This is a genomic window from Mixta tenebrionis (assembly GCF_006517625.1).
GTDB lineage: Bacteria > Pseudomonadota > Gammaproteobacteria > Enterobacterales > Enterobacteriaceae > Mixta > Mixta tenebrionis.
This window is the reverse complement of record NZ_VHQI01000001.1, coordinates 172,272-285,058: the sequence shown is the minus strand read 5'-3', so window position 1 is coordinate 285,058 and position 112,787 is coordinate 172,272. Positions and strand designations below refer to the sequence as shown.

Below are 112,787 nucleotides of genomic sequence, written 5' to 3'. Positions count from 1 at the left end.
TTGGCACAATGAGTATGCTGGCGCTGCCGTTTGCAATAGCGATTATCGCTATTGCCGTGGTGCAGATCCCGCACTGGCGCTGGGAAAATGTTGCCGATGCGCTACGTACGTTGCCGGGTACGCCTGCCGCCGACACCTTTAAAAATATCTGGCTGACGCTGCCGCTTATTACTTTCTCTTTCTGCTGCGCGCCGATTATTTCGCCGCTGGCTGCGCACTATCAGCAGCAGGGCGACTCGCCGCGCGCCTTCCGCGTTATCCGTATCGCCTATCTGGCTATCTTCTTCAGCATTATTTTCTTTGTGCTCAGCTGTGTACTCAGTATGCCGCACGACATTTTTGCCGAGGCAAAAGAGAAAAACCTGAATGTGCTGTCGATTATCTCCTCTCCGGGTGACTCCGGGTTACTGTTTTATATCGCGCCGTTTATCGCCATCGTCGGCATGACGAAATCTTTTCTTGGCGTTTCATTGTCGGTAATGGAGACGTTTAGCGATTTTACCGTGCGGCTGCTTAACTGCCGTAGTGAAAAAGGGCGCAAGCTTAGCCAGGGAGCGGCGGTGCTGTTGATGTATGCGGCCACTTCGCTAATCGTCTATACCAACCCAAACGTAATTACGCTGATTGAAGCGTTCTGCGGCCCGCTGATCGCAATTATTCTGTTCCTTATTCCGGCCTGGCTGATTTACAACAAGCCGGCGCTCGCGTTTTTACGCGGCGGGCGGGCGCTGTGTATTTTGCTTGGCGGTATCGCTACGCTGTCAGCATTGCTTTACGCGATGGTGTAAAGTGACGGAGCGCGGCATAAAAAGGTTCAGCGCCCCGGCCCGCCAGCCCATCAGGACGGCAGCATGACCGCCTGGTTGCGGCCATGATGCTTGGCCTGATAAAGCGCACGGTCGGCGCCTTCCTTGATCTGCTGCGCCTCCTGCGCCTCGCCGCTGGCGTTCAGCGCAAAGCCGCCCGCGCTGATGGTAACCGTTCCGGGGCGGGTGCCTGGGTGAGGTATGGCAATGGCGCGCACTGCCTCAACCGCACTTTCAGCAATACGCTGCGCTGCTTCCAGCGTGGCGCCCGGCAGGATAATCGCAAACTCTTCGCCGCCGTAGCGGGCGATCAGATCCGTTTGTCGTACCGGAATATTTTTTAACGTTTCCCCGACGCGCCGCAGACAGTTATCGCCCGCAACGTGTCCCCAGCTGTCGTTGTAAAGCTTGAAGTAATCAATATCCAGCATGATCAGCGCCATCGGTTCGCCGCTGAGGGCCGATTGCTTCAGGCTCTGCGCGAGAAAAATATCAAACTGGCGGCGGTTTGCCAGGCCGGTCAGGCCGTCCAGCAGCGCCATCGCCTGTAGCGTTTGGTTGATGGTGGTTAGTTCATCCCGTAGCGCGGTGAGTTCGATCTGGTTCTCTACATTGGTACGTACCTGACGCAGCACCAGAGCGCCGATCAGAATAATAATCAACAGCAGCGTGCCGTTTAACACCAGATCCGGCAGGCTGTCATGCAGCCACTCTGTCCACAGCTCCGATTTATCAAAGCCCGCCGCAACGATCAGTGGATACTGGCCGGAGCGCGCATAGCCAAAGATGCGTTCTTTATTATCCAGCGCCGAACGCCAGGCGCCTTTGCCGCGATCTGAGCGCATTAGCTGAATAGTGAATAGCGGACTGGCGGAGAGGCTGCGGTTAATAAAGGCGTCAGGGAAAGGGCGCACGTAAAGCGCGGCGCCATCATCCAGCAGCAGTGCCAGCAGGTCGCCATCGCCCAGTTCAAAATAGCTGTAGAAGCGGCGAAAAGCGTCTACGCGTACCGTGGCCAGCGCCACGCCGGTAAAGCCGCCGGCGGCATCGTTCAGACGCAGCGAAACAGGAATCACCAAATCGCCGCTGGTACGACTGCGGATAACATGACCGATATGTACGCCGCCGTGCCGGTTCTGGCGATGATAGATAAAATATTCCCGATCGCTGTTATTCATCGCGCCGGGCACATGAGAAGCCGAGGCGGCGATCCAGTTGCCCTGCGCATCATAGATAAACAGGCCGTTCAGCTGCGGCAGGCTGCTTTTCATCTCCGCCAGTATCGTATTGATAGCGCTTTTATCAACGCTGTTCGGCCCATCGTCCGGAATTTCACGCTGCATGGCGCGCAGCACAATTTCCGTTTGCAGAAAAGTGTCTTCAGCCTGGCGCGCCTGCGAGACTGACAGATTAACCGCATCGCTTTCGGTATCGTGCAGCTTGCGTTGCCATGAGCGATCCAGCGTCCAGGCGCTGACAATCAATACCGCCGTCAGCAACAGCAGCATAAAGATAGCCATCGTTCTGCCAAGTGAAGATTGCAGAACAAAAGCGCCGGAAATCGCTTTGCCAATATTCATTATTCTTTTCGCTTTTGGGACATAGCGTTAAGTAAAGCACAGCTTGTTCTCAGGCGCCGTCTGGCGGCGGCGGGAAAAGAACGGCAGATTCATGGGCAACCTGTGATTTTCCGGGCATAATTTATCCAGCCTTTAAGAAAGCGTAATAATGGATGCTAAAGATGGACGAACTGGATTTTCGGATACTGCAGGAGCTGCAAAAAGATGGGCGTATTGCCAATAATGTGCTGGCGGAAAAGGTGGGACTGTCGCCGTCGCCCTGCCTGCGGCGGGTAAAGCAGCTGGAAGAGAGTGGCGTGATTGCGCGTTACGTCGCCATACTTAATCCGGCGGCAATGGGGCTGGATTTAACGGTATTCGTGCGCGTCTGGCTGCGCAGCCAGGATGCGGAAACCGTCGATAACTTTGCCCGTGAAGTAAGTGCGCTGCCGCAGGTGGTAGAGTGCCATCTAATGGTTGGCGACTGTGATTTTTTACTGCGCGTGGTTGCCGCCGATCTCAACGCCTATCGCCAGTTTCAGATCGACCACCTGGCGCGTATCAGCGGCGTGCAGAGCCTGAAAACGGAGCTGCCGATGCAGACTATCAAGCAGACATCGGAGCTTCCGCTGGGATAAGGGGCGCAGCGGGCTACAGTGGCCCGTTATGTTCAGAGCAGATGGCGTAGCAGGGCGGCGGAAATGACGCTGATCGCCACCACCGGCAGCAATGAAAAACGCATAGCGGCCAGCAGTGAAATGGCCATCGCCAGCAGATCGGCCGGATTGCCGGTGGCGAAGTGCGGGGCGATAACGGTAATCAGCACGCAGCCGGGAGCCGCCTCCATTACCGCTTTAATGCGCGGGCTTAGCGCGCGATCGCGCAGCAGTAGATAACCGGCGATGCGCGTCAGGTAAGTGGTCAGCGCCATTAGCACAATGGTTAAAACGCTCAGGCTCATGATGCTTTCCTGTTAAGTAAAAGAATTGCCGCAACGCCGGATAGTGCGCCAGCCGGTACGTAGGCGGCGCCCGGAACAAAGTGCCAGGTAGCGGCTGCGCAGATCAGGCTGACCAGCCACGGCAGCGCCGCCCGCGTACCTTTCCACATCCCTTTCAGCAGCACCAGAAACACGGCGGGAAAAGCCATATCGAAACCCCAGCGCGAGATATCCCCCAATACCGGTCCGATAATAACGCCAATGCCGGTAGAGAGTACCCAACAGAACCATAAAGTTGCCGCCACGCCAGCATAGAAGCCGCCGCTGAACGCGGGCTTACCCTGTTCACGGCGGCGGGCCGCATCATTCATGCTCATTGCCCAGCACTCATCGCACATAAAGAACAGCGCTAATAACGCCTTACGTGGCGGAAGCGGGGCAAGCAGCGGCGTCATCGCTGCGCCCATCAATAAATGGCGGCTGTTAATCAGCAGGCTAATCAGCACGATGGTGAGGATGTGCGGCGGCGAGGTCCAGAGTGCGATAGCCGCAAATTCCGATCCTCCGGCGAAATTCAGGCCGGTCATCATGGTCAGCGAGAAAAAAGAAAAACCCTTTTGCGCCGCCTGGGCGCCGAGCAACAGGCCAAACGGAATAAATCCAATGACAATGGGTATAGATATCAGCGCCCCACGCTGGATTTCATCAAACAAACGGCTTTCAGATGTGACATTACGGTGCATAACTTCTCCTCATTTCAGTCGATTATAAAATTTTACAGCTGAAATTGGGGAGCTTTTTGCTAGCTAATGAGGGAATGATTGAGCATAAAATTGCTAAAAAACGTCAAAAAACAAAATCTGCTGCTAACCTCTTCCTGAGATGTGCGTTTGATATGTTGGTAGCATCTATCAAAAGGCACAAAGCAACGCAGGGAAAGCGGCAAGAGGGCACGACGATAACGGTAAATAGAGGGGAAAAAGCAAATTATTTGTATACAAACAGCGTAATTATAAAAATTTCCCGCAGAATCATCACTTATCTGTAATTTATAACAGCCTGCTGCTGTTAGTTTTATTCACGCTGAACATCTCTTCGGAACAACAAACACTATTTTCTGTAATTAGTATTTAATATTAACTAATCCTGATAACTAATTAAAAGCTAATAATATATTTAACTTAAATAAATTTTATCTTTTTTTCAGTTATTATGTGATTTGGATCTGCTATTGGCTGTTTGTTGATCGATTATGTCGTTTTTTGCATGGCAAAGTTAAGTTTCACTTATCAAGTGGAATAGGGAAATTATTATGAAAAAGCGCGTTAATCCAGTACCTCTTACTATTCTGGCGACTGTCATTCACTCAACGCTTGCACACGCGAACATCACCGACAACCTGTTTGATCCGGATAACTGGCGGGCCAATATCATTTATAACGGCAGCGGCGATCTCTCGCTGAGTTATATGACATTAAATTCCTCATCGGAGGATAAATCGACGGCTGGTATACTTTATTATGATAAGTCTAATAGTTCTGTAGGAAACAATATCAAACTTCATGATGTTAACATTAAAACATCAAATTTTAAATTATATGATGATTCAGAATACCATGATAATTACCAAGATTATTTAGCATATGGAGTGATTAATGGGAGTGATTTAAAAGATAAGAACCTGTCAATTTCAGTAACGGGTAATAGTCTTGTAGAGATTGAAAGTAAGGTGCTGAATCGATTTGCAAACGGATATGAAGATTTATCGGCGGGATTGGCTGTTCTGAATGAAGGTAAAGGTAATACTACCATAACGACCGGGAATGACGTAAAGATACATATCAAAAGCGGTAGCGGAACAGGTATTTTTTCTAATATAGGATATGGCATTGAATCCATTATTAATAATGGAGTAATCATTTCAGGGGCCGGATTGATATCAAACGGCATAACATTAGCGGGGCCTTCTAAAAACAGAATTTCCTGTAAAGAACAAGACTGTTATTCATATATAGAAAATAATGGTTTAATTGATGTTTCTGGTATGACTTCATCAGCAATTTTAGTGAAAAATACCGGGAATAAAAACATTTTCATTGAAAATAATGGGAATATCATTGCCCGTAATGAAGCTTCTGGCATAAAGAGCGATTGGGCGAACTATTATCCTGAATCTGGAGAGGTTTCCATAATTAATGACGGAAATATAATGGTAGAGTCAGGTGGCAAAGGAATCGTCAGTTATCTTAGTAAAAATAAAATCACTACTATTACGAATAACGGAGTGATTCTGGACAATATTGATGCAGCCAGTCGTTGGGGGCATGTGGTGGGAATTTCTTATGAAAGTGATACATCGAATAGCCAGGCTTCGATTGTTAATAACGGAAATATTTTAATTAATCAGGATGGATTTGCAATTCAGGCGGAATCAGGTGGTAACGTGGAGATTGTTAATAATGGAGAAATTCTTAGTCAACATTCTGATCATGCAGCTATATACTTATATAAGTTAAAACAGGATGGATTTTCTAGTGTAAAAAATAATGATTTGATTAGAACTAATGGAAATACTTCGCATGGTATTTATTATAAGGAGCGAGAAGGTTATGCGTATGGGGATTATCTTTTTGAGAATAAAGGATCTATTCATACGTCAGGTGATAATTCTGATGGTGTAAAGTTGACTTTGTCAGCTACTAATTATGATATTAAAAATGAAGGTGAAATAATAGCAACTGGAAATGGTGCATCAGCAATTAATATCGATGACTTTGCGGGAAGAACATCGATTGATATGGCATGGATGAATATTCATTTAGGAGATAAGTCAGAAGTCATTGGCGGCCTGAAGGACGGGGCGGGCATCAAGATAATAAACGGCAGATACGCGGTTGCAGAGAATGACAGTTATCTTTCTATTAGTAACTCAGGGGCAATTTCTGCTTTAAATAACCAGGCAATTACTGTTACTAATGTCCAGCATGAAAGTATTGAAAAGCCCTGGGAGCCGGTTGATGGAGTAAACTATGCAGATGTTTTAACAAAAAATTCTGCCTATGTTTACAATAGAATATGGTTTAACTTGCAAAATGCGGGGATTATTACCGGGAATGTCTCGGTTAGCGCTGTTGGAACGGAATTTTTTAATCTAAAAAAAGGAATTCTTGAGCTGGAGAGTATTAATGCGTTGGGTAAGCAGCAACAGGCCTGGATGGATTTTTATCCCAATGCCACGCATGAAGTTAGCGGGATTGACGAAAATGACGACCGGATTTACATAAGGGCAACGGAGGGTTACTCAACTTTTCAGAATTATGGCACCATTCGTTTTTCTGAAAATATGCGTGATAACAGTGACGGGATCTTCCGGGGATTAAGTTATTTTTATGCGGAAGCCGACAGCGTAATTGACTTAACCACCAATAACCCGGCGTCTGCCAGCGGGTTTGGCCGCAATAATTTTGGTGCCGGTGACGTGCTGCGCATTACCGGTGCCACGTATTTTTTCCCGGATAAAAAGACAGAGTATAAATCTGCGGGCGGAATTTTACGCTTAAATACCGACTTAACCACTGCCGGCGCCGCTAACGTGGTCGACCGCCTGACCGACCGGCTTATTGTGGATAGAACGCAGTTATCGCATGGTTTACCCACCTGGATTGATATCGTGCCCACGGCCAGGAGCCGTTTGCAGGCGAAGCAGACCGCTGGCGACGGCTTCCTTCTGGTTCAGGTGAACGATAAAAAATATTCCAGCAGAGACGCCTTCCGGCTGCTCCATCCGGTTGTCGCCTCGAAATATGAATATATCCTGGGCATAAAAGAGGGCGACTGGTACCTGACCAGCAGCTGCACCGACGGCATGACCTGCTACGGCAGCAACGAGAAGAAGCTCTACAACCCGGCGACGGGGGCCTGGCTGGCAAACCAGGCGGCGATGACGGCGATGATGTCGCACTCGCTGGCCGACCGGCAAAGCTCTCCGGCGCAGGCGGGCAGCATGACGAACGGGCTGACGCGCAAGCTGGCCACCTCGCAGAACATCGCGAAGAAGGCGCAGGCCTTCGCTATGCTGAACAACCTCGCCTGGCAGCAGGACGCGCTCTACTCCCCGGTCTGGGTGCAGTACTCCGGCAGCACGCGCTATTCCAGTCCGGTTTTTGGCACGCTGAATAACAAGACGCGCAGCGACGTGATGCGCATTGGCGGCGATCTGATGCGCATGCAGTGGCTCTCCGGCGACGTGCACCTCGGTTTTATGAACACCATGGGCAACAGCCGCGCCGATATCGCCAGCAGGGCGACGGGAACGAAGGCGCGCGGCGAGGTGTCGGGCTACAGCAGCGGGCTGTACGGCACCTGGTTCAGCGACGCGGAAACGGGTCATGGGCTGTACACCGACGTATGGGTGCAGGCGGGCTACTTTACCAGTGAAATAAAGGGGCAGGCGCAGGCCAGCGAGAAGTACCACAGCCGCGTCGTGAGCAGCTCGGTGGAAAGCGGCTACACCTTTGCATTTGACGGCGGCAACCTGGAGGGCGGCGGCTTTACCGTTACGCCGCAGGCGCAGCTGACCTACCACCGCCTCTCCGCGGGCAACGTGCGGGACAGCAACGGCATGGAGGTGAGCGCGGGAAGTAAGGGCGGCGCGGTGAGCCGTGTGGGGCTGCGCGTGGCCAGCGGCAAAAAAGAGGCGGTGCCGGGCAAAGACGTGCGGCTGAACGCGTTCATGGAAAGCCACTTCGTCAGGAGCGGGCTGAACAACTCGCTCGATTTTGACGGCGCGGCGCTGGCGGACAACCAGGCGAAAAACAGCCTTGAAAGCAAGTTCGGCGTGCAGCTGAAGGTGGGCGAGAGGGCCGAGCTGAACAGCACCCTGAACCACCAGCTGCGCAAGGGAGACCGGGATAACTACGGCGCCTATGCCGGCCTTACGCTGCGCTTCTGATCGGCTACGGTATAGCGTTGCTATAAGCCCGTGATAGCCAAAATGGGGATAGCTTATGCTATCCCCGGAGGCGTTTTTTAGCGGCAGCTTAGCGATGTTGCACGTTTAGCTGTCGTGCCTGCCCAACCTGCTGCACGGTAACCGGCGCTGCCTGGTTGCCCCAGCTGCCGCGCAGATAGCTCATTAAATCGGCGGCCTGCCGGTCGCTTAACGTCCAACCGTAACCCGGCATCGTCTGCGCCATATGTTCTGCGGTGACCGGCGTCTGCGCCCCGTCCAGTACCACGCGCAGCGCGGTAAGCGGATTGTCCGCCGTCAGCGCGGTATTACCGGAAAGCGCCGGGATCACGTTCGGTACACCTTCGCCTTTAGCGCCGTGGCAGGTAGAGCAGTACATTGCATAGGTTTGCCGGCCCGCCTGCATCACGCTGGCCGCCGGTGCGCCAGCAACTCCCGACGCGGCGGCGGGCAGGCTGCGCAGATAAACGGCGATCGCCTGCAAATCCTCATCGGTAAGATACTGCGTACTGTGCCGCACCACTTCGCCCATTGGCCCGGCAATGGCGCTGCGCGCGCTGTGGCCGGTTTTCAACAGGCTTACCGTCTCTTCAGGCGCCAGGCCGCGTAGCGAAGGGGCATACCAGCCGTCAAGTTCGGCGCCGCTCAGGTAACGTGCGTCACCGTTATCCAGCGCCTGCTCCTGCATGGCCCAGCCGCGCGGCGTATGGCAGCTACCGCAGTGGCCAGGCCCTTCAACCAGATAAGCGCCGCGGTTCCAGCGCTCACTCTGCTGCGCCTGCGACTGCCAGCCCTCATCGCGATGGAACAGCTGGTTCCACAGCGCCAACGGCCAGCGCATCGACAGCGGCCAGGGAATGTCGCTGTCACGGTTGGCAACCGGCTGCGCAGGCACCTCATGCATTAGCCATTGATAAAGCGCGCGCATATCCGTCTCGCTCATTTTGGCATAGGCGGTATAAGGCATAGCGGGGTAGAGATGATGTCCATCTTTTGCTATGCCCTGGCGCATGGCGCGATCGAAATCTTCAAAGCTGTAATTGCCGATGCCATATTCCCTGTCCGGGGTGATATTGGTGGCGTAGACCGCGCCAACGGGCGTGGAAAACGCTACGCCACCCGCCAGCGGCGCGCCATTTTCCGCGCTGTGACAGGCAACGCAGTCGGCGGCGCGAGCAACATACTCGCCATGTGACATGGCCTGGGCGCTGCCGCTTAACGCCAGCAGCAGGCCGAGGGAGGATAAACGCAGTCTCATGCTTCCTCCTTCGTATGCCCATTTACCAGTTCGTTAACCGCACGCCAGGCCTGATCGATAGCGGAGTTAGCGTAGGGGCTCCAGTCAGAATCGGAATTAGCGATAGTGATATTGCCAATCGGTTGACGTGCGGTAGTGATAATTTTTTGCGCCTCATCTTCATCGTCAAACAACCCGTTGAGGAAGTAAGAGTAGCCATGCGACCAGCGGTTAACGGTAATTGCCAGGATATCGCGCTGATGATCGAAACCGGCAGCGCCCAGCATGCCCTGCAGCTGTTGCCGGATCAGCCGTTCGTGCTGCTCAAAAGAGGTGCCGAGCAGCTGCGCACGACCTTTGCGCGCTTGCTCGCGCGGGCTCAGGCCGCTGCCGGGCAGCGATGGTACGGAAACCATATGCAGGCCCATCGGCTGGCTCGGATCGCGTGGATGTCGATAGCCGCCCAGATCGACTGGATAATCGAGCTTCACGCGGCAGTAGGGTGCGGTTGGGCAGTAGACCTCATGCACGCCGAGCTGAATAAACGGCTGCCAGTTACGGATCAGTACCTTGCTGTAGACCAGCGGCGCCTTGACGTTTTGCTTCAGCGCCTCCTGTTGCTCCGGCGACATTTCCGGCACCAGGTAGGGGATCATCATATTGTATCCCGCCATCACTACCTGACCGGCATGGACTTTGTGCAGCCTGTCGCCGGTCATATAACACACTTCTACGCCATCGCTGACGTTAGCAACGTGCAGCCCGGTACTGCTCAGACGTAACCTGACCGGCCACGATGAACGATCGAACTGCGAGTAATCGAAGGTTGCCAGCACGATATCCTGCATATCTTTGCCTGCCGGAGCGACCTGCGGGATCAAATGGCGCACCATCAGACGCGCCAGCGAAGCGTTGCCGTCCGGGAAGTGAAAAACGTAGGGATCTTCCAGATCCGCCAGCGATTCCGCATCCAGCGGCGGCAGCTTCATACCGTTCAGGCCCGGCAGATCGCAAATGCGCGCGTCGCTGCATGAGGTGGCATCAATGCCAACCGCCTGAAAATCGCTGGTAGTCTGCTGAAAATAGCGGATCGCCATTTCACTCAGGCCAACCTTATCGCGCAGAAACTGGCTATAGCTGTGGGTATCGAGCCACTCAACTTTTTCTTCCACGCTAAGATCGGGCAGATAGTCTTTATCGATGGTGTGTAGCGCAATCAGCGCCTGGCGATCGCTTGCCGGCAGCGGAAAATCGTTGATAAAGGCCTCATAAGAGCGTCCATTCAGCCGATCGCGTGGAATATCATCCGCTACCATGCGGCCCGGATCGCCGCTGACCAACTTATCAACGCCGAAGTTTCGCTTATCAAAATAGACGCCGCGGCTCAGGTTCAAATCAGGATAAAACGTTTTATCAAACGCCTGTTCCAGCCCGTCAACGCTGACGCCGAGTGATTTCAACAGGCTCATCGCAACCGGGCTAAAGTTAGATCGCGGCGACTGTAGCGATTCGCTGCCGCCGTAGCCGAGCAGGGTCGCGTTGCCGCTGTGCAGCTCGTTACGTTTGGCGTGACCGCCAAAATCATCATGGTTATCAATCAGCAGGATTCGCTGATCCTTGCCCTTTAGCTGCTGCCAGAAACAGGCGGCGGCCAGGCCGCTGATCCCGGCGCCGACCACCACCAGATCGTATTTTTCCTCTACCGGCGCGAGGGCAAAATCGAAGCCTTTACCATCGCGCCCCAGCTGATGGGCGTGTTCAAACGAGCCGGGATGGTTGCCGCGCAGGCCGGTCAGGGCTGGTGGATAATAAAGCGTTTTTTGCGCCGTCAGCGGCGATGCGCGCAGGATCTGCAGCGGCGTTAGCCCGGCAGCAACGGTAATTGCGACGCCATTGAGAAAATCGCGACGTGTGATGCCCATATTAGCTTCCTTCCAGTTATTTTTATTATGCAGGCGCAGTCGCCCAAAGCCGCGCTATTGTGCAAAGACGGCGCAACAGGTCAAGCAGAAGGTAGCGGATCGATGGTTTTGTTTTATTTTCAACGACGAGCACGCTCCCTGTGGTACGGGGCCGCTTCTACGGCACCGGCAAACTACCGTCGGGCGGCGGTCTGTATGCGGGTGCCTGCGGTTAAGTTACGGGCGTCAGGCGCGGCTTAGCGTCCCCACCCCAGACGCTGTTTTATCGCCCGGCGATAGGGCGTATCCAGCTGCGCCGGCACCTGTTCAAGATAATGGCGCGCATGTTCGCGCTGTTCGCCTTCCAGTTCGCTCAGCCAGGCGATGGCATCGTCGATGCCGGGAATCAACCCTTCGCTGTGGGCGATACGTGGCGGCAGCGCCGTCCAGATCAGCGCATCTATCTGGCGCGCCCGCGCCCATTCTGCCAGCGGTCCGATAGTGGTTGGCTGAATCAGCAGAACGCCGACGCCATCTTTCCGCTCCGCTGGAATCTGTTCACGCTGGCGCAGCGCCTCACACGCCTGTTCCAGCGTATCCACCGCCAGCCGCGCCCAAAAAACCGCAACCAGCGGCGCATTAAGGCAAACGGCCGTAGCCAGTTCGCCGCTGTCGCCCACGCGTGAAAACTCAATGGGTAAAGCGGGGCCGTCGGCGTGCCAGTCGCCGCTGACAGGCAGCGCTCCCGGTTTCCACAGCAGCGAACCCCATCCTAAACATGCGATATTCATCCGGTTATATCCTGCGTCTGTGTTGTTATTTTGCATCCGCGGGCGTAAATAAAAGCCCTCTATTCGATGATAGAACGAACCGCAAAGAGTACCAGGCGCAGAAAGGCCGCTGCGCTGATTTTTATTGCGCATCGCTGGTAAACCGCCTGTTGCTGAGCCGGCGCAAAGGGCAAAGGGAAAGCCAACCGGCTGTAGCCCGATGCTAAGCTGGATAGCGCCTGATTTTTTGCTGAAGATAAACGGCAATGTGCGAGAGTAAAGCCGCTTTTTGCGATGAATAGCAGCGATAATGTGCGAAAAAACCTAAACGTGAAAAAAAATAAGAAAATAAATACGCTTATAAAAGAGCGGCTAACCGCCAAAAGTTAATGTTCAAATGAGAATGTTTATCATACTTATTTGCTTTATAGATAAACACCTTCCAGGCTTGATCAGGCATTGCAACCTGACAAGCGAGAGAGGGGATTCTATGTTTCATCACTCATCAAAAATGCAGTTTCCGGTACGGGTAGAAAAGGCCGATCCTGAGTTTGCTATGCTGTTGCAGCAGGCTATCGGCGGCGTCGAAGGCGAAATCCGCGTGGCGATGCAATATTTTTTCCAGGCGATGGGCGCGCGCGGCGATGCGCGTATCAGGGACCTGCTAATGTCAACCGCGACGGAAGAGCTGGGTCATATCGAAATGCTTGCTTATGCAGTTGCGCTGAACCTTGAGGGCGCGCCGCTTTCTTATCAGGAAGCATCGGCTAAAGATCCGGTGGTAAACGCCATTCTGGGCGGTATGAACCCACGCCACATTCTCTCCTCCGGTCTGGCCGCGCTGCCGGTGAACGCTAACGGCATGCCGTTTGATATGAGTCATATCTACGCTTCCGGCAACGTGGCGGCAGACATGTTGGCAAACGTAACGGCGGAAGCTACGGGGCGTGTACTGGCAACGCGCCTGTATAACATGACCGAAGATAAAGGCATGAAGGAGTTCCTGTCATTTCTTATCGCCCGCGATACCATGCATCAGCAGCAGTGGCTGGCGGTGATTGAGGAAATGGGCGGCCTGAATGCGTCTCTGCCGATACCGAACAGTTTCCCACAGGAGCATGAAGCTTCCGCGCACGCTTATTACTGCCTTAATACTTCGCTGGATAAACCGCTGCCGAAGGGGCGCTGGTGTGAAGGCCCTTCTTACGATGGCAACGGTCAATTTACCGCTAAAGAGGAGCCTGACATTCTGGGCGGTGAGCCTTTGCTGGCTGCGGCTCGTCCGGGATCCGGCGCGCAGAGCGAACAGATTTCCGGCACGGCGCCGCCAGCCGACGGCGTTAAGTGAAATTTTCACCCTCTCTCCGCCGCCGTCAGTGGATAAAGGTCGCCGCAGGCGGCCTTTTTTGTCAGCGCGTGGACGGGCGGTAGCGCTGAAAACCCTAATGCTTTTTCAGCAATATCTCCAGCGCCTGACGATAAACCTGCAGTTTTATTGCATCGCTTTCCGTTTCCAGCTTTTCCAACAGGCCGGCAAGCAATACTTTTTCATTAAACTTCTCTTTTTTACGCGCAATGTGTTTTGTCAGCGCGCCAATCATTTCGCTTTCGCTCAGCCGCTGTGGCGCCGTTTGCCTGAAATAGTCAGCAATCTGCATTTCAATACCGGTCTCCTGACCCATAGTGTTCTCCAGTAAAAGTTGGCGTTAAGGTATTGCTATCGAGTGAAAGTTGCTACGCCGGAAATAACGCAGGCTTTATGGAAAAGATCCTCTGAGAACGGAAATCCTTTTGTTCTCAGAGGCGGTGTAAAGCACCATTCGTTACTTTGTGGCTAATTACCACGCCTGAAGTTATAGAGCAAAACCTGGAATTAGCCATTTTTCTGCGTAAAAAAATAACTGGTTTGACCAGTTTGCGTGCTGTTGTATGCAGTAAAGTACAAGATTATTTAAAAATAAATGATTTGCCTGTTAATGGTTGATTGGTTAATTAGTGGCTTCAGGTATTATTTATCGGGATGACTAGTGAATTGTTAATGAAATTGGTTTTGTATGATGATTTCATTGATGATGTTGATTTATCTGGATAAGTTATAAAGGTGTATGTACGCTTTCTTAAGTTTATGTTGTGGAAGAAGTGTCAAGGAACGTCATTTTAACGCGGTTAAATCAGCTTTTATCAATAAATGTTATTTTTGCTAAACACCGCCCAATTTAAATAGAACATTAAGAAATTTCCTTTAAAATGTGTAGGTATTGAAATACTGTCCAGACGGATGGCATCAATACCGGCGCATCCATTGAAATTTATTTCATTAATAAGCTACAAAATCAGATTATTGTTTTTACAGAGGCGGATATGCATTACAGCGTGATGGATTCTCTGGTATGCCCGTTTACGGGCACCATTTTTACCTGCGCCATAACCCAAAAAAACGTTAGATTGATAATCTGGTATCAGGGCGAGAGGATGGTACAGCCGGGTGACGTGCTGAATATTACGCAAAATAAATTAACCGTGAACGGCGTTATCAGCGATATTGCCGTTATTACGGTAATGCCATTTAACCGTACCAACTGGGCGCTGCTGTCGGCGCGCACCGGGTGTCCGGCAAACGGGCCGGTAAGGCCCGTTGTTGCCTGCCCACAGCAGCAATGTCGCTTTAGCCGCTGTCCCTACCAGCTGGAAAAAGCGCCGGCGGCCTGCGGCTGAAAACAGACGGAACCGCAACCTGAATCTGTTAGTGAGGGAGCCTGCATAACCAGGCGCGAACAGGTAAACTAAGACGCGTACAGATAGCGAAATAGCCGCGCGTTGCGTTAATGCGGTCTGTTTTGATTGGATAGCAGGTATAAAAGAGCCGGCGCAGCATTATTAAAACGCAGCGGGAAATATCAGAGTCGTCCGGCATAAGTGGCAAATCCGTTTTTTAATGGGGAATGAAGGGACATTTTTTTACCCGGCAGCGTTGTTTATAGTCGCAGATGAGAGAGGCAGAAGTTGTATTGCCAGGACAACGCTTATTATAGAGGTGCAGCTTCCGCCAGTAATCAGAGCGGAAGGTCGAAACATCCAGAATATATAGGTTCTGGACATGGCCATTAACAATCAAACCATCATCCGACGTTTCCAGCCTGTCGCCGGGAGCTAAATAATGGTCCGTATCATACCACAACACAAACTTCAGGTTATAAGTCGAACTAATAAGAGAGAACGCTGTGTCTGAATCAGGACTGATAATTGAGTCAAGTACGTACCAAACCATAAACTGCTCCATCAAACCTATTCAAAAAATCCTGCTTTTGACTGGAAGAGAATGCACTCCGTTAACCAGATTATAGTAAGAAATTACTGTTATCACCTGAAAACTATTAAGTTGATAAAAGTTTCCAGAGGGATCTCTTTAACTTATTGAATATTTTGCGAAATAAAATAAGTATTTTCTTTACGTTACGATAAAGCGAAACGATATTTCATCACTGGTTTTAACGGATCTCTGATGCTTGCGGGAATGATGGCGATTAGCTGGGCAGTAGCCTGCCAACGGCGCTGCGTTACAATAGTTTCCCGCAGGCTGTCTTTGCGCTGGATAAAATATTACGATGCTTATCGGCTTATCTGTTTTTTTAGTTAGCAAGCCGGCTCGCTTATTGTCGCGATCGCCTGCGGCTTTTGAAATAAGTGGTATTTGTATCCTTTGCCCGCGGATTGCCGTTTCCGACCATCCGTAACCTGTACTTTAAGAGAGTTGATACATAAGTTATTTTAAAGCAACATATCCATCGTCAGCTGAGCGACGCTGCTACCGCGTCAGGCGGTAAACAGGTACTCGCTGACAACCGCTGTTATCAGGCGGAAAAGCCGTAAGGCTGCTAACACCAGGGAAACCCTTTCCGTTAAAAGCGTGATGCTTTGCAGGAAAATATAAAAAAATTAATCGTTATTCAGGCCACCTTCGGGTGGCTTTTTCTCGTTTCGTCTAAAATACCACGGCGATATTTGGCTGATGTCAGAGAATAATCATGAAAAGGCGTTAATTGTTGGCAGAAGTGCGGTGTTTTAGTGGAAAAGTGAAGCAATATGCCCGGTATAAATATTTTCTTTAAAGCGCAGACAGCGGCCGCTAAGCGTGTTAAGCTTCTTTTCCATTGTGAAATTATTAAGGATTATTTATTTTAACTATTAAATATCGATGCTCGCGCTGTAGCGGACATCAGTGCCGTATCTCCCTGTTCGATGTCTCTTTCCGTAATCCGCATGGCGCCGTTTGTATCTTCTGTAAAGCGCCAATGATTGTCAGCTATGCGGCTCCTGCCTTAGCCTGAAAGCCTGAAAGCCTGAAAGCCTGAAAGCCTGAAAGCCTGAAAGCCTGAAAGCCGACCGTCCCGGCCTCTTTTCGCGCCGTTAAATCTGTCGATGCGCCCCATACGCTTGAAGTCTGCCTGTTCAGCTACCATAGTGATACTTATCCCCCGCAATCAGGAGAGTATTATGGCCAGTGGCTGGGCTTCTGACGAAGCCGTTAATCAACAGATTGACAGTACGGTTAATGATGGCGTCGAGCGCGCGCGCCAGGCCATCGGGCAGGGCGAAAGCGAACGTTACTGCCAGGAATGCGGTGAAGCGATTCCTGAAGCCAGGCGTCTGGCGCTGCAGGGAGTCAAATATTGTCTGGCCTGCCAGACAGAAATGGATAAACAGCAAAGTAACCTTAGCCTCTATAACCGGCGCGGCAGTAAAGACAGCCAGCTCAGATAGGCTGGCCGATGCAGGTTACTTTTTCACTATCAGCGCATAATCGGGGTGCTGATCCCCCAGCAGCAGCAACAGCTCATATTCCGCCTGGCTCAGGCCGCTGCTTTTGCCCGTTCCCGCTTCCGTTTCCTTTTTCTGCCATACGCGCAGACTGTAATCAAAACGCTCCGCCGCCTGCGCCTGGGTTAACCCTGCCGCCTGACGGGCAGCTTTTATCGAAGCGGCGGTGGCCGGCACCATAGATACTATTTTCAGAGGCATTGCCATCTCCACAGCGGTTTATAGTCAGTTTTTTCCTAAGCATCGACAGGGAGAAAGATACTGTCAAGTCAGGTTGTTTTGTTAAATTTTTATAATTAAATAAAAACGTCGCTGCGACGGTTTTTGTCGTGGCAAAAGAGCGTTGCCCGGCGATGTTGCCGGATAATAAGCGAAAATACTATGGCAACGGGCAGATGATCTGTAAGAAAAATCGCATAGGATAGCCTGCTGGTACATTAAAAAGGTTAACTGTTTTGTCATTATTTTGCGGCCGCAGAGAAAAGCCGCTGTGCCTCTGAAAAATAGCGGCAACGCTGCCGACATGCGGGAAGGCGTCGCCAGTAGCTACCCGTCGCCGCTGCTGTAGCGGCAGTAAAGCAAAAGAAACGGCTGCGCTAAAAAGCCCCCGCAGCGGGGGCCTGTGGTTTGCCCGCTTACAGCGCCATATCGTGCTGCGGCGCGGCGGGATGTTCTTCATGCTGTGGCTGAGAGGCAACAACTTCAGTGCTGCTCTGCATCTGGATCACCGGCGGTTTAGTCAGCTGCAGCGTGGCGGCGGTGTCGTCCCAGACCTGCTGGGTCAGAGCAACGTTGCCGTTCAGTTTCTGACCGTAGCTCGGCACGACGGCATGTAGCTTACGCTGCCACTCCGGCGAGTTGAACTGCTCAGGGAAGAGCTGCTTAATGACGTTAATCGAGATCGGCGCGGCAGTAGAAGCGCCCGGCGAGGCGCCCAGCAGAGCCGCCAGCGTTTTCTGCTTATCGGTCACGATTTCCGTTCCCAGTTTCAGCACGCCGCCTTTTTCCGCATCCTTTTTGATGATCTGTACGCGCTGTCCGGCCTGGATCAGTTTCCAGTCCTCTTTACGTGCGCCCGGATAGTACTCTTTCAGCGCGGCAAAGCGGTCTTCATCGCTCAGCATCACCTGACCAACCAGGTATTTCACCAGGTCAAAGTTATCCAGGCCGACATTAGCCATCGGTATCACGTTTTTGCTGGTAGTGGTGCTCAGCAGATCGAGGAATGAACCATTTTTCAGGAATTTGGTTGAGAAGGTCGCGAAGGGGCCAAACAGCACCACGCGCTTACCGTCAAGAACGCGCGCGTCCAGGTGCGGCACCGACATTGGCGGGGCGCCAACCGAAGCCTGACCGTAGACTTTCTCGGCGTGCTGGCTGGCGATAACCGGGTTTTCAGATACCAGGAAAGAGCCGCCGACCGGGAAGCCCGCGTAATTGTCCGCTTCAGGAATACCGGTTTTTTGCAGTAGCTTCAGAGCGCCGCCGCCGGCGCCGATAAACACATAGCGGGCATCAATCGCGCGTTTTTCACCGGTTTTGATATCGGTAACGGTGACGTGCCAGCTGTTGTCATCATTACGTTTAAAATCGGTGGCTTCGGTTGCCGTTTCCAGCGAGAAGTTATTGTTCTTCTTCAGGCTGCCGATCAGCTGGCGGGTGATCTCGCCATAGTTGACGTCGGTGCCTGCCGGCGTCCAGGTGGCGGCGACTTTCTGCTGCGGATCGCGGCCGGCAATAATCAGCGGCGCCCACTTTTTGATCTGCTGCTGGTCGGTAGAGAACTGCATTCCCTGGAACAGCGTGGTCTGCTGCAACGCCCGGTAGCGTTTCGTCAGGTAATCAACGTTTTTATCGCCCCAGACAAAGCTCATGTGCGGCGTTGAGTTGATAAAAGAGTGCGGCTCGTTCAGCACGCCGCGCTTTACCTGCGTTGTCCAGAACTGGCGTGAAATCATAAAGGCTTCGTTGATTTCCAGTGCTTTGGTAACGTCGATGGAGCCATCGGCGCGTTCTGGCGTGTAGTTGAGCTCCATATTGGCGGAGTGCCCTGTACCGGCGTTATTCCAGCCGTTAGAGGATTCCAGCGCCACGCCGTCCAGCTTCTCTACCATCAGCTGTTTCCAGTCTGGCTGCAGGTCGTGTAACAGCGTCCCTAAAGAGGCGCTCATAATCCCGCCGCCAATCAGCAGGACGTCGGTTTTTTCCGCGGTGTTATCAGCCCAGGCGTTTGAACAGGCGAGCATAACTGCAAGAGATAGTGCCGAACAGGTTTTAATGGATTGTGACATTTGAGTTAAAAACATAGTTTCAATATAAAAAAGGGCCGGTATTTTAACTCCTGATTCAACAATTGAAAGATTTAATTAACAAAATGACGCCTTTTTACCTTTTTATATTCCCCGGCGCCCGGCAATAAAACCGAGGCAAACAAGTCGTTAGCTGGCGCGCCAGTCGGCAGGCAGTGAAAGATGCGCGCGGTAAAAACGGCGTTTAGCAGCAAAACGCTATTTTTTATTCATTTAATCAGGAAATAGCTGGTATTACATAACCCGGCGTAAAAGCCGCGCGCTTCTGTCGGGATACGCGCCGCACTTTTCGCAGCAGCGCTGGCCGCAAAAGCGCTAAGCCGATGATGTGCAAGGTTCGCCTGACCCGACGTCATCGCGCAGCGCGCCGATTTATACTTATTCATACACAGGCTATCCCCATTTTCTGTGGATAACCTGCGCCAGGCGCCGTGGCGGGCGCTTCGCCAGCCGTTTGCGTCTAACATATGCCTTGCCGTCATCTGTGCGGTCAACCCGCCTTGCTGGCGAAGAAAGATGTGCTGACTGCACGAATCTTCTATCATGGCAGACCATCCATTTAGCTGGAGAAAGGCGATGAGCGAGTTTGCGGCGCTGTTTAAGCAGGGGAAAAGCCCCGAAGAGTTTATTAATACCGGCACGCCGGAGCAGATTGCCGATCTACGCCGCTGGCAGGCGCTGCTGGAGACGCAGGACGCGGCGATTGAACAGGCGCTGGCCCCCGCGCGCCAGATCGGCGAGGGCTTTCGCCTGCTGGTGGCGGCAGAGATGTGGTGCCCCGACTGTCATCGCAATATTCCGCCAATGGCGCTGCTGTGCCAGCGCCTGCCGGTCGCTATCGCTATTATTACGCGCGATGAGGCGCAGCCGTTAATCGATTTGACCGGCGTCGAAAAGGTAAAAATTCCGTTTGCGGTGGTGCTGGACGCGACGTTTACGCCGCGCGGCCTGTTTATTGAGCGTCCGGCCTCGGTGGTAAACGGCGGCGCGGCCGAGCTGGAAGCCTATCGCCGCGGCGATCTGCTGGTGGAAACCATCAGCGATATCACCGCGCTGCTCGCCTCCGCGCAGTAAAGGGCGCCGGGCAGGGAAGCCTGCCGCCAGCCCCGCTTCTGTCGCTCAGCATAAAAAATAACCGTGGCATGATGTGGAAAGTCAGTCGGTTAACCGGTTTGCTACACTCTCTGCTGGTCCCCCTAACGCAATCTGAGGTAAAACGTGAAAATCAAAAGCTACGCAGCGCTGGAAGCCGGTCAGGCACTGACCCTGTATGAATATGAAGCCGCGCCGCTGAACGCCGAAGATGTGGAGGTTGAAGTGGATTACTGCGGCGTTTGCCACTCCGATCTTTCGATGATCGATAATGAATGGGGCGTTTCGCAATATCCGCTGATTGCTGGTCATGAGGTTATCGGGCGCGTCTCCGCGCTGGGCGAAGCGGCGAAAAACAAAGGGCTGACCATCGGTCAGCGCGTGGGTATTGGCTGGACGGCGAAAAGCTGTGAGCACTGCGACGCCTGCATCAACGGCGACCAGGTGAACTGCCTGAACGGCAGCGTGCCGACCATCGCCAATAAAGGCGGCTTTGCTGAGAAGCTGCGCGCCAACTGGCAGTGGGTGATCCCGCTGCCGGAAAAACTGGACGCCGCTACCGCTGGCCCGCTGCTGTGCGGCGGCATCACGGTATTTAAGCCGCTGCTGATGCATAACATCACCGCCACCAGCCGCGTTGGCGTTATCGGTATCGGCGGCCTGGGTCATATCGCGATTAAAATCCTGCATGCGATGGGCGCTGAGGTCACTGCGTTCAGCTCTTCGCCGGATAAGAAACAGTCCATTCTCGATATGGGCGCCGACCACGTGGTTAACAGCCGTGACCCGCAGGCGCTGCAGCAGCTGGCGGGGCAGTTCGATCTAATCCTGAGCACCGTCGCGGTCGATCTCGACTGGCAGCCTTACTTTGCCGCCCTGGCGCCGCGCGGTAATTTCCACACCGTTGGGGCAGTGATGAAGCCGTTTGCCGTCTCCGCCTTTAGCCTGATTCTGGGCGACCGTGCGGTAACCGGGTCATCCACCGGTTCGCCGGGCCAGCTGCGTTCGCTGCTGAAACTGGCTTCACGCGCCGATATCGCGCCGCAGGTGGAATATTTTCCGATGTCGAAAATCAATGAAGCGCTGGAGCATGTGCGTGCCGGTAAGGCGAACTATCGCGTAGTGCTGAAGGCGGATTTCTGAGACAGCAAGCTTTATAAAGCGGGGCGGCGAATGAAATCGCCGCCCTTTTTAGCATTAAGCGTTGGTGCGCGCGGCCCAGGCCTGCTGCATCTGGCGCATCTGCTGTCGGCGTAGCTTAAGCCGCCAGAAAAGCGCCAGCAGCAAAAACCAGAACGGCATACTGCACAGCGCCATCAGCGTATCGCGATCGAACACCATAATCACCAGCGAAAACAGAAAGAAGATCAGGCTCAGCCAGCTCATTACAATACCGGCGGGCATTTTAAAGGTTGAACGCTGATGCAGATCCGGACGCCGCCTGCGATAAACCAGATAGGCGATCAGAATCATCCCCCAGCTATAGATCACCAGAATCGCCGACAGCGTGGAAACGATGGTAAACAGCCGCATCACGTTGGGCACCAGAAACAGCAGCAGAGTGCCGATCAGCATACAGCCGCAGGAGAAGAGCAGGCTGCGCAGCGGAATCGCCGTGGCGCGCGACAGAATGCGGAACTGACGGTGCGCATGTTTTTCCAGCGACAGGCCATACAGCATGCGGGTACTGCAGTAGACGCCGCTGTTGGCTGAGGAGAGGGTGGAGGTCAGCGCGACAAAGTTAATCAGCGCGGCGGCGGCGGGCAGGCCGGCTTTGGCGAACAGCGTGACGAAAGGGCTGGTTTCCGGCGAGACGTGCTGCCATGAGGTTACGCCGATAATCACCATCATCGACAGCACATAAAAGATAATAATGCGCAGCGGGATGGCGCGGATGGCGCGTGGCAGAATGGTTTGCGGGGAACGGGTTTCGGCGGACATGGTGCCCAGCAGCTCAACGCCGGTGTAGGCGAAAATCGCGATCTGAAAACCGGCGAAAAAGCCCATTACGCCATGGGGCATAAAGACCGCCGGATCGGTAATATTGCCCATCGAAGCGCGCACGCCGTCTGGCGAAACCCAGCCGGTAGCGATCATCCACAGCCCGGCCGCAATCAGCGCGACAATGGCGATAACCTTGATAATTGCGAACCAGAACTCCGCCTCGCCGAACATCTTCACCGACAGCATGTTAAAGACAAACAGCAGCCCAAGGGCAAACAGCGCCGGGATCCACGCGGAAAGTTCCGGCAGCCAGAACTGCACGTAGGCGCCGCACACCACCACGTCGGCGATGCAGGTTACTACCCAGCTTAGCCAGTATGACCAGCCGAGAAAGAAGCTGGCCTGCGGCCCAAGATAGTCGGAAACGAAATCGGCGAACGAGCGGTACTCCATACGGGTCAGCAGTACCTCGCCCATCGCCCGCATCACCATATACATAAAAAATCCCACCACCGCATAGGTGATCAGAATAGAGGTGCCGGAGACGGCGATAGTTTTGCCGGCGCCCATAAACAGACCGGTGCCGATGGCGCCGCCCAGCGAAATCAGCTGGATATGGCGTCCGCTCAGGCCGCGAGCCAGATGCTGCGGCGCCTCATGCTGCACGCCGGAAGTGGACGGGCGCGGGGGCGTTTGTAAAGTCATGGCATCTCCTTATTTGACGTCTGGCCATGAAGCGATTAGCGGTTTTCATCAGACAAAAGCTCCCCTCTCCGATCTGACTCAGAGAACAGCGGCAGCGCTGGCGGAAACGGGGGAACGGGCCTGATGACAGGCGATAAACAGCAAATACAGATGTCAGCAGATGCAGGCTATTGAAATAACGAGACTCCTCCCCGAAGGTATGCGGTTAACGGCGACAGCGGCGCCGGTAGCATCAATGCTGGCTGCCGCCATTTACATTGTCAACTGCACGCAATAACCAAAAATTAACTTTATGATCACATTCAAGGATTTGAAAAGTCAGAAAAAATTCTTTTTATGCATAAAAAGTGAATAAAATTCGCATAAAAAGCGGCTGTGTATAGCAGGGAGGTATAAAAGTAATTAATTATTCACCTCTGTTACGATTGCTTTACGGCAAAACAAAATTTTCCGCCGCCCTGAAAAATCTGTCGACGATAATTAGTGATAAATTCATCAGCGCATAGTGATATGCGGGTCATTTCCACGGTTAAACAATATAAATAACTTTGTTCAAAAAGGTTTGTTATGGAAAAGCTATCTTACGCGTCAGAAAGCGGTACATCGGCCTGGAACACCTACCTGCAGCAAATCGATCGCGTGGCCCCTTATCTGGGGGAGTTATCTCGCTGGATCGATACGCTGCGCCATCCGAAACGCGCGCTGATTGTTGATATCCCCCTGCAGATGGACGATGGCACTATCCGCCATTTTGAAGGCTTCCGCGTCCAGCACAATCTTTCACGAGGTCCGGGTAAGGGGGGTATTCGCTACCATCCTGACGTCGACCTGAATGAGGTAATGGCCCTCTCCGCATGGATGACCATTAAATGCGCCGCGGTTAACCTGCCGTACGGCGGAGCGAAGGGCGGCATCCGCGTCGATCCGTTCTCGCTGTCAGAGGGCGAGCTGGAGCGTCTGACGCGCCGCTATACCAGCGAAATCGGCCTGATTATCGGCCCGCAGCGCGATATCCCGGCGCCGGACGTCGGCACTAACGGCAAAGTGATGGCGTGGATGATGGACACCTACTCCATGAACCACGGCACCACCATCACCGGCGTCGTAACCGGTAAGCCGATTCATCTTGGCGGCTCGCTGGGACGCGAAAAGGCGACCGGCCGCGGCGTATTTGTCACCGGACGTGAAGTTGCCGGCCGCGCCGGCGTTGAGATTGAAGGCGCGAAAATTGCCGTACAGGGCTTTGGCAACGTCGGCAGCGAAGCGGCGCGTCTGTTTGCCGAAGCGGGCGCGCGCGTAATTGCTATTCAGGATCATACCGCCACGCTGTTTAACGCTGACGGCATCGACCTGGCGGCGCTCAGCGACTGGCAGAACAGCCACAAGCAGATCGCCGGTTTCCCTGGCGCGCAGAAGATCGACAGCGAAGCGTTCTGGACGGTGGATATGGACATTTTCATTCCGGCGGCGCTGGAAGGTCAAATCACCCGCCAGCGCGCCGAAAAGCTGCGCTGTAAGCTGGTGCTGGAAGGCGCTAACGGCCCCACCTATCCTGACGCCGACGATATCCTTAAGTCGCGCGGCATTACCGTAGTACCGGACGTGATTTGTAACGCCGGCGGGGTCACGGTCAGCTACTTTGAATGGGTGCAGGATATGGCGAGCTTCTTCTGGAGTGAGGAAGAGATCAATGCGCGTATGGATAAAATCATGACGGATGCGATGGTGCACGTGTGGGATAAAGCGGCAGAAAAAGAGTGTACGCTGCGTACCGCTGCCTATATCGTCGCCTGTGAACGTATCCTGATGGCGCGTAAAGATCGCGGTATCTATCCGGGCTAACCCGTCAGCGACAGCGTGCGGGCAATATGCCGCACGCTGCGCCATTTTCCGGCGTCAATGCCGGACGGATTTCTTCCCTCTGACGCGCTGCAGCCGGTGGGTAAACAACACCACATCTTCGCGCAGCCACACGCGTGAAGAGAGCGGGGAGTGATCCAGCGCCTCCGGCAGCGCTATGCCTTCAATGGCGCCGCGGTTGCAGATGGCGCGAATAAAATCGCTCTCCTTAATACCCGCGTAGCGGGCAAATACCAGCGCGGTAACATGCAAACGCCCCATTATTACCTCCTTCAGCCTGTTGTGGAAAACATCAAGTGAACCTGGCTTAAGCAGCCTTTTTATCCTTTTCCGGGCAACAATGCTTGATGAAGGTCAAGTTTACAGGTAATTAAATATAAATAAATTTAACCGTTTCGCCTGTTAACACGCCATAAAGTCCGCTTCAGCTGATATGCATAATCGCTCCGGGAGTTTTTAACATTTTAAAAAGCTCCTGCTGACTGGCTTCGTTGACGTCGAGGCTTTCCCAACCGTGGCGCCAGTTAAGATGATGAATATGTCCCAGCTGCCGCCACAGGGCGATCGCCGAAGCGGCGAGAGAGCAGTTATCATCGTTTTGCGCGCACTCTACGGTAGTATGGCTCTCTTCATCTAGCGCATTGATAAAAATATGCGTGGCGTCTGCAGGGATGACGGCACGCAGATCCGCCAGCATATCTACGCTAACAGGATGTGAAAGACGCAGGATAAAAGTCGTCGATTTCATTATTGCTCCCTGGATGCACCTGTTCCACCGGTCCGGCATCAGCCAGCATCCGCTTAAGTCCAATCCTTTTAGTGTACTACCTGTCACAGAATAGTCTTCGCCCGTTTGCCGCGCGTAATTTAACAATCGGTGCCGTTTAGCGGCGCGCAGGGAGAGAATGGCCGCGACGGATAAAATAGCACGGCAGAAAACGGCGCTGCGCATTGCCGCTGCTTCCGGGTCTTTATTCCGCATGGCGGCGGCGCAAAAAAATAGCCTCGCAGGCGAGGCTGAAGCAACCACAGAAATAGCTGGAGAGCTTACATGAAGTTTATTTATCCGCGTAGGCTTCGGTAGAAATCGTCAGGGTAATGTCATCGCTGACGGCCGGAATATATTGCGCCAGGCCGAATTCAGAACGCTTCACTATCGCCGTCGCGTCAAAGCCGATCGCCTGTTTTTTAAGCATCGGATGCTCGCCCTGTTTGTTGAGCGTGGCATGGAGCGTCACCGGACGGGTGACGCCTTTCAGCGTCAGTTCGCCCTGCACGTCGTAACGATGGCCGCCTTTGGCGATTACGCGGGTGCTGCGGAAGGTCGCCTCAGGATAAGTGCCGGTATTAAAATATTCGCCCGCCTTAAACTCTTTGGTCAGGGCATCGACGTGGGTATCCAGCGTATCAAGCGGCAGTTTCACCTCAACCTTAGCCTTTTCCGGGCTGGCGCTGTCAAATACCAGCGTGCCGGAAACCTGAGAGATATCCGCGGTGGGGTGGGAAAAACCAAAATGCGACCAGCTCATCACTACGGAGGTGTGCTCCGGATTCAGCTGATAAGTTTGCGCAGCGGCGTGACCGAACTGCGCCCACAGGCCCAGGCTCAACGCCAGCGGCACGGCTATTTTTTTCCTGCTCGACATCATAATCATCCTGCAATCGCTAAAAGAATTTTAAGTGTGGCCGCAGAGCAGCGAAACGGAAAGCAAAGTTAATGGTTTTTGTTTAGCAAATAATTTAAGGGAAATTTGCGCGGCAGGGCGTTTCCCTCGGCGGAGGTCAGGCAGAGGTATCGGCTGCGCCGGGCGTTTACTATATACAGGGAGATTTATCATCAGCAAGCGTCACGGCGCATTACCCGTCGCCTGCTTAAATTTTTCTTACTTAACGCGGTATCAGATTTGCTTTAGCGCGCAAAGGTAACCGCAATTCACTGAAGTTGATTCAGGTTCTGCCGATAGTTGAGGCGACGGCGCCAGGCCCGTCTTTATCCCGAAACCCGCAGTAAGGGCGAACGAACGCCGTTTCCCGTCAGGATGAGGAGGGAATGCCGGCTTTCCGGGAGTGTTTCTGTCGGAGAATCCCTTGGCTACAAAAACTATGCACCAATCCTGGTTTGATCCTGATGTTCAGGCGGCAAGCCGTTCCAGCACCAGTAGCGGATATTATAATAGCGTTCCCACCACTCACTACAGCGTCAGCCAGGCCGCCGTACAGCTGACCCGCAGCGGGCAGAGCTGGAACGGTTACCAGGTTTACAATAAGCCCGTGTCGCTCAGCTTCGCTTTTATCGATAACGTGGCGGCCTCGCCGCGCGGCGACAAGGGCATTGTCGGCTTTAACAGCGCGCAGCAGACGGCGGCGCTGCAATCGCTACAGGCTTGGGCGGATGTGGCAAACGTGCATTTTACCCAGGCGTCCTCCGGCGCCCGGCTGACCTTTGCCAACTACACGCAGTTCGCCAACGGACAGCAGGCTAACGATCAGGCTTACGCCTGGCTTCCCAGCGCCAACAGGGCGGGCGGAACCATGTGGTTTGACTACAACATCAACAATATTCGCGCGCCCGATAAATATGAATATGGGCGTCAGACGTTAACGCATGAACTGGGTCATGCGCTGGGGCTGAGCCATCCGGGCAGCTATAACAGCGGCAACGGCATCATCTCTTACAGCGCCAGCGCCAGCTACGTTGAAGATTCACGCCAGTACACGCTGATGAGCTACTGGAGCGAAACCAATACCGGCGCTAATTTTCGCGGCCACTATGCCGTGGCGCCGCTGCTGGATGATATCGCTGCTATTCAGCGTCTTTACGGCGCGAATATCAGCACGCGCACCGGCAATACCGTTTACGGTTTTGCCTCCAATAGCGGGCGCGACTATTACAGCGCCACAAAAAGCAGCGACGCGCTGATCTTCTCCGTCTGGGATGCCGGCGGCAACGATACCTTCAACTTTTCCGGCTACGCGCAGAATCAGCTGATCAACCTTAACGCCGGCACCTTTTCTAACGTCGGCGGGTTGACGGGCAACGTCTCCATTGCGCTCGGCGTGGTGATTGAAAACGCTATTGCCGGCAGCGGCAACGATACGCTATTCGGCAACAGCGCGGCTAACCTGCTGCGTGGCAACGGCGGCGGCGATCGCCTTTACGGTTACAAGGGCAACGATACGCTGTATGGCGATGCCGGCAATGACCAGCTTTACGGCGGCAATGGTAACGACCTGCTGTACGGCGGCAGCGGTTATGACACCCTGTATGGCGAAAACGGCATCGATCGGCTTTACGGCGGCGAAAATGACGATACGCTGTATGGCGGCAGCGGCAATGATTTACTGTACGGCGAGAACGGCAACGATCGGCTCTACGGCGGCGAAAATGACGATACGCTGTACGGCGGCAACGGTAACGACACGCTGTATGGCGAAAACGGCAACGATCGGCTCTACGGCGGCGAGCATAACGATATACTGTACGGCGGCAACGGCAACGACACGCTGTACGGCGAAAATGGCGACGATCGGCTCTACGGCGGCGGTGGCAATAACGTGCTGTACGGTGGTAACGGCAACGATCAGCTGTTCGGCGACAGCGGCAGCGATCGGCTGGAGGGCGGGGCGGGCAACGATCGTCTGTACGGCGGCGGCGGCGCGGATAAGCTCTACGGCGGCGCCGGCAACGATGTGTTCGTCTTTACGCGCGCCAGCGATTCGCTTCCGGCGCTGCGGGATCTGCTCGGCGATTTCACCAGCGGGCGTGACAAAATCGATCTCTCCGCGCTGGACAGCAGCGCGCATCCGCTACATTTCGTTACTAACTTTACCGGCAGGCTGGGCGAGATGCAGATGATCTGGGATGTGAAGACGCACCTGACCCATCTCAGCCTGAACCTGACGGGTGATATCCATCCCGATATGACGATTGATATCGCTGCGCATCCTAATGCACGCCTCGATTTTATTGTTTAAAGCAACAATGGCTCGACTTTATGGCTGAGGCTGAATAATATCCTCTCTGCTACGCTTATAAGGACATTAGGTTTTTTTATCGTCAATAAATGGAGGATGATACATGGGTCTGTTTAGCTTTGTGAAAGATGCAGGAGAGAAACTGTGGGATGCGGTAACGCATAACACGGAACAGCAGGACGCTAAAATCAAGGAGCATTTACAGAAAACCGGCGTTCCGGATGCGGATAAAGTGCAGGTTGAAGTTAAAGACGGCAAGGCGACGGTGACCGGCGAGGGCCTCAGCCAGGAAGCCAAAGAGAAGATTCTGGTAGCGGTAGGCAACGTGGCCGGTATCAGCGACGTCGACGATAAGGTTGCCGTGGCGCAGCCTACTGAAGAGAGCCGTTTTTACACCGTGAAGAAGGGCGATACGCTGAGCGCCATTGCCAAAGAGATGTATGGCAATGCCAACGATTACAATAAAATCTTTGAAGCGAATAAGCCGATGTTAAGCAGCCCCGATAAGATCTATCCGGGACAGACGCTGCGTATTCCGAAATAAATGTTTCAGGCCCGCCGTCCGGCGGGCTTTTTCTATCCCTGACGCTTTGTGCAACGCTCTACCAGCGTCTTTGCATTGCAAACCCACATTTTTCCGCAGCCGCAGCCTTATCTGCCCTGCTGCGATCGCTCCAGAAACCCTGCTGTCGCAGCCTTACTTGCCCCGCGGTCGTCGCTTCAGGAATCCTGCTGCCGTCGCTGTACTCGCCTCGCTGCCGTCGCACCATTTTGCCCCCTTGTCTTACCTACTTCTGCTGCCGTCGCCCCTTAACCACGCTTGTAGCAGGGTTAATTCGATAAAGAGATTCGATTGTTAGCATAAATAAAAAGCGTATAGTTAAGTGCGTAAACGGAGGGTTGTTAAAATGTTAATAGATCATTTGCATATTCATGAAAATGACACGCTGGAGCCGGTGGAAGAGATCCAGCTGAAAAATCGTGGCCAGGAAGAAATTACTACATGGGCGATCAAGGGGCCGGACGGTACGCTAAAGGGGCAGGTTACGCTGTTTGATAAATTTTGCAGCCGCCGCTCGTGGCCGGCGAACTATCGCATTACGCAGCGGGATAGTCATGGCAGAGTAGTGATGGATAAGCTGATGGTTAGTCTGTAAGCGTAATACAGTAAGCCCGCTGCGCCGGCGGCGCGCAGTAGCTAACGGGGACGACGGCGTCCCCATTTTTTTGTCATTGCCCGCTGGTCAGGGGGCAAATACCGCCCGTACGCAGCCATCTTCTTTACGCTTAAACATCTCGTAGCCTTTGGGCGCCTCTTCCAGCGTGAAGTGATGCGTAGCCAGAAAGGCGGGGTTCAGTTCGCCTTTAGCGACATGATCGAGCAGGCGATGCATGTAGCGCTGTCCATGCTGCTGGGCGGTGCGTATGGTCAGACTTTTGTTAATCATCAGCCCCAGCGGGAATTTATCCATCACGCCGTAAACGCCCAGAATCGAAATATTGCCGCCTTTGCGACAGGAGTAGAGCGCCTGACGCAGCGCCGCGCCGATATCCGTTTCCAGATGCAGCAGCTGTTTGGTGCGATCGTAAACCTGGCTTAATCCCTCGCCGCGCGCCTCCATGCCAACCGCGTCAATACAGCTGTCGGGGCCGCGTCCGCCGGTCAGCTCCAGCAGCGCCTCATGGATGTCCGCCTTGCTGTAATCCAGCGCAATCGCGCCCGCATAGTCGCGCGCCATCGCCAGCCGCTCCGGATAGCGATCGATAGCGATCACCTGATGCGCGCCCATCAGCCAGGCGCTCTGCATCGCCATCAGGCCGACGCCGCCGCAGCCCCAGACCGCGACGGTGTCGCCGGGATGGATATTACAGAAGTCCGCGCCCATATAACCGGTAGGCGCCGCATCGGAGAGGAACAGCGCCTGCCGATCGCTGACGTTATCCGGCACCACGAAACAGTCATTATCGGCGAAAGGAACGCGCACATACTCAGCGTGGGAACCGGCGTAGCCGCCGAAAGCGTGGCTGTAGGCGTAGATTCCCGCCGTCGCATGGCCTAATACCGGTTCGCCCAGTTCCCAGTGCGGGTTGGTGTTATCGCAGCAGGAGGGCAGCTCGTGCTGGCAGTACCAGCAGGACCCGCAGGAGATAAAGGAGGGGACGACTACCCGATCGCCACGCCTGATATTTTTTACCGCGCTGCCGGTTTCCACCACTTCTCCCATAAACTCGTGGCCGAGTATATCGCCTTCGCGCATAGTGGGAATCAGCCCGTCGATAACGTGCAGATCTGAACCGCAGGTGGTGGTTAAGCTCACTTTAATAATCGCATCGTGCGGATTCAGCAGCGCCGGATCCGCTACGGTTTCTACCCGCAGATCGTTTACGCCATTCCAGCAAAGAGCGCGCATCACGCCTCCTCATCTTGTCGGTTTTTGTGACGTCCGGCGGGCTGCCCATCGAGAAGGGGGATTTCGCCGGTTTCGGCCAGGCTTTTAAAACGGTGTAGCGCTTTGCTGAGCTGCTCCTGTGGAAAAAGATCGAGAAAGGCGGTGACCTTCTGTCCCAGCGCGCCGCCCGGCGGGTTAAAGCGCAGCGTCAGCGTCAGTTCCGTACCCCATTCGCCCGGCGCCGGGCGAAACTGCAGCATGCCTTCGTTAGGCACGTCGGCGCCTTCCAGCGATTCCCAGGCGATAACCACGCCGGGCTGGCGATCGACGATGCGGCTGCGCCAGCGATAGCTTTTCTTCAGCGGCCCCGGTAGGCGCCATTCGGCATCGGTATCATTGATAACGCTAACTTCCGCAAAATGATGCATGATTTGCGGCAGCGTGGCGGGATCGCACCATAGCTTATAGAGCCGGTCGGCAGGCTGACCAACGGTAATCCAGCGGCGCAGCATGATCTCATGCGCCTTATGGGCGCCAGTCGCTTGAGCTTTCTTACTCACAGGACCTCCGGTAGTGAACCACGGTATTTATGCAGTCTGGGAAGGGTGAGGCACCCGCTATTGCACCGCCGCGCGGAGCAAATTCAGAACAGGTGAAAATGGTGGCGCAGGCTGAAAAAGCTCCAGTAGATAACGGAGGCCGCCAGATACGCCCAGCAGCCCCACCAGGCGGCCGGGTCGCGCTTGTTTTTCTCTTTTGGCAAATTAATAAACAGATAAAGCGCGGCGGCAATCAGTGCGATAAAGTAAAAAGCCTTCAATTTATTCTCCTTTTTCCTTACCTGTCACAGGATAGCGATGTAAAAGCTATAGCACAGAAGCGCAAATAAGGAGAAGCCAGCGCGAGGGAATCCAGCTTTATGTACGATGTTGCCGCTTGCAGACCGCAGATTAACCAGCGATCCAGCCTGACCAATGCATCCCGGCAGGGTTAATTTTCCTTGCCGCCTGATTTCTCATTCTGCCGCAGCTGTGCCAGGTTTAAAGGGGAGGAGACGATGATGAAAAGAGACGCACTGAGCGAAGAATATTATGATGAGGTTTGTCGGGTGATTGGCGATGCGGTAATCGTGCTGGCGGAAAGCGGATTTGATACCGAGCGCAGCACGCTTGCCAGCCTGCTGTGGCAAACGCGCCTGCGCCGTCAGGACAGCGATCGTGACGAGCAGAAGGTGCTGGAGCATGCCATCAGGCTGATTAAAATCTGAACGCTCCGCTCAGCGTTGCCGCGCGGGTAAATCGGGAAATTCCGTTACCAGGAAATGCCGCAGGTGGTCGAGGCACCATTCGCCATCCTCCACGCGCTGGCAGCAAAAAGCCAGCGTAACCTTTTTGCTGCTCGTGCCGGCGATTTCCAGCGGCGACCAGCTCCACTCCAGCGCCGAACGGGCATAGTTTACCATGGCGCCATCGCTGATATGATGAACGATCTCCTGTTTCGCCAGGTATGCCCAAAAGTAGTCATCCAGCACGCTCGCATCCTCGGTAAGCGATACCGGCAGGCCGGGACGGAAGGCGAAATCAACATAGCCGCTGATGCCGCCTTCCAGCTGGCGGTAGTCGCAGCCAAGCGTCATAAACAGCCCATCCTGTAAATTCACCTCTTCCAGCAGCCGTCGCAGATTAGGCGAACGTTTTGCTTCCTCAATTTCATCGATGCGCTCGGTTTCACGCAGCAGATCGATGCCGCCATAGTTGACGCTGCCGTCATCATAATTCTCACGCGGGTAGGGAAAAATTACGAAGCGATCGTTGCGTTTATCCTGATCCATATAAGCGTCCTGTAACCGAAAGACTGTTTATCCTGCGATATCTGATGGCAAATACCTAATGAAAATGTGCTACAGAAAGAATTGTGCCCAAAAGACAAGGTAATGTCGGGAGAACGCGGTCGCGTTCTTCGGATGTTTATCCTATGACCATTGCTGTTTTTTTGTATGCGTTATAGATAAACATAAGGAAAATCAAATGATTGATCACATTGAAAGCAGTATTAACCATTGCTACCGGTGCGCCATTGCCTGTGAGCGCTGCATTAGCGCCGCGCAGCTGTCGTCCGAGCAGGAGAGCATGTATGACTGTCTGCGCCTGGCGGCGCAGTGCGCGGCGCTCTGTCGTCTGACGGCCCAGTGCGTGAGCGAGGACAGCAAAGCCGCCGTAGCGCTCTATCCGATCTGCGCCGCCGCCTGCCGCGCCTGCGCGGTAGAATGCGAAAAGTATTCGCTGCTTTCCTGCTCCTACTGTGCGCAAATCTGTCGTCAAAGCGCCGCGGCGTTCGAGGCGGCGGCAGCTCAGGCGGCTTACCTGGCGGACGATTCCCCACAGGTATAGGTAATCATTTTATCCTGCTGCGGATCGATGAGCCGGAACTGCCGGGCGGAGATACGCTGCGCCAGATAGCCCTCTTTCGTCACCGCTGCCGGAATATAACGGCTACGATCGCTGGAATACAGCGGACCGCTTTCTACCTTCACTTTTTCGTTAGCCACGCTAAATGAATTAACCAGATCAAAAATGGTGCCGTGAGTGGTAGCGATTTCTCCACCATACAGGGAGGCGACTTTCCCCGGGCACTCGATGCCCGGCGGACCGGATGAGCAGGCGGCAAGCAGTAGGGGGAGAGTGAGCACCATAACACGCAGCATATTCATCGCCTTTTTATCTTTATTACTTTTCCTGCCGCAGAGCGGACAGCCAGCAACGCGCCGCAGCGCGGTACGCTTTGATCAGCATAGCACTACGGCAAAAAAATGGCGGGGCGCCGCGCTGCGCGCTTTTCCGCGCCAGTGAAAAAAAGTGACTTAACTTGGTTTGACGAGATAACTTTGGCAAAATGTGCGCGCTGTCACTAAAGGAAAAAATTTAATGAAAGAAGAAGAAGCGAGCCTGATGCTAATTCGTCACGCTATTGATAATCTGCCGCAGCCGCAAAAAACGCAGGTACAGGCCTGTATTGACCGTATCAGAAGCGTAATGGACGAGTATGCCGGTGAAGATGCCGGGCTGGCGCTGATGCTGGTGGCGGCGGAAGTTGCTGCGCAGCAGGAATAACCCGGCACGAATTTTGTCTGGCGCTAAACAGCCGCGCTGACAGGCGCTCCGCCGCGCTTAGCGATTCATTTCTTTAACCAGCCAGGCATGGATTACCGCTACGATATAGCGCTGCTGTTCGGCGCTTAACGGTTGATGCGCGGCGATATGGTGCCATTTTTCCAGGCATCCCCGACAGCAGGTTGCGGTAGCGTGCTGCGCAATAAAAACCGGGTGTCCGCGCATCGGCGTTTGTTTGCCATCGTTGCGCGGCTCGGCATCGGCCAGACGCTGGGCGATAAAATCCGCCGCGTGGCGGTCGATGGTTTCCGGCCCCTTCTCGTTACAGTAGCGGCGTTCTTTCTCGCCAGGCCGAAAACGGCGGCGAAAAGGGGAGGCGGCCAGCCGCTGGAATAAACGTTCAAGTTCAGTCATATCATCCCCTGTTAACCAGCGCGCTGAGCGCGGGCGCAGTCAAATCGTCGACGGCGCTTCGCCCTGGCGTAAAACCGGATGACCGCTGATGCGCAGGCTGGCCTGGCCGTGCGCCACGCTTAACGCGCCGCGCGCGCCAAGCGGCAGGGTAACCGTTTTCTGTTCATGCCCGAAATCCAGGCCGTCAACGATCGGCAGCCCGGTCACCTCGCGGATATGCTGCCAGACGGTAGCGAAGCTGAAGCCGTTATCATAGTCCGTCGCGTTAAAACCGCTAAAGCTGCCGACGATAATCGCCCGCTGCCGCGCCAGCACGCCGCACTGGTGCAGTTGCAACAGCATCCGCTCCACGCGGAAGGGATGTTCATTAATATCCTCGATAACCAGGATGCCGTCGGCTATCTGCGGCAGCCACGGGGTTCCTGCCAGCGTCATGATCATCGCCAGATTACCGCCCCACAGGGTGCCTTCCAGCAGCGGCAGCGCGGGCGTACCGGTTTGCCATGCAAGTTTAAAGACCGGGGAGGTTATTGCCTGCCAGAAATGACGCCAGGTAAAGTCGGAAAGCTCAGGCGCGCCGAAATTTCCGCTCAGCATCGGCCCGCTGAAGGTGATCAGCTCGCTCTTCGCCAGCAGCGCCAGCTGTAACGCGGTCAGGTCGCTGTGGCCGCACAGGGCGACCGGCTGTGCGGACAGCGCCTGGCGAAGGCCGTTGTAATCAACCTGCTCCAGCAGCCGCGTGACGCCGTAACCGCCGCGCACCGCCAGAATAATATCCGGCAGCGGGCTGAGCCTGGCAAGCGCGTTAATATCCTGCAAACGCTCGGCGTCGCTGCCGGCGAAGCGCTGGAAACGGCGGCTGACGGCGTGCTGGTTATTTACCTGATGGCCGGCCTGCTGCAGGCGCTGGATGCCCAGCGCGGCGGCAGGCTGGTTATGACAGTAGCCTGACGGGGCTATCAGGTGGATGGTGCGGGGGGGCTGCGGGTTCATTACTCGGTTCTCCTTAAAGCGCTGGAGATTTTCTACTCGCGTCGTCTCCAGCAGGCGTGATAATGACGAAACCGTGCGATAAAGTCATCATTTGTCACACTTTATTTATGAATTCGGAAAAGCGGCAATAGGGTAAAGCGTATCGCTCAGTAAGATGAAACGCAGTTATCAGGCTTTGAGGAACCCTATCGCGTGAAAATCAGGATGCTGGTGCTTTCTGCACTGTTGCTGGCGGGCTGCGCTGGCGAAAACGCCAGGCACACTATTTCCCATCAGCGCCAGACGCCGCTAACCGAGGCGCCGCCTGGCCGCGTTGCGCAGGCGTGGTCAATGTTTACCGAAAATGCCGCCAGCCATTATGGCGTGGATCAGCGCCTGATCAACGCCATTATCAGCGTTGAATCGGGCGGTAATCCCTCGGTGGTCAGCCGCTCCAATGCGGTGGGGCTGATGCAGATTAAAGCTTCCACCGCCGGGCGGGAAGTTTACCGGGCGCAGGGGCGACGCGGGCAGCCAACCGCCGCTGAGCTGCGCGATCCGGCAAGAAATATCGATATCGGTACCGCCTATATTCGCCTGCTACAGCAGCGGGCGCTCTCCGGCATTCGCGATCCTGAAACGCTGCGTTACGCCACCATTGTCGCCTATGCCAACGGCGCCGGGGCGCTGCTGCGCACCTTTTCCCGCGACCGCGATCGCGCCATCGCCATGATAAATGAGATGACGCCCGATGAATTCCGGCGCCATGTGCAAACCAGACATCCGGCTGCCCAGGCGCCGCGCTATCTGTGGAAAGTTAACACCGTCTACCGCACCATCTGACGTCCCCGCGGCGGCGCTTCGTTCTCCTCGTTGGAGGCGGAGTCCGCCACGTTGACTTCCGGCAGCGTGCCGCCGGTGAACTGGATATGTCGGATCGGGAAGGCAAAATGTACTTCCAGCGCCTCCAGGCGTTCCATCAGCTGCAGGTTAATCTCCTGCTGGATATCCATATATTTGTTGTAGTCGGCGTCGGTCACGTAGTAGATCACTTCATAGGTCAGCTGAGAAACGTCGAAAGAGAAAAAGTGCGCGCGGTCGAAGCGCGTTTGTTCGACGCCCTGAATAATCTCTTTAACGATGCCGCCAATCTGACGTGCCTTTTCCGCCGGCGTGTTGTAGCTGATGCCGAAGCGGAACTGAATGCGGCGCTCCTGCATCCGCTTGTAGTTATGAATGGTTTGCTGTAACAGGATGGCGTTGGAGCAGACAATCTGCTCGCCGCTCAGGCTGCGAATGCGCGTGGTTTTCAGGCCGATATGCTCGATAGAGCCGGCAACGTCGCCGAAAACGATAAAGTCGCCAATCTCAAACGGCTTGTCGATGCCGATCGCCAGCGAGGCAAACACATCGCTCAGCACCGTCTGAATCGCCAGCGCCACGGCGATACCGCCGACGCCGAGGCTGGCCACCAGCGCGGTAATGTTGACGCCCATATTGGAAAGGATCGCCAGCAGGATAATCGCCCAGATAAATACCCGCAGCATAATGCCGAGGATCACCATAGTGACCGGGTTGCGCACATGCGTCGGATCGCGCAGCATATTGCGCAGCCAGAGACGCACCCCGCAGTCGAGCCAGAGCGCGAACTGCAAGATCAGCGCGACAAACCAGCCGTGATCGACGGCGCCGCGCCAGTTAGCGGGCAGGTCGATAAATTTAATGGCGATCAGCAGAGAGAAGATAAACAGCAGCAGACGGCTGGTGGTGCGCAGCATCTCCACGGCAATATTGTAAAAGCGCGAGTGGTGCCCCTCGGTAAAACGCCCCAGGCGAGTGCTGAAGAAGCTAATCAGCGATCGCAGCAGCCAGTAAATTGCCAGCGTGCCGCCGACGACGATAGCGGTATTGATCCAGAATGACTGGTCAGTGAGTAGCGACAGGTTCTGATCGGATAGTAATTCCTCCATCAGGGAAAATCTCCTTACGGTTGATCGGGCAAAAAAATCAACTGTAAGCCTGGCTCAGGGCGTATCCCTTTGCCAGGCGGAGCAAGGAAGTCAGCGAAAACGCATCGCCTTTTCGCGCGCCACGCGCTCCAGGGAAAAAATAATCTGCTGCAGCTGGCGCTCCTGCGCGGCGCTGAGCGAGATAAAGCGGAAGCTCAGGCGTGGCGTATGGATGGTTTCATTTTTGCTGCTGACCGCGGTGCGCCAGCCAACATGCAGCAGCTGCGCATCAACCTTAAACTCGCCATATTCGCCCATATCCAGCCGCAGGCCGCGCCAGATATCGCCGCTGACGAGATTTTCCGGCAGCTCGCTATCCACCAGCACGCCGACGCCGCCCAGCGACAGATCCTGCATACGAAAGCGCGCGCTGCCGCCCTGCGGCCAGGTAGCATGACAGTAGAAGATTGGATCGAGCGGGGCGCTGATACGAAAATATTCACGACGCTGGATCTGCAGCAGCTCCGGCGGCAGCGGGGCGCCGAACGCAGGCAGCCCTTCATGCTGGATGGCGTGCAGCTGCGGCAGCGTAAACTCTACTTTGGCGCCGCGCATTTCCGCACTGATACGCAGTTCGCGCACCTCCAGCGTAACCTGATTATCGTAATCGTGGCTGCCGTAATCAATCACCAGCTGCGTCTGGTCAACGAACAGCAGGCGGCTGATAAACTGGCCGCGCGCATGGGAGACCAGCAGCGGCGTACTGTCGCGCCCGATATCTCGCAGCACCCCCAAAACGGCCAGCGCGCCGCGCTTATAAAACTGTTCATTGTCTGGCTCTTTCACGTCCGGCTCCAGCGAGTGGTTAAAAATAGTTACAAGTACCGTTACTCCGGGATTATCGGCATCGCGGCGCGAAATTTTATGTTCGTCAGGTATTTTTTTAAAAAAATTTCTCAGAAAGTTTTTCCTGAAATCACAGAGTTAGAATCATGTCCTATACTTGTTGCCAGAAGTGGAATGAGCAGTGCGACCGCGAACCGATTTCAGGAGGGCAGGTAATGTTTTCGAAAAAAGAAACGCGTAATCAGCTGGATTATGCACATGATCGCACCCGCGAAGCAGGCAGCGAACTGTGTCGCGAAATGAACAACGTAACGCATCAGGCGTGTTCGTATGTGAGAAATAACCCCTGGGCGGGCGTTGGTGCTGGCGCCGTAGTGGGCATTATTGTTGGTATGTTAATTAGTCGTAAATAATAAGGAGCTACAGATGGGAATCCTGTCATGGATTATTTTTGGTTTAATCGCCGGTATCATCGCTAAGTGGATTATGCCGGGCAAAGACGGCGGCGGTTTCATCATTACGGTTATTCTTGGCATCATTGGCGCGGTGGTAGGTGGCTGGATCAGCACCTTCTTCGGCTTTGGACGCGTTGACGGCTTTAACTTCGGCAGTTTCGTGGTTGCGGTCATTGGCGCCATCGTGGTGCTGTTTATCTACCGTAAAGTACGCCACTGATAGTGAAAACATGAACGTAAAAAAGGAGGCTTCGGCCTCCTTTTTGCTGTGCGATGCCTGGTGCGTTGGTTTCTCTCCATATGGCAAGCTGGCATAGCGTCCGTATGCGCACGGGGCACTGCCGGCGCCTGCCGCATTGTTGCGGTCAGCGGCTAACGTTAACCGGCGTTCTGCCTGTCAGAACGCTGTTGCTCAATCAGGGGAAAATGGCTTTCCAGCCAGTCGGTCAGCGCCAGCACATGCTTGCTGGCTTCTCTTCCCAGCGGCGTCAGACGATATTCGACATGCGGCGGCACCACCTCATAGGCTTTTCTGATCAGCAGGCCATCCTCTTCCATATAACGCAGCGTCTGGGCCAGCATGCGCTCGCTGATGCCGCCGATGGCGCGGCGAATTTCACTAAAGCGTAGCGTATTTTCCCGCAGGGCCAGCATCACCAGCATTGTCCAGCGGCTGGTTATACGCTTCAGCAGTTCGCGTGACGGACAGTTGGGATTAAGTAATTCTCCACGCACCAACGCCAGCCCGGCGGCGGGTTGACTATTTTTTTTCATCCTAACATTCCTGTAAGTACTTACTTTAAGTAAGTCTATCCTTTAGGCTGTTTCGACACCACCGTTATTGTTAAGGAGAAAGAAAATGATTGCAGTTACCGGCGCTACCGGCCAGCTTGGCCGCCTGGTTATCGCTAGTCTGTTAACAAAAGTGCCAGCTCAGGAGATTGTGGCGGTTGTGCGCAGCCCGGAGAAGGCGCGCGATCTGGCAGAAAAGGGCATTGCTGTTCGCCAGGCTGATTACAACGACGCTTCGGCGCTGGAGCGGGCGCTGGCGGGCGTTGAGCGTCTGCTGCTGATCTCTTCCAGCGAGGTAGGGAAAAGGGCAGCACAGCATCAGGCGGTAATTGATGCGGCGAAGAAAAATGCGCTGCGCTTTATCGCCTATACCAGCCTGCTGCATGCCGATCGTTCACCGCTGGGCCTGGCGGAAGAGCATCGTCAGACGGAAGCGGCGCTGCGCGCCTCCGGTCTGCGCTTTGCGCTGTTGCGTAACGGCTGGTATACCGAGAACTATGCGGCCAGCATTCCTGCCGCATTACAGTTCCATGCCTTTAACGGCGCGGCGGGAGAAGGGCGTATCGCATCAGCCACGCGCCAGGATTACGCTGAAGCAGCCGCGGCGGTGATAACGCAGGCGACGCCGCAGGAAAAAATCTATGAGCTGGCGGGCGACAGCAGCTATACGCTGGCGGAGTTTGCGGCGGAGATCGCGCGTCAGAGCGGCACGCCGGTAGCCTGGAATAATCTTTCTCAGCAGGCGTTTGCCACGCTGCTGACAGAGGCCGGATTGCCGCAGGGGCTGGCTGAGATGCTGGCGGATTCCGATGTCGGCGCCGCGCAGGGCGGGCTGTTTGATGACAGCGGCACGCTGAGCCAGCTGATTGGACATCCCACCACGCCGTGGCAGGAGACGATTGCCGCCACGCTGCGCGGCTGCTAGCGCTGTCGAGAAGTGTGAAAGGAGGCAGGCGCCTTCTTGCATACGGCTCAGAAGTGTAAAAAGCGGGCGACGTGGACCGAAGAGCAAAGCGTCCCGCGCCATGGAGGGCGCGGGCCGAGCTGGCAGGGATGCCGTCTTTTGCGTCATTGCGAACGGGCCATGTCACCCGCGAGATCGCCTGATCTGCTATTCAAAGGAGGCGTCAGCCTCCTGTTTGACCGCCTGACCCGATAAAGCGTTAACCGCCGGTCAGAAATCGTAGCCAACGGTGGCGACAACGGAACGCTCGGCGCCCCAGTAGCAGTTGCCGGTGCCGTAGCAGGCGGCGACATACTCGCGATCGGTGAGGTTATTGGCGTTAACCTGCACCCATGCGCCTTTCAGCTGGTTATTCCATACGCCAAGATCGGCGCGAATAGAGGCATCAAACAGCGTCGCCGAAGGCAGACGAGTACGGTTTTCATTATCCGCCCACTGTTTGCCGATATAGCGCACGCCCGCGCCTGCGCTGATGCCGTAATCAAACTTATAGTAACCCCACAGTGAAGCGATCTGATTCGGGGTGACATAAGGCGTATGCCCGTCGTTGCCGTCGACGCTCTCTTTAAAGCGCACGCGCGTCACCGAATAGTTGGCGATGGTACTGAAGCGCGGCGTCAGCTGATTACGCGCCTCCAGCTCCAGCCCGCGTGAATGCACCTTTCCGGCGGGTTCATAGTAGGAGGTGTTAACTACGCGGTTGCCGACATCTTTCTGCGTCAGATCGTAGACGGCAATGGAATAGAGATCCGAGGTGCCGGTTGGCTGATATTTCACCCCGGCCTCATATTGTTCCGCGGTGGTCGGCTTCAGCAAATCGCCGCTGGCGTCCGGCAGGCTGGAAGGCGTAATCGCCTGGCTGTAGCTGACGTAGGGGGAAACACCGTTATCGAACGCGTACAGCAGCGAGGCGCGCCCGCTGATATGGTCATCAGAGCGGCGACGGCTGGTATCGGTAGTATCGTTGGTGCTTTTCGCCACCAGACGATCGTAGCGGCCGGAGAGCGTCATATGCCAGTTATTCCACGCCATCTCATCCTGTAAATAGACGCCTGTCTGATGATAGCGGCGCGTTTGATTATAGGCGTAGAGGCCGGGAGTACGAGCGGCGTCAGGATCGGCTGGATTGTAGGCGCTTTGCCAGAAATGCGCGCCGCCGACGCCGGTGCGGGCATTCAGCGGATCCACATAGGCGCTGGCATCCCACAGGCTGTCGCGGTACTGATGATAATCGGCGCCCAGCACCAGCGTATGTTCAACTTCGCCGGTGGTAAAATCGGCTTCCAGCTGATTATCGATAGCGAAAGCGTCCAGCGATGAGCGCTCGCCGGAGTAGTAGCGATCCAGCAGGTTGCTGTCGCCAATCCAGCCAATCTGGTAGACCTGATCCAGATCGACGTTGGAGTGGGTGTAGCTGGCGTTAGAGCGGAAAGCCCAGGTCTCATTAAAGCGATGGGAGAAGACGTAGCTGTAAATTTGTTCGCGGCGTTTAAACTGATCGATTGCGCTTTCGCCATCATAGAAACCGTTGCTGAGCTTACGGCCGTTACGTTCGGTAATGCTGCCTTCGCCCGGCACCGAGCCATGATAGCCGCCGGAGGGATCTTTTTGCAGGTAGGCTTTCAACAGCAAAGAGGTGTCGCTGTCGGGCTGCCAGAGCAGGGAAGGCGAAATGGCATAGCGCTCTTCACGCGTGTGATCGTACTGCGTATCGCTGTTGCGGGCGATGCCGGTCAGACGAAACGCCCATTGGTCGTTAATGGCATTGGTATAATCGAAGGCGGCGCCGGTCGTACTGTTATTGCCCGCCATCAACCGGAAATGACCTTCCTGCTGAAACTGCGGGCGTTTGGAGGTCATCATCACCAGCCCGCCGGGTACGGTCTGACCATACAGTGCGGAAGAAGGGCCTTTAATCACGTCGATGCGTTCCAGGAACCAGGGATCGACCTGCAAGGCGTTATAGCTGCCGCCGTCGGTCATCAGACGCAGGCCGTCGAGGAAGGTGTTATCAACGTCGCCGCCGTGGAAGCCGCGCAGTGAAACGGTATCATAGCGGGTGGCCGCGCCGGCGAAGTTGGTAAATACGCCGGAGCTGTAGTTCAGCGCCTGGTTAACATCCATCGCGCCCTGGTCTTCAATTTGCTGCCGCGTAATTACCGAAACCGACTGGCCGGTAGTAATCAGCGGTCGATCGGTTTTCGTTGCGCCGCTGCTGGTTTTGGCGCGATAGCCGCTGGTGGGTGAATCAGCGGTTTCCGCTGGCTGAGCGGTAACGACCAGCGTATCGGCAGCAATGGCAAAACCAGGTACGGCAAGCGCCAGCGAACAAAGCAGCGCGGAACGTTTCAGGCTGAAAGGCATTCCCATTTGATATCCCTTAAAACTGACAAAAGAGTCGCGCTGTGAAAGCGGCGACCGGCAGAAGTAAATGAGCGGTTAATCTCATGTAACTGTAAAGACTAATGAGAATTATTATCTTTCTCTGTTTCCGATTCAAGTAGAGATTTATCTGAATATATCCAGATAAATAGTGTGGATTCAGGGGGTTAAAGCAGAAAAAACAGCCCGGCGCTGCTGCCGGGCCAGCTGAAAATTACGGCCTTTTTTTCATATCGTCGACGTTGTTACAGGTGACGCCCTGCGGACAATACATATCCATCAGCTTAAGGGTTACGCCGTTGGTCCAGCCGAAGCCGTCCTGCAACGGATATTCACCGCCGCCGCCGCCGCCGAGATTGCCTTCAACGACATATTTTTCCACCAGCTTATGTTCGCGATTATAGGTAGCCTGAACGTTTTCCAGAAAGCGCATGCCGATCTCTTTCGCCAGCGTTTGCTCGTTATAATGATTCAGGCCTTCAACCGCGACCCACTGCAGCGGCGCCCAGCCGTTAGGCGCATCCCACTGCTGACCGTTATGCACGTTGGTGGTAACCAGACCGCCCGCTTTTACCAGCTGTTTCTCTACCGCATCAGCGGTTTTCGCTGCGCGATCGCTGCTGGCGGCTTTGGTATAGAGAGGGAACAGGGCGGCGGCGGTCAGCTGGGTGCGTACGCTGCTGTGCTGCCAGTCGTAGTCGGCGTACCAGCCATCTTTATCGTTCCACAGATAGCGGTTAATGGCGGCCTGACGTTTTTCCGCCAGCTGCGCATAGCGCTGGCTCTCATCCGGCTTATTCGCCGCCTTGCTGGCGCGCGACAGCGTTTTTTCCAGATGGAACAGCAGAGCGTTCAGATCTACCGGTACGATTCCCGTGGTGCGGATAGTGGCGAGATCGTTGGGATCGTCAAACCAGCGGGAGCTAAAATCCCAGCCTGACGCCGCGCCGGAACGCAGATCGCGATAAAGCTCCGCCTTGTTGCGCTGGGGCGCTTTTTGCGCCGTGGTAATATCATCCATATACGATTCGGTACGCGGCACGTCGCGCGCATCCCAGTAGCGGTTCAGCACCGTACCATCTTTCAGTTTCACCACGCGTTTGCTGGCGCTACCGGCTGCGACGCTTTGCGCATCCGCCATCCAGTAGTGATACTCTTTCTCCAGCTGCGGCAGATATTTTTCGTAAGTTTCTTCGCCGTCATGCTGCGCCAGCAGGTCGACCATCAGGCTAAAGAAGGGCGGCTGGGAACGGCTGAGATAGTAGCTGCGGTTGCCGTTAGGAATATGGCCGTAGGTATCCAGCTCGTGGGCAAAGTTATCGACCATATCCTGTACGCGATCCCAGTGGCCGCTTTCCGCCAGGCCCAGCATGGTGAAATAGCTGTCCCAGTAATATACTTCTCTGAAGCGCCCGCCCGGTACGACATAGGGTTTAGGCAGCGAAAGCAGCGAGTCGTACTGGTTTACTTTATCGGTAGTGCGCGTCAGCACCGGCCAGAGGCCGTCGATATGCTCACGCAGGCTCTGTCCGGCTGGCGGAACATAGGCTTCAGGCTTGCCCGGCACGGTAAAATTACTTTCCACAAAGCGGCGCAGATCGAAATTACGCTGGTTTTTCTGCATCTGCCAGTCGGCGAGAATCGAGGCCGGATTAAATTTCGGCACCGCATCGGCAAAGGTTTTCTGATCCGGGAAAAACTTTGCCGACTGTACCGCATGATACAGCGGGCCAAGTCGCACATCCGGCGGCTGGGGCGCTTCCACCCGTTGCTGATTTTCCGCCGCCTGCGCATAAAAAGTTCCCGTAGTCAGCGCGCCCGTTATCATCAAAGGCAACAGCAAGGCGCCTTTCCAGTGAGAAGTTACGGCCTTTTTCGTCATCATTGTTCTCCTTGTCCAGACCAGACACAGCCTGTAAGTAATTGACCATGCAAAAAACTTTAGACGAAATTTACTGGTTTGCCTGGCGGCGGGCGGGAAATGTGAGTTGGCTTGGGGAATTTGAGCAGCGACAGGCGTCGCGTAGTGAGCGCCTTGACTTTATGCCGATCCGTTATAAGCGAGCGCCTTTGCCTGGCGTTGCACAGGCAAGGGGGCGTTTACAAGGCAGGCGGCATAGCCGATTGTCGAAGCCTTAAGCGTATACAAAAATTTATTTAAAAGGTTAAAAAAACATCATTATTGCGATATTGCCGCGCTCGTATTGCAGCTTGCTTTGTGTGTCTTATTTAATACTGCCAATATTCACTGTATATTTTGCCTGATTTTTTATTCTGCTAATTAAGCGGCTAGTAATTTTATTGTAAAGGGCAGGGACAACCGTTTATGGCAGAGCAGGGTATATCTAAGTTAATTTATCTTTTATTATTTATATAATATTAGTTGACCAAAATCGTAAGCCTGCGGCAAGTGCAGAGCTGTTTAAGCTGCATATCGATCCGGGCTGATTTATAAATCACAGCATGGTTAAGTGGGAATGCAAGTCGTTGCCCGTCTGTACTTTTAGCGGCATTTAAGTATTATTGCGACAATAAATTCAAAAATTACTCATTATATAAGAGGAGGGTTGCATGCAAATAATTTATCCAGGCGATTATTTTAACGCAAACAGAGTTGATGAAACCTTTGAGGCTGAATGCGATAGCGCAAGGAAAGCGGGTTTAAAATCTGTCTTGTTATCTTCCCAATCCTTCCATGAAGGAAAGATTAAGTTTTCAGGGAGTTTTGAACCAGGGCAGCCTGTCATCTGGCGAGGATGGATGCTTAAGGAAAAAGAATATCGCGCCCTGCATGATGCTGTCAGCAACTGTGGCGCAGAGATGTGGGTTTCTCCTGAATATTACGCTGCCTGCCACTATATCACCGGCTGGTATGAACTATGTCGTGACTATACGCCTGAAACTATTTTCCTGAAAGAGAGCGATGATTTTAGCAAGGTTACGTCAGCACTTCAGTGGCCTGCCTGGTTTGTAAAAGACTATGTTAAATCGCTTACGACATCGCGCGGCTCCGTAGCGCGGAATGCTGAAGAGATACAAGAAATATTAGCTGGCATTAAGCAGTTTCGTGGCGAAATAGAAGGCGGCGTAGCCCTGAGAAAATTTGAACAGTTAAAGCCAGATAGCGAGCGGCGCTATTTCTCATTTAACCATAAAGTTTTTGCGGCAGATGATGTTATTCCTGATGTGGTTCAGAAGATCGCAAATGATATTAAATCACCATTTTTCTCCATAGATATGGCTGAATCCACCGCGGGCGATCTTCGCTTAATTGAAATTGGCGATGGTCAGGTTTCAGATATCAAGGAATGGGATGTGCAAAGGTTTATAAATATACTGCGTACGGCTGGTTAACCCTGAGCCTCTACTTTATATACAGACCTTATGCTGGCCTCTGCTAACCAGCAGTAACAGAGGCGTAAGAACGCATGACGTTGATATATTAAACTTCTTTTTTACTTTACGTCATGCTGTGTTCGGGTGAACTGTTCAGCTAAAATCAGCGCCTGGTTAGTATTGCATCAGCTGCCTGTGAAATTTTTCTGTATTTTTCGGGAGTCTAATCAACACATACATATTATGGTAATTTAGTTTGCCGGCGCGCTATGCAAACAAAAAAGCCTGAACTTTCGCTCAGGCTTTCTCATTGAATAATGGCGGTGAGGGGGGGATTGACTCGCTGCGCTCGCCCTGCGGGCAGCCTGCGGCTGTCCAACCGCTGCGCGGTTGTCGAACCCGGCGGGGGTTCTCATCACCCCCCTTGCCGGCGCGCTATGCAAACAAAAAAGCCTGAACTTTCGCTCAGGCTTTCTCGTTGAATAATGGCGGTGAGGGGGAGATTGACTCGCTGCGCTCGCCCTGCGGGCAGCCTGCGGCTGTCCAACCGCTGCGCGGTTGTCGAACCCGGCGGAGGTTCTCATCACCCCCCTTGCCGGTACGCTATGCAAACAAAAAAGCCTGAACTTTCGCTCAGGCTTTCTCATTGAATAATGGCGGTGAGGGGGGGATTCGAACCCCCGATACGTTGCCGTATACACACTTTCCAGGCGTGCTCCTTCAGCCACTCGGACACCTCACCATATTGTCATCAACAGGCACACTGTTGATGGGCGCTAATGTAGGGATTTTACCTGCTTGCGTCAATCAACTTTCTGCGGCAAATGATGCGTTTAGTCAGTTTTAAACCATTTCGCCGTGAAAATAATCGAAAAACAGCTAAGAAATAACTGATACCGTAAATCAGACTGCATCCTGATAAAAGACGATGCATACTGATGCACTTTCGATGCTTAAAAACACTGAGGTCAGCTTGAACAGTTCAACCAAAGCGCAACCGCAGGAGAGCCCGGCCGGGGCCGGGGCGCTATTTTTTATTCAGATCTTCGCCACGCTCGGCTTTGCCGTGCTCTATTCCACCCTGGTGCTGTATGCCACTAAACGACTCGGTTTCAGCGAGGCGCAGGCGAACGCGACTATGGGCGTTTTCGGCGCCTTTAACTATGGTCTGCACCTGTTCGGCGGTTATCTGGGCGGGCGTTTTCTCAGCAACCGTAATTTGTTCGTGCTGGGAATGGTATTGCAGGTTATCGGCTGTTGGGTGCTGTCGGGGGAGAGTGCCGAGGGGCTTTACTGGGGACTGGCGATGTTCCTGACCGGCAGCGGCCTTAACGTCACCTGCATTAACATGATGCTGACGCAGCGATTTGCGCCGGACGATCATCGCCGTGAGGGCGCCTTCCTGTGGAACTATGCCGGGATGAACCTCGGCTTCTTTATCGGCTTTACCGGCGCCGGTTATTTTCAGCTGGGCGAGCATTATCAGGCGCTGTTTCTCTTTGCCACGCTCGGTAACGCGGTGGCGATCGTTATCAGCCTGCTGCGCTGGAAAATTCTGGCAGATATCGATACGCCGTTGCTGCATGTCAATCCACGTCAGTTCCGTCTGCGTATGCTGATCGGCCTGGCGGTGCTGGTGGCGCTGGTGCCGGTTATCCGCGTGATGTTGACGCATGCCGATTTTACCGGCTCTTTCGTTATTGCGCTGGGCTGTCTGATCTTTCTGCTGATGTGCTTTATCACCCTGCGTCATCGACCGCATCACGAACGGCGGCGTATGACCGCCTATCTGCTGCTGGCGATGGGCTCGCTGGTGTTCTGGATGCTCTACCAGCTGGCGCCCATGGGGCTGATGCTGTTTGTCGAACATAATATTAACCTCAACGTCTGGGGCATCCGCGTGGCGCCGCAGTGGGTACAGAATATCAATACTTTGGTGATCGTAATTGGCGGGCCGCTGCTGGCGCTGGGCTTTAACCGCCTGCGTCAGCGCGGCTGGCGTATCGATATCCCGCTGCAGTTCGCCGGTTCGCTGTTTTGCATTGGGCTGGGTATGCTGGTGCTGCCGCTGGGAATTATGCTGGCGGGCGGCGACGGCATGGTGGCGTTTAAGTGGATCTTCATCAGCTATGTGCTGCAGAGCATAGGCGAACTGCTGATCTCGCCAATCGGCTACGCGATGATCGGCAAGCTGGCGCCGGCGCGTTATCAGGGCGTCATGATGGGCTGCTGGATGATGGTGACCGGCGTCGCTTCGGTGCTGGCGGGCTATGTTTCGGCGCTGATGCCGGAAAACAGCGGCAGCAGCGCGCTGCTGACTAATCCCGGCTACAGCCATATCTTCAGCCTGCTGGGGTGGGGCGCGGCGGCTGTCGGCCTGGTGATGCTGTTCCTGATGCCGCTGCTGCGCAGGCTAATTCAGTCAGCCGCGCCGCAGGCTCAGGCGCGGCCAGCTGGCTAATTTTTACTTGCCAGCGCCTGCATTTTCCCTGAGCCTTGGGGGAAATAACCCTATGGAGGCGCTATGGACATTATCTTTTATCATCCCACCTTCAGCGCGGAAAAATGGCGGCAGGGGCTACAGCAGCGCCTGCCGCAGGCGCGTTTGCGTCTCTGGCAGCCGGGCGATAATCAGCCTGCCGATTACGCGCTGGTTCGTATGGCGCCGCCAGAAATGCTGCGCGGACGTGGCGATCTGAAGGCGATCTTCGCCATCGGCGCCGGAGTGGATGATATTCTGGGACAGCTGCGGCGCTATCCCGATATGATCGATCCCGCCGTGCCGCTGTTTCGGCTTGAAGATACCGGCATGGGTCTGCAGATGCAGGAGTATGCGGTGCACACCGTGCTGGGCTGGTTTCGCCGCTTTGACGACTACCGCCGCCAGCAGCAGCAGGCGCACTGGCAGCCGCTGCCCAACTACCGGCGTGAGGAGTTTACCATCGGCATCCTTGGCGCAGGCGTGCTGGGGCTTGGCGTAGCCGAAAGCCTCAAGGGCTGGGGATTTCCGCTGCGCTGCTGGAGCCGTTCGCCGAAACAGCTGGACGGCATTGAAAGCTTTCACGGCGATGAGCAGCTCGCGGCGTTTCTCTCCGGCACTCAGGTATTAATTAATTTATTGCCCAATACGCCGCAAACCGTCGGTATTATTAACCGCAGCCTGCTGAATCACCTTAACGACGGCGCTTTTGTCATGAACCTGGCGCGCGGCGCGCACGTGGTGGAGCAGGATCTGCTGGCGGCGCTGAATGATAATAAAATCAAGGGCGCCGCGCTGGACGTGTTTGTTAATGAGCCGCTGCCGGCGGATCATCCCTTCTGGCATCATCCCGGCGTCACGATTACGCCGCATAATGCCGCCGTAACCCTGCCCGATGAGGCGATGAACTATATCGCCGGCGCGATTCAGCAGCTGGAAGCGGGGCGGCAGCCGGAAGGACGCGTGGATCTGACGCGCGGCTATTAAATGAGATAACGGTAAAGAACCACTTTGCCGCAGAAGGAGGAGGTTTGGATGTATCCTGTTGATTTGCATATGCATACTGTAGCCAGCACCCATGCTTACAGTACGCTGCACGACTATATCGCCATGGCGAAACAGAAAGGTATCAAGCTGTTTGCCATTACCGATCATGGCCCCGATATGGCCGATGCGCCGCACTACTGGCACTTTGTCAATATGCATGTCTGGCCGCGAGTGGTGGATGGCATCGGCATTTTGCGCGGCATTGAGGCGAATATAAAAAACCGGGCCGGAGAGATCGACTGTACCGGACGTATGCTTGACGCGATGGATCTGATTATTGCCGGATTTCACGAGCCGGTTTTCGCTCCGCAGGATAAAGCCGCCCATACCGAGGCGATGATCGCCGCTATGGCCAGCGGTGACGTACATATTATCAGCCATCCCGGCAACCCCAATTTCCCGGTCGATATCCGGGCGATTGCGGAGGCGGCGGCGGAATACCAGGTGGCGCTGGAAATCAATAACTCCTCTTTTACCCACTCGCGCCGCGGCAGCGAGCCGAACTGTCGCGCTATCGCCGAGGCAGTGCGCGACGCCGGCGGTTTGCTGGCTTTCGGCTCCGATTCCCATACTGCTTTCACGCTGGGCAACTTCGAACACTGTCTGCGCATTACGCGTGAGGTGGATTTTCCGCAGGAACGCGTGTTAAATGTCACGCCGCGCCGCCTGCTCGATTTCCTCGAAATGCGGGGCGGGAAGCCTCTTGACGCGTTTGCTGATTTTTAACGGCGGCGTTTAACCTCTGAACGGACTGAAAGTAATGAATGAGTTTTCCATTATCTGCCGCGTGATCGGCTCGCTGTTTAATCGCCCGCCGCAGGATCCGCTGCTGGAGCCGCTGTTTACGCTGATTCGCGCAGGCAAACTGCAGCAGCACTGGCCGCTGGAGCAGGATGAGCTGCTGGCGCGCCTGCGTCAGCACTGCGATCCACAGGCGCTGGCGGCGGATTACAATGCGCTGTTTGTCGGCAGCGACTGCCGTGTACCGCTCTGCGGTTCGCAGTGGAAAGATGGTCCAACGGAGGCGGAGGCGCGCAGCTTCCTGCAGCAGCGCGGCATGCCTCTGACGGAAGCGCCTGCTGACAGCTTCGGCGCGCTGCTGCTGGCGGCTTCATGGCTGGAGGATCAGGCGCAGGAAGATGAGACTGAAGCGCAGATCGCATTGTTTGATGATTTTCTGCTGCCGTGGTGCGGTGCTTTTCTCGGTAAGGTAGAGGCGCATGCGACCAGTGGTTTTTATCGCACGCTGGCGGCCCTTAGCCGGGAAGCACTACAGGCGATGCGCGAAGAGCTGGCGGAAGCCGAAGAGGAACAAGACGGCGGCGAGGCGTAACGCTCAGGGCGTCAGCCAGCGTGCCGACGCCGAGCCCAGCGGGACGCCGGATCGCGACCAGAGCAGCGGCGTACCCGGCAGCCACAGCGGCGGCTTCAGACGATAGCCGATGCCGAAAGACGTAAGTTCCAGCGTATCGCTGGCGTCATGGGGCAGCGCCGGCCCGGGTTCGTCGGCCGCCGCGCCAGGCGGATGTGGATAAGGATACGCGGTCAGCAGATGAGCGGTGCGCGCCAGCGACAGGCGGGCCGTACAGCCGGTACGCCGTGCGAGGCGTCGCCGCATGCCTTCCAGCACCGCAGCGGCCATCAGGTAGCCGGTAGCGTGATCCAGCGCCTGTACCGGCAGCGGCTGCGGCGCTGCCGTTCCGCGCCAGCGCTGTCCGCCCTCGGCGATGCCGCAGGCCATCTGCACCAGGCTGTCAAAGCCGCGCCGGTTGCGCCACGGACCGCTCCAGCCCCAGGCGTTCAGGCTGACCTCAATCAGGCCCGGCGCCAGCTGCTGAAAACGCGCGCTGTCGTAACCCAGCTTTTCCAGCGCGTCGGCGCGATAGCCATGTACCAGCACGTCCGCCTGCGCCAGCAGCCGTTCAAACTGCTGGCGTCCGGCGATGCTTTTCAGATTGAGGCGTGCGCTGCGCTTGCCCAGCAGCAGCTCTTCCTCCAGCGCCGGCTCTTCCCAGCCAGGCGGATCGAGGCGCAGCACCTCGGCGCCAAGACCGGCAAGAAAACGCGTCGCGACCGGCCCGGCAACGATTCGGGTTAAGTCGAGTACGCGCACTTTGTTTAACGGACGAATAAGATGCAGAGGCCATGCGGGCGGCGCGGCCTCCGCCCATGACGTCCAGGCGATAAGCGGCTCCTGCGCCACGCTTCTTCCCTGCGGATGTTGCTGCCAGGCGCTCAGGCTGCGCATCTCCGCCGCGCAGCCGCCAGCCTCGATAATCGCCAGCTCCAGCGCCTGCTTTTTCCAGACGCTTACCCTCTGCGCCAGCGCCGCGCGATCGGCATGCCTGCCCAGCACGCGTTCCATCGCCTGACGGTGATGGCGCGCGTTAGTGTGCAGACGGATCCAGCCATCGGCGGCGGCGTAGTCGCCAGCGAAAGTATCCCAGGCGGGCGGCAGCGGACGGTTAAGCGGGTAAAAGCTCTGCTGAAACCAGCGCGAAGCGAGGCGTACATTAAGCTGCGGCCTGGCCGGGTTATTGACCAGCGCCGCCGCGGCCTGCGCCGCCAGCGCCACGGAAGTGACGGCAAACTCACTCACCGGCCAGGCGGAACAGAAGGCATCCTGCCCCTGTAGATCAATCTGAGGAAGCGGCGACGCTTCGCTGCGTAATCCGTGCCAGAACTGTTGCCAGAATCGTGCCGCCAGCTGGTGATCCATGTTGCTCTCCCTCGGTATCGTTCTTTTTTACCTTAGCAACAGATGGCGCTTTTTTCCTGCGGCGGCTAATGCTTACGCCGTAGCGAAAGCCGGGGAAAGCGGGCGTGCATACGCAGATTGCGGATATTAATCACCGCGATAGCGGTGCCGAGTATCACCAGCAGCGAACCGGCTACTTTAAACTGATTCAGACTGTCGCCCAGCACCAGCACGCCCATAATCACCGCCAGCACCGGGGTTAACAGCGAATAGGGCATAATCAGGTTGATATTATATTTCTTCAGCAGGGCATACCACAGCGAGTAGGCCACCACCGAAGAGGCGATGGCGCTGAACAGAATGCCAAACCAGCCGCGCCAGGTGGCGTGCAGCAGCGCGTCGATTTGATGCTCTTCGGTAAGCCAGGAGGTGAGGCCGACCACCGGGATCGCCATAAAAGAGAGCCAGCCGGTCATCGTTAGCGGCTTGATCGGCGGCGCTTTTTTTACAATCAGGTTGCTGACGGCCCAGCCGACGGCGCTGGTTAACAGCAGCGTCAATACCCACCAGCTGGGAATGGTTGGGCTGCCGCTGAGAACCGCTACGCCGCTGAGAGAGATCAGAATGCCGCACAGCTGAATCAAGCTAAGCCGCTCTTTTAATATCACCCATGCCAGCAGCATAGCGATAGGCGTTCCCAGCTGCACCACCACCGCCGCCGTACCGGCATCGGTGTAGCCAATGCCGACAAACAGCAGCGAAAAATGCATAAAACCGAAGGTAAAGGCCAACGCCGCCAGCCAGGGCAGCTGGGCGCGCGTCACGCGCGTAAAGGGCAGCAGCACCAGCGCGACCACCACGAAGCGCATACAGGTTAAAAACAGCGGCGGTAAATCGAGCAGACCCCATTTAATCGCGACGTTATTGAACGCCCAGATAGAAACAACCATCAACACCAGAAAAAAATGACGCAGCGCCACAAATCCGTCCTTAAATATCTGCAGTAAGTCACCGGTTATCATGACAGGTATTAGCCGACAGACAAGCACGCCAGCTGCGCTTTTCCTGTTGCTGCGCGGCTTATACTTCTTGCGGCGGTCATCCTCAGAAAAAGTGATGAGACAGCCCGACGCGGCGATGCAATACTTAGCGGCCGAAACGCCTCTTTCTCGGAAAAAGGATCCGGTATGACCTCGTTGCCGTTACCCCTGGTTTTACTACAGCTTGAAGTTCCTCCCGCGCCGGTACGCGAACGTATTGGCGAACAGGCGCGCTGGTTTATCGATGCGCTGGGCCTCTCTGCGCCTGACTATATTATCTGCCGCCCCGATCTCGGCGAGGCGCTGCCGGAATTTAGCGCTATCAGCGGCGCGATCCTGAGCGGTTCTTGGGCGATGGTTACCGATCACGCCGAATGGAGCGAACGCACCGCCGCCTGGGTACGTGCGGCGATGGCGCTCTCCCTGCCGCTGCTGGGCGTCTGCTATGGACACCAGCTGATGGCCTACGCGCTGGGCGGCGAGGTAGGCGATAATCCGCACGGCTGGGAGCGGGGCGCGCTGCCGGTAACGCTGCTGCCGGGCGCGCAGTCGGACGCGTTATTGGCCGGGCTGCCGTCCACCTTTGCGGCCTGGCTTTCACACCGGCAGACAGTGCTGGCACCGCCGCCCGGCGCACGGGTTCTGGCGCGCTCAGCCGCCGATGAGTGCCAGATTATTCGCTATGGACCTTGCGCGCTGTCGGTACAGTTTCATCCCGAATTTAACGCACGCATTATGCAGGCCTGCCAGTCCGCCGCCGCTCCGTCTGCCGCTGAAGCGCCGCCGGTTACCGAGAGCGCCCGCCTGATCCTGCAACGTTTCTGGCGCAGCCTGCAGCCGCGCGCGCAGATTAGCGCATAAGTGACGGAATCCATTGTGCTCACGTTTTTCTCCCCTGGCGGCTGTTAACCTGAGCCGCTCAACGACAGCTATCAGACGCGGTCAGGTAATTTATGGCTGCTTCTTAGTCAGTAGTTTAATGGCATGGGAGGATATATATGCGTTACGCGTGGCCATCAACTCAGGGTTCGCTCATCGTCTTACAGCAGCGTTATGCTAACTACATCAACGGCGAGTTTGTGGCGCCGATTGAAGGCAACTATTTTACCAATACTTCGCCGGTAGATGGTTCAACGATCGGCGAATTCCCGCGCTCCGGGCAGCAGGATATTGAACGGGCGCTGGACGCGGCGCATGCCGCCGCCGAACGCTGGGGAAAAACGTCGGTACAGGCGCGTTCGCGGGTACTGCTGCAAATTGCCGATCGCCTGGAGCAGAACCTGGAGCGCATCGCGGTGAATGAAAGCTGGGACAACGGCAAGCCGGTACGTGAAACCCTGGCCGCCGATGTGCCGCTGGCTATCGATCACTTTCGCTATTTCGCCGGCTGCATTCGCGCCCAGGAAGGCTCTGCGGCGGAGCTTGATGAGTATACCGCCGCTTATCATATCCATGAACCGCTGGGCGTGGTCGGCCAGATCATTCCGTGGAACTTTCCACTGTTAATGGCGGCGTGGAAGCTGGCGCCCGCGCTGGCGGCGGGTAACTGCGTAGTGATGAAGCCCGCCAGCCAGACGCCGTTATCTATCACGCTGTTTGCCGAGCTGGTCGGCGATCTGCTGCCGCCGGGCGTGCTGAATATTGTGCACGGCTACGGACGTGAAATTGGTGAAACGCTGGCCGGTAATCCGCGTATCGCCAAAATTGCCTTTACCGGTTCGACCGTTACCGGTATTCGTATTCTGCAACAGGCGGCGGAGCGCCTGATTCCCTCTACCGTTGAACTGGGCGGCAAATCCCCCAACATCTTCTTCGAAGATATTATGCAGGCCGAACCCTCCTTTATTGATAAAGCCGCCGAAGGCGTGGTGATGGGCTTCCTGAATCAGGGCGAAATCTGCTCCTGCCCGTCGCGGGCGCTGGTGCAGGAATCGATTTATGAGCCTTTTATCGAGGCGGTGAAAAAACGCATCAAGGCTATCCGGCGCGGCGATCCGCTGGATACCGATACCATGGTGGGCGCGCAGGCTTCGCAGCAGCAGTTCGATAAAATCCTCTCCTATCTTGATATCGCTCGCCAGGAAGGCGCAGAGATCCTGACCGGCGGCGGCGTCGAACAAACCGAAGGGCAGCTGAAAAACGGTTTCTATATTCAACCGACGCTGCTGAAAGGCAGCAACAGCATGCGCGTCTTTCAGGAAGAAATTTTCGGTCCGGTTATCGGGGTGACCACCTTTAAAGATGAGGCGGAAGCGATCGCGATCGCGAACGACACCATTTACGGCCTGGGCGCCGGACTCTGGACGCGTGATATCAACCGTGCCTGGCGCGTTGGGCGGGCGATTAAGGCGGGGCGCGTCTGGACCAACTGCTATCACCTCTATCCGGCGCATGCGGCGTTCGGCGGTTATAAACAGTCGGGCATCGGGCGCGAAACCCATAAAATGATCCTGGAACACTATCAGCAAACCAAAAATCTGCTGGTCAGCTACAGCATCGAGCCTCAGGGCTTTTTCTGAAGCCCGGCGGTAAATAAAGGGAACGGATCGCCTGGCGTTTTGCTCCCTGTTATCCGCCGTTAACCGGGCGGCATGCTGAAACGGGGGCGATTTCGCCCCCATTTTTATCGCCCCCGATCGCAGTTTTCGCTGCGGTATTTGACGTTATGCGCCGTGAGCGTTATGCCTTGAGCGGTGAACAACCGTAACGGGAACGACGGCGATGTATGTAGGTATTTTGCTGTTGGCGGCGGGCGAAAGCGCGCGTTACCGCGCCGCCTGCGGTCGCCATAAATTGCTGGAGCGGATTGAAGGCGAGGCGATGCTGGCGCGCTGCTACCGTATCGCTGTGCAAAGCAGCCTGCCGGTAGCGGTGGTGCTGCGGCCGGAGCCGGCGGCGCTACGGCGCTGCGTAACGGGCGCGCAGCAGATCGTTCTGCCCAGCGCCGGAATTGGCGACTCTGTCGCCGCTGGCGTACGGGCCACCAGTGGATGGGACGGCTGGCTGATTATGCTGGCGGATATGCCCTGGCTCCAGCCGGAAACGCTGCGGCAGGTTGCGCAGGCGTTGCGGGAACATTCGCGGGTGCGCGCCTGCTGGCAGGGGCAGCCCGGCCATCCGGTTGGGTTCAGCCGCGCCTGCTATCCGCAGCTGGCGACGCTGGCAGGGGAAACGGCGGCGCGCGATCTGTTGAAACAGGACGGGGTGCATCTTCTGGCGACGCGGGATGCGGGCGCCGTGCGGGATATCGATCTGCCCTCTGCATGGTTAAATAAGGAGTCATAATGCATTCACTCGATCAGCAGGTTATTGCCTGCGCGTTGAAATGGCATCAGCAGGGTGCTGAGGTCTGGCTTTGTACCGTGCTGCGTAGCTGGGGATCGGCGCCGCGCGCCCCCGGCGCAATGCTGGCAGCCAATCAGCAGGGCGAATTTTGTGGTTCGCTTTCCGGCGGTTGCATTGAGGATGATTTTCTGGCGCGCGTGCAGCAGGGCGAATTTATGTGCGATAGCCAGCTGGTGCGCTACGGCGAAGGGGGGCTGGCGCCGCAAATCCGTCTGCCGTGCGGCGGCGTGCTTGAGGTACTGGTTGAACGGCTGCCGGCGGATGCGGCCAGCCTGGCGCATCTGTCGCGCCTGCAACAGACGCTGACCGGCGATGAGCGGGTGGTTAAACAGGTGACCATCGGTGAGCGCGCCCAGCTGGAGGCCGTTGATGCCGCCGCGCCGCGTACGCTGCATTACGATAGTGTCAGAGTGATATTACCCATCGGCAGCGTGCTGACGCTGTTGCTGGCCGGCTATTCGACGGTGGCGCACGAGTGTCTGCGTATTGCGCAGATGCTAAAGATGCAGGTTATCGTCTGTGAGCATCGGGAAACCTTCTGGCGCCAGCTCTGCGAACAGCAAAGCGGGCAGGCTGGTCTGCGCTGCATTAACCAGCATCCGGCGCGCTACCTTGAATGTTATGGCGCTACGCGGCATACGGCGATTGTCTGTACGACCCACGATGCGCGCGTGGACGACCTTACGCTGCTGGAGGCGGTGAATACGCCGGCGTTCTATCTGGGGGCGATGGGCTCCAGCAGCAGCAGCCGGCAACGGATAGCGCGTTTGCGCAGCATTGGCGAGCTGGATGAGGCTAAACTGCAGCGGATTCATGCGCCGGTTGGGTTACCCATCGGTAGTAAAACGCCCACTGAAATTGCGCTGGCGATCATGGCGGATATTGTCAGGGTCAAAAACGGCCGTTAGCCGAAGCGGCGTATAGTCTGGCTTTGCTGACAGATGCGAAGCGGAAACATCGGAAAAAGGGGAGATTAACTTGCCGTCAGGCGCAGCCGCCTGCTATAGCTATGATGCATCAGAAGGAACTTTCACTGGAGGAAACGATGCCATTTAGCCGTAACCTGTTTGATGAATGCGATGAAACGCTGGACGCTGTGGAAGAAAGTCTGATAGCGGTGAATTTGCCGGGGAGGCAGCCGCTGCATCTGAGCGCTTATCAGCCGCTAACCGATGATTACGCTACGCTAAGCGATCCGCTATATGACGCGGAAGCGGATAGCCAGGCGTTAACATAACGCTCCTGGCTGGCCTGCGCGCATTATGCGGATGCTGCCAGGGCGGCACCGAAGCCGATGATGTTATCTTTCAGCGTCCGGGCGCAATGCCCAGCGGCGTTTGTTTATCGGTAGCCTGGATATGCACGAGGAGCTGCAAAATATTTCTCCTGCTTCGCTGTCGCGGCGCCGTCTGCATTAATTGCCGTTTACATCAATCGCCTGCGGTATCTTTATTCCAGCCTTTGCCTGTTAGCCAGCTAAGTTAAACGACCTGAGACAATAATCATCCTTGCCGTGGCGACTTTCCCTTAATAAAGGCGCCTGCAGGCGGTTTAATTGAATTAATCATCTCGCTGATAAATAAACGCCTTCAATATTTTTGCCATATGCGTAAACGTTGGCGCAGCCGGAGAGCGCGTTATCCCGGTTAGCGTTTAGCCTGCTGGCAGCAGAAATTGTGTGCAGCCGATAAGGTATCAGGGATTAATAAAGGTAACGAAGCAAACTGACTTGTGTAGATGTTAAAAACAACCGAGTGACAGGGAATCATTATACTTTTCAAAAAGTGTGAAAGTAGAATAAAGCCACCATTACGTGCCTGACTATTGTTCCGTTAAGCGGGCCGGCTGCGCTATGGTTGCCGCCAGGAAATTAAATTAAATTTATTTATATTAATTGCCTTTAACCATTTGGCGCCGGTGGTATGCTGACGGGAAGAATAAAGTCAGCAATTTTATTAATGGATTTTTTCATATACTTTATTTTTGAAAGGAATTCGATAAATGAAAAAGTTGCCCCTTGCATTACTTCTCATCACCGGGATAACCAGCTGCGCGGCATCAGCCAATAATCATACTGTTCAGGCGGGTTATGCGCAGGGTAAGGCCAGCGGTTTTAGCACGCTTCATGGCGTTAACCTGCAGTATCACTATCAGATGGACTCTCTGGTGAGCCTGATGACCTCCGTAACCTGGATGAAAGGCGATGACGAACTCAGCCAGACTACAGGTAAGCACCATCTGACCCACCATGTTGATGCTAAATATTATTCCATACTGTTTGGGCCTTCGTTCCGCATTAATGATTATGCATCATTCTATCTGGCCGGCGGCCCGGCGCGCGTAAAAGCGCAGGGTAATATTCCTGAAATAAACCGTAAGTATAACGGACATAAAACCTCTTTTGCCTATGGCGCCGGATTTGTTTTTAATATCAATGAAAACTTTACTATTAATGCAGGCTACGAAGGATCAAGAATAAACTTTATTAACGATTACACCATGAACATCTTTAACATTGGTATTGGCTATAACTTTTAATTAAGGTTCTGTTAGCCTGCAGTTTGTTTTCTGGCGCAGAAATTAAGCTGTTCGCCTGATAAAGCGATGCTGCAGGTTCGTTTTTCGGCTATTTAATAACTACTTGTTATAAAGGCAAAGTGAGGTTTCCTCACTTTGCCTGCCGCTAAGTTTAATCAGTTTTAAATATAACTACCCTGGCGTTCTGTTAACGGGCAGGGGAAGACAATTAGCAGCTCTGCTGCCAGGTACCGGCATTGCGTGTCGGGAGAGGTACGCTGCCCAAATCTATGCAAACAGGTCGTCTGATGTCGCCTGAACTTTCCCATCGCCCAATACAAAGGTGGCCATCAAGGCAGCATCAGCCTGAGCTGCCGGTACGACAATCCTGCCAAACCTAAAATTCGTTGATTAACTCCACATGTAGTCACAAAAAGAACTTTGTCTTTTATTGATGTAGGTCATTAAAAAATCTTGCGTTGATTACGAATGCCTGATAGTTAACATTTAAGTTAACAGGCCACCGGATGCTGATCTAAACCGGTATGCTATGTTTAAATGACCTCATACTATAACTTATGCGACCAGAATTTATTTTTACTGGAGATGTATGAAACGACTGATGATAGCAACCATAATAGTGATACCTGGTATGGTATTTGCCAATGCCATTAAATTTGATAAAGAGATGGATTTTGAAGGAAGTACGCGTAACTTAGCGGCGGCTTTTGAACTGACCACAGGTAATGAAAATGTTTTCTCGATGAAAGGGAGAATTGATCCCGCTGATATGGCTTCATCTTGTCATATTGCAGGGAAGCTGGAGCATAAGAAGATTGAAAATGGAAAATCCGATATGTATAGGTTTAAAGATAAGGATTCTTGTAGCGTGCTGATTGAAGTGACGCCTGACATTAATTCGCCTGGAGAGGAGTTGATCAGCCGCGTTCGGGTTTCTGAAGGATGCAAAGTTTATTGCGGTACAGGAAACGGGGTTGAAGTATTGAATGGGTTCTATAAACAGAATCTGGATAATTAATTTTATTATTGATTGTTGTTGGCCCAAAGCAGGCGTCTGTTTAATTGCAATATCAGATAAGCCGCTGATTTGTATAAAATAATATAAATCGAATTTTATTTATCATTGAACTGAATTTTTGAATCAAAAGATGGCATATTGAACTAGACGTTATTTTTACGGCGCGATCGCTTAAGTAAAAGAGATGCCGATAAAACATTGTGGTGGGCGGATATTATTGATATGATTATTCAATCTCAAATTGAATTACAGAGGGTACAGGAACGGCAGCATTTTTTGCCAGAAAAAACAGCAAGTTATTTTATCAAATATTTAATAAAAACGTATAACAAAATAATTAAAGATATAACAGCTACATACCAGGTATATTCAGGTATAAATATATTCGACACATATACTATAACTGATAATAAAATAATAAGTATGTATACCATTATTTGTGAAAAAATATCTAATAATATTCTTCTTATCATAATTTTTCTAATATATCCATTATAATTTTACGCACTTCTTTTTCATTTTTTAAACCCTTGTATCCTATATATGGTTTTAGTATCGGTTCAACGAAAAAGTAACAGGTTTCTAACCTGCATTTATGTAACATCCAGTAGAACTCAGGATCTGCTATACGCAATCGTTCCGCAGCTTTTAATCTCTCATGTAACATACCATAATGTTCCAGCACAGTTAAACCATAGCCTGCTCTGGCGGCTCGCTTTACTAAGTCAACGTTACGTGGTGAAGATACAATAACATCTGCCAGCCCTTGAGCTAATGCCCTGTTTGTTACGTTGGCTGTAGCAAATAATCCTGCTAAATAGATAGAGCCACGTAGACTTTCTCTTCTTAGATTTTTTTTCAGGGTGGTGCGGTCTTTTTCATTTAGATCTCTGGTCAATCTTTCAAAATATAATGTGAAAATTAATATGCATTTATTCCGGTTCATAAACAAACTGGTCAGGTTTTCTAACGCCCTGATATCCTCATGCTGTAGTTGAGTACAGACATTTTTGTATTCATCAAACGCACAGGAGCTATACCAGCTTAATCTCTCTATACCGGAATATAAATATTTTAAAATACTCCTTCCGTTCATGGTTACCGCTCTATGCCCATCAATTAAAGCTTTAGCCAGATGCTTATCAGCCTCTTCTCTAAGATATAAAGCATTTTCCATATGATCCATGGTTTTCTTCCCGCGCAAAAATCATTCTGTACAAAAAGTATACGTTGATTCATGAATAGGATCAATTTTAATTCACGTAATAATATCCTTATTTTTTATTAAGTTTCCTGATGAAATTATTGAAAGTTATACATTGTCTTGGTGTAAATAATTTCAGGTTGAATTTTTCGCTTAAAATAAAAATATCGAATGATTTATTTCTGGTTTGTTTATTATTTCCATTTTGTCAATAAATCTACATGATGTGGAGGCAGGCTTCCCTTTAGCTTTTCTATATAAGCGAGGAATAAAGATAAAAATCCGTATTAACCGATCATCAAACTTGAAGCTTGCAATATAACGGCAATGTAACGGTAATTTAGATGTAAATAACTTATATTCAGTGATGTACTGTCTTGTAAGTCATCATGCTAAATGAAAATAAGAGAAAGCTTATGTCTAATCTGCGCCTGCAAACGTCTGCTGAGAAATGTACCTTTACCTGCTTATAATGTGTCCCGCAAATCATATAACCCAGAGGAGCTTAGCCACTGGCTGTTCAGGATGAAGCATCATTAGTTCGAAAATGTTAGCTGTATCGCTCTCTCTGTGAATGCTATCAGCCTGGTAAGCTTTTTACCTTACATATTTGTCTGCTCTTCTTATGCATCGCAGTAAGTTTGATTTAAGCTATTTTTCTGGAGTATTCATAGTGGACTCGCCATTTATTTTAAGGCGCCAGCGCCACGCTTTCTTTACATGGTCGAGTAAAATAGCGTAACTATCGCCTTATTTTATTCCAGGTGTGCTGTTACGCGGTGTAATGATTACCAAAAATATAAAAAAATCCACGCAGCGGCGTGGATTTTATGCGTGTATCGCTGTCGCCTGGGCTTAATATATCCCATAAGACAGCAGAAGCTATTCAGACGTTAAACAGGAAGTTCATGATATCGCCATCCTTAACGATATAGTCTTTCCCTTCAGAACGCATTTTTCCCGCTTCTTTCGCGCCCTGTTCGCCTTTATAGGTAATGAAATCTTCAAAGGCGATGGTCTGAGCGCGGATAAAACCCTTTTCAAAATCGGTATGAATTTTAGCGGCCGCCTGCGGCGCGGTTGCGCCTACCGGAATGGTCCAGGCGCGTACTTCTTTAACACCTGCGGTAAAGTAAGTCTGCAGATTCAGCAGCGCATAGCCGGCGCGAATAACGCGGTTCAGGCCTGGCTCTTCCAGCCCCAGCTCCGCCATAAATTCGTCGCGTTCTTCATCGTCCAGCTCGGCGATATCAGATTCAACGGCGGCACAAACCGGCACAACTACGGAACCTTCTTTCTCGGCGATAGCGCGTACCTGATCGAGGTAGGGGTTGTTCTCAAAGCCATCTTCATTGACGTTGGCGATATACATGGTCGGCTTCAGCGTCAGGAAACTCAGATAGCGGATTGCCGCTTTCTCTTCCGCATCCAGCGACAGGGAGCGCAGCATACCGGCATTTTCCAGGTGCGGCAGACATTTTTCCAGCACCGCCTGCTCCAGTTTAGCGTCTTTATCGCCGCCTTTGGCTTTCTTCTGTACGCGCTGCAGCGCACGTTCGCAGGTATCAAGGTCGGAAAGCGCCAGCTCGGTATTGATGATGTCAATATCTTCCGCCGGGTTCACTTTGCCGGAAACGTGGATGATATTGTCGTTTTCAAAACAGCGCACCACGTGACCAATCGCCTCGGTTTCGCGAATATTGGTCAGAAACTGGTTTCCCAGGCCTTCGCCCTTAGAAGCGCCTTTCACCAGCCCTGCAATATCAACAAACTCCATCGTAGTCGGTACGGTACGCTGCGGTTTGACAATTTCCGCCAGCCGATCGAGACGTGAATCAGGCATTGGCACCACGCCGGTATTAGGCTCAATGGTACAGAACGGGAAGTTAGCTGCTTCGATACCCGCTTTGGTTAACGCATTGAACAGGGTGGATTTACCTACGTTAGGCAGGCCCACGATACCGCATTTGAATCCCATGTTTGAATCACCTTAATTGCTGAGATAACCGGACAAGCTCGCTTGCCGATAATGACATGAAAAAATTGCCGCTAGTATACACGTAATTATGGCTGCAATGGGGCCGAATTCATTATCCGCCGGCGGGAAAAGGTGGAGGAAAAATTTCCCGGTTGGCATGTTGGTATCAATAGCCCCTGAGCGAGCAGCTTATCTATCGCTGAGCGATGCAGGCGCATCCGGACGCGGCGAAACTATCTGCTACGCTGCGGCAAATCGCCAGCCGGAGCGACACGGCTGGCGGAACAGGTCAGCTTGCCTTATAGCTGTGCAGCCGGTTCATCGCCTTTAGCAAATCGTCCTGTAACCACACTTCGGTACAGCGTGCGGCTTCATCCAACGCATTATCGATCAGCGTCTGTTCCGATGCGGGCGGTTTGCCCAGTACAAAGCCCACCACCTTATTACGATCGCCTGGATGACCGATGCCGATGCGCAGCCGGTGAAAGCCCTGGTTGTTACCCAGCTTGCTGATAATATCTTTCAGCCCGTTATGGCCGCCATGACCGCCGCCCAGCTTGAATTTCGCTACGCCCGGCGGTAGATCCAGCTCATCGTGCGCCACCAGAATCTCTTCCGGCGCGATACGATAGAAAGTCGCCATTGCCGCTACCGCTTTGCCGCTCAGGTTCATAAAGGTAGTGGGCACCAGCAGTCGGACATCCTTGCCGCCGACGTTCAGGCGTGCGGTATAGCCGAAAAATTTACTTTCCTCTTTCAGCGACTGATTGTGGCGTTCTGCCAGCAGATCCACATACCAGGCGCCGGCGTTATGGCGCGTTGCGGCATATTCCGCACTGGGGTTGGCAAGGCCAACAATCAGCTTGATTTCACTCACGGTAGTTATTTCCTGCTTAAAACCGAAGGGCGATAGTGTAGCGATCGGCGGGCAAGAATACAAAACAACGAGGCTGGTTTAATTTCGTAGGGGGATAATACGATTTCTATATAAATACAGGTGGTTAGCGTCAGAAAAATGGCAATTGAGAGTTAAAATGTGTGATCGCGTACGCAACGGGCGGCTGGTGCATATTCTAAGCTTGAATGGGTTTAACACTTTGTGCTGTGCTGCCAGCAAAGGAGATGGGCGATGAAACGTAAAAGCGCAATGGTTGCGGGTAATGCGTTGATGGGGCTGGGTTTAATCACCATGATTTTAGGCGTGGGCTATGCGGTACTGAACCAGCTGCCGCAGCTACAGCTTTCATCCTGGCTTACTCAGGCGTCAATTTTCGGCATTTTTATCGGTGCGTTAATGTGGTTAGTCGGCGCGCGCCTTAGCGGCCGGGAAAAGATTACCGATCGCTATTACTGGGTGCGCTATTGCGGCGATGATAAACGCTGCCGCCGTGCGGGCCATTATCATCACCGGGCCCACTGATTTTTCCACAGCCGGCGCTGTCGGCAGCGGTGCTGGCGCGAGCGTTTCCTTAAAAAACGCAGCAAAATAGCATCAGCCTGCCCTGGTAAAAAACCGGGTTAACGCGGCGGTAAAAAGCAGCTGGGTATTAATATTGCGTGCGGCTGGCTTACCCTTAGGTAAGCGCGCTGATAAGCAACAGCCTGTGTGAGCAGAGCCAAAACATAAAAAAACCGGGCGGGCGCCCGGTTTTTAGCAGATCGGCGCTTAGTGTTCAAACATCGCGGAAATGGATTCTTCGTTGCTGATGCGGCGAATGGCTTCAGCCAGCATGCCGGAGAGCGTCAGGGTGCGCACGTTCGGCAGCGCCTTGATCTCGTCGGAAAGCGGGATGGTATCGCAAACCACGACTTCATCAATGACCGAATGACGCAGGTTCTCCGCCGCGTTGCCGGAAAAGATCGGGTGAGTGGCGTAGGCAAATACGCGTTTAGCGCCGCGCTCTTTCAGCGCTTCTGCTGCTTTGCACAGCGTGCCGCCGGTATCGATCATATCGTCTACCAGTACGCAATCACGTCCGGCAACATCGCCGATAATATGCATAACCTGAGAAACGTTAGCGCGCGGGCGGCGCTTATCGATAATGGCCATATCGGTATCGTTAAGCAGCTTCGCAATAGCGCGGGCGCGTACCACGCCGCCGATATCAGGAGAAACCACGATCGGATTTTCCAGGCCAATCTGCAGCATATCTTCCAGCAGAATGGGGCTACCAAACACGTTATCAACCGGGACGTCAAAGAAGCCCTGGATCTGTTCTGCGTGCAGGTCCACCGTTAATACGCGATCGACGCCGACGCTGGAAAGAAAATCCGCGACCACTTTAGCGGTAATCGGCACGCGTGCTGAGCGTACACGACGATCCTGACGGGCATAGCCAAAGTAGGGGATGACAGCGGTAATGCGACCAGCGGAAGCGCGACGCAGCGCGTCTACCATGACAACCAGCTCCATCAGGTTATCGTTAGTAGGGGCACAGGTGGACTGGATGATGAAAATATCACCACCGCGTACATTTTCGTTGATTTGTACGCTCACTTCACCATCGCTGAAACGACCGACGGCGGCGTCGCCCAGGCTGGTGTAAAGGCGGTTGGCAATACGTTGTGCTAGTTCCGGGGTGGCGTTACCAGCAAAAAGCTTCATATCAGGCACGAGAAGAACCTCAGGCTTTGCGTCCAGAGAATGCATACGCGCGAGCGGAAACGGGCGCGCTCCGGTCGCATGCGTGCATACGGGTGTATTAAAGCGCGCTGCGCAGCGTCAGGAACAGGGTGACGCTGTCACATTCACGCCAGGCGCCCTGAAAGGCTGCGGTGAAGCGGCGAAAGGTTTACGCCCTGCGCGACGAATCCCTGCATCCAGTTCGGGGCCAGCTCAAGCACCTGACGAGCAGCGGACTCGGTGTCGAATTCTGCAAACACACAAGCGCCGGTTCCTGTCAGGCGCGACGGCGCGTATTCTAGCAGCCAGGAAACAAGCGCATCAACCTCGCGAAAACGTTTTCTTACGACTGCCTCACAATCATTGCTGAAAGGAGCCTGCAACAGCGCAGCAAATGAGCGTACCGGCGAATTACGCGTCAGCGCCGGATCGTTGAATACCAGCGGGGTAGAAACGGCGACGCCGGGATGAGCTACCAGATACCATTTTTCCGGCGGCGAGGCCGGCTGTAGCGCTTCGCCCACCCCTTCAGCAAACGCCGCATGGCCGCGTACGAAAACCGGCACGTCGGCGCCCAGCTGTAGCCCCAGTGCGCACAGCGTTTCGGTTGTCAGTCCGGTTTGCCACAGGTGATTCAGCGCGACCAGCGTCGTGGCGGCATTTGACGAACCGCCGCCAAGTCCGCCGCCCATCGGCAAACGTTTATCGACGGCAATATCCGCGCCGGCCTGCGGCGGCAGGGCGCCGCGTTCGCCTGCGGCGCGCATCAGCAGACGCGCCGCGCGTACGATAAGGTTATCTTCAGCGGCGACGCCCGCGACCGGCGTCAGCAGACGAATATCGCCGTACGCGTTTGGCGTAATATGCAGGCTGTCGCCATAGTCGAGAAACTGGAACAGCGTTTGCAGATTGTGATAGCCGTCGGGCCGACGGCCGGTGATATAGAGAAACAGATTCAGCTTCGCGGGCGCGGGCCAGGTGGTGATCATTGCAGTGTCCAGCTATCCATACGTAGTTTAATGCGCTTATCGCCCTGTTTTAATTCGATGCTAGCGGGCAACGCCGGCTTAACCTTGCTGTCGTAGCCCTGAATCGTCACATTCCACTGCTGGCCATTGCGGCTGTAGCGCAGGGTGCGTAGCTGATAGTTTTCATCCAGCGTAAAATCGGTGGCGTCGCCCGGCAGGCCGAGAATCCACTGGCGCAGGTTGGCCAGCGGAATATCCATGCCGGTCAGCTGGGTAATCATCTTCTCCGCGTCGTCGCTGACGTAGCGTTTACCCTTGTTATCCACCAGCTGCACCGTCGCGCCCTGCGCGTCGAGCTGCAGCTCGGTGCTGCCGAGCGGATTGGTCAGCAGCAGGCGATAGCGATCCGCGGCGCTCTGCTGCCAGTTAAAGCGCGCATAGACTTTCTGCTGGTCTGAGAGCCAGGCGAAGGCGCCGCGCGTCTGATAGCGGGTTACCTGCTGTACCGCCTGCTGATGCTGCTGCCACTGGGGAGAGGTGGGGCTCTGTCCCGGTCCCTGCGGTTTATTGATGGTACAGGCCGCCAGCAACACGCTGGCCAACGGAAGCAGCCGCAAAGAACGGCGGGTTAGCGAATCGAACACCGGGTCATCTCCTCAGACAGGTTTATTTGATCCAAACGGTTAACGCTAATCACTCGTCCGTTAACCGTCAATGCGGAATTATCAAAATTCAGTCTTATCAGCTATATCTTATTACAGTCATAGTCTTTGTATGGCTTTTCTTGATCTCCCGCATCTTGTAGAATGCGCACCATAAAACCCCAACAACATTGGGATAACCCGATCTGATTCACCATGACGCTGCTGGCTCTCGGAATAAATCATAAAACGGCACCCGTTGCCTTACGCGAACGAGTTACCTTCTCGCCGGATACGCTGGACGAGGCTTTAAACAGCCTGCTGGCGCAGCCCATGGTGCAGGGGGGCGTAGTGCTGTCCACCTGCAACCGCACAGAACTCTATCTTAGCGTAGAAGAGCAGGAGAACCTGCATGAGCGTCTGGTGCAGTGGCTGTGCGAATATCATCAGCTGCGCGAAGACGAGGTGCGCAAGAGCCTCTACTGGCATCACGATAATGCCGCCGTCAGCCATTTGATGCGCGTCGCCAGCGGTCTGGATTCGCTGGTGCTGGGCGAGCCGCAGATTCTTGGGCAGGTGAAAAAAGCGTTTGCCGATTCTCAGCGCGGCCATTCGCTCTCCAGCGAACTGGAGCGCATGTTTCAGAAAACCTTCTCCGTCGCCAAGCGCGTGCGTACGGAAACCGACATCGGCGCCAGCGCCGTTTCAGTCGCCTTCGCCGCCTGTACCCTGGCGCGACAAATCTTTGAATCCCTTGCTGCCGTTAACGTCTTGCTGGTCGGCGCCGGCGAAACCATTGAGCTGGCGGCGCGCCATCTGCGCGAGCATAACGTTCAGAAACTGATTATCGCCAACCGCACCCGCGAGCGTGCGCAGCTGCTGGCTGACGAGGTGGGCGCGGAAGTGATTAGCCTGGCGGAGATCGATAGCCGGCTGGCGGAAGCGGATATCATCATCAGTTCCACCGCCAGCCCGTTGCCGATTATCGGGCGCGGTATGGTGGAGCGGGCGCTGAAGGCGCGCCGTAATCAGCCGATGCTGCTGGTGGATATCGCCGTACCGCGCGACGTCGAGCCGGAAGTCGGCAAGCTTGCCAACGCCTATCTTTACAGCGTGGATGACTTGCAGGCGATCATTGAAAATAATATGGCCCAGCGCAAGGCGGCAGCGGTGCAGGCTGAAACTATCGTCGCGCAGGAAAGCAGCGAATTTATGGCCTGGCTGCGCGCGCAGAGTGCTGTTGAAACCATTCGCGACTATCGCGACCGGGCCGGACAAATCCGCGCAGAGCTGGAAGCGAAGGCGCTTGCCGCGCTGCAGCAGGGCGCTGACGCACAGGAGGTGCTGCACGATTTGGCCCATAAGCTAACTAACCGCCTGATTCATGCCCCCACCAAATCCCTGCAGCAGGCTGCCCGCGACGGCGACAGCGAACGCCTGCAGATCCTGCGTGACAGCCTTGGGCTGGACTAGATAATTCCTATACCAATACAGGTAAACCATACCAGATGAAGACTTCTATTGTTGCCAAACTGGAAGCCTTGCAGGAGCGCCACGAAGAGGTGGAAGCGATGCTCGGCGATGCCGGCGTCATCGCCGAACAGGAGCGTTTCCGCGCGCTGTCGCGTGAATACGCCCAGCTAACCGATGTCAGTCAGTGCTTCCGGCAGTGGCAGCAGGTGCAGGAGGATATCGCTACCGCCGAGCAGATGCTCAGCGATGCGGAAATGCGCGATATGGCGCTGGACGAGCTGAAAACCGCGCGTGCGCAAAGCGAACAGCTGGAACAGCAGCTACAGCTGCTGCTGCTGCCGAAAGATCCTGACGACGAGCGCGACTGCTTTGTCGAAGTGCGCGCGGGCGCGGGCGGCGACGAAGCCGCTATTTTCGCTGGCGATCTGTTCCGCATGTATAGCCGCTACGCGGAATCGCGGCGCTGGCGCGTTGAGATCGTCAGCGCCAGCGAAGGCGAGCACGGCGGCTATAAAGAGGTGATCGCCCGCGTCAATGGCGAAGGCGCCTACGGCAGGCTCAAATTTGAATCGGGCGGCCATCGCGTGCAGCGCGTGCCGGAAACCGAATCCCAGGGACGCATCCATACTTCCGCCTGCACCATTGCGGTGATGCCGGAGCTGCCGGAAGCAGAGCTGCCGGAGATCAACCCGACCGATCTGAAAATTGACACCTTCCGCTCCTCCGGGGCGGGCGGACAGCACGTTAACACCACTGATTCCGCGATTCGTATCACCCACCTGCCGACCGGCATCGTAGTGGAGTGTCAGGATGAACGCTCGCAGCATAAAAACAAAGCCAAGGCGCTTTCGGTGCTGGGCGCGCGTATTCACGCGGCGGAAATGGCGAAGCGTCACGCGGAAGAGGCGTCCACGCGGCGCAACCTGCTGGGCAGCGGCGATCGCTCCGATCGCATCCGTACCTATAACTTTCCGCAGGGGCGCGTTACCGATCACCGTATTAACCTGACGCTTTACCGGCTGGACGAAGTGATGGAAGGAAAACTCGATATGCTGATTGAGCCCATCGTGCAGGAGCACCAGGCCGATCAGCTGGCTGCGCTTGCCGGGCAGGATTGATGGAGATACGCAGCTGGTTAACAGCGGCCTGCGCCACGCTGCGCGGCGGAGAAAGCCCAAAACGCGATGCGGAAGTGCTGCTGTCGTTTGTCACCGGTAAGCCGCGCAGCTGGCTGATCGCCTTCGATGACGCGCCGCTGAGCGCGACGCAGCTGGCGCAGCTGGATGCGCTGCTGGCGCGGCGCGCGCGCGGCGAACCTGTGGCGTACCTGACCGGCGAACGCGAATTCTGGTCGCTGCCGCTGGCCGTTTCGCCGGTAACGCTGATCCCGCGTCCCGATAGCGAAGTTCTCGTAGAGCAGGCGCTGGCGCGTCTGCCGGCGCAGGCGGTCGATATTCTCGATTTAGGCACCGGCAGCGGCGCGATAGCGCTGGCGCTGGCCAGCGAGCGTCCCGACTGCCGGCTGCTGGGCGTCGATCGCGTAGAGGAGGCGGTAGCGCTGGCGCAGCATAATGCGCGCAGGCTGGGCATCGCCAACGCGACTTTTCTGCACAGCGACTGGTTCAGCGCCATCGGCGAACGGCGGTTTGCGATGATTGTCAGCAATCCGCCCTATATCGACGCCGCCGATCGGCATCTGCAGCAGGGCGACGTGCGTTTCGAACCGCTCAGCGCGCTGGTGGCGGCGGAGCAGGGGCTGGCGGATATTCGCCATATCGTCCAGGCGGCGCGTCGCTATTTGCTGCCTGGCGGCTGGCTGATGCTGGAGCATGGCTGGCAGCAGGGAGAGGCGGTGCGTGATATTTTCACCGCCCATCACTACCAGGCAGCGACCACCTGCCAGGACTACGCGGGTCACGATCGCGTGACTTGCGCCTTATATTAACAGGGAGAGCATCATGGCTGGCTACTACGGCGTGATTAAACATCTTCATTTGCTAACCGTGGCGGTGACGGTAACGCTGTTTATTTTGCGCTTTATCTGGCTGCAAAGCGGATCGGCAATGATGACGCATCGTTGGGTACGTATCGTACCGCATATCAATGATACCCTGCTGTTCATTACCGGCATCTGCCTGATGATGATTACGCATTTTTATCCGTTTACGCCGCAGGGTAACTGGCTGACGGAAAAGCTGTTTGGCGTTATTATCTATGTCGCCCTGGGCGTCGTGGCTTTTGGCCGCCGTCCGCGTGAGGCTAAAGTACGCTGGACTGCCTTTATCGTGGCGCTGGCGATGCTGGGCATCATTATTAAGCTGGCCGTCACCAAACTGCCGCTTTTGGGGATTGTATGATATCAGTAGCAAATATCAATTTTAGCGAAGCGCCGCTATGCGAAGCGGTTATCGCTACGTCACGCGCTATTCGCCACGATTTTCCGGCGGATGCGGTCAACGCACAGCTGCAGGCGCTGGTTGATGAAGCCCGCGCCTATGTTTCATCGGCGAACGGCCCGGATCTTCAGCTGGAGATGCTGCTGGATCTGTTTTATAAACAATGGAAATTCGGCGGCGCCAGCGGCGTTTATAAACTTTCTGAGGTGCTCTGGCTGGATAACGTGCTGAACACCCGCCGGGGCACCGCCGTCTCGTTGGGGGTGGTACTGCTGCATATCGCGCAGCAGCTCGATCTGCCGCTGATGCCGGTAATTTTCCCTACCCAGCTGATTCTGCGCGCAGACTGGATGGATGGTGAGATGTGGCTGATCAATCCGTTTAACGGCGATACCCTGAGCGAGCATACGCTGGAGGTCTGGCTGAAAGGCAACATCAGCCCGACGGCAGAGCTGTATGAAGAAGATCTCGACGAAGCGGAGCCTTCGATCGTTATCCGTAAAATGCTGGATACGCTGAAAACGGCGCTGATGGAAGAGAAGCATATGGAGCTGGCGCTGAACGTCTGTAATCTGCTGCTGGAGATCGATCCCGACGATCCCTACGAAATTCGCGATCGGGGCCTGATTTATGCGCAGCTGGAGTGCGAGCATATTGCCCTGACGGATCTGATCTATTTTGTTGAGCAGTGCCCGGAAGATCCGGTAAGTGAAATGATTAAGGTTCAGATTCACTCTATTGAACAAAAACAGGTGACGCTGCACTAAGCGGCGTTATCCCTTCAATAAAAAAGGCGAAGGCATGAAAGAAAAAGTTGTCAGTATCGGTGATATTCAGGTCGCTAACGATCTGCCGTTTGTGCTTTTTGGTGGAATGAACGTACTGGAATCGCGCGATCTGGCGATGCGCATTTGCGAACACTACGTCAACGTAACCAACAAGCTGGGCATCCCTTACGTATTTAAAGCGTCCTTCGATAAAGCGAACCGCTCTTCTATTCACTCCTATCGCGGCCCTGGTCTGGAAGAGGGGATGAAAATTTTTCAGGAGCTGAAACAGGCTTTCGGCGTAAAAATCATTACCGACGTGCATGAGCCGGCGCAGGCGCAGCCGGTAGCGGAAGTGGTTGATGTTATTCAGCTGCCCGCTTTCCTTGCACGCCAGACCGATCTGGTTGAGGCGATGGCGAAAACCGGCGCGGTGATTAATGTGAAAAAACCGCAGTTCGTCAGCCCTGGGCAGATGGGCAATATCGTTGAGAAATTCGCTGAAGGCGGCAACGATAAAGTGATTTTGTGCGACCGCGGCGCTAACTTCGGTTATGACAACCTGGTTGTGGATATGCTCGGCTTCAACGTGATGAAGAAAGTGACCAACAACAGCCCGGTAATCTTCGACGTGACGCACGCGCTGCAGACGCGCGATCCGTTCGGCGCCGCTTCCGGCGGACGTCGCGCTCAGGTTGCCGAGCTGGCGCGCGCCGGTATGGCTGTCGGGATTGCCGGTCTGTTTATCGAAGCGCATCCCGATCCGGCTAACGCGAAGTGCGACGGCCCTTCGGCGCTGCCGCTGGATAAGCTGGAACCTTTCCTGGTGCAGATGAAAGCGATTGACGATCTGGTGAAAAGCTTCCCGGCGCTGGATACCAGCAGCTAATCATCAAACGTCGGCAATAAAAAAGCAGCGGTTTAATCCGCTGCTTTTTTTTCGCCGCAACGCTGGCGCCTACAGCATAATCGTCATCAGATAGCCGACAAACAGCGCCAGATGCGCGGCGCCGTTCAGCACATTAGTACGTCCGGTAGAAAAAGAAATATTGCTCAGAATCAGTACCGCGCTCATCACTACCATATGCGGCGGCTCAAGGCCGAAAATAAGCTCCTGTCCGGTCAGGGCGGCGATCAATGTTACCGTCGGCACCGTCAGTGAAATGGTGGCCAGCACTGAGCCAAAAAACAGGTTCATGGCGCGCTGTACCTGATTAGCCAGCACCGCTTTAATTGCGCCCAGCCCCTCCGGCGAGAGGATCAGCAGCGCCACCAGGAAGCCGGTAAACTGCTGCGGTGCGTTCAGCTCGGTCAACAGATGCTCCAGCGGATTGGCGTTCATCTTGGTGACGCTGATGACCGCGACCAGATGCACCAGCAGCCAGATGGTGTGCCACAGGCTGCTGTGCGCGGAGGGCTTGCCGTGATGCGGATCGTCATCGTCGCCGTCATCTTCATGTTCATAAACAAACAGGCTCTGGTGCGTTTTAGTCTGAATAAGCAGAAACACGCCATACATCGCCGCCGAAATAGCGGAAATAATAAGCGCCTGCGTCGTGGTAAAATTACCGTTCGGCAGCGCGTTAGGAAAAACCAGCACCAGAATCGCCAGCGGAAAAATAGCGATCAGATACTGCTTAACGCCGGCCAGATTAACATACTGGGTGGCGAACTTTTGCCCGCCCAGCAGCAGCGCAAAACCGACCAGCCCGGCGGTAACGATCATAATAATTGAGTAAAGCGTATCGCGCATCAGGGCCGGCGCCGCGCTGCCGGTCGCCATCAGCGCCGAAATCAGGCTGACTTCCAGTATGACTACCGACAGGCTCAGGATCAGCGAGCCGTAAGGTTCGCCCAGCCGATGCGCCAGTACGTCAGCGTGCCGCACAACGCTAAAGGCGCTGCTCAGAATCCCCGTTAGCGCCAGCAGGTTGATGGCGATAACCAACGGCATCGAGGTAGCGTCGCCATACAGCCAGAGAACGGCCAGCGCAGCCAGCGGAAAGAAAAGCGAGTACTCGGTATGGCGGGTTTTCTTGCTGTCATGGGCACCCATAGGCGCGGTTCTCCTGTCTGTTACTTCATCCTTTATTACACAAATCCGCTTGCGGATGGCTAAAGGTTAAGTCTGATTATGATTTTTCCCGGCGCGCACAGTGTAGTCAGCCCAGAAAAATCTGCAGCTTTTTTTACTTTATTTTACCTGCGAGCTTAATTACCGCCATGAAGGGCAAATATGGCAGTTTTCACTGTAATTAATTTTTAAAAATAAGCGCTTAACGTATAAATTTTTCAAGGCAATGATGCATTAAACGCTGATTTTCGCCGCTAAACCTTGCTGCTAAAACCGCGGCAACAATGCTATGCCTTATTCAAACCGACGGCGTGCGGCTGGCGAAACGACCGCGCTGAGCCACACTTAAGCTAACGAAAAAGGAGGAGATATGCCGTATAAAACCAGAGACGATCTGCCCGATAACGTAAAAAACGTGCTGCCGGCCCATGCGCAGGATATCTATCAGGCCGCGTTTAACAGCGCCTGGGATGAATATAAAGATAAAAAAGAGCGTCGTGGCGATGAAAGCAGAGAGGAGGTGGCGCACAAAGTGGCCTGGGCTGCAGTAAAAAGCAAATATGCCAAAGGCGACGACGACAGCTGGCATGAAAAAAAATAGCCGGCCGCTGCCGCACGAGAGCCGTAGCGCTACGTGCGGCATCAGGCGCTGGTGAACGTGAGCCAGCGCATCTTTCTGCAAAAAATTTCCCTTAAATCACTCAAGTCCTGCTCTGAATCGCCGATGCTTTTTATAGCACCATCTCTTTTGTGATCGGTTTCACATAGTAGCCGATCGCCTTGATAAGCAGGTTGACCAGAACTGACGAAACGACGTGCGGGCCACCAGCTGGCGTCAGGAAGGCGCCCGATCGTCACCGGGACGTGCAGATGTGGTTGAGGAGGCAGGGTTGTTAACACGCGAATTTTTATTAAAGGCAGATTGTAAAACCGCTTTTGGCGACATTGAAGCGTCGCTGTTATGGACCTGCGAGCAGCGCGCCGCCTCGCTGGCGGCAACGCTGGCCTGTCGGCCCGATCGTGGGCCGGTATGGATTTTTGGTTATGGCTCTCTGATGTGGAATCCGGTATTTGAGGCGGAGGAGATCGCCGCCGCCACGCTCCACGGCTGGCATCGCGCCTTTTGTCTGCGCCTGACGGTTGGCAGAGGCACGGCGCAGCAGCCCGGACGCATGCTGGCGCTGAAAGAGGGCGGCAGCACCAGCGGTCTGGCTTACCGCCTGCCGGATACGCATTTACAGGAAGAGCTGGAGCTGTTGTGGAAACGAGAGATGATTACCGGCTGCTATCTGCCGAGCTGGCGCGAACTGACGCTGGATGATGGACGGCGGGTAACGGCGCTGGTATTTATTATGGATCCGCGTCATCCCCATTATGAGGCGGATAGCTGCTCGCACACCATCGCGCCGCTGATTGCGCGCGCCAGCGGGCCGCTGGGCACCAACGCGCAGTATCTTTTTTCGCTGGAACAGGAGCTTAACCGGCGCGGAATGGAGGATGCGGCGCTGGTCGATCTGGCGCGGCAGGTGCGCGAACTGCAGATTGGTCATCACCGCATGCAGGGGTAGCGTGCGATGCCGCCTTGCGACGGCATGCCACAACCTGCCGGCCGTCACGGGCTGGATAATCGGCCCTGTTCCGGCCGCTAGTCGGCGCGCGCTGGATTAATCGCCATATTCCGGCCACTGGCCGTCACGGACTGGATAATCGGCCATATCCCAGCCGCGGGCCGGCGCGGGCTGGATAATCAGCCCTGTTCCGGCCGCTAGTCGGCGCGCGCTGGATTAATCAGCCATGTTCCGGCGCGGTTAATCTCCAGCTTCTGCTTATGCACGCCATCCTGCTGCTGCACCTCAATCAGATAACTGCCGGCGGCCAGGTTCAGCGCCGCATAGCCGTTATTGCTCGGCCTGACTTCAAGCCGTTCTCCATTAAGCTTCACCGTTTCGTTGCTGCGCAGGCGCAGGTAAACCGTGGCCAGCGTCGGTCCTGGTTTCACGCGGTTCTGCGGCGCCTGCGTGACGGCGCCGGGCGTCATCTTCCCGGCGTCAGGTTTATCGCCGCCGTTAAGCAGCGCGGCAATGGCGATTACCGCCAGCAGGGCGCCGCCGCTCAGCAAAATCAGCGGCAGCGAGAGACGTCGCGGAGTGCGCGACGTTACCGGCTCCGCGCTGGCGGCGCCATGGTTAACCGCCATCACTACCGGTTCCGCGGGCTGCGTAGGCTCCGGCTCAGGCGCTTTTTCCTGTTTTTCCTGGCTGGCGCTGACCGCGCTGACCAGCGTCTGCACATCGCTTACCGGCAGGGAAACCAGCGTCGCCAGCTCATCAATTGACTGCGGGCGATCGGCCGGCTTCATCATCAGCGCGCGATCGACCGCATGCAGCAGCGCCAGGGAATACCCTTCCGGCTGACGCTGCGCCAGCGGCTGATAGTGATCCTCAATGCAGCGCACCACGCTGGCCGGAGGCGGGCTGCCGGTAATCAACGTATGCAGCACCGCGCCGAGCGCATAGATATCGGTCCATGGCCCCTGATCGCTGTCGCTCTCTTCACTGTATTGCTCAATCGGCGCGTAGCCGGGCTTCAGCATGATTTCCGTTTCATCGGAAAGGTTGCCGATCTCTTTGCGCGCCGAGCCGAAATCAAGCAGCACCGGCAGCTGATTTTCCTGAATTTGAATATTGTCGAGTGCAATATCGCGATGCAGATAGCCGGCCTGATGAATGGTGCTGATAGCGCCGAACAGCGGCGGAAGCAGCTGGCGGATCCATGCTTCATTAATGGCGTCGCCATGCTGCTGCTGCCATGCTTTAAGCGACATGCCGCTGTACCAGAGCGTGCCCATATAGGCGGTGCCGTTCTCTTCCCAGAAGCGCAGCACATGCAGCAGACCCGGATGGTTGAAGCGCGCCAGCAGGCGAGCCTCCTGAATAAAACTGCCGAGGCCGGCGTTAAACAGCTTGCTGAAACGCTCGCTGCGCAGGCCCAGCGACAGGTCGTCGTTACGCACCGCCAGCGAGGCGGGCATATACTCCTTTATGGCGATGGTCCGCTCCAGCAAATGATCCCACGCGCGGTAGACAATGCCGAAGCCGCCGCCGCCAATAACATCCTGAATTTCAAATTCGTTGAAGCGATGGCCCGCCGGTAGGGCACCAACCACCATACTCTGTTCTTCATTTGCCGACATAGTTACCACTCTCTGAGCGTTTACGGCCTGTATTCTGCAGGCGCACGCCTGCGTTTAATTTAAGGTGCGGTACGCGCCAATCGCCGGATCGGCGAGATCGGCATGCAGTGCATCCACCAGCATTACGGTGATCTTCTGCCCGGCAGGCAGCTGGCTTGTCCACGCCTTACGCGCTTTGTTAACGCGTTCTCTGACCGTGTTCAGGTTCTGCGCCGCATCCTTATCCATTTTTACCAGCAGCGTGCCGCTGAACCGCCAGACGTGCAGCTGGTTGTCAAACGGCAACAGCAGCCAGCTTTCCGGCGCATCATCTTTCGCCAGCACGATACGCTGATTATTGATGCTCACCGCGTTCAGCGTTTTATCCACCGGCCTGATACCGGTCAGGGGATAGCCCTGCCAGAAATTAACCGCTATCGGCCGGGCTTTACCGGCGTTCACCAGCGTCAGTTCGCTGGCGCCTTCCAGCCAGCCTTCGGTTGAGCAGCTCAGATTACGGCTATCGGGAATAAACAGCGACTGACCGTTATCATCCCACCAGGTGCGGAAATGGCAGCCGCCCGGCAGCTCAAAATGCTGTAGCGGTTCGCTGTTGGCCGGGCGGGAGAGATCCAGCGGGGCCGCGTTGCCGGCATCTGCGGCGGCGGTGGCGTCAGCGGTAATCACCGGGCGCCAGTTTTGCATCTTCACCGCCGTGCCGCTGGCCAGCGCCGCCCCCTTGCCGTCGGTCATTTCCCACGGCAGCTCCTGCAATTTTCCACACTGATTGGCCAGCAGCGTACCGACGCGTGGTAAAAATGTCGTTAACACGTCGGAGGTTTTGCTTTCGCCGGAAACGATGCGCAGATGCAGCGTCTCTTTACACCAGTCCTGCGGCTCATTACTGGCCACGTTGTCAATAAACACCTCCAGCGCCATGCTGGGGGAGTAGACCACGCGATAATCTTCTGCGCTGGCGGCAGAAGCCATCAAAAGGGTGATAACGCCGGGCAACCAGTATTTCATAATGCTCCTGGATATCAATCGCGAGGCGGCAGCAGGCGTGCCGAATCAGCCAGTGACTGTAATAGGGTGGTTTCCTGAGGCGAACCGACCCAAACGGCGACCGCGCTCAAATTATCGTTTTTTCTGGCTCTGTCGATGGCCTGCTGCATCAGGATGAGCCACTCCTGACAGCTGTTTACCATGCGTAGCGCCTGTTCCATTTCAGGCACCGCCAGATGTAGCCAGAAACCGTCGCTGCACACTAAAAAGGCGTCGCCGTCCTCCAGCGTGGTTACCTCGCTGTAGCTGGCCTCGCGCATCGCTTCAGCGCCGAGCGCATTATAGAGTAAATTGCTGTTAATGCCGGAATTTTCATAACCTGCATCGCGCATGCGCTGCACCAGACTATGATCGCGGGTTACCTGATGCAGGTAGCCGCGGCGGAAGTGGTAAATACGGCTGTCGCCAGCGTGCGCCCACCATGCAAGCTGCTGGGCGCGATCGATAAACAGCGCGGCCAGGGTGGTGCTCATACGCTGCAGTTTCGGATTAATCTGCTGCGCCTCATAGATGGCGCGGGCGCTTTTCTCTACCGCTTCGCGACTCTGCTGAATGCTGAAGGCGCCGCCCGCCAGCGTATCCAGCAGCGTGTCGCAGGCGATATGCGCCGCCTGTTCGCCGCCGGGCAGCCCCGCCACGCCGTCGCAGACGACAAAACAGGCGTTGCGGTCGTTGAGCAGATGGCCCACCCGATCCTGATTATTATGACGCTCGCCCTGCTGCGAGGTTACGGCAAAGGCGATATTCATTCGTTATCCGTTCTGGTTTGCGAATCTTTATACTGGTTCACTTCCATATCGTAAGCGTGTAAAAACGCCTCGCCGAACAGCGAATGGAAATCATCCTCCAGCTCGCCGGCCGTATGCTGATAGCTGCGCATAAAGTAGTCCCACAGCGCCGCTTTGCGGCAGAGAGTTAACGGAATTTTTGACTGCAGCCCCTCCTGACGCGCGTTATCCTCCAGCCGCTGCGGGTTGAACGACTGCAGCATGGCGGCAATAATCGCGCGGATACCGGCAATCATACCCAGCTGATGCGCCTGCAAATCTACCAGCGCATCGCGCACCGCCTGTTCCGGCTGCATAAAGCCGGGCATCTGGCTTTGGTACATCTGCATCAGCACCGTTTTGCCGGAAGGCAGGATTTTAAACGGGTTGTTCGCCTCGTTCAGGATCATGGTCATTTCCGCTTTAACTCCGCGTTTGAGAATCGAACGCGAGGAGAGCAGCGCCACCGTGCCCTGCGAGAACAGACTGAGTATCCGCCCCGTCATGCGCATTTGCTCTTCCGTCAGGGCTTCGTCGCCATGCTTTTCCAGCCCCATGCCTTCCAGCAGCGCCTGAATCAGCTTTTCATCGCTGCAGCGCGGCGGCGGTTCCGCCCGTTCGCTTTGATCGCGCGGCAGCGGATCGATATCGAGTCGGGTGGCGCTGTGCGGAGCGCTGCGCTGACTTACGTTTTCCGGTGAGGTTTCCAGCGTGGAGGTTGCCAGCGGCGCCTCCTCCTGCGCCATGCCCAGCGGATCCGGCGCGTCGCTGCGCGGCTGAAACAGCGACAGCGGATCGAGCGTACTGGCGAGATTTTCGCTTATCGTCTCCCGCAGCGGATCGGTGACGACAATCTGATAATCGCCGATGGTCAGCAGGTCGCCATGATGAAGCGTCACCTGCCGGTCGCGCTCCAGCGGCGTATCGTTCAGTACCACGCTGGTCACGCTGCCATGATTGGTCAGGCGGCATTCACCCTGCGCGGAGACATGCACTACCGCCTGCAGACGTGAAATCGCTCGCGCCTCGTCCGGCAGAACCAGATCGTTGCCCAGACTGCGGCCGATAGTGCCGCCGGGCGGTAAGAAATCGACCGTCTGATGGGGCACGCATGTCTGTTGCACAATAGTAAATCGCATGATGATTCCTGCATCAAAAAAACGGCGCGAAAGGCGCTATTCAAACATCGGCGGATAGAGACCGTTACGTCCCGGCGGCGCGCCTGCCGCCGGGTTAAACAGCAGGGAAAAAAGCTGCGCGTTTAAAATGCCGCTGTGCTTATGGGTAGCGTGCGGAAAGCCGTCGCTGCGGTTGCTCCACCAGTAGCTGATAAAATGCTGCGGGTTGAAGCGTTCGGCCACGTCGCGCCAGCTCAGCGTACAGGGCTGATCCTGATAGCCGATCACGTCCATAATCGCCGAGCGTTCCTTTTCCGGCACGGGCAGCGGCGCCAGCGCCAGCAGTTTCTGCTCCAGCGTCTCTGCCGGCAGCGTTTCACGCACCGTTTGCAGCAGGGCGGCGCCCAGCTGCCGATACCAGTCGCCGGCCACGCTCAGCTGCGCCGGGTGCCACTCTGCCGGCGCAAAGGTTTTGATCGCCACCAGCGGCCAGACGCGGCCGACGCGATCGCGCGAGGGCAGCAGGCAGCCCAGCTGAATGCGCTGAAAGCCGGGCGTAACGGGAATGGCGAAGTTCCATACCGGCGCGCGCAGAAAGGCGTCGGCGGAAACATTTTGCAAATGCCACTGCGTTACGCCCTGCTGAAACCAGTTAGACCAGCTGGTGACCAGGCGGTCAGCCAGCCGCCGCTGCAGAAAATCGCCGGTTACGGGAAGTTTCCCATACCAGCCCGGCGCTACTTTCTCGGCCATTGCTGTTACCTCACTGATACCGGTTGGTCGCCGGCTGAAGGCGCCGTCCCGGCGGACGCCGCCGCGGCGTCACGCGCTGAGTCGGGCATGCTGGCGGCCAGCTTGCGCATCATCAACGCATTGTCGCGCGCGAAAGGCGACGACTGGATCTGACGGTCAAGCAGCTGGCTAAGATGCCAGTCAAGCTGCTGTAGATCATGCGTCGTCACGCTGGCCGGCAGGGTGCGCTGTAAATTTTGCATCAGCCAGCCGCGCAAAAATTCGCCGTCATAGCTGCGCGGCTGATAAAGCATCTGATACGCGCGCAGCGCGTTACGGCTGAACTCGCTATCTTCGCCGTTATCGCTGCCTAAAATTCGCGTTATTTCCTGCGCCACGCGCGGCAGCAGCAGCGATTTCAGGGCGTTCTGATACAGCACCCAGGCGGCATCGCTCACCTGATCGCCGCGATAAAGCCCGGCGCGCATGGTGGGCGGCGGGCTGTCGAGCGAAAAGCCTTCAACCTGCGGCAGCTTTACCAGGCTGTTCAGATAGGGTAGCAGATCGAAAATGGTGCCGGTATTCTGACGGGCAAGTTCTGAACCCTGATGCGTCAAGGGTGGAACCCGTGCCGCAATTTGCTGTAAATAGCGCTGGTTTTGCAGATAGCTGGTCAGCCACAGCGCGCAGGCCAGCAGCAGCGCGGCGGCCATTGCGCCATAGCCGATCCAGTGCAGCAGCCGGTTGCGCTCTTCCCAGCGACGATCGCTGCCGGCCAGGCCGCTCTCCTTAAAGATCAAATCGTTCAGCAGGCGGCGGATAAAATAGCTTTGCCCTTTATTACCCGGAATCGGCGCGGCGCGATTAACGCTATCCCAGGCGGCGATGGAATGCTCGCCGGTACGCGGCAACTGCAGTTTGCGCGTCAGCTGGCCCATAATGCGATCGAACGGCAGCCCTTCCTGCGTGCCGCTGGTGAAGAACAGGCCGCGCGGCGCCCAGGCAACCGCGCCGCCAACCGGGGCGAAAACGATCTCCAGATACTCTGCCAGCAGCGGGCGCAGCGAGGCGAATTCCTGGGGGAAAAGAAAGCAGTCGGCGCGCTGTATCAGGTCATTCTGCTGCGCCATGCGCTGTGCGACCTCACGGTGCAGCTGGCGCTGCAGCAGGGTAAACTGCTGCTCAAAGCGGGCGCTCAGCGCGGAACTGCGGTCGCGATTCGGCTCCCAGGGGAACGTGAAGCCCCAGATACCATCGCGCTGCGGTTTATCAAGCGTGGCGAAGTAGCTCATAAAGCCTTTCAGCAGATCGGTCTTGGTCACCATGATATAAACCGGGAAATGAATGCCGGTATACTGATGCAGCTCCTGCATGCGCTGGCGCAGCGCGTTGGCCTGCGCATAGCGCGCCTCAGGCGCGTCGCTGAGCAGATCGGCGACGCTGATGGTCATGATAACGCCGTTGACCGGCTGACGCGCCCGATAGCGTTTCAGCAGGGTGATAAAGGTTTGCCATTCGCTGGCGTCGCGGGCGCGCTGGCTCTCCTGCAGGGTATAGCGTCCGGCGGTATCAAGCAGTACGGCGCTGTTGGTAAACCACCAGTCGCAGTGGCGCGTGCCGCCGATGCCGCGAATGGCGCCTTTTCCCAGGCTGTCGGTGAGGGGAAACTCCAGCCCGGAGTTAAGCAGGGCGGTGGTCTTGCCGGCGCCCGGCGCGCCGACGATCACATACCAGGGCAGCTGATAGAGCCAGGGGGCGCTGTAGCGCTGCCAGAGGTTGCCGCGGCGGCGTCCGAACTGGGTTTTCTTCAACAGCGTAATGGCCTGGTTAAAGCGATCGGCCAGCATCGTTTCCGTGGCCTGCCGCTCCGCCGGATCGATGGCCGCCTGCTGCTGCAGGTTCGTCAGCAGGCGGGTATTAAACCAGGCCTTATACAGCCGCGGGATAAGCTGCATCAGTATCCAGAGAAAATAGCCCAGCCCAATCACCAGCTGGCGGTTAAACGCCGGCTCCAGCGGGCGGCTGTTGTTAAGGTTCAGCAGCGGGCCGGCGATCCATACCAGGCAGGCGAAAGCGCTGATGCTGATAAATCCCCAGGCGAGGCGGCTGGTAAACAGCTGCGGCCAGACCTTTTTCATTGCGGCGTCTCCTTCTGCGCAGCGCTAACCGGCATCGGCACGGCAAACAGCGTAATTTCAATGCGGCGATTACGGGCGCGATTTTCAGCGCTATCGTTGGGCAGCAGCGGCTCGCTGTCGCCGCGGCCTTCGGCCTTTATCGACCTGCCTGCGGGCAGCTGGCGGCTGAGCAGGGCGCCGATCGCTCTGGCGCGCGCCAGCGAGAACTCATAGCCGGAGGGGAAGCGGCTGGTATGGATGGCGCGATTATCGGTATAGGCGGAAACCAGTACCGCCCCCTGAATATCCTGCATCGCGGCGGAGACGCGCGTCAGCAGAGCCCGGCCTTTGTCATTCAGCGCCGTGGCGCCGCTATTAAACAGCCGATCGGCGGGCAGAATGATTTTACTGCCGAAGGGGCCGTCGCTTACCTCCAGCTCTCCGGCCGCCAGCTCATCGCTCAGGCGTTCGCGCAGATTAAGCAGCGACTGCGGCGGCGCGGCATTGCGTGACAACGTCACTACCGGCAGCGGCGCCTGATAAATGGCGCGCAGCAGCGGCTCCGCCTGCCGGCCCAGCCGCCAGTTAAGGCCGCTGTAAACCAGGCTGGCGATAAGCGCCGTAACCGCCAGACAGGCCCAGAGCGGCACCGGCGGGCGCCAGAAATGGCTGGTAAGCGGTCTGGCTTCTACGGTAACGCTGTCGAACTGTTCATCATTTTGTCGCGTTTCGGCAATCAGTTCGCCCAGGCGGGTGCAGATGATATCGCGCTGCTGCCGCCCGTTTTCCATACCGCGGTAGCGGCCCTCGTAGCCGAGCAGCAGGCAGTAATGAATAACTTCCAGCAGCGCCAGATGCTGGGCCGGCGTTTGCGACAGGCGGGAGAGCAGCTGGAAAACCTTTTCGCCGCCCCAGCTTTCATTGTGAAAGGTTACCAGCAGGCCATTGCCCGACCAGACGCCGCGAATGCCCCACGGCGTCTGCGCCGCCGCCTCGTCGAGCGCGCTGCACAGACAGTAGCGGGCGGCGATCTGCGTTTCAAACGGCAGGCCGGCCTGTTTACAGCGGTTTTCAAACTGACGCACTTCGTCTGTCAGCTGCAGACGCAGGCCGACCGGGTCGTCATGGGTGGCGGCCATGCGAATATGCACGATGGCATTCAACAGCGGGGCGGCCGCTGTCAGTAACATATTTTCAGGGCTCGTGCTGTGTGCGTCACGGGCGACATCTACAGGCGTCATTGAATTACATTATTCCAGACTGAAAATACCCCAACCTCAGCGCCGTTGGGAAAGCCTGCCGACCGTTACGCGGCAGACGTTGCTTAATCGAGGATCCAGGTCGCGGTGTTTCCTTTACGGCAGGCCTTGCTGGTGCCGCCGACATCGACACAAACCTGTTTGCTGGCGCGGCGCGGGCGCGGGCGATCGTTGCGTAGCGTCTCCTCATAGCGTTCGGCGGCCACGCCAGCCTTCAGCGGCACGTAACCGATAAGCTGTTCTTCATTGACATCGGCGATGGCCAGCCAGCTATGCTCTACTTTACCCAGTACCTGAAAGGGTTTGCCGTTTTCCAGATGACGCACCACTTTTCCGCCGTAGTCAGGCGAAGTCATCACCGAAGCGTCGTACAGCGCGCGCCAGGTTTCATTCACCGGCGTAAATTCGGCGGGCGTATTAACCGCATAGCGATGCACCAGCGTCACGCCGTTGACGGTGCTGCTGACCAGCGTATCGTCAGTAAGGGGCGGCGCCGGCGGTTTGCAGCCAGCGACGGTCAACACAGCGAGCAATGTCAGCGCGAAACGAATTTTCACTTTGATCCTCACGATCTCATCAGGTTATCTGGACAAATGCCAGACCGGGTAGCGCAGAAACGCGGCGGGCAAGCCTGACGCTTGCCGTTCTGTGACGCGGCTGGCTGGAAAAATTGCTCAGATTTACAGAAAGATAAAACCTGACTCAGTCTACCTGACACTTTTGAGAATTCAAACTATTGCGCGTCCTGGTTTCTCATGTTAGCCGCGACCTCTGATAGCCTGCGCCGCGGCGCTTCAGCGCCGGCCGGCCTTTGCGAAGTATAGCCAGGGCCGGGCGCGCAAGGCGGGCTTAATCTGGCGCGCGAAAAAAGCGCGCGCCGTCGGGCGAAAAGCGCGCTGATACGGTGACGCAGCAGGGGAAAACTTTCAGAATTTACAGATGCGCGGCGGGTTAACGTCAGCCAGCCGGCGTTGAACAATAAAAATCACGCCCTTTTGGTGACGTTGTCACTTTTTATTTCGCAAGTAAATTATCCTCTGTCGGTAAATAAGCATCCGTTTTACCACCCTTATCATTCGCGGTGAAATCATGATCGTGCTCACAATTATGCTAAGCTAGGGACTTAGCTGAAGTTTATCGCCGCTTATGACAGGTAAAGCTATTCCAGACGCCGCTATGTTATTAACCTATCGATCTTTATCCCTGGTTGTTCTGCTGACGCTAAGCAGCCTTGCTGGGCTGCCGGAGGCCGGCGCCTTTCAAACGCCTGGTCGGGTGCCGGATGCGCCGTTTGACGATCCGGCGCGTTTCAGCGCTATGCAGCGCCAGCTCCCCAGCCTCGACGCGGTTCCCGATCGCAGCGACGCCTTTTCCACGCGCCTGGCGCAGATAGCGAAAAGCATCGGTGAAGCGAGTAACAACGCCAGCGATGTTTCTTTCGGCCAGCAGGCGGGAGTATGGGCGTTTAATCATCTGCGCGATGAGCTGACCGATCGGCTGGTAAGCGAGGGGCAGTCGCTGCTCTCTCCCTACGGCACGGCGCAGCTGGCGCTACAGGTAGATATGGCGGGGAACTTTAACGGCAGCGGCGGACAGCTGCTGACGCCCTGGCAGGATAATTATCAATATCTGACTTTCTCCCAGCTCGGCGTCACGCAAACCCGCGACGGGCTGGTAGGCAACGCCGGGCTGGGTCAGCGCTGGGTGGCGGGCAACTGGCTGCTGGGCTATAACGCGCTGGTGGATCGACAGTTCGACTCCGGGGTGCAGCGCGCTTCGCTGGGCACCGAGGCCTGGAGCGATTTTCTGCGCCTGTCGGCCAATTACTATGCGCCGCTCGGCGGCTGGCGCAGCAGCAGCGCTACGCAGCAGCAGCGCATGGCGCACGGCTACGATATCACGACACAGGGCTATCTGCCGTTTTATCGCCAGCTGGGCGTTTCGCTAACCTGGGAACAGTACCTCGGCGATCGGGTCGATCTGTTTAATAACGGCAGTCCGGAAAAAAATCCGCTGGCGGTAAAGGTGGGCGTTAACTATACGCCGGTGCCGCTGCTGACGTTTACCGCCTCGCATAAGGAGGGGGAAAGCGGGCAGTCGCAGGATCAGCTGGGGATGCGCATTAACTATCGCCCCGGCGTGGCGCTGCGTAAGCAGCTTTCCGCCGATAATGTGGCGCAGGCGCGCTCGCTGCGCGGCAGCCGCTACGATTTGGTGGAGCGCAACACTACGCCGGTGCTGGAATTTCGTCAGCGCAAAACGCTGTCGGTGTTTCTGGCGACGCCGCCCTGGCAGTTAAGCCCAGGGGAGACGCTGCCGCTGAAATTACAGATCCGCGCCGCCCATCCGGTTACCGCCGTCAGCTGGCAGGGCGATACGCAGGCGCTGAGCCTGACGCCGCCGCCGGACAACCGCAGTCCGCAGGGCTGGACGGTGATTATGCCCGCCTGGGACAGCACGCCAGGCGCCAGCAATCAGTATCGCCTGTCGGTCACGGTGGAGGATAGCAAGCAGCAGCGGGTAACCTCTAACTGGATTACCTTACAGCTACAGCCGCCGATGTTGCTGGAAACGGAGCGCGATCGCTTTGAGCTGATGACGCCCGCCGCCGCTCCGGCTTTGTGACGCGCAGCCACAGCGTTGGTGGGAAGCGCCGCGGCTGGCGCAACAGCAGGGCCGCGTTTTCCGCGGCCCCGATAAGGTTAGTGGACTTTTAGTCCCGCTGCATTCATCAGCAGGCGGAACAGGCTGGCGACGATAAACAGCGCCAGCACGCTGCCGCCCCAGATAATCGCCAGCCACAGCAGCCGTCGCCAGAGCGGCTGCTTCACGTTTTTCTCCGTCATACGCTGCATTAACATTGTCGCCTCCGGTTAATGGTAGCCCTGCTCTGGATCGATCTTGCCGCGGAACACGTAATAGCTCCAGAAGGTGTAGACCAGGATCAGCGGAATAATAAACAGCGCCCCAACCAGCATAAAACCCTGACTTTCCGGCGGTGAAGAGGCGGCGCGGAAGCTGATATCGGGCGGGATCAGGTTCGGCCAGATACTGATGCCGAGGCCGCTGAAGCCGAGGAATACCAGCGCCAGCGTCAGGATAAAGGGCGCATAGTGGGCGTCGGGCAGCCAGGCGTTACGCCACAGCGCCCAGGAGACCAGCAGCACCAGAATCGGCACCGGCAGGAAGAAGAACAGATTCGGCGTGGTAAACCAGCGATCGGCGATCGCCTGATGGCTCAGCGGCGTCCAGATGCTGACTATCGCCATCGCTACCAGCAGCGCCAGCAGCAGCGGACGCGCCAGCCTGCGCATGGTTTGCAGCAGGTGCCCTTCGGTTTTGATGATCAGCCAGCTGGCGCCCAACAGCGCATAGGCCACTACCAGCCCCAGCCCGCAGAACAGGCTGAACGGGCTGAGCCAGTCAAATACGCCGCCCGCCCAGTCGCGTCCCTCTACCGGGAAGCCGTTAAGGAAGGCGCCCAGCACCACGCCCTGGGCAAAGGTGGCGATAAAGGAGCCGGCGATAAAGGATTTATCCCAGAAGGCGCGGTGCGATTCGGTAGCCTTAAAGCGAAACTCAAAGGCGACGCCGCGAAAAATCAGCCCGATCAGCATAATCGTCAGCGGAATAGCCAGCGCATCAAGGATCACCGAATAGGCGAGCGGGAAGGCGCCGAACAGCCCGGCGCCTCCCATTACCAGCCAGGTTTCGTTGCCGTCCCATACCGGCGCGACGGTGTTCATCATCACGTCGCGATCGCGATTTTCCCGTACCAGCGGATAGAGCAGACCGATACCCAGGTCGAAGCCGTCCATCACCACATACATCAGTATGCTGAACACAATGATGACGAACCAGATCAGCGGAAGATCGATACCCATTACTTAATCCCTCCCAGTTCATCTTTCTTATGCTCATCAAGCGACTCGTCGGCAGCGGAGAGCGGACGGGCCGGGGTGCGCGCCATACCGGGACCGCCTTTAGGCGGATGATCGACAAACGGCTGCGGACCGCGGCCAATCAGCTTCAGCAGATAGACCACGCCGACGCCGAATACCGAGGCGTAGACCAGAATAAAGGCCAGCAGGCTGATCGACATATGCAGCGTACCGTGATGGGATACGGCGTCGCGGGTGCGCATCAGGCCATAAACCACCCATGGCTGACGTCCTACCTCGGTGGTAAACCAGCCCGCAAGGATGGCAATCAGGCCTGACGGCCCCATCAACAGTACGAAACGATGGAACAGAGGCCGATCGTACAGACGCTTACGCAGGCGCAGCACCAGGCTCCAGACGCCCGCCAGCACCATCAGCAGCCCCATCGCCACCATAATGCGGAATGACCAGAAGACAATGGTGGAGTTGGGACGATCCTCCGGCGGGAAACTTTTCAGCGCCGGGATCTGTTTAGTCAGGCTGTGAGTCAGGATCACGCTGCCGAGCAGCGGAATTTCCAGCGCGTATTTGGTTTCTTCCGCCTGCATATCGGGCCAGCCGAACAGGATGAGCGGCGTCGCTTCGCCCGGCCTGTTTTCCCAGTGCCCTTCGATGGCGGCGATTTTTGCCGGCTGGTATTCCAGCGTATTCAGACCATGAGCATCGCCAATCCCGGCCTGAATCGGCGCGACGATCAGCGCCATCCACATCGCCATTGAGAACATGCGCTTAATGGCCGGACTTTTATTGCCGCGCAGCAGGTGCCAGGCGCCGGACGCGCCGACAAAAAAGGCAGTGGTCAGGAACGAGGCGGTAGCCATATGCAGCAGGCGATAGGGGAAGGAGGGATTAAAAATCACCTTCAGCCACTCCGCCGGGATCAGCTGGCCGTTTACCACCTCATAGCCCTGCGGCGTGTGCATAAAGCTGTTGGAGGCGAGGATCCAGAAGGTGGACATCAGGGTGCCCAGCGCCACCATACAGGTTGAGAAGAAGTGCAGGCCCGGACCGACACGGTTCCAGCCGAACATCATCACGCCAAGGAAACCCGCTTCGAGGAAGAAGGCGGTCAGCACCTCATAGGTCAGCAACGGGCCGGTAATACTGCCGGCAAAGGCGGAAAAGCCGCTCCAGTTAGTACCGAACTGATAGGCCATTACCAGCCCCGATACCACGCCCATGCCAAAGTTCACAGCGAAAATTTTCAACCAGAAATGATAGAGATCGCGCCAGGTTTCATTACGGGTTTTTAGCCACAACGCTTCCAGCACCATCAGAAAACTGGCCAGGCCGATGGTAATCGCCGGAAAAATAATGTGGAAAGATACCGTAAACGCGAATTGTATCCTTGCCAGTTCGAACGCGTCTAAACCGAACATAGCCACCTCGAATTAATCATTAATAAGCTTCCTGTGGCAGGAGGACTCCTTGCCGTAACAGAACAAGTGTAGAAGAGGGTTCAGTGAACCACAGAAATGTTAGCTATAACAGAAACAGAAATGTAATTAATACCTATAACAGTATTCGCCTGTATGGCACTTATTCGGGGCGAGGTGCTCTTTTAGGGTGCTTGTTCACTATTTTCTTAACAACAAATGTTATTACCGATCACAAAAGCAATATTTTATTTTACTTCTGCATAATTCTGCTAATTAATCTGTCGTAAATGGCGGCGGTTCGGATATTTATTCACTAATTATGCAATTAATATGCATACTATTGGTTATTAAGTTATTGATATTTGGTAATTAACCGCATTCTATGCATTTTTAGCACTGGCTGGCATAAAGCGTGCACTCTAGAGTAGAGCTGCAATGAATCATTTCATTAACATAAATAAAACCTTTTATTCACCCTCAGGGTGACGCTACGAGGCCGCTATGCAACAGTCAGTTTCTCGTCAGGATTTTGATCGCTGGATGGTTCCCGCTTATTCTCCCGCCAGCTTTATACCGGATCGGGCGGAAGGCTCGCGCTTATGGGATGAAAACGGTAAGGAATATATCGATTTTGCCGGCGGCATCGCCGTTAATGCGCTGGGTCATGCGCATCCTGATTTACAGCAGGCGCTACAGCAGCAGGCGGCCAAACTCTGGCATACCGGTAACGGCTATACTAACGCGCCTATCCTGCGCCTGGCGAAACAGCTGATTGACGCCACCTTTGCCGATCGGGTCTTCTTCTGCAACTCCGGCGCCGAGGCGAACGAAGCGGCGCTGAAGCTGGCGCGTAAATATGCGCACGAGCAGAGCGGTGCGGAAAAGAGCGGCATCGTCGCGTTTAACAACGCCTTTCATGGACGCACGCTGTTTACCGTCACCGCCGGCGGCCAGCCCGCCTATTCAAAAGATTTCGCGCCGCTGCCGCCCGCCATCGATCACGCCATCTTTAACGACCTCGACTCTGCGGCGCGGCTGATTAATGCGCAAACCGCAGCGGTGATCGTTGAGCCGATTCAGGGCGAGGGCGGCGTAGTGCCCGCCGATCCGGCTTTCCTGCGCGGCCTGCGCGCGCTGTGCGATTGCCATAACGCGCTGCTGATTTTTGACGAGGTACAGAGCGGCGTAGGCCGTACCGGCGCGCTCTATGCCTATATGCATTACGGCGTCACGCCGGACATTCTCAGCACCGCGAAAGCGCTGGGCGGCGGTTTCCCTATCGGCGCCATCCTTACCACCGAAAAGCTGGCCGCGACGCTGAATGTCGGCAGTCACGGCACCACCTACGGCGGCAATCCGCTGGCGGGCGCGGTCGGCGGCAAGGTGCTGGAGCTGATCAATCGCCCGGAGGTGCTGGAGGGCGTGCAGCTGCGTCACCGCTGGTTTACCGACGGCCTGAACGCCATTAATCAGCGCCTGCGTTTGTTTAAAGAGGTGCGCGGTCTGGGATTGCTAATCGGCGCGGTGCTGAATGAAGACTTCAGCGGCAGGGCGAAACAGATTAGCCTGGCGGCGGCGGAAGAAGGGGTGATGGTATTGATTGCCGGCGCCAACGTAGTGCGCTTTGCGCCCTCGCTGATTATCAGTGAGCAAGAGGTAAAGGAAGGCCTGGCCCGTTTTGAACGCGCCTGTGAGGCGCTGATAAAAGGAGCGTCATGATGATGTATATCCGCCCCGTCGAACGTGACGATCTGCCGCAGCTGATGGAGCTGGCGGGAAAAACCGGCGGCGGCCTGACTTCGCTGCCCGCCGACAGCAAAACGCTGGCGGCGCGTATCGAGCGCTCGCTGCAAACCTGGCAGGATAAGCTGCCGCGCGCCCGGCAGGGCTATGTTTTTGTGCTGGCCGACAGCAGCGATCACCGCGCCTGCGGCATCTGCGCTATTGAAGTGGCGGTGGGGCTGGAAGATCCCTGGTACAACTTTCGCGTCGGCACTCAGGTGCATGCCTCGAAAGAGCTGAACGTTTATAACAACCTCGCCACGCTCTCTCTGAGCAACGATCATACCGGCAGTAGCGAACTCTGCACGCTGTTTCTCGATCCGCAGAAGCGCGACGGCAAAAACGGCTATCTGCTGTCGAAGTCGCGCTTTCTGTTTATGGCCGCTTTCCGCGATCGCTTTATGACCCGCGTGGTGGCGGAAATGCGCGGCGTCAGCGATGAGCAGGGGCGCTCGCCCTTCTGGGAAAGCGTCGGCAGCCGCTTCTTCTCAATGGACTTCGCCCATGCCGATTTCCTGAGCGGCACCGGCCAGAAGGCGTTTATCGCCGAGCTGATGCCCAAGCATCCGCTCTATGTCCATTATTTGTCGCCTGAAGCTCAGGCGGTAATCGGCAAGGTGCACCCGCAAACCGCGCCGGCGCGTGCGGTGCTGGAAGCGGAAGGGTTCAGCTATCAGAACTACGTCGATATTTTCGACGGCGGCCCGACGCTGGAGTGCGATATCGATCGTATCCGGGCGGTGCGCAAAAGCCGTCTGCTCATCGCTGAAACAGGCGATGCGCCGTCGGAAGAGCTGCCGCTCTGCCTGGTGAGCAATGATAACTATCACCATTTTCGCGTGCTGCTGCTGCGAGCCGATGTGCAGCAGCAAACGCTGCGCATTCCGGCGCAGGCGGCAGAGATTTTACGCTGCCGGCCCGGCGACGCGCTGCGGGTGGTGCCACTTTGTAGCGAGGAGAAAACAGCATGACGCACTGCATTAATGGTCAGTGGATCGCCGGCAGCGGAGAAGCTTTCAGCAAAAACGATCCGGTAGACGGCGCGCCGCTATGGCGCGGCAACGCTGCCGATGCGCAGCAGGTAGCCGCCGCCTGTGAAGCGGCACGCGCTGCTTTCCCCGCCTGGGCGCGCCAGCCGTTTACGGCGCGTCAGGCTATCGTAGAAAAATTCGCCGCGCAGCTGGAGCAGCATAAAAACGCGCTGAGCGAAACCATCGCCAGCGAAACCGGCAAGCCGCGCTGGGAGGCGCAGACCGAAGTGCAGGCGATGATCAATAAAATCGCCATTTCAGTTAAGGCGTATCATGCGCGCACCGGCAGTCAGCAGGAGGCGGAAAGCGCGCTGCGCCATCGTCCACATGGCGTGCTGGCGGTGTTTGGTCCCTACAACTTTCCGGGTCATCTGCCTAACGGCCATATCGTGCCGGCGCTGCTGGCGGGCAACTGCGTGGTGTTTAAACCCAGCGAGCTGACGCCGCTGACCGCAGAAAAAACGCTGCGTCTCTGGCTGGAAGCGGGCGTGCCGCCGGGGGTGATTAATCTGTTGCAGGGCGGGCGCGATACCGGGCAGGCGCTGGCGCAGCAGCCACAGATTGACGGCGTGCTGTTTACCGGCAGCGCCAGCACCGGCTATCAGCTGCATCGGCAGTTTGCCGGACAGCCGGAGAAGATGCTGGCGCTGGAGATGGGCGGCAACAATGCGCTGATCGTGGAAGATGTGCCTGATATCGATGCGGCGGTGTACATCGCCGTGCAGTCTGCTTTTATTACCGCCGGTCAGCGCTGCACCTGCGCCCGTCGCCTGCTGGTGAAACGCGGCGCCGAGGGCGATGCCTTTCTGCAACGGCTGGCGGCGGTGACGCAGCGGCTACGCATCGGGCGCTGGAACGATGAGCCGCAGCCCTTTATGGGCAGCGTGATTTCACCGCAGGCCGCCGGGCATATCTGGCAGGAGTGGCAGAAGCGCGTCACTCTGGGCGGTAAGGTGCTGTTGAAAATGTGCTGGCCAGCTAACGACAGCGCGCTGCTGACGCCGGGCATTATCGATGTTACCGATATAAAGACCTTGCCGGATGAGGAAGTTTTTGGTCCGCTGCTGACGGTGGTGCGCTACGATAGCTTTGACCAGGCGATTGCGCTGGCTAACAGCACGCGCTATGGGCTGGCGTGTGGACTGATTTCGCCGCAGCGGGAGAAATTTGACCAGCTGCTGCTGGAGGCGCGGGCGGGCATCGTTAACTGGAACAAACCTCTGACCGGCGCCGCCAGCAGCGCGCCGTTCGGCGGTATCGGCGCCTCCGGCAACCATCGCGCCAGCGCATGGTATGCGGCGGACTACTGCGCCTGGCCGATGGCCTCGCTGGAAACGCCTGCTCTGACGTTGCCTGAGACGCTGGCGCCGGGGCTTGATTTCAGCCGGCAGGAGATACGCTAATGAAAGCCAGAGAGGTTAACTTTGACGGCCTGGTGGGGCTGACGCACCACTATGCCGGGCTCTCATTCGGCAACGAGGCCTCCACGCGCCATCAGCATCAGCGTTCAAACCCCCGACTGGCGGCGAAGCAGGGGCTGCTGAAAATGAAGGCGCTGGCGGATGCCGGCTTTGCCCAGGGCGTGATTCCGCCGCACGAGCGGCCTGATCTGGCGGCGCTGCGCCGGCTCGGCTTTAGCGGCAGCGATGCGCAGGTGCTGGCGAAAGCGGCTAAGCAGGCGCCGCAGCTGCTCTCCGCCGTCAGCTCCGCGTCGGCAATGTGGGTAGCGAACGCGGCCACGGTATCGCCCTCGGCCGACAGCGCGGATGGTAAAACGCACTTTACCGTAGCTAACCTCAACAACAAGTTTCACCGCGCGCTTGAAGCGACGACTACCGGCGCGCTGCTGCGCGCTATTTTTCGCGATGCGCGCCATTTTGCCCATCATCATGCGCTGCCGCAGGTAGCGATGTTTGGCGACGAGGGGGCGGCGAACCATAACCGTTTCGGCGGCGACTACGGCGAACCGGGCGTACAGCTGTTTGTCTACGGGCGGGAAGAGGGGCACGGCGGGCTGGTGCCGGCACGCTATCCGGCGCGGCAAACCCTTGAGGCGAGCGAGGCGGTGGCGCGGCTGCATCAGCTTGATCCGGCGCGCACGCTGTTCGCGCAGCAGAACCCGGCGGTGATCGATCGGGGCGTGTTCCATAATGATGTTATCGCCGTCAGCAACCGCCAGGTGCTGTTTGCGCATCAGCTGGCCTTTCTGCATCAGGATCGGCTACTGGCGGAACTGCGTGAAAAGGTGCCGGACTTTACGCCGGTGATTGTGCCTGACGATCTCGTTTCCGTCGGCGATGCGGTCGCAACCTATCTGTTCAACAGCCAGCTGTTAAGCCGCGATAATGGCGACATGCTGCTGGTGCTGCCGCAGGAGGCGCGTCAGCATGCCGGCGTCTGGCGTTATCTCTCTGAGCTGGTGGAGAGCGGCGGGCCGATTCGTGAGCTGATGGTGTTCGATCTGCGCGAAAGTATGAACAACGGCGGCGGCCCGGCCTGCCTGCGTCTGCGCGTGGCGCTGAACGCGGCCGAACAGCAGGCGGTGAATCCGGCGGTAATGATGAACGACCGTCTGTTTGCTACCCTGAACCAATGGGTAGATCGTCACTACCGCGATTGTCTTACCCAGGCCGATCTGGCCGATCCGCAATTGCTGACGGAGGGCCGCGAGGCGCTGGATGAGCTGACGCGTTTGCTGGATCTGGGGAACGTTTACCCATTCCAGCAGGAATAACCTGAGGCGGCGGCCGGTGATTGCCCGTCGCCGCTTTTACGCGCTACAGGAGATGGCATGCAGGATTTGTTACAACAAACGCTGTCCGGTCATGCGCCGACCGTTACCAGTGGTAGGCAGGCGCATCTGCGCTGGCAGTGGCTGGATGAAGGCGTGCTTGAACTGACGCCGCTGGCGCCGACGCAGCAGGCGGTGGCGATTTCCGCCGGTATTCACGGCAATGAAACCGCGCCGGTGGAAATCCTTAACGCGCTGCTTGGTAAATTATTGCGCGGCGAGGAGCGGCTGGCGGTGCGGCTGCTGGTACTGTTGGGCAACCCGCCGGCGCTGCGTGCCGGAAAGCGTTACCTGCGCTGTGACCTGAATCGGCTGTTCGGCGGGCGCTGGCAGCAATTTGACGAATGCCCGGAGGCGCAGCGCGCCTGGCGTCTGGAGCAGGCGCTGGAAACCTTCTGGCAGGCGGGAAGTCATCAGGAGGTGCGCTGGCATCTCGATCTGCATACTGCGATCCGCGGCTCTTACCATACGCGCTTTGGCGTACTGCCGTTCAGCCCGCGTCCCTGGCCGCAGGATTTTATCCAGTGGCTGGCGGCGGCGGGCATGGAGGCGCTGGTGTTTCATCGGGCGCCGGGCGGCACCTTCAGCCATTTCAGCTGTGAACATTTCCAGGCGGCCAGCTGTACGCTGGAGCTGGGTAAGGCGCTGCCGTTCGGGCAGAACGATCTGACGCAGTTTGCCGCCGCGCGGCAGGCGCTGGCCGCGCTGCTGTTCGGCGCGCCGCTGCCGCAGGTGAAAGCGGCGCCGCGCCGCTATCGGGTGGCGCAGCAGATTACGCGCAGCAGCGATCGCTTTGCGCTGCATATGGGCCCGGAGACGCTGAATTTTACTGCCTTTCCGCAGGGAACGCTGCTGGCGGAGGATGGCGAAACGCGCTACTTCGTGCAGCAGGCGCGCGAATATGTGCTGTTTCCTAATCCCAACGTCGCGACCGGGCTGCGCGCCGGGCTGATGCTGGTGGAGGATAACGCGCATAATGCCGCGCTAAACAGCTAAACAGCTAAACAGCTAAACAGCTAAACAGCTAAACAGCTAAACAGCTAAACAGCGAATACGGCCAGCGCTCAGCCTGTCGCTGCGCAGCAGGCGCGGCGCGCCTTTTGTCGCGTTGATAGCGGCTGCGCCGACGTGCGGCTAACTTTTTCTTTTCTCTGGCCTGTCGCAACGGTTACACTTCTCCATAATTCCCGCCGTTTTCCGCCTGTCGTCATATTTATTTGCAATTCCTTGCGCTAATCTTCTTATTCTCTCCAGGATTGCTGTATTTTTATCTTCTATGCTTTCAGGGCTTTACTCATGACCTGAGTACTTGACGTTCCGTGTCGTAGACTGGATTTCGTAGCAGCGACACAGGCTGTCGTCATAAAACTGATAAGTAAGGACAATATTATGCGTAAACTGACATCTCTTTTTGTAGCGGCTTCACTGGCTTTTGGCGCAGCAGGCATCGCCCATGCGGCAGAGACTACCGCGCCGCCGGCAGGCAACGCCCAGCCGATGCATCACAGAGGTCCAATGGAGCACGGTCCGATGATGGGTATGTATAAAAATCTCAACCTGACCGATGCACAGAAACAGCAGATGCGCGACATCATGAAAGATGCCCGTAAAGATATGAAGCGCCCGTCGCTGGAAGAGCGCCGCGCTAACCACGCGATTATCGCCGCTGACAGCTTCGACCGCAGCAAAGCGGAAGCCCAGGCGGAGAAAATGACCGCTAACGCCAAAGATAACGCGCTGGCAATGATGGAAACGCAGAACAAACTGTATAACGTCCTGACGCCGGAGCAGAAAAAGCAGTACAACGCCAACTTTGAAAAGCGTCTGACTGAAAAGCCGCGTCACGATGGTAAAATGACGCCTCCGCCTGCCGCCGAGTAATCGTCGCGCGGAAGAATGAGACCGCCGACGCTGTCCACATCGCCTTTTGGCCGTGGGCAGCGTCGGCGGTTTTTTATCAGAAGGTGCCGGTGCCGCCGTCTGAACACCAGATCTGGCCGGAGGTAAAGCTGCTTTCCGCCGAGGCCAGGGTTACGTAGAGCGGAGCGATCTCCGCAGGCTGACCCGGACGGCCAAACGGCGCTTCCTCGCCGAACTTCATCACTTTCTCCATCGGCTGACCGCCGCTGGACTGCAACGGCGTCCAGTATGGTCCCGGCGCTACCGCATTTACCCGAATGCCTTTTTCCGCCAGCTGCTTAGCCAGCCCTTTGGTAAAGGCCACTATCGCCGCCTTGGTCTGGGCATAATCGAGCAGAATCGCGCTGGGCTTGCCCGCCTGTACCGAGGTGGTATTGACGATTGCCGCGCCCGGCTTCAGATGCGCCATCGCCGCTTTGGTAATCCAGAACATGGCGTAGACGTTAGTTTTAAAGGTTTTATCGAAGGATTCGGTAGTGAGATCGGTAATCGATTCCACATACTGCTGGCGTCCGGCGTTATTCACCAGAATATCCAGCCCGCCCAGCTGCGTCGCCGCCTCGTTAACCAGCTGCTGGCAGAACGCTTCATCGGTAATATCGCCCGGAATCGCTACCGCCTTACGTCCGGCCTGCTGGATTAGCGCGATGACCTCCTGCGCGTCAGATTCCTCTTCCGGCAGATAGTTAATCGCCACGTCGGCGCCTTCACGCGCGTAGGCGATAGCCACGGCGCGCCCGATGCCGGAATCGCCGCCGGTAATCAGCGCCTTGCGCCCGGCGAGGCGCCCGCTGCCGCGATAGCTCTCTTCACCGTGATCGGGGCGCGGCACCATCTTGCTGGCTAAGCCTGGCGGATCCTGCGGCTGACGTTCAAAAGGGGGTTTGGGGTAGGCGTCGCGCGGGTCTTTGCCGGTAAGCGGCGGCGCGGCGTTCTGGTCTTGCGCTCCGCTGCCGTTTCCGGCGGCGTTGGCGCTGCCTGCCGTCGCCATGCTGCCCATCAGGCCGCCAACTAGCTGGCGGCGCGAAAATCCACTGTGATCATGTTGAGACATGCTTTCTCCTTTCATCAATAAAGTGCCCAACAAACTGCGACACAACCAGATAAAAGGTAGACGCGGATCGCTGATGGCGCGAAGCGAAGCGGCAACGGGATTAGAGTGGAATAATGGGATACTTGCCGCTCAGCAGCGGACGGCAAAGATACTTATAGCCATCGTTATCAAAGCCTTGCGGCGGGCTGGTCAGCCCTTTCGCCTCGTCAAGACGGCTGACGGAACCGAGATAGAACCAGTTATGGATAATATGCATCTGCGTTTCCTGCGGTCCCTCCTCGACCAGCGCTACCGCGCCCGGCCACGGCCAGCAGATGACGCGCACTTTTTCCAGCGCCTGCAGCAGACGGGCGTGGTGCGCGCTAACCGGTTCTTTGCCGCAGCAGGCTCCGGCGCAGCGCCCCAGGCTGGCGCGAAAGCAGGCGCGGTTGCGGCTGTGGCCTTCCAGCCCCAGCAGACCATAGCAGAGTTGATGCTCGTCAGCGATTTTCCTCAGCGTTTCCAGCGCCGCGCGTCGGCTGGCGTAAAGTCCGAACAGATTCGGCGAGGCGGAGAAATCGAGATCGCGCGCGTAAACCACTTCCGGGCGATTAATGCCGTCCCACTGCAGCGAGCAGAGCTGGCGGTTACGCCGCAGGCGCTTGTTAAACAGCGGCTGCTGGTTTTTGATCATCTGCGCTTCCAGCAGCAGCGCGCCCAGCTCGCCTGCGGTAGTGATCCAGCTAATGCGGCGCGTCAGGCGCAGCATTTTCGCCTCTTCCGGCGTGCGGAAATGGGACATAACGCGCGTACGCAGGCTGATGCTTTTGCCGATATAGAGCGGCATCACCTCGCTGTCGCCGTGAAAAATATAGACGCCGGGCAGGTTAGGGATATCGGCTAAAAAAGCGCGCAGGTGTTCAGGATATTCATAGATCGCCGCGGGTTCGAATTGCAGGCGATGGCTGGCGGCACGTCTTACCACAGGTGACTCCGGTTACTGGTTGCATATCCAGTTTATCAGCGAGGACAGGACTTGAACAGTGCAAAAAAGCGGCGCGGAAAAATGCGTCTCCGGCTGAAATAGCGGCGAATCCCAGCGAACGCGACGCGTGACGGCGGCAGTTAGTTGATCAGAAAAGGATTATTTCAATTGCGGCGGATAAGCTGCGCAGGTAAAAGCGCCGCGGCAGGGCGGCGATAGCAGGCGGGCCGGCGGCCCGCCCGGAGAAAGGTTATTTCTTCCAGTAATCGTCGAAAACGGTAACCGGCAGGCGGCGCTTGTGCTCGGTTTTTTGATACCAGCCTTCGATAGTTTTCGCTGCGGATTCCTCGATCTGCTGCCCTTCAAGATAGGCATCGATCTGGCCATAGGAGACGCCCAGCGCCACTTCATCCTGCAGGCCGGGGCGATCGTCTTCCAGATCGGCGGTAGGATGTTTCAGGTAGAGGTGCTGCGGACAGCCGAGCGCTTTCAGCAACATTTTCCCCTGGCCTTTATTCAGACGATGAATCGGGTTAATGTCGCTGCCGCCGTCGCCATATTTAGTATAGAAACCGGTCACCGCTTCCGCCGCGTGGTCGGTGCCCACCACCAGGCCTTTGGTCATCCCGGCAATGCTGTACTGCGCCTTCATGCGCTCGCGCGCTTTCTCGTTGCCGCGTACAAAATCGGAAATTTCGATGCCCGCCGCCTTCAGCGCGCGCTCGCTGGCCTGCACCGCCTCTTTGATATTGACCACCAGCACGCGATCGGGCTGGATAAAGTCGAGCGCGTCCTGGCAATCTTTCTCATCCGCCTGTACGCCGTAGGGCAGGCGCACGGCGATAAACTGATACTGTTTATCGCCGGTTTCCTCACGCAGCTCGCTTATCGCCAGCTGGCTCAGCTTACCGCACAGGGTTGAATCCTGGCCGCCGCTGATGCCGAGCACCAGGGTTTTTATAAAGGGGTAGGTTTTCAGATAGGATTTCAGAAATTCAACGCTGGTGCGGATCTCTTCCTGAGCATCAATGGTGGGCTTTACCCCCAGCGCCGCAATTATTTCCTGCTGCAGTGACATAAACCTCTCCTCAAATCAGTGGCCTGATAGCTTGTTATCGATCTCTGTTCAGTAAAGCTAACGTGCATCCGGCAAAACGACAAGCCGCTTTACGCCTGACCCGTTGCCAGGCGCGCTAAAATTAGTCGTTCTGAGGTTGTTGGGTCAGCACAAGGAACATCACGATCGCCAGCAGATAGCAGCCGAAAATGGTTAGCGTCATGGTCAGTACCGAGGTGCCGCCCGCACCGCTGATCGGGACGCTGACGGCGCCAAGGGTAAACATGGTGACGCCCAGCAGCCCTGAGGCGCTGCCTGCGCGTTTGCCCTGGCTCTGCATCGCCAGCGAGCCGGCGGTGACGGCGATTACCCCGTTGCTGGCGACGGTAAAAAAGAGGGCGATCAGCACCAGCGGCAGCGCCGCGCCGGCAAAGCCAGCCAGCAGCAGCGTGCCGGCGGCGATAAACGCCAGCGCCAGCCCGCCTTTCAGCACGCGATACTCTCCCCACAGCGGGCAAAGGCGCGCGCTGGCCTGCGAAGCGATAATCAGCCCCAGCCCGTTAACCGCGAAGCAGAAGCTAAACGCCTGCGGCGACAGGTGATAAATCTGCTGCAGGACAAAAGGCGAGGCGCCGATATAGGCGAACATGCCGGCCATCATAAAGCCCTGCGTCAGGCAGAACCCCATAAAGGGACGATGGGTTATCACCTGGCCCAGCGCCGCCCAGGCGGAAAGAACCGAGCCCTGACTGCGCTGCGCCGCCGGCAGCGTTTCCGTCAGTTTACAGCGCGTCATAACCAGCAGCAGCAGGGCGACCAGCGCCAGCACTATAAACAGCCCGCGCCAGTCGAGGAACGCCATCAGCGCGCCGCCCAGCACCGGCGCAGCGATCGGCGCCAGGCCGTTGACCAGCATCAGCATGGCGAAAAAGCGGGTCAGGTCATGACCGCTGTACATATCACGCGCGATGGCGCGCGACAGCACCGCGCCGCCGGCGCCGGCCAGCCCGGCCAACAGGCGCGCCAGCAGCAGCTGGTTGATATTTTGCGCCAGCGCGCAGCCGACGGAGGCGATAAACAGCAGCACCAGCGACAGCGCCAGCGGGCGCATACGGCCCATTTTATCGCTCAGCGGACCGAAAATAAGCTGTCCGGCGCCCAGCCCCAGCAGGCCGGCAGTCAGGCTGAGCTGCGCGGTAGCCGTCGGCGTCTGTAAATCAGCGGCCAGTGCAGGCAGCGCCGGCAGATAAAAGTCGATACAGAGCGGCCCCAGCGCCGCCAGAAGTCCCAGGCTGATGGCATAACCGATACGGTTATGATGAGTTGAACTCATTTTCTTTTCTCTCCCTGTCAGAAATCATAAACGATGGTATGATCCGCCGCTGATTTCTTCAGACTGGCGTCAGCGCCGGCGGAGCAGGGGCGGATTATACGGAGATATAGATTCTCGCCCTATGCTTTTTGGCCGTTGCTTACCGGAAAAATGTGCGCTCTGACGACGAAGCGGCAGCGCATGGATGCAAAAAACAGAAAAGCGGGGCATAAATTTGATAAATCAGCATTTATGTTCCACGCTTAGCTGACATGGACAATAAATGAGGAACAACAAAATGAAAAAATTCACAGGATTCATTGGTGCTGCTGTGGCTCTGGCCGTGTTATCCGGCTGTAGCGCTTACGATCGTGCTGAAAGCTACGTGACCCAGCCGGTTGTTAAGGATGTGAAAAAGGGAATGACCCGCGAGCAGGTACGTCAGATCGCTGGCCCGGCCTCAACGGAAATTACCATGGTTCACGCGCGCGGCACCTGCCAGACCTATGTGCTGGGCGAACGTGACGGTAAACCGCAAACCTATTTCGTTAGCTACAGCGATACCGGCCGCGTGATGAACTACGGCTTCCAGAGCTGTAAAGAGTACGATACCGACCCGCAGGCGAATCAGTAATCGCTGCGACGCTATTGCCGGGGCAGCCTGAAAGCGGGCTGCCCCTCTGTTTTATCTTTTAGCCGCCCGCCCGATACTTTACTCCCCCTCGCCGTTTCCCTGAGCGCCTGCGCTAACGTTGTGCACGGCTGTTGCCCGACGCGCCGCCGGGGCGATGAGTTTCCGACCGCCAAAAAAAAGCCCCGCATCTGGCGATGCGGAGCGCGGTATATGTTGCCGGCGCGATGGCTGTCAGGCCGGTACGCTAAGCGCCTTTTGACTGCGTGACCAGATACGGTGCGCGCCGAGGAAGGAGATAAACTCGCTCATCAGCACGCCTTCCGCCTTCACGTCCTCTACCAGCCCCTCTTCCGGCTCATCATCGCCGAGGCCGAACTGCGCCTTAAAGCGCCGCGCCTCGCCGCTCAGGGCGATGACCTTCAGGTGCTTATAGGCTTCCAGCAAATAGTAGCGGGCGTCGCCGCTCAGCAGCAGGGCGTCGATATTGCCGTCCGGGACGATAACCGCATCCACCGTCACCGACGGCAGGCCGCTAAAGGTGCCGTCAATCGGCAGCGTTGAACCGTCGTCGGCGCGCACCTGGCCCATATGCGCCGCCAGCAGTTTGGCATGTACGCCGTGTGCTTTCAGCTCCTGTAAAATCGCCAGCACGTCGGCGGCCTTCACGCCGTCGCTCAGCAGCAGCGCCACCTGACGGCCTTTAATATTGCCGCTGGAAACCGCATAGAGGCTGAGGCTGGCATCCTTACGCAGGCCGTTAACGTCTTTCGGCGGCGCGGTATGCAGCTTCTCATCGGACAGCGCGATCCCCAGATTCTGCGCCACGCCGTGCGCCAGCGAGACGTCGATATGCAACAGATGATCGACAACGCGCTCGCGGATATAGGCGCGCGCCACTTTACTCAGCTCAAAAGAGAAGGCTTCGATAATATGCTGCTGCTCTACCGGCGTCTGGCTCAGCCAGAACAGCCGCGGCTGAGAATAGTATTCGCCGAACGAAGGGCTGCGCTCGCGCACCTTGTGGCCTTCGATACGCTCCTGATAGCTTTCAAAACCGCCGCGTCGCGGCTGCGGCGGCGTTTCACGCGGCCAGTTATCGTTAATGGAGTTCGGCTCATAGTTAGCCGGATTGGTATCGATATCCATGCGGTGCATGCCCTGACGCTGATAATTGTGGTAAGGGCAGACGGGGCGGTTGATGGGAATTTCATGGAAGTTGGGGCCGCCGAGACGGCTGATCTGCGTATCGGTATAGGAGAACAGCCGCCCCTGCAGCAGCGGATCGTTGGTGAAATCAAGCCCTGGCACAATATGACCCGGATGGAAGGCGACCTGCTCGGTTTCGGCGAAGAAGTTATCCGGGTTGCGGTTGAGCACCATCTTACCGATCAGCTCTACCGGCACCAGCTCTTCCGGAATTAGCTTGGTAGCGTCCAGCAGATCGAAATCGAATTTAAATTCATCCTCTTCCGGGATCAGCTGCACGCCCAGCTCATATTCCGGGAAGTCGCCCGCTTCAATCGCTTCCCAGAGATCGCGCCGGTGGAAATCGGGATCGCGCCCGGTCAGCTTCTGCGCCTCATCCCACAGCAGCGAGGCTTTGCCCGCTACCGGCTTCCAGTGGAAGCGAACAAAGGTGGCTTTACCTGCGGCGTTAATCATACGGAAGGTATGAATGCCGAAACCTTCCATCGTGCGGTAGCTGCGCGGGATGCCGCGATCGGACATCGCCCACATGACGTTATGCAGCGTTTCCGGCTGCAGCGAGACATAGTCCCAGAAGGTATCATGAGCGCTCTGGCCCTGCGGGATCTCGTTATGCGGTTCCGGTTTTACCGCATGGACGAAATCGGGAAACTTATGCGCATCCTGAATAAAGAACACCGGGGTGTTATTACCCACCAGATCGAAGACGCCTTCCGCAGTATAAAATTTAGTGGCGAAGCCGCGAATATCGCGCACGGTATCCGCCGAGCCTGCGCCGCCCTGTACCGTGGAGAAGCGCACGAATACCGGCGTCACCCGCTCAGGATCGCTGAGAAAATCGGCTTTGGTCACCTCGCTCATGGCGCGGTAGGGCTGGAAATAGCCGTGCGCCGCCGAACCGCGCGCATGAACGATGCGTTCCGGGATGCGCTCATGGTCAAAATGCGTGATCTTCTCACGCATAATAAAATCTTCCAGCAGCGTCGGGCCGCGCGTGCCCGCCTTCAGGGAGTTTTGATCGTTGGCGATACGCGTTCCCTGATTGGTGGTGAGCGGAAAGTTTTCGCCGCCTTTACGGTGCGCGTCCAGCTGATCGAGCTTGGCGTTGCGCGTAGCAGGCGATTTCAGGCTGCCGGGGGCGGTGGGCTGTTTGCCGGGCGGAGTGGGTTCGGCTGCAGGTTTATGTGAACCATCCTCTGGCGCCAGTGAATCAAGGCCGGGCTTAGCGGATTCAGGACCAGTAGCCGGTGCGCTGTGGCTCAGTTCCTTATTATCGGTTTCTTTCGACATTGGCATCGCTCCTGTTGATGTCGTGCAAGACTCCATTAACTATAGAACAGCGTTATAGCTACGCCTGGATTTTCCGGGGATTTGTGTTATGGCGGGCGGGCGGAAGGCGGAGAGGGGCGGGAGGACGAGGACAATAAAAAAGGGCCGGCTATCCGGCCCTGAGTCTGTCAGCGGTGCGCCAGTTCCCGGTGCTCATCGCTGTTGAACAAGCGTTTATCGGTCTGTCTCATCCAGTGGCTGGTGAGCGTACCGGCGGTCATAGAGCCGTTGACGTTCAGCGCGGTACGGCCCATATCAATCAGCGGCTCGATAGAGATCAGCAGCGCTACCAGCGTCACCGGCAGGCCCATCGCCGGCAGCACGATCAGCGCGGCGAAGGTGGCGCCGCCGCCAACGCCCGCAACCCCGGCGGAGCTAAGGGTAACAATGCCTACCAGCGTGGCGATCCATACTGGATCGAGCGGGTTGATGCCCATTGTCGGCGCTACCATTACCGCCAGCATGGTCGGGTAGAGGCCGGCACAGCCGTTCTGACCAATGGTGGCGCCAAACGAGGCGGAGAAGCTGGCGATCGATTCCGGCACGCCCAGACGCTGAGTCTGCGCTTCCACGTTGAGCGGAATGCTGGCGGCGCTGGAGCGGCTGGTAAAGGCGAAGGTGAGCACCGGCCAGACCTTGCGGAAAAAGCGCATCGGATTAACGCCGTTTACCGACAGCAGCAGGGCGTGCACGGCAAACATAATCGCCAGGCCGAGATAGGAGGCGACCACAAAACTGCCGAGTTTGATGATGTCCTGCAGATTAGAGCCGGCCACCACTTTGGTCATCAGCGCCAGCACGCCGTACGGCGTCAGCTTCATGATCAGGCGCACCAGCTTCATCACCCACAGCTGTAAAACTTCAATCGCCTTCAGCGCGCGCTCGCCTTTTTCCCGATCGTCTTTCAGCAGCTGCAGCGCCGCCACGCCGAGGAAAGCGGCGAAAATCACCACGCTGATAATCGAGGTGGGGTTAGCGCCGGCCAGATCGGCAAACGGATTTTTCGGAATAAACGACAGCAGCATCTGCGGCGCGCTGAGATCGGCGACTTTACCCGCATAGTTAGACTGAATAGCGGAGAGGCGGGCGGTTTCCTGCGCGCCCTGCACCAGGCCTTCGGCGCTGAGGCCAAACAGGGTGGTAACAAAAACCCCCACCAGCGCGGCGATGGCGGTAGTAAACAGCAGCACGCCGATGGTCAGCACGCTGATTTTTCCCAGTGAAGAGGCGTTATGCAAACGCGCGACGGCGCTAAGTATCGAGGCGAATACCAGCGGCATGACGATCATTTGCAGCAGCTGCACATAGCCGTTGCCGACTACGTTAAACCAGGCGACAGACTCTTTCAGCACCGGCGCGCTGTCGCCATAGATCAGCTGTAACGCCAGGCCGAACAGGACGCCCATCACCAGGCCTGCCAGTACTTTTTTCGACAGGCTCCAGCCGTTGCGCCCCAGGCGGGATAGCAAGACCAGCAGCACGATAAACACCAGGATATTGAGAATAAGCGGGACAGTCATCCTTTTTCTCCATGAGATTGCCTTATGGCACGGATAAACGTGGCGGTAAGGCAGGAAGAAGATAATTTCTGGCGCCGAAATAGCGCGGTTGGCCGCATGGTAACAGCTCGTCCCGACAGCAATTAGAACCGAATGGAATGGTTTATAACTTTTTCGCTTTTTTAGTATAAAAACTAATCCAGCTGGCGATTAATTAAGCTGTTTATGCCAAACTGAACGTTATTCAACACTTTAGCCGGCCAGCCATCGGCGCCGAAATGCGGCATGCCCGGCGGAAACCAGAGCGCGCCCGCCACCAGCGCCAGACAAAAAATACGCTCCAGCTGATTGCCGGAACGGGTATTCAGCAGCGGTAAGCGGAAGCGCCAGCGGCAGGGCCAGAGCAGCGGCACGCCGGCGGGCGTCAGCATATCCGCCGCGATATGGCTGAGATAGCCCAGCACCATACCGTGCAGGGCGTCGGCGGGCACCGGCCAGTCGCGCGGCAGATTAAACTGCAGCAGCGCCACGCCGCCCAGTACCGCCAGCAGGCTGTGGGTAAATCCGCGATGGCCGAACGCCCGCGCCACGGGCTGCGATATCCAGCGAAAGCGCTGGCCGAGCGTGGAGCGGGGATGATCGATATCGGGCAGCAGGCAGGTCAGCAGCACCGCCGGAATAATATGCCACCAGTCGCCGTTGGCCAGCTCAGGCGTCAGCCCGGCGCGTTTGGCAAAGATGGCGCTGGCAATGGCGAAAATAACGTGGCCTTCGGCCGTCATGGAAATAACCTGGAAAATAACTGTCAATGTATCCAGTATAGGGGATTTATCCAGTAGAAGGGAAGTTGTGACGTTGTAACCAGAAGTGAATGTCGGACGGAGCAAAGCCCCGTCCGGTAAGGGTTAACGTGCGAGCCAGCCGCCGTCGACCGCCAGCGTATAGCCGTTTACATAATCAGAAGCGGATGAGGCGAGGAAAACTATCGGCCCCATCAGATCCTGCGGCACGCCCCAGCGCCCGGCAGGAATACGGCTCAGAATTTCCTGACTGCGATCTTCATCGTTACGCAGCTGTTCTGTGTTGTTGGTCGCCATATAACCCGGCGCGATGGCGTTCACATTAATGTTGTGCGCCGCCCATTCGTTCGCCATCAGGCGCGTCAGTCCCATCACCGCGCTTTTCGATGCGGTGTAGGAGGGAACGCGGATACCGCCCTGGAAGGAAAGCATCGAAGCGATATTAATGATCTTACCGCCGCCGCCCTGGCTGATAAACTGACGCGCTACCGCCTGCGACATAAAGAATACCGTCTTGCTGTTGACATTCATTACGTCGTCCCAGTTTTGTTCGCTGAATTCAATCGCGTCCTGGCGGCGGATAATACCGGCGTTGTTGATCAGAATATCGATACGGCCAAAGGCGGCTACCGCTTTTTCCACTACCTGTGGAATTGCGCTGCTGTCCATTAAATCGGCATCAATATTGACGAAGCGACGGCCCGCAGCTTCAACCAGAGCAGGGGTATCACGCGCGCCGGAGCGGTTGACGCCAACCACATCGCAGCCCGCCTGCGCCAGACCAACGGCCATGCCCTGGCCCAGACCGGTATTGCAGCCGGTAATCAGCGCAACTTTGCCCTGCAGATTAAATGCATTAAGGATCATTAATTCGCTTCCTTCTTTCGACGTTAGCGCAGTTCGCTGACTTTTACATGGTCCATATCATCGAACACCTGGTTTTCACCCATCATGCCCCAGATAAAAGTATAACGTTTGGTGCCAACGCCGGCATGGATTGACCAGCTTGGCGAAAGAATGGCCTGTTCGTTATGCACCAGCAGGTGACGCGTCTCCTGCGGCTGTCCCATCATGTGGAATACGGCGGTTTCTTCATCCATATCGAAATAGAAGTAAACTTCCATACGGCGTTCGTGGGTGTGGCAAGGCATGGTGTTCCACAGGCTGCCTTCTTCCAGCTTGGTCAGGCCCATGGTCAGCTGACAGGTAGGCAGCACGTCCGGCACGATATATTTGTTGATGGTGCGGCGGTTGCTGGTGGAAGCGTCGCCGAGAGTGGTTGGCGAGGCGTCAGCCGGGGTGATTTTTTTGTCAGGATAGCGCGTGTGGGCCGGGGCGCTGTTGTAGTAGAACTTGGCCGGTTTGCCGGCGTCAACGCTTTTAAACACCACTGACTGCGCGCCCATACCTACGTACAGCGCTTCTTCGTTGCCGATTTCCCAGGCTTTACCGTCAACTTCGATAATGCCCGGACCGCCGATATTAATCACGCCCAGCTCGCGACGCTCCAGGAAGTAGCTTACGCCCAGCTGTTTGCCCACTTCGCTGCCGATGGTCACGCTGTTATGGACTGGCATAACGCCGCCGACGATAACGCGGTCAATGTGGCTGTAGGTCATGGTGTAATTATCAGCATCAAAAATTTTTTCGATGAGGAATTCGCGCCGTAAACCAGCCGTGTCCAGCTGACGGGCGTGGTCGCTATGGATGCTCTGACGAACTTGCATGTCGATGCCTCTTGGTCGTTAAAAACATAGGGTGATGGCTCACCTGGATCGTGAGAAACATCATAGGCCTGACGGAAATCGAATTCAATAAAAATGAAATGGCGTTTTATTTATTCTGCACGTCAGATCAAGTTTGTCAGAAAAATAGTTCGCTTTTCGTAGCGCTGAAACAGCCCGACGACGCATGTAAACCGTATCGGGCATAAAAGATGCGCGGCGGCAAGCCCGCTGCGCTGATGCAGCGGGCCGCGCTTAGTAGCCTTTCAGATGCTGCGGCGTCAGCGCCAGCAGCGAATCCAGCTTAACATCCGCCAGCGCCCAGCGGGGATCGTCGCGATACTCCGGCGCCGGCACCACTATTGAGCGCATCCGGGCCGCTTTGGTGGCGATCATACCGTTAAATGAGTCCTCCAGCGTCACGCAGTTAAGCGCATCGACGCCGAGCCGCGCGGCGGCATCAAGATAAACCTGCGGATGAGGTTTGCTCCACGGCAGCGCCTCGGCGGAAACCAGCACTTCAAAATAGTCGCGCAGGTTAAACATCGCCAGCACCTTCTCCAGCATATGCAGCGGCGAGGCGGAGGCAAGCCCGACCTTTAAACCCTGGGCATGACAGAGCTGCAGCGCCTGCTCTACGCCCGGCAGCAGCGGCTTTTTCTCCTCCACCAGGTTAATCGCGCGGGCGATAATGCGCTCGGTAACTTCCTGCTGGCTGGGACCGTTCCACGGCAGCGTTTCATACCACATGCGCACTACCTGATCGATACGCATGCCCAGCGTATCGGGCAGCTCGCTGCGCCGTGAGAGATCTACGTCCAGCGTGGCGAAAACATCCAGCTCGGCCCGATCCCATAAGGGTTCAGAATCGATCAGCAGTCCATCCATATCAAATATTGCGGCCAGTACAGGGCGGGTATAGGTCATACAAAACTCCGGTTTGTCAGTTTGTTTCACCATAGCATGAAGCGGGAGAATGGCTACCCATGTCCTGACAGGATAAAAGCTATTGCTGGCGCTTTTTTCCAGGCAGATTTCCCTGACAGCAGGTAGACTTACAGCCAGACAACAGGTGCAAGGAGAACCCATGACTTATCAACAGGCTGGCCGTGTTGCCATCATTAAACGCGTGGCTGGCTGGATTATTTTTATCCCGGCGCTGATTTCAACGCTGATTTCGCTGCTGGGATTTATTTTTCGACACAGCGAGAAGCGGCCCGGTATTGACGCCGTTCTGCTCGATTTTATGCATGTGATGATTGATATGATCCGCTTTAATACATCTTTTCTCGGTTTTTTCTGGCGTAATTCGCCGGTGCCCGATTTTAACGGCGGCAGCAATATTGGTTTCTGGCTGATTTACCTTCTGATTTTCGTCGGCCTGGCGCTGCAGGCGTCCGGGGCGCGGATGTGGCGGCAGTCACGCCATCTGAAAGAGGGCGTGGAGGATATGCTGATCCTTGAGCAGGCGAAAGGCGAGGAAGGACGCAGCCGGCAGCAGCTTGAAGAGAAGATCGTGGTGCCGCGGCATACGATCTTCCTGCAGATTTTCCCGCTTTATGTACTACCGGTTATTATTGCCGTTGCCGGTTATTTCTTGCTGTCGCTGCTGGGCCTGATCCGCTAGCGCCAGTCGGGCCTGAAATTCAGGCCCGATGCTGCCGGGCATCATCCAGCTCCAGCAGCAACTCCACCGCCCGCTGCGCCTCCTGCAGCCAGCTGCCGCCAAAAACGTTGGCGCGATTGAGCAGGTAGTAAAGCTGATAGACTGGCTGACGCTGGTCGAAGCCGGCAGGCAGCGGCCATACCGACTGATAACCCTCCAGAATTTTCTCCGGCAGCGCAGGGAAGCGCGGCAGCATCGCTAAATCGCACTCGCGATCGCCCCAGTAGCAGGCGGGATCGTAGATCCACGGCCCGCTGTCGCTGCCCGCGCAGTTGCCTGGCCAGAGATCGCCGTGCAGCAGCGAAGGCTGCGGATGATGGCTGGCAAGCGCGCGCTGTACGCAGTCGATAATCAGGTCGCTATTGCCGTAGCGAATGCCTTTTTCCTCCGCCAGCTGTAACTGCCAGCCGATGCGCTGCTCGGAAAAGAAGCGCGACCAGCGGCGGCGCCAGCTGTTAGGCTGCGGCATGGTGGTAATATTGTTATCAAAATCGAGGCCGAACTGAGGCTGCTCGCTCCACTGATGCAGGCGCGCCAGCTGCTGGCCTAACAGCCGGGCGCCCGGCGCATCCAGCGGCTGGGCGGGGATATATTCCAGCAGCAGAAAGCTGTAATCGCGATCGCTGCCGATGCCGTAGACCTGCGGCACCCGCACCGTCTGGCTGCGCGCCAGCAACGCCAGCTGATCCGCTTCCGCGGTAAAGGCCGGCAGCATTTCCGGGCCGTTGCTTTTCACAAATATCCACTGCTCGCCGTAGCGCAGACGCCAGGCGGCGTGGACTTCGCCGCCCGGCAGCTCGGTGCGCTGGCTGATTTCTGCGTTGCCTAACTGCTCACTCAACAGACGACTTATGGCTGACCACATGGGGTTATCCTCATTTTCGCTGCGTAATGATCATTGTAACGCGCAAATTTCACACAAAATCAGCGCGAGCGCACAGGCTGGAACTGTTTTCAGGGACAAAGTTGCTGTAACTGCCTGATAACGCTTGCGCCGCCGTACCAGCCTCTGCGCGCTAAGGCAGAGACAGCCGCATTGCGGGCTACGACAGCAGCGTGCAGATCCACCTCCTTGTTCCCGAAAGCATTTTTAGCTTAGACCATGCAGGCGAAAGGGGCGAATCGCCCGTAAAACTGCCTTGTTAATGTCATTGTTTATCATCGTATCCTGCCGCTAACTATCCAGCCGATGGATAACGCGCCTCGCCTGTAATAAGGAGAATAAGGTGCATGGCGCGATAAAATTTTCTGTGCCGGCAGCGCTGCTGGCAGCCGCCGTCCCGGCGCCCGCATTACGCTAATTGATTTGGACGGGCAGAGAAATCACCCTGAATAAAGAATCTGAACGCCTTGTAATCCAGGACGGACGGGATATTTTCACGCCAGTGTTGCTGGATGGCGCTAATTCTTTCCAGCGTGGCATGGAATAATCTGCTGAAAAAAAGCGGCCGGCAAAATTGTTTCCGGTTCGCAGCGGGCGAGAAAAATAGCTTTTATAACTATCCGTGGAATAGCGGCGCTATCGAATAGCTGGCGAAATTTATTTAGCCGCAAACTTTTGCCCGGCTCGTTACGGCGAACGGCGGGCAGCAAATTGTTACGCGTTTTACCGTCGCTCCGCAAGGAAAAGAGGCTGGGCGCGGGCGCCGCAGGGCGGATTGACAACAGTACGCAGCAGGTGGTG

The 112,787-nt window shown here is 56.1% G+C and carries 108 protein-coding genes, 1 tRNA gene and 1 pseudogene (1 of these 110 only partly in view); 51 read left to right on the top strand and 59 right to left on the bottom strand.

Annotation, left to right across the window (positions count from 1 at the left end; translation table 11 throughout):
- A protein-coding gene (locus FKM52_RS01280) for an amino acid permease (RefSeq protein ID WP_141174389.1) crosses the window boundary here: on the top strand, positions 1–788 show its 3' portion. The gene continues 442 nt to the left of window position 1, outside the view; the window shows 788 of its 1,230 coding nt (coding positions 443–1,230); its start codon lies beyond the left edge, outside the window; its stop codon occupies positions 786–788.
- A gap of 50 nt (positions 789–838) precedes the next feature.
- Here FKM52_RS01280 and FKM52_RS01275 read toward each other — a convergent pair whose 3' ends face one another.
- The gene (locus tag FKM52_RS01275; protein WP_141174388.1) at positions 839–2,386 is read right to left on the bottom strand and encodes a sensor domain-containing diguanylate cyclase; all 1,548 of its coding nucleotides are present in this window, start codon (positions 2,384–2,386) and stop codon (positions 839–841) included.
- Positions 2,387–2,547: 161 nt separating this feature from the next.
- Between FKM52_RS01275 and FKM52_RS01270 the strand changes: the two genes are divergently transcribed.
- Positions 2,548–3,003, top strand: a complete 456-nt coding sequence (locus FKM52_RS01270) for an Lrp/AsnC family transcriptional regulator (protein ID WP_342777787.1) — start codon at positions 2,548–2,550, stop codon at positions 3,001–3,003.
- A gap of 32 nt (positions 3,004–3,035) precedes the next feature.
- Here FKM52_RS01270 and FKM52_RS01265 read toward each other — a convergent pair whose 3' ends face one another.
- Together FKM52_RS01265 and FKM52_RS01260 are read right to left on the bottom strand one after the other, a co-directional pair.
- Positions 3,036–3,326, bottom strand: coding sequence for an AzlD family protein (locus FKM52_RS01265; protein ID WP_141174386.1), 291 nt, complete (start codon positions 3,324–3,326; stop codon positions 3,036–3,038).
- Positions 3,323–4,048, bottom strand: a complete 726-nt coding sequence (locus FKM52_RS01260; RefSeq protein WP_141174385.1) for an AzlC family ABC transporter permease — start codon at positions 4,046–4,048, stop codon at positions 3,323–3,325. Before FKM52_RS01260 ends, FKM52_RS01265 begins: the two co-directional genes overlap by 4 nt.
- A gap of 569 nt (positions 4,049–4,617) precedes the next feature.
- Between FKM52_RS01260 and FKM52_RS01255 the strand changes: the two genes are divergently transcribed.
- Complete coding sequence (locus FKM52_RS01255) at positions 4,618–8,256, top strand: autotransporter outer membrane beta-barrel domain-containing protein (protein ID WP_141174384.1); 3,639 nt, start codon at positions 4,618–4,620, stop codon at positions 8,254–8,256.
- A gap of 88 nt (positions 8,257–8,344) precedes the next feature.
- Here the strand turns inward: FKM52_RS01255 and FKM52_RS01250 are convergent, their stop codons facing one another.
- From FKM52_RS01250 to FKM52_RS01240, 3 genes are all read right to left on the bottom strand, one after another.
- Positions 8,345–9,532 carry a cytochrome c gene (locus tag FKM52_RS01250; RefSeq protein WP_141174383.1) on the bottom strand — a complete coding sequence of 396 codons (1,188 nt, stop codon included), beginning with the start codon at positions 9,530–9,532 and terminating at the stop codon, positions 8,345–8,347.
- A complete protein-coding gene (locus FKM52_RS01245) occupies positions 9,529–11,433 on the bottom strand; it encodes an NAD(P)-binding protein (protein WP_141174382.1) in 1,905 nt (634 codons plus the stop codon). The genes FKM52_RS01250 and FKM52_RS01245 overlap by 4 nt, the downstream gene beginning before the upstream one ends.
- Before the next feature lie 236 nt (positions 11,434–11,669).
- Positions 11,670–12,203 carry a hypothetical protein gene (locus FKM52_RS01240; RefSeq protein ID WP_141174381.1) on the bottom strand — a complete coding sequence of 178 codons (534 nt, stop codon included), beginning with the start codon at positions 12,201–12,203 and terminating at the stop codon, positions 11,670–11,672.
- A 469-nt stretch (positions 12,204–12,672) separates the two neighbouring features.
- On the opposite strand from FKM52_RS01240, the gene FKM52_RS01235 reads away from it, so the two are divergent.
- Positions 12,673–13,530, top strand: a complete 858-nt coding sequence (locus FKM52_RS01235; protein WP_141174380.1) for a manganese catalase family protein — start codon at positions 12,673–12,675, stop codon at positions 13,528–13,530.
- Between the two features lie 94 nt (positions 13,531–13,624).
- Here the strand turns inward: FKM52_RS01235 and FKM52_RS01230 are convergent, their stop codons facing one another.
- Positions 13,625–13,864 (bottom strand): biofilm development regulator YmgB/AriR family protein, encoded by a 240-nt coding sequence (locus FKM52_RS01230; RefSeq protein WP_141174379.1) that lies wholly within the window; start codon positions 13,862–13,864, stop codon positions 13,625–13,627.
- Positions 13,865–14,543: 679 nt separating this feature from the next.
- On the opposite strand from FKM52_RS01230, the gene FKM52_RS01225 reads away from it, so the two are divergent.
- Complete coding sequence (locus FKM52_RS01225; RefSeq protein ID WP_465264261.1) at positions 14,544–14,897, top strand: anti-adapter protein IraM; 354 nt, start codon at positions 14,544–14,546, stop codon at positions 14,895–14,897.
- Positions 14,898–15,114: 217 nt separating this feature from the next.
- On the opposite strand, the gene FKM52_RS22270 is transcribed toward FKM52_RS01225, so the two are convergent.
- Positions 15,115–15,450, bottom strand: a complete 336-nt coding sequence (locus FKM52_RS22270) for a hypothetical protein (protein WP_160250386.1) — start codon at positions 15,448–15,450, stop codon at positions 15,115–15,117.
- A gap of 907 nt (positions 15,451–16,357) precedes the next feature.
- On the opposite strand from FKM52_RS22270, the gene ymcF reads away from it, so the two are divergent.
- Together ymcF and FKM52_RS01215 are read left to right on the top strand one after the other, a co-directional pair.
- Positions 16,358–16,510 (top strand): cold shock small protein YmcF, encoded by a 153-nt coding sequence (ymcF, locus tag FKM52_RS22160; protein ID WP_425462647.1) that lies wholly within the window; start codon positions 16,358–16,360, stop codon positions 16,508–16,510.
- A gap of 166 nt (positions 16,511–16,676) precedes the next feature.
- Positions 16,677–16,943, top strand: coding sequence for a DksA/TraR family C4-type zinc finger protein (locus FKM52_RS01215; RefSeq protein WP_141174376.1), 267 nt, complete (start codon positions 16,677–16,679; stop codon positions 16,941–16,943).
- Positions 16,944–16,958: 15 nt separating this feature from the next.
- Here FKM52_RS01215 and FKM52_RS01210 read toward each other — a convergent pair whose 3' ends face one another.
- From FKM52_RS01210 to FKM52_RS21615, 3 genes are all read right to left on the bottom strand, one after another.
- Positions 16,959–17,201, bottom strand: coding sequence for a hypothetical protein (locus FKM52_RS01210; protein ID WP_244316948.1), 243 nt, complete (start codon positions 17,199–17,201; stop codon positions 16,959–16,961).
- 434 nt (positions 17,202–17,635) lie between these two features.
- On the bottom strand, positions 17,636–19,291 hold the full coding sequence (mqo, locus tag FKM52_RS01205; RefSeq protein WP_141174694.1) for a malate dehydrogenase (quinone): 1,656 nt from the start codon (positions 19,289–19,291) through the stop codon (positions 17,636–17,638).
- Positions 19,292–19,518: 227 nt separating this feature from the next.
- The gene (locus tag FKM52_RS21615) at positions 19,519–19,695 is read right to left on the bottom strand and encodes a hypothetical protein (protein WP_160250384.1); all 177 of its coding nucleotides are present in this window, start codon (positions 19,693–19,695) and stop codon (positions 19,519–19,521) included.
- A gap of 190 nt (positions 19,696–19,885) precedes the next feature.
- On the opposite strand from FKM52_RS21615, the gene FKM52_RS01200 reads away from it, so the two are divergent.
- Positions 19,886–20,383, top strand: coding sequence for a thioredoxin family protein (locus tag FKM52_RS01200; protein WP_160250383.1), 498 nt, complete (start codon positions 19,886–19,888; stop codon positions 20,381–20,383).
- A 144-nt stretch (positions 20,384–20,527) separates the two neighbouring features.
- Positions 20,528–21,544, top strand: a complete 1,017-nt coding sequence (ahr, locus tag FKM52_RS01195; RefSeq protein ID WP_141174374.1) for an NADPH-dependent aldehyde reductase Ahr — start codon at positions 20,528–20,530, stop codon at positions 21,542–21,544.
- A gap of 54 nt (positions 21,545–21,598) precedes the next feature.
- On the opposite strand, the gene FKM52_RS01190 is transcribed toward ahr, so the two are convergent.
- Positions 21,599–23,050 (bottom strand): amino acid permease, encoded by a 1,452-nt coding sequence (locus FKM52_RS01190; protein WP_141174373.1) that lies wholly within the window; start codon positions 23,048–23,050, stop codon positions 21,599–21,601.
- A 567-nt stretch (positions 23,051–23,617) separates the two neighbouring features.
- Here FKM52_RS01190 and FKM52_RS01185 point away from each other — a divergent pair.
- Complete coding sequence (locus FKM52_RS01185; protein ID WP_141174372.1) at positions 23,618–24,892, top strand: Glu/Leu/Phe/Val family dehydrogenase; 1,275 nt, start codon at positions 23,618–23,620, stop codon at positions 24,890–24,892.
- A gap of 54 nt (positions 24,893–24,946) precedes the next feature.
- Here FKM52_RS01185 and FKM52_RS01180 read toward each other — a convergent pair whose 3' ends face one another.
- Entirely contained in the window at positions 24,947–25,171 is a 225-nt protein-coding gene (locus FKM52_RS01180) for a hypothetical protein (protein ID WP_141174371.1), read from the bottom strand.
- 163 nt (positions 25,172–25,334) lie between these two features.
- On the bottom strand, positions 25,335–25,658 hold the full coding sequence (locus FKM52_RS01175) for a hypothetical protein (protein WP_141174370.1): 324 nt from the start codon (positions 25,656–25,658) through the stop codon (positions 25,335–25,337).
- Positions 25,659–25,815: 157 nt separating this feature from the next.
- Between FKM52_RS01175 and FKM52_RS21610 the strand changes: the two genes are divergently transcribed.
- A complete protein-coding gene (locus tag FKM52_RS21610) occupies positions 25,816–25,965 on the top strand; it encodes a hypothetical protein (RefSeq protein WP_181407871.1) in 150 nt (49 codons plus the stop codon).
- A gap of 3 nt (positions 25,966–25,968) precedes the next feature.
- Here the strand turns inward: FKM52_RS21610 and FKM52_RS01170 are convergent, their stop codons facing one another.
- Positions 25,969–26,556, bottom strand: coding sequence for a YceI family protein (locus FKM52_RS01170; RefSeq protein WP_141174369.1), 588 nt, complete (start codon positions 26,554–26,556; stop codon positions 25,969–25,971).
- A gap of 547 nt (positions 26,557–27,103) precedes the next feature.
- On the opposite strand from FKM52_RS01170, the pseudogene FKM52_RS01165 reads away from it, so the two are divergent.
- The 3 genes and pseudogenes from FKM52_RS01165 to FKM52_RS01155 all read left to right on the top strand — a co-directional run.
- Positions 27,104–28,885 (top strand): annotated as a pseudogene (locus FKM52_RS01165) (M10 family metallopeptidase C-terminal domain-containing protein); the annotation flags it as partial.
- Positions 28,886–28,988: 103 nt separating this feature from the next.
- On the top strand, positions 28,989–29,429 hold the full coding sequence (gene lysM, locus FKM52_RS01160; RefSeq protein WP_141174368.1) for a peptidoglycan-binding protein LysM: 441 nt from the start codon (positions 28,989–28,991) through the stop codon (positions 29,427–29,429).
- Between the two features lie 364 nt (positions 29,430–29,793).
- Positions 29,794–30,042 (top strand): hypothetical protein, encoded by a 249-nt coding sequence (locus FKM52_RS01155; protein ID WP_141174367.1) that lies wholly within the window; start codon positions 29,794–29,796, stop codon positions 30,040–30,042.
- An 87-nt stretch (positions 30,043–30,129) separates the two neighbouring features.
- Here FKM52_RS01155 and FKM52_RS01150 read toward each other — a convergent pair whose 3' ends face one another.
- From FKM52_RS01150 to FKM52_RS21605, 3 genes are all read right to left on the bottom strand, one after another.
- On the bottom strand, positions 30,130–31,296 hold the full coding sequence (locus FKM52_RS01150) for a zinc-dependent alcohol dehydrogenase (RefSeq protein WP_141174366.1): 1,167 nt from the start codon (positions 31,294–31,296) through the stop codon (positions 30,130–30,132).
- The gene (locus FKM52_RS01145; RefSeq protein ID WP_244316946.1) at positions 31,296–31,835 is read right to left on the bottom strand and encodes an SRPBCC family protein; all 540 of its coding nucleotides are present in this window, start codon (positions 31,833–31,835) and stop codon (positions 31,296–31,298) included. Before FKM52_RS01145 ends, FKM52_RS01150 begins: the two co-directional genes overlap by 1 nt.
- 83 nt (positions 31,836–31,918) lie before the next feature.
- Entirely contained in the window at positions 31,919–32,095 is a 177-nt protein-coding gene (locus tag FKM52_RS21605) for a hypothetical protein (RefSeq protein WP_167519771.1), read from the bottom strand.
- A gap of 240 nt (positions 32,096–32,335) precedes the next feature.
- Between FKM52_RS21605 and FKM52_RS01140 the strand changes: the two genes are divergently transcribed.
- Positions 32,336–32,542, top strand: a complete 207-nt coding sequence (locus FKM52_RS01140) for a DUF2767 family protein (protein ID WP_141174365.1) — start codon at positions 32,336–32,338, stop codon at positions 32,540–32,542.
- 9 nt (positions 32,543–32,551) lie between these two features.
- Here the strand turns inward: FKM52_RS01140 and FKM52_RS01135 are convergent, their stop codons facing one another.
- Positions 32,552–33,106, bottom strand: a complete 555-nt coding sequence (locus FKM52_RS01135; protein ID WP_141174364.1) for a hypothetical protein — start codon at positions 33,104–33,106, stop codon at positions 32,552–32,554.
- A gap of 196 nt (positions 33,107–33,302) precedes the next feature.
- On the opposite strand from FKM52_RS01135, the gene FKM52_RS01130 reads away from it, so the two are divergent.
- Positions 33,303–33,665: a four-helix bundle copper-binding protein gene (locus tag FKM52_RS01130; RefSeq protein ID WP_141174363.1), complete on the top strand. Its 363-nt coding sequence runs from the start codon at positions 33,303–33,305 to the stop codon at positions 33,663–33,665.
- On the opposite strand, the gene FKM52_RS01125 is transcribed toward FKM52_RS01130, so the two are convergent.
- Entirely contained in the window at positions 33,635–33,979 is a 345-nt protein-coding gene (locus FKM52_RS01125; protein WP_141174362.1) for a hypothetical protein, read from the bottom strand. The two genes, FKM52_RS01130 and FKM52_RS01125, sit on opposite strands and share 31 nt — an antisense overlap.
- Positions 33,980–34,199: 220 nt before the next feature.
- On the opposite strand from FKM52_RS01125, the gene FKM52_RS01120 reads away from it, so the two are divergent.
- Positions 34,200–34,385, top strand: coding sequence for a hypothetical protein (locus FKM52_RS01120; protein ID WP_141174361.1), 186 nt, complete (start codon positions 34,200–34,202; stop codon positions 34,383–34,385).
- 57 nt (positions 34,386–34,442) lie between these two features.
- Here FKM52_RS01120 and FKM52_RS01115 read toward each other — a convergent pair whose 3' ends face one another.
- Both FKM52_RS01115 and ldcA read right to left on the bottom strand, forming a co-directional pair.
- Complete coding sequence (locus FKM52_RS01115) at positions 34,443–34,799, bottom strand: DUF4186 domain-containing protein (RefSeq protein WP_141174360.1); 357 nt, start codon at positions 34,797–34,799, stop codon at positions 34,443–34,445.
- Positions 34,800–34,838: 39 nt separating this feature from the next.
- Positions 34,839–35,792 (bottom strand): muramoyltetrapeptide carboxypeptidase, encoded by a 954-nt coding sequence (ldcA, locus tag FKM52_RS01110; protein WP_141174359.1) that lies wholly within the window; start codon positions 35,790–35,792, stop codon positions 34,839–34,841.
- 204 nt (positions 35,793–35,996) lie between these two features.
- Here ldcA and emtA point away from each other — a divergent pair, with 204 nt between their 5' ends.
- Positions 35,997–36,614: a membrane-bound lytic murein transglycosylase EmtA gene (emtA, locus tag FKM52_RS01105; protein WP_141174691.1), complete on the top strand. Its 618-nt coding sequence runs from the start codon at positions 35,997–35,999 to the stop codon at positions 36,612–36,614.
- Here the strand turns inward: emtA and FKM52_RS01100 are convergent.
- Positions 36,599–37,741: a mechanosensitive ion channel family protein gene (locus FKM52_RS01100; RefSeq protein ID WP_141174358.1), complete on the bottom strand. Its 1,143-nt coding sequence runs from the start codon at positions 37,739–37,741 to the stop codon at positions 36,599–36,601. The two genes, emtA and FKM52_RS01100, sit on opposite strands and share 16 nt — an antisense overlap.
- Positions 37,742–37,831: 90 nt before the next feature.
- Positions 37,832–38,566: a flagellar brake protein gene (locus FKM52_RS01095; RefSeq protein WP_141174357.1), complete on the bottom strand. Its 735-nt coding sequence runs from the start codon at positions 38,564–38,566 to the stop codon at positions 37,832–37,834.
- A 215-nt stretch (positions 38,567–38,781) separates the two neighbouring features.
- Here FKM52_RS01095 and FKM52_RS01090 point away from each other — a divergent pair, with 215 nt between their 5' ends.
- The gene (locus FKM52_RS01090) at positions 38,782–38,979 is read left to right on the top strand and encodes a glycine zipper domain-containing protein (protein WP_141174356.1); all 198 of its coding nucleotides are present in this window, start codon (positions 38,782–38,784) and stop codon (positions 38,977–38,979) included.
- Positions 38,980–38,992: 13 nt separating this feature from the next.
- Complete coding sequence (locus tag FKM52_RS01085) at positions 38,993–39,241, top strand: GlsB/YeaQ/YmgE family stress response membrane protein (protein WP_141174355.1); 249 nt, start codon at positions 38,993–38,995, stop codon at positions 39,239–39,241.
- Positions 39,242–39,399: 158 nt separating this feature from the next.
- On the opposite strand, the gene FKM52_RS01080 is transcribed toward FKM52_RS01085, so the two are convergent.
- Positions 39,400–39,795, bottom strand: coding sequence for a winged helix-turn-helix transcriptional regulator (locus FKM52_RS01080; protein ID WP_141174354.1), 396 nt, complete (start codon positions 39,793–39,795; stop codon positions 39,400–39,402).
- 85 nt (positions 39,796–39,880) lie between these two features.
- Between FKM52_RS01080 and FKM52_RS01075 the strand changes: the two genes are divergently transcribed.
- On the top strand, positions 39,881–40,738 hold the full coding sequence (locus tag FKM52_RS01075; RefSeq protein ID WP_141174353.1) for an SDR family oxidoreductase: 858 nt from the start codon (positions 39,881–39,883) through the stop codon (positions 40,736–40,738).
- Positions 40,739–40,987: 249 nt separating this feature from the next.
- On the opposite strand, the gene FKM52_RS01070 is transcribed toward FKM52_RS01075, so the two are convergent.
- The gene (locus tag FKM52_RS01070) at positions 40,988–43,147 is read right to left on the bottom strand and encodes a TonB-dependent siderophore receptor (RefSeq protein WP_141174352.1); all 2,160 of its coding nucleotides are present in this window, start codon (positions 43,145–43,147) and stop codon (positions 40,988–40,990) included.
- Positions 43,148–43,373: 226 nt separating this feature from the next.
- The gene (gene treA, locus FKM52_RS01065) at positions 43,374–45,041 is read right to left on the bottom strand and encodes an alpha,alpha-trehalase TreA (protein WP_141174690.1); all 1,668 of its coding nucleotides are present in this window, start codon (positions 45,039–45,041) and stop codon (positions 43,374–43,376) included.
- A 689-nt stretch (positions 45,042–45,730) separates the two neighbouring features.
- On the opposite strand from treA, the gene FKM52_RS01060 reads away from it, so the two are divergent.
- Positions 45,731–46,513: an ATP-grasp domain-containing protein gene (locus FKM52_RS01060; RefSeq protein ID WP_141174351.1), complete on the top strand. Its 783-nt coding sequence runs from the start codon at positions 45,731–45,733 to the stop codon at positions 46,511–46,513.
- A 636-nt stretch (positions 46,514–47,149) separates the two neighbouring features.
- On the opposite strand, the gene FKM52_RS01055 is transcribed toward FKM52_RS01060, so the two are convergent.
- Positions 47,150–47,237 (bottom strand) — tRNA-Ser (locus FKM52_RS01055).
- 231 nt (positions 47,238–47,468) lie between these two features.
- Here FKM52_RS01055 and FKM52_RS01050 point away from each other — a divergent pair.
- The 4 genes from FKM52_RS01050 to FKM52_RS01035 all read left to right on the top strand — a co-directional run bounded on the left by FKM52_RS01050 (position 47,469) and on the right by FKM52_RS01035 (position 51,354).
- Positions 47,469–48,956 carry a peptide MFS transporter gene (locus tag FKM52_RS01050; protein WP_246085481.1) on the top strand — a complete coding sequence of 496 codons (1,488 nt, stop codon included), beginning with the start codon at positions 47,469–47,471 and terminating at the stop codon, positions 48,954–48,956.
- 63 nt (positions 48,957–49,019) lie between these two features.
- Entirely contained in the window at positions 49,020–49,961 is a 942-nt protein-coding gene (gene ghrA, locus FKM52_RS01045; RefSeq protein WP_141174349.1) for a glyoxylate/hydroxypyruvate reductase GhrA, read from the top strand.
- A gap of 48 nt (positions 49,962–50,009) precedes the next feature.
- Positions 50,010–50,747 carry a phosphatase gene (locus tag FKM52_RS01040; protein ID WP_141174348.1) on the top strand — a complete coding sequence of 246 codons (738 nt, stop codon included), beginning with the start codon at positions 50,010–50,012 and terminating at the stop codon, positions 50,745–50,747.
- A 34-nt stretch (positions 50,748–50,781) separates the two neighbouring features.
- A complete protein-coding gene (locus FKM52_RS01035) occupies positions 50,782–51,354 on the top strand; it encodes a TorD/DmsD family molecular chaperone (RefSeq protein ID WP_141174347.1) in 573 nt (190 codons plus the stop codon).
- A 3-nt stretch (positions 51,355–51,357) separates the two neighbouring features.
- On the opposite strand, the gene FKM52_RS01030 is transcribed toward FKM52_RS01035, so the two are convergent.
- The gene (locus FKM52_RS01030; RefSeq protein WP_141174346.1) at positions 51,358–52,740 is read right to left on the bottom strand and encodes a CoA transferase; all 1,383 of its coding nucleotides are present in this window, start codon (positions 52,738–52,740) and stop codon (positions 51,358–51,360) included.
- Positions 52,741–52,805: 65 nt separating this feature from the next.
- Positions 52,806–53,699, bottom strand: coding sequence for a DMT family transporter (locus FKM52_RS01025; RefSeq protein ID WP_141174345.1), 894 nt, complete (start codon positions 53,697–53,699; stop codon positions 52,806–52,808).
- A 207-nt stretch (positions 53,700–53,906) separates the two neighbouring features.
- Between FKM52_RS01025 and FKM52_RS01020 the strand changes: the two genes are divergently transcribed.
- The 7 genes from FKM52_RS01020 to FKM52_RS00990 all read left to right on the top strand — a co-directional run bounded on the left by FKM52_RS01020 (position 53,907) and on the right by FKM52_RS00990 (position 60,660).
- Positions 53,907–54,620: a glutamine amidotransferase gene (locus FKM52_RS01020; RefSeq protein WP_141174344.1), complete on the top strand. Its 714-nt coding sequence runs from the start codon at positions 53,907–53,909 to the stop codon at positions 54,618–54,620.
- Positions 54,621–54,757: 137 nt separating this feature from the next.
- Entirely contained in the window at positions 54,758–56,278 is a 1,521-nt protein-coding gene (exaC, locus tag FKM52_RS01015) for an acetaldehyde dehydrogenase ExaC (protein WP_141174343.1), read from the top strand.
- Positions 56,279–56,480: 202 nt separating this feature from the next.
- Positions 56,481–57,044: a nucleotidyltransferase family protein gene (locus FKM52_RS01010; protein ID WP_141174342.1), complete on the top strand. Its 564-nt coding sequence runs from the start codon at positions 56,481–56,483 to the stop codon at positions 57,042–57,044.
- The gene (locus tag FKM52_RS01005; RefSeq protein WP_141174341.1) at positions 57,044–58,012 is read left to right on the top strand and encodes an XdhC family protein; all 969 of its coding nucleotides are present in this window, start codon (positions 57,044–57,046) and stop codon (positions 58,010–58,012) included. The genes FKM52_RS01010 and FKM52_RS01005 overlap by 1 nt, the downstream gene beginning before the upstream one ends.
- A gap of 137 nt (positions 58,013–58,149) precedes the next feature.
- Positions 58,150–58,341: a hypothetical protein gene (locus FKM52_RS01000; RefSeq protein ID WP_141174340.1), complete on the top strand. Its 192-nt coding sequence runs from the start codon at positions 58,150–58,152 to the stop codon at positions 58,339–58,341.
- A gap of 764 nt (positions 58,342–59,105) precedes the next feature.
- Entirely contained in the window at positions 59,106–59,642 is a 537-nt protein-coding gene (locus FKM52_RS00995) for an Ail/Lom family outer membrane beta-barrel protein (protein WP_141174339.1), read from the top strand.
- Between the two features lie 589 nt (positions 59,643–60,231).
- Positions 60,232–60,660, top strand: a complete 429-nt coding sequence (locus FKM52_RS00990) for a hypothetical protein (RefSeq protein ID WP_141174338.1) — start codon at positions 60,232–60,234, stop codon at positions 60,658–60,660.
- A gap of 469 nt (positions 60,661–61,129) precedes the next feature.
- Here FKM52_RS00990 and FKM52_RS00985 read toward each other — a convergent pair whose 3' ends face one another.
- From FKM52_RS00985 to pth, 3 genes are all read right to left on the bottom strand, one after another.
- Positions 61,130–61,846, bottom strand: coding sequence for a hypothetical protein (locus tag FKM52_RS00985; protein ID WP_141174337.1), 717 nt, complete (start codon positions 61,844–61,846; stop codon positions 61,130–61,132).
- 904 nt (positions 61,847–62,750) lie between these two features.
- Positions 62,751–63,842 carry a redox-regulated ATPase YchF gene (gene ychF / locus FKM52_RS00980; RefSeq protein ID WP_141174336.1) on the bottom strand — a complete coding sequence of 364 codons (1,092 nt, stop codon included), beginning with the start codon at positions 63,840–63,842 and terminating at the stop codon, positions 62,751–62,753.
- A gap of 289 nt (positions 63,843–64,131) precedes the next feature.
- The gene (pth, locus tag FKM52_RS00975) at positions 64,132–64,719 is read right to left on the bottom strand and encodes an aminoacyl-tRNA hydrolase (protein WP_141174335.1); all 588 of its coding nucleotides are present in this window, start codon (positions 64,717–64,719) and stop codon (positions 64,132–64,134) included.
- A gap of 252 nt (positions 64,720–64,971) precedes the next feature.
- Between pth and ychH the strand changes: the two genes are divergently transcribed.
- On the top strand, positions 64,972–65,262 hold the full coding sequence (ychH, locus tag FKM52_RS00970; RefSeq protein ID WP_141174334.1) for a stress-induced protein YchH: 291 nt from the start codon (positions 64,972–64,974) through the stop codon (positions 65,260–65,262).
- Positions 65,263–65,508: 246 nt separating this feature from the next.
- Here the strand turns inward: ychH and prs are convergent, their stop codons facing one another.
- The 3 genes from prs to lolB form a co-directional block, all read right to left on the bottom strand.
- Positions 65,509–66,456, bottom strand: a complete 948-nt coding sequence (gene prs / locus FKM52_RS00965; RefSeq protein ID WP_141174333.1) for a ribose-phosphate diphosphokinase — start codon at positions 66,454–66,456, stop codon at positions 65,509–65,511.
- Between the two features lie 134 nt (positions 66,457–66,590).
- Positions 66,591–67,454 carry a 4-(cytidine 5'-diphospho)-2-C-methyl-D-erythritol kinase gene (gene ispE / locus FKM52_RS00960; RefSeq protein WP_141174332.1) on the bottom strand — a complete coding sequence of 288 codons (864 nt, stop codon included), beginning with the start codon at positions 67,452–67,454 and terminating at the stop codon, positions 66,591–66,593.
- Positions 67,451–68,077, bottom strand: coding sequence for a lipoprotein insertase outer membrane protein LolB (lolB, locus tag FKM52_RS00955; RefSeq protein ID WP_141174331.1), 627 nt, complete (start codon positions 68,075–68,077; stop codon positions 67,451–67,453). Before lolB ends, ispE begins: the two co-directional genes overlap by 4 nt.
- 213 nt (positions 68,078–68,290) lie before the next feature.
- Between lolB and hemA the strand changes: the two genes are divergently transcribed.
- The 6 genes from hemA to kdsA are packed head-to-tail and all read left to right on the top strand — an operon-like array spanning position 68,291 to position 73,599.
- Positions 68,291–69,547: a glutamyl-tRNA reductase gene (hemA, locus tag FKM52_RS00950; RefSeq protein WP_141174330.1), complete on the top strand. Its 1,257-nt coding sequence runs from the start codon at positions 68,291–68,293 to the stop codon at positions 69,545–69,547.
- Between the two features lie 35 nt (positions 69,548–69,582).
- A complete protein-coding gene (gene prfA, locus FKM52_RS00945) occupies positions 69,583–70,665 on the top strand; it encodes a peptide chain release factor 1 (RefSeq protein ID WP_141174329.1) in 1,083 nt (360 codons plus the stop codon).
- Positions 70,665–71,492: a peptide chain release factor N(5)-glutamine methyltransferase gene (gene prmC / locus FKM52_RS00940; RefSeq protein ID WP_141174328.1), complete on the top strand. Its 828-nt coding sequence runs from the start codon at positions 70,665–70,667 to the stop codon at positions 71,490–71,492. The genes prfA and prmC overlap by 1 nt, the downstream gene beginning before the upstream one ends.
- A 13-nt stretch (positions 71,493–71,505) precedes the next feature.
- Positions 71,506–71,904, top strand: a complete 399-nt coding sequence (locus tag FKM52_RS00935; RefSeq protein WP_141174327.1) for a SirB2 family protein — start codon at positions 71,506–71,508, stop codon at positions 71,902–71,904.
- Positions 71,901–72,710, top strand: a complete 810-nt coding sequence (gene sirB1 / locus FKM52_RS00930; RefSeq protein ID WP_141174326.1) for an invasion regulator SirB1 — start codon at positions 71,901–71,903, stop codon at positions 72,708–72,710. Before FKM52_RS00935 ends, sirB1 begins: the two co-directional genes overlap by 4 nt.
- A 34-nt stretch (positions 72,711–72,744) precedes the next feature.
- Positions 72,745–73,599, top strand: a complete 855-nt coding sequence (gene kdsA / locus FKM52_RS00925) for a 3-deoxy-8-phosphooctulonate synthase (protein WP_141174325.1) — start codon at positions 72,745–72,747, stop codon at positions 73,597–73,599.
- Positions 73,600–73,668: 69 nt separating this feature from the next.
- On the opposite strand, the gene chaA is transcribed toward kdsA, so the two are convergent.
- Complete coding sequence (gene chaA, locus FKM52_RS00920) at positions 73,669–74,766, bottom strand: sodium-potassium/proton antiporter ChaA (RefSeq protein WP_141174324.1); 1,098 nt, start codon at positions 74,764–74,766, stop codon at positions 73,669–73,671.
- 388 nt (positions 74,767–75,154) lie between these two features.
- Between chaA and chaB the strand changes: the two genes are divergently transcribed.
- A complete protein-coding gene (chaB, locus tag FKM52_RS00915; RefSeq protein ID WP_141174323.1) occupies positions 75,155–75,385 on the top strand; it encodes a putative cation transport regulator ChaB in 231 nt (76 codons plus the stop codon).
- A 289-nt stretch (positions 75,386–75,674) separates the two neighbouring features.
- Entirely contained in the window at positions 75,675–76,352 is a 678-nt protein-coding gene (locus tag FKM52_RS00910; protein WP_141174322.1) for a gamma-glutamylcyclotransferase, read from the top strand.
- A 197-nt stretch (positions 76,353–76,549) separates the two neighbouring features.
- Here FKM52_RS00910 and FKM52_RS00905 read toward each other — a convergent pair whose 3' ends face one another.
- The 8 genes from FKM52_RS00905 to FKM52_RS00870 form a co-directional block, all read right to left on the bottom strand.
- Positions 76,550–77,977, bottom strand: a complete 1,428-nt coding sequence (locus tag FKM52_RS00905; protein ID WP_141174321.1) for a serine/threonine protein kinase — start codon at positions 77,975–77,977, stop codon at positions 76,550–76,552.
- Between the two features lie 54 nt (positions 77,978–78,031).
- Positions 78,032–78,982, bottom strand: a complete 951-nt coding sequence (locus FKM52_RS00900; protein ID WP_141174320.1) for a hypothetical protein — start codon at positions 78,980–78,982, stop codon at positions 78,032–78,034.
- 14 nt (positions 78,983–78,996) lie between these two features.
- Positions 78,997–79,770: a PP2C family protein-serine/threonine phosphatase gene (locus FKM52_RS00895; protein WP_141174319.1), complete on the bottom strand. Its 774-nt coding sequence runs from the start codon at positions 79,768–79,770 to the stop codon at positions 78,997–78,999.
- Positions 79,767–80,927 carry a type VI secretion system-associated FHA domain protein TagH gene (gene tagH, locus FKM52_RS00890; RefSeq protein ID WP_141174318.1) on the bottom strand — a complete coding sequence of 387 codons (1,161 nt, stop codon included), beginning with the start codon at positions 80,925–80,927 and terminating at the stop codon, positions 79,767–79,769. Before tagH ends, FKM52_RS00895 begins: the two co-directional genes overlap by 4 nt.
- A 36-nt stretch (positions 80,928–80,963) precedes the next feature.
- Positions 80,964–81,659, bottom strand: coding sequence for a type VI secretion system-associated protein TagF (tagF, locus tag FKM52_RS00885; RefSeq protein ID WP_141174317.1), 696 nt, complete (start codon positions 81,657–81,659; stop codon positions 80,964–80,966).
- A gap of 5 nt (positions 81,660–81,664) precedes the next feature.
- The gene (gene tssM, locus FKM52_RS00880) at positions 81,665–83,776 is read right to left on the bottom strand and encodes a type VI secretion system membrane subunit TssM (protein ID WP_141174316.1); all 2,112 of its coding nucleotides are present in this window, start codon (positions 83,774–83,776) and stop codon (positions 81,665–81,667) included.
- Positions 83,773–84,996, bottom strand: coding sequence for a type IVB secretion system protein IcmH/DotU (gene icmH, locus FKM52_RS00875; protein WP_141174315.1), 1,224 nt, complete (start codon positions 84,994–84,996; stop codon positions 83,773–83,775). Before icmH ends, tssM begins: the two co-directional genes overlap by 4 nt.
- 83 nt (positions 84,997–85,079) lie before the next feature.
- Positions 85,080–85,571 (bottom strand): SH3 domain-containing protein, encoded by a 492-nt coding sequence (locus tag FKM52_RS00870; RefSeq protein WP_141174314.1) that lies wholly within the window; start codon positions 85,569–85,571, stop codon positions 85,080–85,082.
- Between the two features lie 619 nt (positions 85,572–86,190).
- Here FKM52_RS00870 and FKM52_RS00865 point away from each other — a divergent pair.
- Positions 86,191–87,639 (top strand): YchO/YchP family invasin, encoded by a 1,449-nt coding sequence (locus tag FKM52_RS00865; protein WP_141174313.1) that lies wholly within the window; start codon positions 86,191–86,193, stop codon positions 87,637–87,639.
- 77 nt (positions 87,640–87,716) lie between these two features.
- Here FKM52_RS00865 and FKM52_RS00860 read toward each other — a convergent pair whose 3' ends face one another.
- Genes FKM52_RS00860 through FKM52_RS00850 form a run of 3 tightly spaced genes read right to left on the bottom strand, consistent with a single transcriptional unit; the run spans position 87,717 to position 90,334 of the window.
- The gene (locus tag FKM52_RS00860) at positions 87,717–87,869 is read right to left on the bottom strand and encodes a DUF2474 domain-containing protein (RefSeq protein ID WP_220446287.1); all 153 of its coding nucleotides are present in this window, start codon (positions 87,867–87,869) and stop codon (positions 87,717–87,719) included.
- Positions 87,870–87,887: 18 nt separating this feature from the next.
- Positions 87,888–88,898: a cytochrome d ubiquinol oxidase subunit II gene (cydB, locus tag FKM52_RS00855; protein ID WP_141174311.1), complete on the bottom strand. Its 1,011-nt coding sequence runs from the start codon at positions 88,896–88,898 to the stop codon at positions 87,888–87,890.
- On the bottom strand, positions 88,898–90,334 hold the full coding sequence (locus FKM52_RS00850; protein WP_141174310.1) for a cytochrome ubiquinol oxidase subunit I: 1,437 nt from the start codon (positions 90,332–90,334) through the stop codon (positions 88,898–88,900). Before FKM52_RS00850 ends, cydB begins: the two co-directional genes overlap by 1 nt.
- Before the next feature lie 501 nt (positions 90,335–90,835).
- Between FKM52_RS00850 and FKM52_RS00845 the strand changes: the two genes are divergently transcribed.
- The 6 genes from FKM52_RS00845 to spy all read left to right on the top strand — a co-directional run bounded on the left by FKM52_RS00845 (position 90,836) and on the right by spy (position 97,819).
- On the top strand, positions 90,836–92,053 hold the full coding sequence (locus tag FKM52_RS00845) for a bifunctional succinylornithine transaminase/acetylornithine transaminase (protein WP_141174309.1): 1,218 nt from the start codon (positions 90,836–90,838) through the stop codon (positions 92,051–92,053).
- Positions 92,053–93,087, top strand: a complete 1,035-nt coding sequence (gene astA / locus FKM52_RS00840; RefSeq protein ID WP_141174689.1) for an arginine N-succinyltransferase — start codon at positions 92,053–92,055, stop codon at positions 93,085–93,087. Before FKM52_RS00845 ends, astA begins: the two co-directional genes overlap by 1 nt.
- Positions 93,084–94,550, top strand: coding sequence for a succinylglutamate-semialdehyde dehydrogenase (gene astD, locus FKM52_RS00835; RefSeq protein WP_141174308.1), 1,467 nt, complete (start codon positions 93,084–93,086; stop codon positions 94,548–94,550). The genes astA and astD overlap by 4 nt, the downstream gene beginning before the upstream one ends.
- Positions 94,550–95,881: an N-succinylarginine dihydrolase gene (gene astB, locus FKM52_RS00830; protein ID WP_141174307.1), complete on the top strand. Its 1,332-nt coding sequence runs from the start codon at positions 94,550–94,552 to the stop codon at positions 95,879–95,881. The genes astD and astB overlap by 1 nt, the downstream gene beginning before the upstream one ends.
- A gap of 57 nt (positions 95,882–95,938) precedes the next feature.
- Positions 95,939–96,934, top strand: coding sequence for a succinylglutamate desuccinylase (gene astE / locus FKM52_RS00825; RefSeq protein ID WP_141174306.1), 996 nt, complete (start codon positions 95,939–95,941; stop codon positions 96,932–96,934).
- Between the two features lie 393 nt (positions 96,935–97,327).
- Positions 97,328–97,819, top strand: coding sequence for an ATP-independent periplasmic protein-refolding chaperone Spy (gene spy, locus FKM52_RS00820; RefSeq protein ID WP_141174305.1), 492 nt, complete (start codon positions 97,328–97,330; stop codon positions 97,817–97,819).
- Between the two features lie 76 nt (positions 97,820–97,895).
- On the opposite strand, the gene FKM52_RS00815 is transcribed toward spy, so the two are convergent.
- The 4 genes from FKM52_RS00815 to FKM52_RS00800 all read right to left on the bottom strand — a co-directional run bounded on the left by FKM52_RS00815 (position 97,896) and on the right by FKM52_RS00800 (position 102,266).
- A complete protein-coding gene (locus FKM52_RS00815) occupies positions 97,896–98,912 on the bottom strand; it encodes an SDR family oxidoreductase (RefSeq protein WP_244316940.1) in 1,017 nt (338 codons plus the stop codon).
- A 100-nt stretch (positions 98,913–99,012) separates the two neighbouring features.
- Positions 99,013–99,876, bottom strand: coding sequence for an excinuclease Cho (gene cho / locus FKM52_RS00810; RefSeq protein WP_141174304.1), 864 nt, complete (start codon positions 99,874–99,876; stop codon positions 99,013–99,015).
- 250 nt (positions 99,877–100,126) lie between these two features.
- Positions 100,127–100,954: an ammonia-dependent NAD(+) synthetase gene (nadE, locus tag FKM52_RS00805; protein ID WP_141174303.1), complete on the bottom strand. Its 828-nt coding sequence runs from the start codon at positions 100,952–100,954 to the stop codon at positions 100,127–100,129.
- Between the two features lie 121 nt (positions 100,955–101,075).
- Positions 101,076–102,266 carry a Bcr/CflA family efflux MFS transporter gene (locus FKM52_RS00800; RefSeq protein WP_141174302.1) on the bottom strand — a complete coding sequence of 397 codons (1,191 nt, stop codon included), beginning with the start codon at positions 102,264–102,266 and terminating at the stop codon, positions 101,076–101,078.
- Between the two features lie 277 nt (positions 102,267–102,543).
- On the opposite strand from FKM52_RS00800, the gene osmE reads away from it, so the two are divergent.
- Positions 102,544–102,879, top strand: a complete 336-nt coding sequence (gene osmE, locus FKM52_RS00795; protein ID WP_141174301.1) for an osmotically-inducible lipoprotein OsmE — start codon at positions 102,544–102,546, stop codon at positions 102,877–102,879.
- A 231-nt stretch (positions 102,880–103,110) separates the two neighbouring features.
- Here the strand turns inward: osmE and katE are convergent, their stop codons facing one another.
- From katE to hxpB, 6 genes are all read right to left on the bottom strand, one after another.
- On the bottom strand, positions 103,111–105,375 hold the full coding sequence (gene katE, locus FKM52_RS00790) for a catalase HPII (protein WP_141174300.1): 2,265 nt from the start codon (positions 105,373–105,375) through the stop codon (positions 103,111–103,113).
- A 167-nt stretch (positions 105,376–105,542) separates the two neighbouring features.
- Positions 105,543–106,934, bottom strand: coding sequence for an L-cystine transporter (locus FKM52_RS00785; RefSeq protein ID WP_141174299.1), 1,392 nt, complete (start codon positions 106,932–106,934; stop codon positions 105,543–105,545).
- Between the two features lie 173 nt (positions 106,935–107,107).
- Entirely contained in the window at positions 107,108–107,695 is a 588-nt protein-coding gene (locus FKM52_RS00780) for a metal-dependent hydrolase (RefSeq protein ID WP_141174298.1), read from the bottom strand.
- A 123-nt stretch (positions 107,696–107,818) separates the two neighbouring features.
- Complete coding sequence (kduD, locus tag FKM52_RS00775; protein ID WP_141174297.1) at positions 107,819–108,580, bottom strand: 2-dehydro-3-deoxy-D-gluconate 5-dehydrogenase KduD; 762 nt, start codon at positions 108,578–108,580, stop codon at positions 107,819–107,821.
- Positions 108,581–108,603: 23 nt separating this feature from the next.
- Positions 108,604–109,440 carry a 5-dehydro-4-deoxy-D-glucuronate isomerase gene (gene kduI / locus FKM52_RS00770; RefSeq protein WP_141174296.1) on the bottom strand — a complete coding sequence of 279 codons (837 nt, stop codon included), beginning with the start codon at positions 109,438–109,440 and terminating at the stop codon, positions 108,604–108,606.
- A 252-nt stretch (positions 109,441–109,692) separates the two neighbouring features.
- Positions 109,693–110,364: a hexitol phosphatase HxpB gene (gene hxpB, locus FKM52_RS00765; RefSeq protein WP_141174295.1), complete on the bottom strand. Its 672-nt coding sequence runs from the start codon at positions 110,362–110,364 to the stop codon at positions 109,693–109,695.
- Positions 110,365–110,524: 160 nt separating this feature from the next.
- Between hxpB and FKM52_RS00760 the strand changes: the two genes are divergently transcribed.
- On the top strand, positions 110,525–111,064 hold the full coding sequence (locus FKM52_RS00760; protein ID WP_141174294.1) for a YniB family protein: 540 nt from the start codon (positions 110,525–110,527) through the stop codon (positions 111,062–111,064).
- 19 nt (positions 111,065–111,083) lie between these two features.
- Here the strand turns inward: FKM52_RS00760 and FKM52_RS00755 are convergent, their stop codons facing one another.
- Complete coding sequence (locus tag FKM52_RS00755) at positions 111,084–111,968, bottom strand: fructosamine kinase family protein (protein ID WP_141174293.1); 885 nt, start codon at positions 111,966–111,968, stop codon at positions 111,084–111,086.
- Positions 111,969–112,787 lie beyond the last annotated feature (819 nt).

What these genes read in the sequence shown, in the direction of transcription:
- FKM52_RS01185 (WP_141174372.1), top strand. Translation starts at nt 23,618, where the DNA reads ATGGAAAAGCTATCTTACGCGTCAGAAAGCGGTACATCGGCCTGGAAC.
- FKM52_RS21610 (WP_181407871.1), top strand. Translation starts at nt 25,816, where the DNA reads ATGGCCGCGACGGATAAAATAGCACGGCAGAAAACGGCGCTGCGCATT.
- FKM52_RS00985 (WP_141174337.1), bottom strand. Translation starts at nt 61,846, where the DNA reads ATGGATCATATGGAAAATGCTTTATATCTTAGAGAAGAGGCTGATAAG.
- sirB1 (WP_141174326.1), top strand. Translation starts at nt 71,901, where the DNA reads ATGATATCAGTAGCAAATATCAATTTTAGCGAAGCGCCGCTATGCGAA.
- FKM52_RS00860 (WP_220446287.1), bottom strand. Translation starts at nt 87,869, where the DNA reads ATGCAGCGTATGACGGAGAAAAACGTGAAGCAGCCGCTCTGGCGACGG.
- FKM52_RS01075 (WP_141174353.1), top strand. Translation starts at nt 39,881, where the DNA reads ATGATTGCAGTTACCGGCGCTACCGGCCAGCTTGGCCGCCTGGTTATC.
- FKM52_RS21615 (WP_160250384.1), bottom strand. Translation starts at nt 19,695, where the DNA reads ATGAATAAGTATAAATCGGCGCGCTGCGCGATGACGTCGGGTCAGGCG.
- FKM52_RS01100 (WP_141174358.1), bottom strand. Translation starts at nt 37,741, where the DNA reads ATGGAGGAATTACTATCCGATCAGAACCTGTCGCTACTCACTGACCAG.
- FKM52_RS01130 (WP_141174363.1), top strand. Translation starts at nt 33,303, where the DNA reads ATGATTGATCACATTGAAAGCAGTATTAACCATTGCTACCGGTGCGCC.
- FKM52_RS01085 (WP_141174355.1), top strand. Translation starts at nt 38,993, where the DNA reads ATGGGAATCCTGTCATGGATTATTTTTGGTTTAATCGCCGGTATCATC.
- FKM52_RS01255 (WP_141174384.1), top strand. Translation starts at nt 4,618, where the DNA reads ATGAAAAAGCGCGTTAATCCAGTACCTCTTACTATTCTGGCGACTGTC.
- FKM52_RS01030 (WP_141174346.1), bottom strand. Translation starts at nt 52,740, where the DNA reads ATGGATCACCAGCTGGCGGCACGATTCTGGCAACAGTTCTGGCACGGA.
- tagF (WP_141174317.1), bottom strand. Translation starts at nt 81,659, where the DNA reads ATGGCCGAGAAAGTAGCGCCGGGCTGGTATGGGAAACTTCCCGTAACC.
- ychF (WP_141174336.1), bottom strand. Translation starts at nt 63,842, where the DNA reads ATGGGATTCAAATGCGGTATCGTGGGCCTGCCTAACGTAGGTAAATCC.
- kdsA (WP_141174325.1), top strand. Translation starts at nt 72,745, where the DNA reads ATGAAAGAAAAAGTTGTCAGTATCGGTGATATTCAGGTCGCTAACGAT.
- FKM52_RS01120 (WP_141174361.1), top strand. Translation starts at nt 34,200, where the DNA reads ATGAAAGAAGAAGAAGCGAGCCTGATGCTAATTCGTCACGCTATTGAT.
- FKM52_RS01010 (WP_141174342.1), top strand. Translation starts at nt 56,481, where the DNA reads ATGTATGTAGGTATTTTGCTGTTGGCGGCGGGCGAAAGCGCGCGTTAC.
- ispE (WP_141174332.1), bottom strand. Translation starts at nt 67,454, where the DNA reads ATGATCACCACCTGGCCCGCGCCCGCGAAGCTGAATCTGTTTCTCTAT.
- FKM52_RS01240 (WP_141174381.1), bottom strand. Translation starts at nt 12,203, where the DNA reads ATGAATATCGCATGTTTAGGATGGGGTTCGCTGCTGTGGAAACCGGGA.
- astB (WP_141174307.1), top strand. Translation starts at nt 94,550, where the DNA reads ATGAAAGCCAGAGAGGTTAACTTTGACGGCCTGGTGGGGCTGACGCAC.
- tssM (WP_141174316.1), bottom strand. Translation starts at nt 83,776, where the DNA reads ATGAAAAAGGTCTGGCCGCAGCTGTTTACCAGCCGCCTCGCCTGGGGA.
- hxpB (WP_141174295.1), bottom strand. Translation starts at nt 110,364, where the DNA reads ATGACCTATACCCGCCCTGTACTGGCCGCAATATTTGATATGGATGGA.
- emtA (WP_141174691.1), top strand. Translation starts at nt 35,997, where the DNA reads ATGCTGGTGCTTTCTGCACTGTTGCTGGCGGGCTGCGCTGGCGAAAAC.
- FKM52_RS01225 (WP_465264261.1), top strand. Translation starts at nt 14,544, where the DNA reads ATGCATTACAGCGTGATGGATTCTCTGGTATGCCCGTTTACGGGCACC.
- FKM52_RS01260 (WP_141174385.1), bottom strand. Translation starts at nt 4,048, where the DNA reads ATGCACCGTAATGTCACATCTGAAAGCCGTTTGTTTGATGAAATCCAG.
- FKM52_RS01250 (WP_141174383.1), bottom strand. Translation starts at nt 9,532, where the DNA reads ATGAGACTGCGTTTATCCTCCCTCGGCCTGCTGCTGGCGTTAAGCGGC.
- FKM52_RS00815 (WP_244316940.1), bottom strand. Translation starts at nt 98,912, where the DNA reads ATGTCTCAACATGATCACAGTGGATTTTCGCGCCGCCAGCTAGTTGGC.
- FKM52_RS01125 (WP_141174362.1), bottom strand. Translation starts at nt 33,979, where the DNA reads ATGCTGCGTGTTATGGTGCTCACTCTCCCCCTACTGCTTGCCGCCTGC.
- FKM52_RS00990 (WP_141174338.1), top strand. Translation starts at nt 60,232, where the DNA reads ATGAAACGACTGATGATAGCAACCATAATAGTGATACCTGGTATGGTA.
- FKM52_RS01190 (WP_141174373.1), bottom strand. Translation starts at nt 23,050, where the DNA reads ATGACTTTACAAACGCCCCCGCGCCCGTCCACTTCCGGCGTGCAGCAT.
- FKM52_RS01245 (WP_141174382.1), bottom strand. Translation starts at nt 11,433, where the DNA reads ATGGGCATCACACGTCGCGATTTTCTCAATGGCGTCGCAATTACCGTT.
- exaC (WP_141174343.1), top strand. Translation starts at nt 54,758, where the DNA reads ATGCGTTACGCGTGGCCATCAACTCAGGGTTCGCTCATCGTCTTACAG.
- hemA (WP_141174330.1), top strand. Translation starts at nt 68,291, where the DNA reads ATGACGCTGCTGGCTCTCGGAATAAATCATAAAACGGCACCCGTTGCC.
- FKM52_RS01155 (WP_141174367.1), top strand. Translation starts at nt 29,794, where the DNA reads ATGTTAATAGATCATTTGCATATTCATGAAAATGACACGCTGGAGCCG.
- FKM52_RS00905 (WP_141174321.1), bottom strand. Translation starts at nt 77,977, where the DNA reads ATGTCGGCAAATGAAGAACAGAGTATGGTGGTTGGTGCCCTACCGGCG.
- FKM52_RS01005 (WP_141174341.1), top strand. Translation starts at nt 57,044, where the DNA reads ATGCATTCACTCGATCAGCAGGTTATTGCCTGCGCGTTGAAATGGCAT.
- FKM52_RS01070 (WP_141174352.1), bottom strand. Translation starts at nt 43,147, where the DNA reads ATGGGAATGCCTTTCAGCCTGAAACGTTCCGCGCTGCTTTGTTCGCTG.
- nadE (WP_141174303.1), bottom strand. Translation starts at nt 100,954, where the DNA reads ATGTCACTGCAGCAGGAAATAATTGCGGCGCTGGGGGTAAAGCCCACC.
- treA (WP_141174690.1), bottom strand. Translation starts at nt 45,041, where the DNA reads ATGACGAAAAAGGCCGTAACTTCTCACTGGAAAGGCGCCTTGCTGTTG.
- FKM52_RS01170 (WP_141174369.1), bottom strand. Translation starts at nt 26,556, where the DNA reads ATGTCGAGCAGGAAAAAAATAGCCGTGCCGCTGGCGTTGAGCCTGGGC.
- FKM52_RS01135 (WP_141174364.1), bottom strand. Translation starts at nt 33,106, where the DNA reads ATGGATCAGGATAAACGCAACGATCGCTTCGTAATTTTTCCCTACCCG.
- osmE (WP_141174301.1), top strand. Translation starts at nt 102,544, where the DNA reads ATGAAAAAATTCACAGGATTCATTGGTGCTGCTGTGGCTCTGGCCGTG.
- FKM52_RS01175 (WP_141174370.1), bottom strand. Translation starts at nt 25,658, where the DNA reads ATGAAATCGACGACTTTTATCCTGCGTCTTTCACATCCTGTTAGCGTA.
- prmC (WP_141174328.1), top strand. Translation starts at nt 70,665, where the DNA reads ATGGAGATACGCAGCTGGTTAACAGCGGCCTGCGCCACGCTGCGCGGC.
- ychH (WP_141174334.1), top strand. Translation starts at nt 64,972, where the DNA reads ATGAAACGTAAAAGCGCAATGGTTGCGGGTAATGCGTTGATGGGGCTG.
- kduI (WP_141174296.1), bottom strand. Translation starts at nt 109,440, where the DNA reads ATGCAAGTTCGTCAGAGCATCCATAGCGACCACGCCCGTCAGCTGGAC.
- icmH (WP_141174315.1), bottom strand. Translation starts at nt 84,996, where the DNA reads ATGACGCCTGTAGATGTCGCCCGTGACGCACACAGCACGAGCCCTGAA.
- astA (WP_141174689.1), top strand. Translation starts at nt 92,053, where the DNA reads ATGATGTATATCCGCCCCGTCGAACGTGACGATCTGCCGCAGCTGATG.
- FKM52_RS00935 (WP_141174327.1), top strand. Translation starts at nt 71,506, where the DNA reads ATGGCTGGCTACTACGGCGTGATTAAACATCTTCATTTGCTAACCGTG.
- FKM52_RS01140 (WP_141174365.1), top strand. Translation starts at nt 32,336, where the DNA reads ATGAAAAGAGACGCACTGAGCGAAGAATATTATGATGAGGTTTGTCGG.
- FKM52_RS00895 (WP_141174319.1), bottom strand. Translation starts at nt 79,770, where the DNA reads ATGAATATCGCCTTTGCCGTAACCTCGCAGCAGGGCGAGCGTCATAAT.
- mqo (WP_141174694.1), bottom strand. Translation starts at nt 19,291, where the DNA reads ATGTCACAATCCATTAAAACCTGTTCGGCACTATCTCTTGCAGTTATG.
- FKM52_RS00995 (WP_141174339.1), top strand. Translation starts at nt 59,106, where the DNA reads ATGAAAAAGTTGCCCCTTGCATTACTTCTCATCACCGGGATAACCAGC.
- FKM52_RS01235 (WP_141174380.1), top strand. Translation starts at nt 12,673, where the DNA reads ATGTTTCATCACTCATCAAAAATGCAGTTTCCGGTACGGGTAGAAAAG.
- ldcA (WP_141174359.1), bottom strand. Translation starts at nt 35,792, where the DNA reads ATGAACCCGCAGCCCCCCCGCACCATCCACCTGATAGCCCCGTCAGGC.
- FKM52_RS00760 (WP_141174294.1), top strand. Translation starts at nt 110,525, where the DNA reads ATGACTTATCAACAGGCTGGCCGTGTTGCCATCATTAAACGCGTGGCT.
- spy (WP_141174305.1), top strand. Translation starts at nt 97,328, where the DNA reads ATGCGTAAACTGACATCTCTTTTTGTAGCGGCTTCACTGGCTTTTGGC.
- FKM52_RS01000 (WP_141174340.1), top strand. Translation starts at nt 58,150, where the DNA reads ATGCCATTTAGCCGTAACCTGTTTGATGAATGCGATGAAACGCTGGAC.
- katE (WP_141174300.1), bottom strand. Translation starts at nt 105,375, where the DNA reads ATGTCGAAAGAAACCGATAATAAGGAACTGAGCCACAGCGCACCGGCT.
- FKM52_RS01230 (WP_141174379.1), bottom strand. Translation starts at nt 13,864, where the DNA reads ATGGGTCAGGAGACCGGTATTGAAATGCAGATTGCTGACTATTTCAGG.
- FKM52_RS01215 (WP_141174376.1), top strand. Translation starts at nt 16,677, where the DNA reads ATGGCCAGTGGCTGGGCTTCTGACGAAGCCGTTAATCAACAGATTGAC.
- FKM52_RS01275 (WP_141174388.1), bottom strand. Translation starts at nt 2,386, where the DNA reads ATGAATATTGGCAAAGCGATTTCCGGCGCTTTTGTTCTGCAATCTTCA.
- FKM52_RS00755 (WP_141174293.1), bottom strand. Translation starts at nt 111,968, where the DNA reads ATGTGGTCAGCCATAAGTCGTCTGTTGAGTGAGCAGTTAGGCAACGCA.
- cydB (WP_141174311.1), bottom strand. Translation starts at nt 88,898, where the DNA reads ATGGGTATCGATCTTCCGCTGATCTGGTTCGTCATCATTGTGTTCAGC.
- FKM52_RS00865 (WP_141174313.1), top strand. Translation starts at nt 86,191, where the DNA reads ATGTTATTAACCTATCGATCTTTATCCCTGGTTGTTCTGCTGACGCTA.
- FKM52_RS00780 (WP_141174298.1), bottom strand. Translation starts at nt 107,695, where the DNA reads ATGACGGCCGAAGGCCACGTTATTTTCGCCATTGCCAGCGCCATCTTT.
- astD (WP_141174308.1), top strand. Translation starts at nt 93,084, where the DNA reads ATGACGCACTGCATTAATGGTCAGTGGATCGCCGGCAGCGGAGAAGCT.
- FKM52_RS00800 (WP_141174302.1), bottom strand. Translation starts at nt 102,266, where the DNA reads ATGAGTTCAACTCATCATAACCGTATCGGTTATGCCATCAGCCTGGGA.
- FKM52_RS01150 (WP_141174366.1), bottom strand. Translation starts at nt 31,296, where the DNA reads ATGCGCGCTCTTTGCTGGAATGGCGTAAACGATCTGCGGGTAGAAACC.
- FKM52_RS22270 (WP_160250386.1), bottom strand. Translation starts at nt 15,450, where the DNA reads ATGGTTTGGTACGTACTTGACTCAATTATCAGTCCTGATTCAGACACA.
- astE (WP_141174306.1), top strand. Translation starts at nt 95,939, where the DNA reads ATGCAGGATTTGTTACAACAAACGCTGTCCGGTCATGCGCCGACCGTT.
- kduD (WP_141174297.1), bottom strand. Translation starts at nt 108,580, where the DNA reads ATGATCCTTAATGCATTTAATCTGCAGGGCAAAGTTGCGCTGATTACC.
- chaA (WP_141174324.1), bottom strand. Translation starts at nt 74,766, where the DNA reads ATGGGTGCCCATGACAGCAAGAAAACCCGCCATACCGAGTACTCGCTT.
- lysM (WP_141174368.1), top strand. Translation starts at nt 28,989, where the DNA reads ATGGGTCTGTTTAGCTTTGTGAAAGATGCAGGAGAGAAACTGTGGGAT.
- FKM52_RS01265 (WP_141174386.1), bottom strand. Translation starts at nt 3,326, where the DNA reads ATGAGCCTGAGCGTTTTAACCATTGTGCTAATGGCGCTGACCACTTAC.
- FKM52_RS01180 (WP_141174371.1), bottom strand. Translation starts at nt 25,171, where the DNA reads ATGGGGCGTTTGCATGTTACCGCGCTGGTATTTGCCCGCTACGCGGGT.
- FKM52_RS00850 (WP_141174310.1), bottom strand. Translation starts at nt 90,334, where the DNA reads ATGTTCGGTTTAGACGCGTTCGAACTGGCAAGGATACAATTCGCGTTT.
- chaB (WP_141174323.1), top strand. Translation starts at nt 75,155, where the DNA reads ATGCCGTATAAAACCAGAGACGATCTGCCCGATAACGTAAAAAACGTG.
- FKM52_RS00785 (WP_141174299.1), bottom strand. Translation starts at nt 106,934, where the DNA reads ATGACTGTCCCGCTTATTCTCAATATCCTGGTGTTTATCGTGCTGCTG.
- FKM52_RS01035 (WP_141174347.1), top strand. Translation starts at nt 50,782, where the DNA reads ATGAATGAGTTTTCCATTATCTGCCGCGTGATCGGCTCGCTGTTTAAT.
- FKM52_RS00845 (WP_141174309.1), top strand. Translation starts at nt 90,836, where the DNA reads ATGCAACAGTCAGTTTCTCGTCAGGATTTTGATCGCTGGATGGTTCCC.
- FKM52_RS01210 (WP_244316948.1), bottom strand. Translation starts at nt 17,201, where the DNA reads ATGCCTCTGAAAATAGTATCTATGGTGCCGGCCACCGCCGCTTCGATA.
- FKM52_RS00900 (WP_141174320.1), bottom strand. Translation starts at nt 78,982, where the DNA reads ATGAAATACTGGTTGCCCGGCGTTATCACCCTTTTGATGGCTTCTGCC.
- FKM52_RS01090 (WP_141174356.1), top strand. Translation starts at nt 38,782, where the DNA reads ATGTTTTCGAAAAAAGAAACGCGTAATCAGCTGGATTATGCACATGAT.
- tagH (WP_141174318.1), bottom strand. Translation starts at nt 80,927, where the DNA reads ATGCGATTTACTATTGTGCAACAGACATGCGTGCCCCATCAGACGGTC.
- ghrA (WP_141174349.1), top strand. Translation starts at nt 49,020, where the DNA reads ATGGACATTATCTTTTATCATCCCACCTTCAGCGCGGAAAAATGGCGG.
- FKM52_RS01080 (WP_141174354.1), bottom strand. Translation starts at nt 39,795, where the DNA reads ATGAAAAAAAATAGTCAACCCGCCGCCGGGCTGGCGTTGGTGCGTGGA.
- FKM52_RS01060 (WP_141174351.1), top strand. Translation starts at nt 45,731, where the DNA reads ATGCAAATAATTTATCCAGGCGATTATTTTAACGCAAACAGAGTTGAT.
- FKM52_RS01115 (WP_141174360.1), bottom strand. Translation starts at nt 34,799, where the DNA reads ATGACTGAACTTGAACGTTTATTCCAGCGGCTGGCCGCCTCCCCTTTT.
- prfA (WP_141174329.1), top strand. Translation starts at nt 69,583, where the DNA reads ATGAAGACTTCTATTGTTGCCAAACTGGAAGCCTTGCAGGAGCGCCAC.
- FKM52_RS01270 (WP_342777787.1), top strand. Translation starts at nt 2,548, where the DNA reads ATGGACGAACTGGATTTTCGGATACTGCAGGAGCTGCAAAAAGATGGG.
- FKM52_RS01020 (WP_141174344.1), top strand. Translation starts at nt 53,907, where the DNA reads ATGACCTCGTTGCCGTTACCCCTGGTTTTACTACAGCTTGAAGTTCCT.
- FKM52_RS01040 (WP_141174348.1), top strand. Translation starts at nt 50,010, where the DNA reads ATGTATCCTGTTGATTTGCATATGCATACTGTAGCCAGCACCCATGCT.
- FKM52_RS01200 (WP_160250383.1), top strand. Translation starts at nt 19,886, where the DNA reads ATGAGCGAGTTTGCGGCGCTGTTTAAGCAGGGGAAAAGCCCCGAAGAG.